84 protein-coding genes and 1 tRNA gene (2 of these 85 running past the window's edge) are annotated in these 115,343 nt (G+C 42.0%); 21 read left to right on the top strand and 64 right to left on the bottom strand.

Translation table 11 applies throughout. The features are described 5' to 3' along the window. The 5 genes from B9Y69_RS02515 to argS all read right to left on the bottom strand — a co-directional run. Positions 1–1,695 carry the 5' portion of an NADP-dependent isocitrate dehydrogenase gene (locus B9Y69_RS02515; protein ID WP_085471422.1) on the bottom strand. 519 nt of this gene lie to the left of the window's left edge, so 1,695 of the gene's 2,214 nt are visible here — the first part of the coding sequence; it begins with the start codon at positions 1,693–1,695; the stop codon falls past the left edge of the window. 207 nt (positions 1,696–1,902) lie between these two features. Beyond that, entirely contained in the window at positions 1,903–3,510 is a 1,608-nt protein-coding gene (locus tag B9Y69_RS02510) for a M60 family metallopeptidase (protein ID WP_085471421.1), read from the bottom strand. A 525-nt stretch (positions 3,511–4,035) separates the two neighbouring features. Then, positions 4,036–5,229 (bottom strand): BaiN/RdsA family NAD(P)/FAD-dependent oxidoreductase, encoded by a 1,194-nt coding sequence (locus tag B9Y69_RS02505; protein WP_085471420.1) that lies wholly within the window; start codon positions 5,227–5,229, stop codon positions 4,036–4,038. After that, positions 5,229–6,308, bottom strand: a complete 1,080-nt coding sequence (locus B9Y69_RS02500) for a Gfo/Idh/MocA family oxidoreductase (RefSeq protein ID WP_085471419.1) — start codon at positions 6,306–6,308, stop codon at positions 5,229–5,231. Before B9Y69_RS02500 ends, B9Y69_RS02505 begins: the two co-directional genes overlap by 1 nt. Positions 6,309–6,310: 2 nt before the next feature. After that, on the bottom strand, positions 6,311–8,095 hold the full coding sequence (argS, locus tag B9Y69_RS02495) for an arginine--tRNA ligase (protein ID WP_085471418.1): 1,785 nt from the start codon (positions 8,093–8,095) through the stop codon (positions 6,311–6,313). Positions 8,096–8,204: 109 nt separating this feature from the next. Here argS and B9Y69_RS02490 point away from each other — a divergent pair, with 109 nt between their 5' ends. After that, entirely contained in the window at positions 8,205–9,596 is a 1,392-nt protein-coding gene (locus B9Y69_RS02490) for an arginine decarboxylase (RefSeq protein WP_085471417.1), read from the top strand. A gap of 79 nt (positions 9,597–9,675) precedes the next feature. Here B9Y69_RS02490 and B9Y69_RS02485 read toward each other — a convergent pair whose 3' ends face one another. From B9Y69_RS02485 to B9Y69_RS02470, 4 genes are all read right to left on the bottom strand, one after another. Beyond that, entirely contained in the window at positions 9,676–11,178 is a 1,503-nt protein-coding gene (locus tag B9Y69_RS02485) for an alpha-L-fucosidase (protein WP_134433300.1), read from the bottom strand. 9 nt (positions 11,179–11,187) lie between these two features. Continuing rightward, entirely contained in the window at positions 11,188–13,287 is a 2,100-nt protein-coding gene (locus B9Y69_RS02480) for a glycoside hydrolase family 2 protein (protein WP_085471415.1), read from the bottom strand. Positions 13,288–13,503: 216 nt separating this feature from the next. Beyond that, positions 13,504–14,943, bottom strand: a complete 1,440-nt coding sequence (locus tag B9Y69_RS02475; RefSeq protein ID WP_085471414.1) for a dicarboxylate/amino acid:cation symporter — start codon at positions 14,941–14,943, stop codon at positions 13,504–13,506. Positions 14,944–15,201: 258 nt separating this feature from the next. Continuing rightward, positions 15,202–15,278: transfer RNA gene (locus B9Y69_RS02470), tRNA-Arg, on the bottom strand. A 192-nt stretch (positions 15,279–15,470) separates the two neighbouring features. Between B9Y69_RS02470 and B9Y69_RS02465 the strand changes: the two genes are divergently transcribed. Genes B9Y69_RS02465 through B9Y69_RS02455 form a run of 3 tightly spaced genes read left to right on the top strand, consistent with a single transcriptional unit; the run spans position 15,471 to position 16,908 of the window. Beyond that, positions 15,471–15,914, top strand: a complete 444-nt coding sequence (locus tag B9Y69_RS02465; RefSeq protein WP_085471413.1) for a VOC family protein — start codon at positions 15,471–15,473, stop codon at positions 15,912–15,914. Positions 15,915–15,927: 13 nt separating this feature from the next. Continuing rightward, positions 15,928–16,449, top strand: a complete 522-nt coding sequence (locus B9Y69_RS02460) for an SRPBCC family protein (protein ID WP_085471412.1) — start codon at positions 15,928–15,930, stop codon at positions 16,447–16,449. Between the two features lie 6 nt (positions 16,450–16,455). Then, positions 16,456–16,908: an SRPBCC domain-containing protein gene (locus tag B9Y69_RS02455; protein WP_085471411.1), complete on the top strand. Its 453-nt coding sequence runs from the start codon at positions 16,456–16,458 to the stop codon at positions 16,906–16,908. A 24-nt stretch (positions 16,909–16,932) separates the two neighbouring features. On the opposite strand, the gene B9Y69_RS02450 is transcribed toward B9Y69_RS02455, so the two are convergent. After that, positions 16,933–18,690, bottom strand: coding sequence for an amidohydrolase (locus B9Y69_RS02450; RefSeq protein ID WP_085471410.1), 1,758 nt, complete (start codon positions 18,688–18,690; stop codon positions 16,933–16,935). Positions 18,691–18,844: 154 nt separating this feature from the next. Beyond that, the gene (locus B9Y69_RS02445; RefSeq protein ID WP_085471409.1) at positions 18,845–19,195 is read right to left on the bottom strand and encodes a 4Fe-4S binding protein; all 351 of its coding nucleotides are present in this window, start codon (positions 19,193–19,195) and stop codon (positions 18,845–18,847) included. Positions 19,196–19,351: 156 nt separating this feature from the next. Here B9Y69_RS02445 and B9Y69_RS02440 point away from each other — a divergent pair, with 156 nt between their 5' ends. From B9Y69_RS02440 to B9Y69_RS02410, 7 genes are all read left to right on the top strand, one after another. Then, positions 19,352–20,365, top strand: coding sequence for an acyl-CoA reductase (locus tag B9Y69_RS02440; protein ID WP_085471408.1), 1,014 nt, complete (start codon positions 19,352–19,354; stop codon positions 20,363–20,365). Between the two features lie 33 nt (positions 20,366–20,398). Then, positions 20,399–20,602, top strand: coding sequence for a fructose-6-phosphate aldolase (locus B9Y69_RS02435; RefSeq protein ID WP_085471407.1), 204 nt, complete (start codon positions 20,399–20,401; stop codon positions 20,600–20,602). Positions 20,603–20,610: 8 nt separating this feature from the next. After that, on the top strand, positions 20,611–21,291 hold the full coding sequence (locus B9Y69_RS02430) for a cell division ATP-binding protein FtsE (RefSeq protein WP_085471406.1): 681 nt from the start codon (positions 20,611–20,613) through the stop codon (positions 21,289–21,291). A 149-nt stretch (positions 21,292–21,440) separates the two neighbouring features. Beyond that, on the top strand, positions 21,441–21,980 hold the full coding sequence (locus B9Y69_RS02425) for a nucleotide exchange factor GrpE (protein ID WP_085471405.1): 540 nt from the start codon (positions 21,441–21,443) through the stop codon (positions 21,978–21,980). A gap of 4 nt (positions 21,981–21,984) precedes the next feature. Then, entirely contained in the window at positions 21,985–23,133 is a 1,149-nt protein-coding gene (gene dnaJ / locus B9Y69_RS02420) for a molecular chaperone DnaJ (protein WP_085471404.1), read from the top strand. A gap of 375 nt (positions 23,134–23,508) precedes the next feature. Continuing rightward, the gene (locus B9Y69_RS02415; RefSeq protein WP_085471403.1) at positions 23,509–24,096 is read left to right on the top strand and encodes an outer membrane beta-barrel protein; all 588 of its coding nucleotides are present in this window, start codon (positions 23,509–23,511) and stop codon (positions 24,094–24,096) included. A 345-nt stretch (positions 24,097–24,441) separates the two neighbouring features. Beyond that, positions 24,442–25,746 (top strand): DEAD/DEAH box helicase, encoded by a 1,305-nt coding sequence (locus tag B9Y69_RS02410; protein ID WP_085471402.1) that lies wholly within the window; start codon positions 24,442–24,444, stop codon positions 25,744–25,746. 320 nt (positions 25,747–26,066) lie between these two features. Here the strand turns inward: B9Y69_RS02410 and coaD are convergent, their stop codons facing one another. From coaD to B9Y69_RS02395, 3 genes are read right to left on the bottom strand one after another with little or no spacing between them, the layout of a single operon-like run. After that, the gene (gene coaD / locus B9Y69_RS02405; RefSeq protein ID WP_085471401.1) at positions 26,067–26,534 is read right to left on the bottom strand and encodes a pantetheine-phosphate adenylyltransferase; all 468 of its coding nucleotides are present in this window, start codon (positions 26,532–26,534) and stop codon (positions 26,067–26,069) included. 22 nt (positions 26,535–26,556) lie between these two features. After that, entirely contained in the window at positions 26,557–27,096 is a 540-nt protein-coding gene (locus B9Y69_RS02400; RefSeq protein WP_085471400.1) for an RsmD family RNA methyltransferase, read from the bottom strand. Then, positions 27,087–27,881, bottom strand: coding sequence for a DUF3822 family protein (locus B9Y69_RS02395; RefSeq protein WP_085471399.1), 795 nt, complete (start codon positions 27,879–27,881; stop codon positions 27,087–27,089). Before B9Y69_RS02395 ends, B9Y69_RS02400 begins: the two co-directional genes overlap by 10 nt. 89 nt (positions 27,882–27,970) lie before the next feature. Here B9Y69_RS02395 and B9Y69_RS02390 point away from each other — a divergent pair, with 89 nt between their 5' ends. Both B9Y69_RS02390 and B9Y69_RS02385 read left to right on the top strand, forming a co-directional pair. Further along, positions 27,971–29,392 (top strand): ATP-dependent DNA helicase, encoded by a 1,422-nt coding sequence (locus tag B9Y69_RS02390; RefSeq protein ID WP_085471398.1) that lies wholly within the window; start codon positions 27,971–27,973, stop codon positions 29,390–29,392. After that, complete coding sequence (locus B9Y69_RS02385) at positions 29,382–29,927, top strand: hypothetical protein (protein ID WP_085471397.1); 546 nt, start codon at positions 29,382–29,384, stop codon at positions 29,925–29,927. Before B9Y69_RS02390 ends, B9Y69_RS02385 begins: the two co-directional genes overlap by 11 nt. Here B9Y69_RS02385 and B9Y69_RS02380 read toward each other — a convergent pair. The 30 genes from B9Y69_RS02380 to B9Y69_RS02235 form a co-directional block, all read right to left on the bottom strand. After that, entirely contained in the window at positions 29,910–30,782 is an 873-nt protein-coding gene (locus tag B9Y69_RS02380) for a hypothetical protein (RefSeq protein WP_144036485.1), read from the bottom strand. The two genes, B9Y69_RS02385 and B9Y69_RS02380, sit on opposite strands and share 18 nt — an antisense overlap. A 10-nt stretch (positions 30,783–30,792) precedes the next feature. Continuing rightward, positions 30,793–31,815 (bottom strand): Holliday junction branch migration DNA helicase RuvB, encoded by a 1,023-nt coding sequence (gene ruvB / locus B9Y69_RS02375; protein ID WP_085471395.1) that lies wholly within the window; start codon positions 31,813–31,815, stop codon positions 30,793–30,795. A gap of 64 nt (positions 31,816–31,879) precedes the next feature. Next, on the bottom strand, positions 31,880–32,605 hold the full coding sequence (locus tag B9Y69_RS02370; protein ID WP_085471394.1) for a polyprenol monophosphomannose synthase: 726 nt from the start codon (positions 32,603–32,605) through the stop codon (positions 31,880–31,882). A gap of 82 nt (positions 32,606–32,687) precedes the next feature. Then, positions 32,688–34,172: a peptide MFS transporter gene (locus B9Y69_RS02365; protein ID WP_200811735.1), complete on the bottom strand. Its 1,485-nt coding sequence runs from the start codon at positions 34,170–34,172 to the stop codon at positions 32,688–32,690. A gap of 49 nt (positions 34,173–34,221) precedes the next feature. Continuing rightward, positions 34,222–35,979, bottom strand: coding sequence for a peptide MFS transporter (locus B9Y69_RS02360; protein ID WP_085471392.1), 1,758 nt, complete (start codon positions 35,977–35,979; stop codon positions 34,222–34,224). A 163-nt stretch (positions 35,980–36,142) separates the two neighbouring features. Beyond that, positions 36,143–37,723 carry a peptide MFS transporter gene (locus B9Y69_RS02355; protein ID WP_085471391.1) on the bottom strand — a complete coding sequence of 527 codons (1,581 nt, stop codon included), beginning with the start codon at positions 37,721–37,723 and terminating at the stop codon, positions 36,143–36,145. Between the two features lie 122 nt (positions 37,724–37,845). Next, on the bottom strand, positions 37,846–38,646 hold the full coding sequence (locus B9Y69_RS02350; RefSeq protein WP_134433322.1) for a hypothetical protein: 801 nt from the start codon (positions 38,644–38,646) through the stop codon (positions 37,846–37,848). 128 nt (positions 38,647–38,774) lie between these two features. Next, a complete protein-coding gene (locus B9Y69_RS02345; RefSeq protein ID WP_085471389.1) occupies positions 38,775–39,659 on the bottom strand; it encodes a sugar phosphate isomerase/epimerase family protein in 885 nt (294 codons plus the stop codon). 19 nt (positions 39,660–39,678) lie between these two features. Then, complete coding sequence (locus B9Y69_RS02340) at positions 39,679–40,407, bottom strand: (Fe-S)-binding protein (protein ID WP_085471388.1); 729 nt, start codon at positions 40,405–40,407, stop codon at positions 39,679–39,681. Continuing rightward, positions 40,404–41,711 carry an MFS transporter gene (locus tag B9Y69_RS02335; protein ID WP_085471387.1) on the bottom strand — a complete coding sequence of 436 codons (1,308 nt, stop codon included), beginning with the start codon at positions 41,709–41,711 and terminating at the stop codon, positions 40,404–40,406. The genes B9Y69_RS02340 and B9Y69_RS02335 overlap by 4 nt, the downstream gene beginning before the upstream one ends. A 36-nt stretch (positions 41,712–41,747) precedes the next feature. After that, positions 41,748–43,049: a D-alanyl-D-alanine carboxypeptidase/D-alanyl-D-alanine-endopeptidase gene (locus tag B9Y69_RS02330; RefSeq protein WP_085471386.1), complete on the bottom strand. Its 1,302-nt coding sequence runs from the start codon at positions 43,047–43,049 to the stop codon at positions 41,748–41,750. Positions 43,050–43,124: 75 nt separating this feature from the next. Then, complete coding sequence (locus B9Y69_RS02325) at positions 43,125–43,646, bottom strand: hypothetical protein (RefSeq protein WP_085471385.1); 522 nt, start codon at positions 43,644–43,646, stop codon at positions 43,125–43,127. A 217-nt stretch (positions 43,647–43,863) separates the two neighbouring features. Beyond that, positions 43,864–44,982 carry a TlpA disulfide reductase family protein gene (locus B9Y69_RS02320; protein WP_085471384.1) on the bottom strand — a complete coding sequence of 373 codons (1,119 nt, stop codon included), beginning with the start codon at positions 44,980–44,982 and terminating at the stop codon, positions 43,864–43,866. Between the two features lie 21 nt (positions 44,983–45,003). Further along, positions 45,004–46,548: a PKD-like family lipoprotein gene (locus B9Y69_RS02315; RefSeq protein WP_085471383.1), complete on the bottom strand. Its 1,545-nt coding sequence runs from the start codon at positions 46,546–46,548 to the stop codon at positions 45,004–45,006. Between the two features lie 23 nt (positions 46,549–46,571). Next, positions 46,572–47,426, bottom strand: coding sequence for a DUF4843 domain-containing protein (locus B9Y69_RS02310; RefSeq protein ID WP_144036484.1), 855 nt, complete (start codon positions 47,424–47,426; stop codon positions 46,572–46,574). Positions 47,427–47,442: 16 nt separating this feature from the next. Continuing rightward, positions 47,443–48,912 (bottom strand): RagB/SusD family nutrient uptake outer membrane protein, encoded by a 1,470-nt coding sequence (locus B9Y69_RS02305; protein WP_085471381.1) that lies wholly within the window; start codon positions 48,910–48,912, stop codon positions 47,443–47,445. A 17-nt stretch (positions 48,913–48,929) separates the two neighbouring features. Continuing rightward, positions 48,930–52,238 carry a SusC/RagA family TonB-linked outer membrane protein gene (locus B9Y69_RS02300; protein WP_085471972.1) on the bottom strand — a complete coding sequence of 1,103 codons (3,309 nt, stop codon included), beginning with the start codon at positions 52,236–52,238 and terminating at the stop codon, positions 48,930–48,932. Positions 52,239–52,443: 205 nt separating this feature from the next. Next, complete coding sequence (locus tag B9Y69_RS02295; protein WP_085471380.1) at positions 52,444–53,616, bottom strand: FecR family protein; 1,173 nt, start codon at positions 53,614–53,616, stop codon at positions 52,444–52,446. 94 nt (positions 53,617–53,710) lie between these two features. Beyond that, a complete protein-coding gene (locus B9Y69_RS02290) occupies positions 53,711–54,304 on the bottom strand; it encodes an RNA polymerase sigma factor (protein ID WP_085471379.1) in 594 nt (197 codons plus the stop codon). A gap of 326 nt (positions 54,305–54,630) precedes the next feature. Then, positions 54,631–55,446: an endonuclease/exonuclease/phosphatase family protein gene (locus tag B9Y69_RS02285; protein ID WP_200811734.1), complete on the bottom strand. Its 816-nt coding sequence runs from the start codon at positions 55,444–55,446 to the stop codon at positions 54,631–54,633. Between the two features lie 4 nt (positions 55,447–55,450). Continuing rightward, positions 55,451–57,634, bottom strand: a complete 2,184-nt coding sequence (locus B9Y69_RS02280; protein ID WP_085471378.1) for a DUF5689 domain-containing protein — start codon at positions 57,632–57,634, stop codon at positions 55,451–55,453. 5 nt (positions 57,635–57,639) lie between these two features. Then, on the bottom strand, positions 57,640–60,048 hold the full coding sequence (locus B9Y69_RS02275) for a BACON domain-containing protein (RefSeq protein WP_144036483.1): 2,409 nt from the start codon (positions 60,046–60,048) through the stop codon (positions 57,640–57,642). 25 nt (positions 60,049–60,073) lie between these two features. After that, positions 60,074–60,997 (bottom strand): endonuclease/exonuclease/phosphatase family protein, encoded by a 924-nt coding sequence (locus tag B9Y69_RS02270; protein WP_085471376.1) that lies wholly within the window; start codon positions 60,995–60,997, stop codon positions 60,074–60,076. After that, complete coding sequence (locus B9Y69_RS02265) at positions 60,975–62,453, bottom strand: RagB/SusD family nutrient uptake outer membrane protein (protein WP_085471375.1); 1,479 nt, start codon at positions 62,451–62,453, stop codon at positions 60,975–60,977. The genes B9Y69_RS02270 and B9Y69_RS02265 overlap by 23 nt, the downstream gene beginning before the upstream one ends. Positions 62,454–62,470: 17 nt before the next feature. After that, positions 62,471–65,830 carry a SusC/RagA family TonB-linked outer membrane protein gene (locus B9Y69_RS02260; RefSeq protein ID WP_200811733.1) on the bottom strand — a complete coding sequence of 1,120 codons (3,360 nt, stop codon included), beginning with the start codon at positions 65,828–65,830 and terminating at the stop codon, positions 62,471–62,473. Between the two features lie 184 nt (positions 65,831–66,014). Further along, a complete protein-coding gene (locus tag B9Y69_RS02255; protein ID WP_085471374.1) occupies positions 66,015–67,223 on the bottom strand; it encodes a FecR family protein in 1,209 nt (402 codons plus the stop codon). An 87-nt stretch (positions 67,224–67,310) separates the two neighbouring features. Beyond that, a complete protein-coding gene (locus B9Y69_RS02250) occupies positions 67,311–67,868 on the bottom strand; it encodes an RNA polymerase sigma factor (RefSeq protein ID WP_159451792.1) in 558 nt (185 codons plus the stop codon). Positions 67,869–67,984: 116 nt separating this feature from the next. Beyond that, positions 67,985–69,007, bottom strand: coding sequence for a hypothetical protein (locus B9Y69_RS02245; RefSeq protein ID WP_085471372.1), 1,023 nt, complete (start codon positions 69,005–69,007; stop codon positions 67,985–67,987). 262 nt (positions 69,008–69,269) lie between these two features. After that, positions 69,270–70,982 carry a RagB/SusD family nutrient uptake outer membrane protein gene (locus tag B9Y69_RS02240; protein WP_085471371.1) on the bottom strand — a complete coding sequence of 571 codons (1,713 nt, stop codon included), beginning with the start codon at positions 70,980–70,982 and terminating at the stop codon, positions 69,270–69,272. Between the two features lie 19 nt (positions 70,983–71,001). After that, positions 71,002–74,283, bottom strand: coding sequence for a SusC/RagA family TonB-linked outer membrane protein (locus B9Y69_RS02235; RefSeq protein WP_085471370.1), 3,282 nt, complete (start codon positions 74,281–74,283; stop codon positions 71,002–71,004). 593 nt (positions 74,284–74,876) lie between these two features. On the opposite strand from B9Y69_RS02235, the gene B9Y69_RS02230 reads away from it, so the two are divergent. The 6 genes from B9Y69_RS02230 to B9Y69_RS02205 are packed head-to-tail and all read left to right on the top strand — an operon-like array spanning position 74,877 to position 83,669. Next, positions 74,877–75,407 carry an RNA polymerase sigma-70 factor gene (locus B9Y69_RS02230; RefSeq protein ID WP_085471369.1) on the top strand — a complete coding sequence of 177 codons (531 nt, stop codon included), beginning with the start codon at positions 74,877–74,879 and terminating at the stop codon, positions 75,405–75,407. A gap of 46 nt (positions 75,408–75,453) precedes the next feature. Continuing rightward, on the top strand, positions 75,454–76,536 hold the full coding sequence (locus tag B9Y69_RS02225; RefSeq protein WP_085471368.1) for a FecR family protein: 1,083 nt from the start codon (positions 75,454–75,456) through the stop codon (positions 76,534–76,536). A gap of 30 nt (positions 76,537–76,566) precedes the next feature. Next, positions 76,567–79,812, top strand: a complete 3,246-nt coding sequence (locus tag B9Y69_RS02220) for a SusC/RagA family TonB-linked outer membrane protein (RefSeq protein WP_085471367.1) — start codon at positions 76,567–76,569, stop codon at positions 79,810–79,812. Between the two features lie 26 nt (positions 79,813–79,838). Further along, positions 79,839–81,209, top strand: a complete 1,371-nt coding sequence (locus B9Y69_RS02215) for a RagB/SusD family nutrient uptake outer membrane protein (protein ID WP_085471366.1) — start codon at positions 79,839–79,841, stop codon at positions 81,207–81,209. Further along, complete coding sequence (locus B9Y69_RS02210; RefSeq protein WP_085471365.1) at positions 81,202–83,133, top strand: TlpA family protein disulfide reductase; 1,932 nt, start codon at positions 81,202–81,204, stop codon at positions 83,131–83,133. The genes B9Y69_RS02215 and B9Y69_RS02210 overlap by 8 nt, the downstream gene beginning before the upstream one ends. Before the next feature lie 35 nt (positions 83,134–83,168). Beyond that, positions 83,169–83,669, top strand: a complete 501-nt coding sequence (locus B9Y69_RS02205) for a MepB family protein (RefSeq protein ID WP_085471364.1) — start codon at positions 83,169–83,171, stop codon at positions 83,667–83,669. A gap of 96 nt (positions 83,670–83,765) precedes the next feature. On the opposite strand, the gene B9Y69_RS02200 is transcribed toward B9Y69_RS02205, so the two are convergent. Together B9Y69_RS02200 and B9Y69_RS02195 are read right to left on the bottom strand one after the other, a co-directional pair. Then, positions 83,766–84,368, bottom strand: a complete 603-nt coding sequence (locus B9Y69_RS02200) for a LysO family transporter (protein ID WP_085471363.1) — start codon at positions 84,366–84,368, stop codon at positions 83,766–83,768. After that, positions 84,365–84,634, bottom strand: a complete 270-nt coding sequence (locus B9Y69_RS02195; protein ID WP_085471362.1) for a LysO family transporter — start codon at positions 84,632–84,634, stop codon at positions 84,365–84,367. The genes B9Y69_RS02200 and B9Y69_RS02195 overlap by 4 nt, the downstream gene beginning before the upstream one ends. A gap of 177 nt (positions 84,635–84,811) precedes the next feature. Here B9Y69_RS02195 and B9Y69_RS02190 point away from each other — a divergent pair, with 177 nt between their 5' ends. After that, positions 84,812–85,453: a hypothetical protein gene (locus B9Y69_RS02190; protein ID WP_085471361.1), complete on the top strand. Its 642-nt coding sequence runs from the start codon at positions 84,812–84,814 to the stop codon at positions 85,451–85,453. Between the two features lie 109 nt (positions 85,454–85,562). Here B9Y69_RS02190 and B9Y69_RS02185 read toward each other — a convergent pair whose 3' ends face one another. The 12 genes from B9Y69_RS02185 to B9Y69_RS02130 form a co-directional block, all read right to left on the bottom strand. After that, a complete protein-coding gene (locus B9Y69_RS02185; RefSeq protein WP_085471360.1) occupies positions 85,563–87,077 on the bottom strand; it encodes a DUF4434 domain-containing protein in 1,515 nt (504 codons plus the stop codon). 23 nt (positions 87,078–87,100) lie between these two features. After that, positions 87,101–88,453, bottom strand: a complete 1,353-nt coding sequence (locus B9Y69_RS02180; RefSeq protein WP_085471359.1) for a glycoside hydrolase family protein — start codon at positions 88,451–88,453, stop codon at positions 87,101–87,103. Positions 88,454–88,510: 57 nt separating this feature from the next. Then, entirely contained in the window at positions 88,511–89,617 is a 1,107-nt protein-coding gene (locus B9Y69_RS02175) for an SGNH/GDSL hydrolase family protein (RefSeq protein ID WP_085471358.1), read from the bottom strand. A 70-nt stretch (positions 89,618–89,687) separates the two neighbouring features. Next, positions 89,688–91,085 carry a DUF5018 domain-containing protein gene (locus B9Y69_RS02170; protein WP_085471357.1) on the bottom strand — a complete coding sequence of 466 codons (1,398 nt, stop codon included), beginning with the start codon at positions 91,083–91,085 and terminating at the stop codon, positions 89,688–89,690. 15 nt (positions 91,086–91,100) lie between these two features. After that, a complete protein-coding gene (locus tag B9Y69_RS02165; RefSeq protein ID WP_085471356.1) occupies positions 91,101–92,684 on the bottom strand; it encodes a RagB/SusD family nutrient uptake outer membrane protein in 1,584 nt (527 codons plus the stop codon). An 11-nt stretch (positions 92,685–92,695) separates the two neighbouring features. Further along, the gene (locus B9Y69_RS02160) at positions 92,696–95,860 is read right to left on the bottom strand and encodes a SusC/RagA family TonB-linked outer membrane protein (RefSeq protein ID WP_200811732.1); all 3,165 of its coding nucleotides are present in this window, start codon (positions 95,858–95,860) and stop codon (positions 92,696–92,698) included. A 186-nt stretch (positions 95,861–96,046) separates the two neighbouring features. Further along, positions 96,047–97,435, bottom strand: a complete 1,389-nt coding sequence (locus B9Y69_RS02155; RefSeq protein ID WP_085471968.1) for a DUF4434 domain-containing protein — start codon at positions 97,433–97,435, stop codon at positions 96,047–96,049. A 14-nt stretch (positions 97,436–97,449) separates the two neighbouring features. Further along, on the bottom strand, positions 97,450–98,463 hold the full coding sequence (locus tag B9Y69_RS02150; RefSeq protein WP_200811731.1) for a glycerophosphodiester phosphodiesterase family protein: 1,014 nt from the start codon (positions 98,461–98,463) through the stop codon (positions 97,450–97,452). Between the two features lie 22 nt (positions 98,464–98,485). Continuing rightward, the gene (locus B9Y69_RS02145) at positions 98,486–99,865 is read right to left on the bottom strand and encodes a calcineurin-like phosphoesterase C-terminal domain-containing protein (RefSeq protein ID WP_159451791.1); all 1,380 of its coding nucleotides are present in this window, start codon (positions 99,863–99,865) and stop codon (positions 98,486–98,488) included. Between the two features lie 61 nt (positions 99,866–99,926). Further along, positions 99,927–101,477: an ADP-ribosylglycohydrolase family protein gene (locus B9Y69_RS02140; protein WP_085471354.1), complete on the bottom strand. Its 1,551-nt coding sequence runs from the start codon at positions 101,475–101,477 to the stop codon at positions 99,927–99,929. Positions 101,478–101,517: 40 nt separating this feature from the next. Next, the gene (locus tag B9Y69_RS02135; RefSeq protein ID WP_085471353.1) at positions 101,518–102,699 is read right to left on the bottom strand and encodes a n-acyl-d-glucosamine 2-epimerase; all 1,182 of its coding nucleotides are present in this window, start codon (positions 102,697–102,699) and stop codon (positions 101,518–101,520) included. 35 nt (positions 102,700–102,734) lie between these two features. Then, positions 102,735–104,138, bottom strand: coding sequence for a sugar porter family MFS transporter (locus tag B9Y69_RS02130; RefSeq protein ID WP_085471352.1), 1,404 nt, complete (start codon positions 104,136–104,138; stop codon positions 102,735–102,737). A 484-nt stretch (positions 104,139–104,622) separates the two neighbouring features. On the opposite strand from B9Y69_RS02130, the gene B9Y69_RS02125 reads away from it, so the two are divergent. After that, positions 104,623–105,756: an NAD(P)-binding domain-containing protein gene (locus tag B9Y69_RS02125; protein WP_085471351.1), complete on the top strand. Its 1,134-nt coding sequence runs from the start codon at positions 104,623–104,625 to the stop codon at positions 105,754–105,756. Between the two features lie 62 nt (positions 105,757–105,818). Here B9Y69_RS02125 and B9Y69_RS02120 read toward each other — a convergent pair whose 3' ends face one another. The 6 genes from B9Y69_RS02120 to B9Y69_RS02090 all read right to left on the bottom strand — a co-directional run. Next, on the bottom strand, positions 105,819–106,574 hold the full coding sequence (locus tag B9Y69_RS02120; RefSeq protein ID WP_085471350.1) for an SDR family oxidoreductase: 756 nt from the start codon (positions 106,572–106,574) through the stop codon (positions 105,819–105,821). A gap of 592 nt (positions 106,575–107,166) precedes the next feature. After that, complete coding sequence (locus B9Y69_RS02110) at positions 107,167–108,957, bottom strand: mechanosensitive ion channel domain-containing protein (RefSeq protein WP_085471348.1); 1,791 nt, start codon at positions 108,955–108,957, stop codon at positions 107,167–107,169. Between the two features lie 101 nt (positions 108,958–109,058). Then, positions 109,059–112,496, bottom strand: a complete 3,438-nt coding sequence (locus B9Y69_RS02105) for a pyruvate carboxylase (RefSeq protein ID WP_085471347.1) — start codon at positions 112,494–112,496, stop codon at positions 109,059–109,061. 249 nt (positions 112,497–112,745) lie between these two features. Beyond that, positions 112,746–113,453, bottom strand: a complete 708-nt coding sequence (locus tag B9Y69_RS02100; protein ID WP_085471346.1) for a LytR/AlgR family response regulator transcription factor — start codon at positions 113,451–113,453, stop codon at positions 112,746–112,748. Then, entirely contained in the window at positions 113,438–114,508 is a 1,071-nt protein-coding gene (locus B9Y69_RS02095; protein WP_085471345.1) for a sensor histidine kinase, read from the bottom strand. Before B9Y69_RS02095 ends, B9Y69_RS02100 begins: the two co-directional genes overlap by 16 nt. Continuing rightward, positions 114,505–115,343: the 3' portion of a sensor histidine kinase gene (locus tag B9Y69_RS02090; protein ID WP_085471344.1), read on the bottom strand. Its footprint extends 193 nt past the window's final position; the window shows 839 of its 1,032 coding nt (coding positions 194–1,032); the start codon falls outside the window, past its right edge; its stop codon occupies positions 114,505–114,507. Before B9Y69_RS02090 ends, B9Y69_RS02095 begins: the two co-directional genes overlap by 4 nt.

The raw sequence follows: 115,343 nt of genomic DNA, 5'->3' as shown, positions 1-115,343 counted from the left end.
GATAGACAACATCTTGGCTGAAGTTCCTAGTTCTAAAATTGGGAACAAATCTGTCAAGTAGTCACGCAGTACGTTACCTGTTACCGAAATCGTGTCTTCACCTTTACGGATACGCTCTACCGAGAATAAAGTCGCTTCGATTGGTGCTAGAATACGGATATCTAAACCTGTCGTATCGTAGTTTGGTAAATATTTATTTACTTTTTTGATAATCTCTCTATCGTGTGCACGGTTTTCATCTAACCAGAAAACAGCTGGTGTATTCGACAAACGCGCACGGTTCACGGCTAATTTTACCCAATCTTGAATCGGTGCATCTTTCGTTTGACACATACGGAAGATATCACCTTCTTCTACCGCTTGTTCCATAAATACAGCTCCTTGTGCATCAACAACACGGATTGTACCTTTAGCTGCTGCCTGGAATGTTTTATCGTGTGAACCATATTCCTCTGCTTTTTGCGCCATCAAACCTACGTTTGGAACGGAGCCCATTGTGGTAGGATCATATGCACCATTCGCTTTACAGTCATCAATCACTGCCGTGTAAACACCAGCATAACAACGATCTGGAATAATAGCAATCGTATCTTGTGGCTTACCTTCTTTGTTCCACATTTGGCCAGAAGTACGGATCATAGCAGGCATCGAAGCATCTACGATTACGTCAGAAGGCACGTGTAAGTTGGTAATACCTTTGTCCGAGTTCACCATTGCTAAATCAGGACCATTGGCGATAGCTGCATCAATAGCCGCTTTAACCTCAGCCTCTTCCGGTTGGCCTGCAATCTTCGCATAAACCTCACCTAGACCGTTGTTTTTGTTGATTCCTAGAGAAGCGAACAACGCGCCGTATTTAGCGAACACATCTTTAAAGTATACTTCAACGATAGCACCAAAAATAATTGGATCCGATACTTTCATCATCGTCGCTTTTAAGTGTGCTGATAACAATACACCAGCAGCTTTAGCTTCATCGATCGTTTTGGCAACAAATGTTTTTAGCTTCGCACTACTCAAAACGGATGAATCAATAACCTCACCTGCTTTTAAGTTTGCTAAACCTTTCAGTTCTTTAACAGAACCATCAGCTGCAACAAACTCAATTTTAAATTGTGTGTCCTGCTCTACTGTTACGGATTTCTCTGTTGCGTAGAAATCACCTTCTGTCATCGAAGCTACTTTCGTTTTGCTTGCTGATGACCAAGCTCCCATAGAATGCGGATTTGCTTTCGCGTAGTTTTTCACCGCTTTTGGTGCACGACGATCGGAGTTACCTTCACGCAAAACCGGATTTACAGCTGATCCTAAAATTTTAGCGTAAGTTGCTTTAATAGTCTCTTCTTCCGCATTAGCTGGAGTATCTGGGTAGTTTGGAATATTGTAACCCGCCTTTTGCAACTCCGCAATGGCACCTTTCAACTGAGGAATAGAAGCCGAGATATTCGGTAATTTGATAATATTTGCCTCCGGTGTAGTGGCCAACTGGCCCAACTCCGCTAAAGCATCTGCTGTCTTCTGCTCAGCAGTAAGGTATGCATTAAAATTAGCGAGGATACGTCCTGCCAATGAAATATCTTTTAATTCAACTTCAATATCAGCAGTCTTAGCGAATGCTTGGACAATAGGTAAAAACGAATAGGTCGCCAACAAAGGTGCCTCATCAGTTTTTGTGTAAATAATTTTAGATGACATAGTTCTCTATTGAAAGATTATTAATTTTCTATGAATAAGTATTGATTTTTATCAATGGTATAGAGCCATTTACAAAATCCGTTTAAAGATAAGCATTTGAAAGTAAAAACGCCATAATTGTGTGAATTATGACGTTTTTGACAAAATTTATGACTATTTCGAATAGAAATAGAACGAAATAGTATACTACGCGGAAGTGTGTATCAACTAATCTTTCAATTGTGTAATATCGACCTTAGGCTTCGGTAGTTGCATCGCCTTAATTGCCGCTTTGCAATTATCGACCATCTCCTGCGTCATCTTATAGGTATAATCACCGTAATCTTCAATATCAAACTCACCTACGTAGAAGAAGCCATACTGATCAAAAAAGTCTGTTAAATCCGTTTTACTCACTTCACATGCTTTTTTCACAAAATTCAGCTGATAAACCGCTGGATTATTAGCCGCTAAACGATCGCTAGCCCAGTCGCCACGGCGACGCCCTCTTCCTTGTGGTTGCTCCGACTTCGCTTGTTGACGGAATGCCTCAAACAAATCGGGATAGAAGTTCGGGTTTTGTCCAGCGCCTTCAAAATAAAGCTGCAGCTGCCAAAAAGGAATTAAGCGATTGAAAACATCCTTATCTTGTAGAAAAGAGATTCGCTTGTCAATAATACTACTACGTGCTGTCGAATAATTATTCTGTTCCGACACCCTTGTTTTATTGCCGAATGACCGCGTAACGTAGAGCGAGAACAGATTGTTACTCACCTCTCCTAATCCGCCCCAATTAAAGTAAGGTCGCAACTGGTGCACATGGCCTACTTCATGCGAGAAGCCCCAGCAAGGATCTCCTTTAATCACGACATCGGGATTGGCAACCATCCCCATGGCATACCCTGGTTTTACGCCCATGTATGCCACACCATCTCCATCTCTGAACATGTAATAATTGTAGTTCACACGAGCTAATATTTTGTTAGCAGGTACTTTGCCGTGCTTTTCGAGCCCCATTAAGCGATGCTGACGGTATACTAAAGAATCGTAGTTATTGATTAAGTCGGTACCACGACCGGCCGCATACTTTTGTAAGGCTTCCTTCGGGTAAGCAACCTGAATATGCTTCCCTTTTGCATCCAAAACAGGATACACTGTATTGGCAATTAGCTTGTCCCAATCGGCATTAGTATTACACTGATTATCGAAATATCCATTGACAGCAGCCCCTAAGAAATGAATCTCGACAGCAGGCTGTCCCTTTAACTCTTCCACAAAATAATCTACGTACGCCAATCCTCCAAAATCTTTCACATCAATGATATTAACGCCGTTGCGCAAACTAAAAGTTTGTCTTTTCAATCCCCAGCCATTTGGATCCTTTGTCGGGTCTTCCACCCCTTGCGGTGCACGGCGTTCCCAGTTAGGTACTAATAAATTTACCGGTGTTTCGCCTGTTATCCCATCGACTATGATAACATTTTTCCCGATCGGCAAGTAAATCCCGGTGATATTTTCGTATTTGCTGTAACCGTCACCAATAGACAAATCATGGCCCAAAACAGTCGGCGAAAGGATCGGTTGATATTTTGCAACACGGTATGTAGTGCTGTACTGGTTTTTTAAAAGTTGAGTAGCAACCGTTTTAATTTCTTTGTTTTGAATCTTGTTGATGGCAGCCAATGCTGTTCCTTTTTTCAATTGCGTCGCCATTGGATTAGCGAACACGGAAAGATCTTGGTACACAGCTGAAACTTCTTTCGCTGTTTGCGCATACCCAACCTGTAAAGATGCAGCAGCACTTAACAGAAAAAATAGTAATCCCTTTTTGTTCATTTTTTGTTCGTTGGTACTTGAATGTGGTTTGTAGAATGTAGTTGGTTGTTTGTAGTTCGTGGTTTATTGTTCGTTGTTTGTAGAAATTGTCTTTAATAGTTGGTTATTGATAGTTTACTGTTTGATGAGCACTATCTTCAAACAAAAAACACCGTTATCTGGCACTAAACTAGGTTAATTATCAAATTTTGATAAATGGAAGGTGTAACATTCCTGAAACAAAAAATCATAAAAGGACAAATACGCAGACTAGCGTATTAGTAAATCGTTTGCGTAATTTTAGGTGGTTTTTAGTGCTTCGTTTCGAGTTTGTAGTAAATCCACAAACTAACAAACAAGAACGACAGGAGCTTACTAGTAGAGGTGAGTTTACAAAAGGACAGAAGTTGTTACAAAGGGCAGTTTCAAAGGACACGAGCCACAGGCTCGCGCCAGCAAAGTGGCCCACAAACCACCTACGAACTACCAACTACTCCCTACCAACCACAAACTCCCCTCTACCAACTACCAACTACCAACTACCAACTAAATATCTTGTGCAATCAAGTAACCTGAGGCCCAGGCCCATTGAAAATTATAACCACCGAGCCACCCCGTGATATCTACGGCTTCGCCACCGAAGTACATCCCGGACATCTTTTTTGACTCCAGCGTTTTTGGATGCAGCTCGTCCGTAGAAATGCCACCACGCATGACTTCCGCTTTATCGTAGCCTTTATCACCGGCTGGTTTTACAGTAAACTGATGGATGGTTGTATTGATAAGTTTAGCATCAGCTTTGCTCAGCGACGCTATTTTTAGGTGTATAGGCAGAAACTTTCCTAGCGCCTCCACCATCTTTTTCGTAAAAAAATCATTCAACAACTGTCCAACCATACGTTTCCCCCCTTGCTCCCGCTCCTCTTTGAGAAGCTGTTCAAACTTATGGTTAGGCAACAAGTCGATCGTTATCGTTTCTCCTGGATTCCAGTACGAAGAAATCTGCAAAATAGCCGGCCCACTCAATCCCCAATGTGTAAAGAGAATATTCTCTTCGAAGGAAATCTTGTTGGTCGAGACACGCGCAAAGACCGAATTTCCTGCCAATGAAGCATACCAATCCGCGTCCTTACCTGTTATCGTTAAGGGAACCAATGCGGGCGCAGTCGGCTCCACTGCCAAGCCATACTTACGTGCTATGCGAAGTGCAAAATCAGATGCACCCAATTTAGCCACAGGCAGTCCACCTGAAGCGAAAACAACTTTAGCAGTTTGAATTACCTGTAGACGTCCCTCTCTTTCGATCGTCAGCGTATACCCACCATCAACATGTTCTACCTCCTTCACTAAGGTATTGAGCCAAATATCCTGTCCCGTTTCATACATCAACTTCGTAAAAACGGCCACAATATCTTTTGCTTTATTCGTTGTCGGAAACAATTGCCCCAACGTTTTCTCTTCCCCAACGATTCCACCATGCCCTTCAAAAAAATTGATGGTATCATCAACTGTCCATTGCGCAAAAGCAGCATTAAGAAAATCAGGATTAGCGGATATAAAATTTGCTTTCGAGGTATAGAGGTTCGTGAAGTTACAGCGTCCACCACCTGAGATCAATATCTTAGCGCCTGGTTTATCGTTACGTTCTAATACCAACGTCTTCTTTCCCAACATCCCAGCCTGCACCGCACACATCAAGCCGCAGGCGCCAGCACCTACAATAACCGCATCATACCCCATTAATACGCAATTAAATCATCGGGAGCTAAAGTAATTGTACGTTGTTCCGCCCAAGACTGCTCTGCAAGCTCTAACAGACGAATAACATCCCGGCCTTGTGCTGCTGTTACCGTAAAGCTAGACTCACCTTTTAAGGTCGAAGCCACATTCTTATAAAAATCTTGTCCGGTTCCCACCTCACTCACAACCTTCTCCACGTGATCTGCACCATTTTCGATAATATTCAAAACGCCCTGAATCTCTTCCCCCTCTTTACCCCAATCCGTAGACTCATGCGGCAGTGCTCCGGCACGCAATAGGTTTTCCTGTGGGTCGACACCATGTTTCACAAAAGATCCATTCCAGCCATACAAAGCAAATCGAGGGGTAGGCTCTTTCGCCAACATCTGCCCGAAAAGGGATACTTTTAACTTCGGATAGCTTAATATAAACTCAAAATCATCCACGGCTTGTGCACCTTCACGCTGCCGACGTAAGTCGGCAAAAATACGCTCTGGTTTCCCAAATAGTTGTAATGCCTGATCCAACAGATGTGCCCCTAAATCATAGTGAATACCTGACCCCGGAAGATCGATCTCCCGCCATGCACCTGGGCGCAAAAAGTTACGAAAACGATCATAGCGCGCTTGGTAATTCACGAGTGGACCTAAACGACCACTCTCGATAAGTTTTTTAACCGTTTTATAATCAGAATGAAAACGGGCATTATGATGCACCGTCAATAACAGTCCCTTTTCCTTCGCCAAAGCAAGTAACGCATCAGCTTCCGCCACGGTATTGGTAAATGGTTTTTCTACCACGACATGTTTACCCGCTTCTAAAGCTTGCTTTGTCAACTCGAAATGCACATCATTTGAGGTGGCTACAACGACCAAATCGACATCCGGATCGTTGATAATATCATCTGCAGATGGAACCGCTATTGCCGTTGGATAACGACTTGCTAAAAGCGCCTGCTGATCCGCCTTCCGTGCGGTCACTTTATAAAGCTCCAAATCGGGATTACCCGCTATAAACGGCGCATGAAAAACCTGTCCGCCAATCGAAAAACCGATTAAACCTATCTTAAACTTTGCCATAATTACATTCTTTCTGGAACCTGGATACCTAATAGACGCATACTCTCCGCAATAATGCGTGCAGCAACAGCCGACAGGTGTAAGCGAAAATGTTTCACCGACTCAACCTCTGCTTTGAGAATCGTTTCTTCGTGATAGAATTTATTATACAATTTCGCTACATCGTATACATAGTTTGCGAGCTGTGCTGGTGAAAACTCGCTCGCCGCAGCGCTTAGAACTGTTGCATAGTTACCTAAAGACTGAATAAGATCACGCTCATAAACAGATAGATTATCTACACTACTTAAAGGAAGACTTTCGGTATATTCTGCTTTACGTAACACAGATTTGATACGTGCATACGTATATTGGATAAAAGGGCCAGTATGTCCTTGGAAATCCACCGATTCATTCGGATCGAACAACAATCTTTTCTTCGGATCTACTTTCAGTAAGAAATACTTTAAAGCGCCCATACCGATCGTATTGTAAAGCACGGCTTTCTCCTCTTCCGTAAAACCTTCAGTTTTCCCGAGCTCTTCGGTACGAAGCTTCGCTGTTTCCACCATCTCCGCCATCAAATCATCCGCATCAACAACTGTTCCTTCGCGAGATTTCATCTTACCCGATGGTAGATCGACCATGCCGTATGAAAGGTGGAACAAACCATTAGCCCAAGGTTTACCCAATTTCTTCAAGATGGCAAACAACACTTTAAAGTGGTAGTCTTGCTCATTCCCCACCACATAAATAGATTCGTTCATCTGAAACTCATCGTATTTCAATTGTGCGGTACCTAAATCTTGTGTTATGTATACCGACGTACCATCGCCACGTAACACTAACTTCTCATCCAATCCTTCCGCTGTGAGGTCGATCCATACCGAATTATCTTCTTTCTTGAAGAAAACACCTTTCTCCAATCCTTCTTGAATAATATCTTTACCTAGTAAATAGGTATTCGATTCGTAATAGTATTTGTCGAAATCAACGCCTAATTGGTTATATGTTTTTTCAAAACCTTCATACACCCAACCGTTCATGGTCTTCCATAAACTTATCACTGCATCATCTCCCGCCTCCCACTGTTGCAACATCGCCTGCGCAGCTTTAATCAATGGTGCATTCTTCTTTGCTTCCTCTTCCGTCTGCCCCTGCTCTTTTAGCGCTTCAATCTCTTTCTTGTATTCTTTATCGAAGATGACATAGTATTTACCGACCAGGTGATCACCTTTCAAACCGGCCTGTTCAGGGGTTTCTCCGGCACCAAACTGTTGCCATGCCAGCATCGATTTACAAATATGAATACCGCGATCGTTCACCAAATTAGCTTTAATCACATCATAGCCATCCGCTTTTAAGATCTCAGCCACCGAATACCCTAACAGGTTATTCCGGATATGGCCTAAGTGCAATGGTTTATTTGTATTTGGCGAACTGTATTCCACCATCAAACGCTTTCCATTACGAGGCATCTTACCGTAATCGTCCGCCAACATCACGCGTTGAACCAAATCAATCCAGTAGCTATCAGCGAGGCTGATATTCAAAAATCCTTTAATAACATTGAAATCTACAATTTCGGCAATATTGGCTTTTAAATATTCTCCAATTTCTGCTCCGGTTTGCTCGGGTGACTTTTTAGAGAATCGGGTAACCGGAAAAGTCACAATTGTAATTTGACCTTCAAATTCCTTGCGCGTTTCTTGCAAGGTAATCTGGGTTGTTGGAATCTCTGCTTGATAAAGTGCACTTACAGCATGAGCAGTTTGCTCAATCAATCTCTGTTGAATAGAATTAGCCATGTAATAGTTTCGTAATATTTATAACTTTCTGATAATGAACAAGAAAAATATATTCGTTTATAGTTAAGTATTCATCATGAAAGTATATCTTTGCCAAAAATAATAAAAAATGCAGAGCTATCAGGAATTTCTTGACTTAAGTGTTGGTTTTCCGCAAGACGGATTCGAAATTATCGACGACGAATTGTACTTCCACGACCTGAATTTGATGGAGATGATAGAGACGTATGGCACGCCATTGCGTTTTACCTATTTACCCATTGTCAGTAAAAAAATTCAACAGGCGAAGATCCTTTTTCAAACCGCTATCCTTAAGCACAATTACAGGGGATCGTACAAATATTGTTATTGTACGAAATCTTCTCACTTTAAACACATTGTAGAAGAAGCGTTAAAGAACGACATTCACTTGGAAACCTCTTCGGCTTTTGATATGCCGATGATTGACTCTTTGGAACGTGCCGGAACGGTAACCAAAGATATTACTGTAATCTGTAATGGTTTCAAAACCTACCAGTATAAACAGTATATTATCGATATGATTCATGACGGGTATACCAATATTATCCCGGTATTGGACAACAAAGAGGAGTTCAACCTATATGACGACGAAATCGAGCTGGATCAACCTTGTGCATTGGGTATTCGGATTGCTTCTGAAGAGCAACCGGATTCACAATTCTACACATCCAGACTAGGTATTCGCCAAGAGGATGTCCTTGACTTTTATAACAATAAGATTGCGGATAACCCGAACTTCAAAGTTAAGTTATTGCACTTTTTTATTAACTCCGGTATTTCGGATACGCCGTATTACTGGAATGAGCTAGAGAAATACGTAACACTATACTGTAAATTCAAGAAGGTGAATCCTGATTTGGATACATTGGATATTGGTGGTGGTATGCCTTTCAAAGATTCTTTGGTACACGATTTCGATTACGAATATATGGTAAACGAAATTGTAAATCGTATCAAACAGATTTGTGCACATCACGAAGTAATGGAACCGGATATTATTACGGAGTTTGGTAAATACACCGTCGCTGAAGCTTCAGGTATCTTGTATAAAGTACTGGGGCGCAAGCAACAAAACGATCGTGAGAAATGGTTTATGATTGATGGTTCATTCATCACCAACCTACCAGATGTATGGGCATTGAACCAGAAATACATCTTGTTACCGATCAATAACTGGGATTCCGAGTATGAACGGGTGAATCTTGGCGGCATTACTTGTGATGGTCAAGACTATTACAATCAAGAGGCACATATGAACTCTGTGTTTATGCCAAAAACGCGTAAAGTACAGTATTTAGGTTTCTTTCACACGGGAGCTTATCAAGATGTATTGAGCGGATATGGCGGTATACACCACTGTCTCCTACCTTCCCCGAAACATGTACTTGTTCGTCGTAATAGAGATGAGACATTCAACTACGAGGTGTTTGGTGAAGAACAGAACTCCAAACAAGTAATGAAACTATTGGGCTACCAATAACAGATAAAAAAATAAGGGCTACCAATTTGGTAGCCCTTATTTTTTATCAATCTTCCTCACTTTCCCTTCTTACCTCTCCTTACATCTTTGCGTCCATCAACTTATCGGACTTCGATTGCGGTTGACCCAATTTCATCTTGAGAACAAAAGGTTCGGTACTCTGAAAATCGGTAGGCAATTCGATATCATAATACGTGTTTTTATCTAAATCTAAACCGATATCCGCATGCCGCACCGTCAATGCACCCTTCGTTTTTAACAACATCGCATCTATAGGAGCCATTGTTGCTTTTTTGGGAACCGCTATTCGGATGCTGTTATTTACCGGCCTGTTGAATACCGTTAAATACAAAACATCGCCCTTCTGCGTATAATAACCAAGTTTCGAGGATGGCAAATCCGCATGACGCACGCCATACACCGCTTCACTGTTCACACGCATCCAATCCCCTATTTCCTTTGCCAACTTATCTTCTCCCGGATGCATCATTCCTTGTCCGTCCGGGCCAAAATTAAGCACAAAATTACCGTTCATTGATACGGACTGCATCAGCATATCCAATAAATCGTTGGATGTTTTGGTATACAAGCCAGACCAGTCTTTCATATAGCCCCAACCGTTAGGTGGTATCGTCATAACTGCATCCCAGTCGTTCCCGTCGAGCCATTCGAATGAACCAGGCAACTTCCGTTCCCAGCCTTGCTCATAGTCGCCTAATATCTTTCCATTGCTATCAAAGTGACGCTTCCCATGCTCATCATTCCTAAAGCGAGATCCAATAATCAAACCTGGATGTTTCGCACGCAGGTCTTTCTCGAGCTGGTACGTAAACTCATACGACTGAATCCAGGACTGATCCCATGTTCCATCGAACCAAAACCCTTTCACAGCCGGATAATTATCCAACAGTTCCATTAGTTGGTTCTTGGTATAAGTCAAGAATTTTCCAAACTGCGCCTTTTCCTCATCCGTTTTTGGTGCTTTCCCCATATAATTGGGATTATTCCATTCCAACACCGAAAAGTAGAGATACACATCAATTCCTTCCGCCGTATAGGCATCAACAACCTCTTTGACGATATCGCGCTTATAGGGCGATTTGGTGATATTATAGTCAGAGAATTTTGTTGGCCACAATGCAAAACCATCGTGGTGCTTCGTTGTGAAAATCATGTACTTCGCTCCCATCGCTTTGGCTTGCTTAGCCCAAGCTTTCGCATCGAAGCTTTTAGGGTTAAACTGCTTGTACAGATTATCATAGGTATTTTTCCAGTCTTTCGGCACCGTATTTCCGCCCCAAGAACGGATCCACTCCGAAGCGGCGGCACCACCACGTGCGCTCACCCCTTCCCATTCATTTCCAGGAATGGCATAAACACCCCAATGAATAAACTGACCGAGGCCATAATTTCGAAACGCTTCCATGTCCTTATCCGTCCGTTTAGCCGGTGTAATTGGGCCGTATTTCACTTCTTTTGTCTCTGTTGGCTTTGGCTTTGGTCCAGTCCATTGCCCCACAGCGGACATCGTTGTTGCCACAGCAAAAGCGGCAACAAGGCTTGCTCTAATTGTGCTATTCATAATCGTTTATTATTGCAGTGTCCATACCATTTCATCCACCAGTTCTTTCCCAGCGGTGGTCCCTTTTGCTTGGATTTTATTTTCGCCCTTTTGGAGCGATACTTGGTCTACCACCCAATGCTTGGCATTCACTCCATTTTTTGCATGATACACTTTACCGTTCACTGAAATAGTGACTGCCGATAGATTGGAAAATACCTGAATCTTAGTAATCGCTGCTGTACGTTGGTGATCGCGACGGTTCGCCAAATACAACATCGGCTCTGGATTCCAATTTGCTTTGTACCAATAGAATGAATCTTTCTTCCGTTTACGGTCAAATGTTACTAATCCCTTTAGGTTTCGTGCGTTTACGCCTCCCCGGTTCCATGCGGGAACAGCAAACTCAAACATATTCCACACATAAGAAGCGACGATGATCGGGTTCTTCTCAATGGCAGCCCATTGTTGAATATGCGTTTCTGTTTGGTAATTCTCTGGGAAAGACTTTCCAGATACGACGTCTTTCGGCTGCTGCAAGAGCTCCTGACCTATATCCATATTTCCATCTGCCCCGTACTCGGTAAGCATCACCTTATACGCCGGAAAGTCTCGTTGCACCTTTTCTGCCCATGGCCCCAGATCTTCGATCTTACCACCGTACCAACCGAAATAATGGTTTATCCCTTGGACATCGGTACTCAGGTTTTCTTGTCTATCGACCACATTGTAACCTGTTACAGCGCCCGTATAGCGGTCAGGGTCTAATGTTTTGGCTATATCATTGAGCTCCCGCGAAAGAACAGGCACCTGCTCGTCGGCCGTCTTGGAATACACTTCGTTATGAACGCCCCAAATGTATATGGATGGGTGATTAAAGTTTTGTTTAACCAACTCATTCATTTGTTGCTTCGCGTTATCATGCTCATAATAAGAAACACGGTTAACAAACGGAATCTCGGCCCAAACGAGGAAACCCAAGCTATCGGCCAATGAATAGGTATCAGGCGATTGTTGGTAATGTGCCAGACGAACAGTCGTTACGCCAAGCTCCTTCATCATCAGAAAGTCTTCTTTATGTTGCGCAAAGGTCAACGCCGAACCATACCCCAGACGATCCTGGTGGCGAGCAACGCCGTACATGGGATATTTCTTCCCGTTTAAAAACACGCCTTTACCTGCCACAATCTCAACCGTACGCACGCCTAATGGTTGTTTTACTATGTCCAACTCCTTTCCGCCATGCACCAACTTGGTCGTCACAGCATATAAATGAGGATCCCGAACACCATCCCACAGGTGTGGTTTCTCCAATCTGAGGGTTTGATCCACATAAGTAACGCCTTGTGGACTAATGGTCACGGGTTTCTTTTGGGATAGGACAACCTTACCCTCCATATTTGTGATTTCCGTCAGTAGATCGACTTGCTGTATGGTCTTTTCTTTGGTTTCTAATTTAGCTGAGACTGTAATATCGGCACTTTTTGCAGAAACATTTTTCTGACGGATATAGATACCGGCAGAAGCTTGATCAGTTACCACAAAATTAGTCTTGGCGGTGGTGATTAAAGAGACGGGCCGATAAAGACCGCCATAGACCGGAAACAAGAACTGATTGATGGGTAATACATCTTTCCGCGATTTATTATCGACTACGACTGTTACGACATTTTCTTTTTCGTAGTCAATCGAGTTGGTTATCTCAAACACGAACATGGAGTAACCGCCCTTATGCTCTCCGATATAACTATCGTTTACATATAACTGCGCAACCGCCCCTACACCTTCAAACTTTAGGAAGGTACGTTTTTGCTTCTGATCGGCCGCTGTGTTGAACCTCTTTCGATAAACAGCTTTTCCTTCGAAGAAGTTTCGATCTTGCTGCATATCGTCTTTATTATAGGTATGTGGCAGGGTTACATTATCCCAAATCTCCAGCTTGGTCCATTGTCCTTGCGATTCAACGTACTTCTGCCCATTTTCAAAATCGGTAAAAAAAGTACTGTTATTAGCCTTATAAAACTGCCATCCATCGTTAAAGGACTGCATTGTACGTGACTGTCCAAAACTGGCACTAGATAGTAGCATACCTACAGCACATAATGTAGATAGCTTCTTCAGATTCATCATTCTGTTACGGTTATAATTTACAATCTCTAAGATAGGGATTAATAGAGGAGAGTTTTGGACACAATCGATTGTTTGAACGACGAAAACGTTTACGTAACGGCTATGACACACAAAAAAAGAGACACAAATTAATTGTGTCTCTTTTTGGTATATTTAGTTCGACATAAGCCCAAAGGGCTCAGTATAGCTAAATCTGGTATCGTTAAATCAGCTGTATTACGACTCGCTGGTATCTTCACGGAAAGGCGCTTCTTCATCAAATTCTCCTTCCCATTTAGCCACAACGACCGTTGCCAGGCAGTTTCCGATAACATTTACCGAGGTCCGTGCCATATCCATCAATTCATCGATACCTAAAATTGCTGCAATAACGAAAGTAGGTAAACCAAACTGATCGGCTGTTGCGATCAATACAATTAGGGAAGCACGCGGAACCGCAGCAACACCTTTAGAAGTAATCATTAACGTAAAGGCGATAAGCAATTGCTGCCCAATAGTTAACTCAATACCAGCAGCTTGCGCAACAAATATAGAGGCTAAAGAAAGGTATAAAGATGTTCCATCTAAATTGAAGGAATATCCCGTTGGAATTACAAAAGAAACGATTTTTCGCGGTACACCAAATTTCTCCATCGCGCTCATGGCTTTCGGTAAAGCCGCATCTGAACTGGTTGTCGCAAAGGCTATTGAAACCGGCTCTTTTATGGCCTGTATAAATTTCTTTACCGGCACCTTTAAAAATAGGGCTACAGGCAATAGGACCAAACCTAAAAAAGCAAAAAGAGCCAAGTATAGACTTCCTAAGAGCATGAAAAGATTTTTTAAAATATCCGCTCCCAAGTGACCTACCGTATACGCCATAGCTGCGCCGACACCGATCGGTGCAAACATCATAACCAAGTTCGTAAACTTAAACATAGCTTCAGAAAGACTTTCTGTAAAGTCAACCAACGGTTTTCGTTTCTTCTCCTCGACAAGCGCTAATCCAATACCGAAAAGCACCCCGAAAATTACGATCTGAAGAACTTTATTCTCATAAACCGACTTTACTATGTTCTCTGGAAATGTATCTCGAACAAAGGCATTGAACTTGTAGAGACCATGTACACTTTCATCAATATGACTCAGCGCTTTGGCGTCACTATCGGTCAAAGCTGACATCTTCGGTAGTTCTTCATGCGGCATATTAGCGACATCGACTCCTACCCCTGCCTTCGTTAAGTTAATAACGATAAGTCCAATAAAAATAGCACAAGAAGTGGCGAGAAAGAAGTACAACATGGATTTCCAGGCCATACGTCCGACAGATTTCAGGTCCGAATGTCCTGCAATACCAAATACCAAGGTGGCAAAAAGTATAGGACCAACAATCGTCTTCACTAATTTAATAAAGCCCTGCGAGAGTGGTTGCATTGCTTTCGCTACTTCAGGAAAATCGAGTCCGACGAAAACCCCTAGAATCAAACATGTTAATATCCATGTAGTCAGGTTTTTACGAACAATAGCATTCAGGGTTAAGACAGCGCCTACGATCCACCGTACAAACATCATAACATTCGGATGGATGGTAAACCAATCGAACTCATAAATTAAGGTCAGAATAATCGCAATCGAAACAGTGAAAAGGGTTAGATACCCAATTTGTTTTTTTAGCATGTAGTGTTATTTATGTTTCTTGGTAGCAAAAATATAAAAATAGGCATGGTATCCAAAATCTATAATGCAGTTAGGGCTGACCCCTGTATAGAAAAGTTACGCTTAAAGCCTATTTTTCTTACCTAAAATTAACAGCCTATCCGTACAACATGTGTAGATTAAAGCATAAAAAATAGTTCAATTCAAGGTTTTGTTTTGAATTCAAGAATCAGCACAAAACGAAAAAAGCCTGCTAATCAAATGATTGCAGGCTTTTGTTGGTACGCCAATCAGGGTTCGAACCTGAGACCTACGGTTTAGAAAACCGTTGCTCTATCCAGCTGAGCTATTGGCGCCTCCGTTTGTGCTACAAAAGTAGCTATTTGAGGCAAATAAGCAAAATTAATTCTCTTTTTTTTTGCGTCCTAATGCCGTTCAAACGGAAGCTACTTATACTGAGCCGCTTATTTTTCTTGCCATAGGACAAGCATAACATTGAAAATTCTATACTATCTTTGGTTTACTTATAAACTTAAAAAATTAACACCATGGCTAAAGTACATTTTTATCTAAACTTCAACGGGAACTGCGACGAAGCTTTCACATTTTACCAGTCCGTATTTGAAGTTCCTTCTTTAGGTACACATCGCTTTGGCGACATGCCTGAAGACCCTCATGTAACAATTCCTGCCGAACAAAAAAACAAAGTACTCCATACTGCACTTCAGATTAACGAGCAAGTCATGCTCATGGGGTCTGACTGTGTGGAAGGTTTTGGCCCAAAGGTCACTTTTGGCACAGGAACTTATATTATGCTGGATACCGACACACCGGAAGAGGCCCAAAAACTACACACCAGACTTACCAAAGATGCTCAAAACATCGAAATGGATCTGGGGGAAACATTCTTTGCCGAACTATTCTCCTCTTTTATCGACCGATTTGGTATCGCTTGGATGGTTCACTATGAAGGAAACAAGAAATTAGGATAAACAAATAAAAACCATGAAAATTTTAAAGTATATACTGTTTATTGTCTTAGGACTTATTGCGGCCGTCCTCATCGTTGCCCTGATCGTGCCTAAAACATTCCATGCCGGAAGCACTATTAGTATCAACAAACCGGCAAACGAAGTTTTCGACTATGTTGTTTTGCTTCGTAATCAAGGGAACTACGACAATTGGTCAAAACAAGATCCAAATATTGATAAAAAATATACCGGAACGGATGGCACAGTTGGCTTTACTTACGAATGGAAAAGCAAGAAAGTTGGCGATGGAAAACAAGTTATCACCCAGATCGATCCCGGAAAAAAGGTGGAGATGAACCTCTTTTTCAATGGTTCGGAGACAGCCAACCCTTCTTCGTTTGTGGTAACACCGATCGACAGTGTCAGCAGTACAGTAGAATGGCAAATTGATGGAACAATGCCCTACCCTTTCAATATCATGTCTTTATGTTATGATATGAACAAGGATTTCGATGCGGGCTTACAAAATCTAAAGCGTATCTTGGAAAAAAACTAAGAAGATATGACGTTGACTGCTAATGCCTCTATACAAATACAAAAGCCCATTGCCGAAGTATTTGAAGCGATTGTAGACCCCGAAAAAATGCGAAATTATTTTATTTCGCACGCTTCAGGCACATTGGAGCCCGGGGTAACGGTACAATGGTCTTTTCCTGAATTTGAAGGAAACTTTCCGGTTCTCGGAAAGGAGATTCAGCCGTTCTCCTATATTTCATTTGATTGGAGCGCTGGTAAGGAAGGACAGCTCGTTGAAATTTTCTTAACACCACAAGAAGATGGTTCGACGGTCGTGAAAATAGTAGAAAGCACAATGGAAAACACGGAAGAAGGGATATTAGCCATGAAACAGCAAACAGAAGGATGGGCCAACTTCCTGGCCTGTCTAAAAGCTTTTTTAGAATACGGCATCAATCTCCGCACTGGAGCTTTTGATTTTATGAGAGAAAAGAAGTAAAACAACCTTCACGTCGCTTAATGCTTATTTCGCAACGTAAAGTGTAATCCCCTCCTTGATGGTCTCCGCAACTTTAATATTGCGGAGATCTTTCGGATCCATCGCTAATGGATTGCTATCTAAAATCACCAAATCAGCCAACTTACCTTTCGCAATCGACCCTTTATCATGCTCTTCATGGTATTGATAAGCAGCATTAATCGTGATGGCTCGTAACGCATCCATAACAGAGATACGTTGATCTGCCCCCAAAACGACACCACTTCTTGTTGTTCTATTTACCGCAGCATAAACAGCTGTTAACAGATTAGGTGGTGTAACCGGAGAATCATGATGAATAGTAAATGGTATACCGGCATTTTTTGCGGCTTGCGTCGGACTTAAGAATGCGGCTCTTGCGGAGCCAAAAACGTTATTCACAGACCAATCTCCCCATAGGTGTACATACGCCGGAAAGTAAGACGGAATCAAACCTAAGGCTTTAATTTTCGACATATGATCAGGACGGCTATTTTGCCCCTGAATTAACGTCGCCCGAATATCCTCGGTATACACACCTTCGCGAGATAATTGTTCCACCACACGAAGTGCCTGATCGATAGCTGCATCACCATTGACATGGAGCTGCGCCGTTACCTTTTGTAGGAACAGACACTTCAGATCCTCGTATAATACAGAATCCGGATATATAGACCTCCCCCGATACGTACTGCTTTCTCCAGCAGGTGGCACCAGATAAGGAGCTGTAAGCCAGGCAGCCTTCCCTTGTGTAGAGCCATCACTGGAAAATTTAAATCCACCAAGCTTTAGTCGATCTCTATATTTCATATAATCCGCCTTCATAGACCCTATTTCATTCCGTACCGATTCAAAGTCCGGGAAATAAATGACATCTACTTGAAAGAGACCTTCAGAAGCCACCGTTTTTAACAATTCCATACTCCCATTCATCGTTCGACCATCACAAACTGTTGTCTGCCCATTTCGGATCCATAATTCTTGTGCATTAACCAAACGCTCAATCTTCTTTTTAAGCACATCTTTTGGATGATCGCCTGTCGGCAGTTTGGCCATCAATGTGGCTAAGGCATGGAAAGTGGCATTTCCGTCTAACCTCCCATTTAGCCGATCACCTAGCGAGTTCCTGGCGTAATCATAATAGCCACCTTCAGTATCTTTCGTTTTCTCATTAATCCCTAACAGCGCTAACATAGCAGAATTAACAACAGACATAGAACCGGAGGCGTGCAATACCATAATAGGGTGTTTTGAGCTCACAGCATCCAGTTCATCCCGCGTCGGATGGCGATGTTCACTCATCATGGCATCATCGTACCCATGCCCGATAACAGGGGTGCCAGCAGAAATACTATCTGTTCTGATGTACGTACGCAATACCTGCTGTATGTTCTTAATCGAATTCACTTTCCCAGGAAGCGCAGGCGATAAATCCACAGCTCCTTCCAGATCGGCCACCGCAGTAAGATGGCTATGTGTATCGATAAAACCCGGAAGTAATGTTTTTCCTTTCAAGTCGCGCAGCACCGTGCGCTTGTCCTTATAGTCCTCACTTTCCTCCAACATCCCTACAAAGAGAATCTTTCCATCCTTAACCCCAACGGCCTCAACTAAAGAGTCTTTTCCTCCCTCCATCGTAATAATCGGTCCCCCATAAAAAATAATGTCGGCCTTTTGTTTCACCGCAGGTTGTGAACAGGAGAAAAACAAAGTCAGTCCAACCCCCTGCAAACACAGGGTCAGTCTATTGATACAATTAAACATAAATTGATAGTAGTTTTTATTAACTATAAAAACAATAATTTTCTATTTATGTTTTAAAAGAAGTAAAGAGAGTGAAGACGTAAAGAGAGAGATATTCCAAATAAAAAAAGCGCTTCCTAATGGAAACGCTTTTATATATCTTAAAATATAGTTACTATTCTGCGTGCAACCATGCTTTTTTCGCTAAAAGTTCTTCTTCACTTTCAACAACTTCTTCATCTTCCACGCAACAGTCTACCGGACAAACAGCAGCACATTGTGGTTCATCGTGAAAACCAACACACTCTGTACATTTATCAGAAACGATATAATAGACTTCATTTGAAATAGCATCTTGCGATGCTGCTGCATCCAACGTTACGCCATCACCAAAATCTATCACACCATCCAAAGCGGTACCGTCTGCAAATTTCCACGGCACACCAGCATCATATATTGCATTATTTGGGCATTCTGGTTCGCATGCCCCGCAGTTTATACACTCGTCAGTAATTTTAATTGCCATTTATAACCTTACAATTATAATAAATAAACTAATTTTGTCTTGTCATCAGAGTTTCTACTAAACCCCGAATAAATCTATACAAAGCTAGTAGTTATTTCTTAATGACGGACAAAGATAACGGAAAAAAATATCAGAATAATTCTAAATAATAAGATTTTGACACTGAATCAACGAATAAAAGCCTTCGCCGCCTTGGGTGATTTTCTACGAAGCAAACCACAAGTATTACGCGATGTTATCGCACAAGCTGCTGTAAAAAACCCGTGGTACACCCCTGCCAACACAATAAAACAGATGGAAGCGATCGCAAGTAACCTTGAATATGACAAGCTCGAAGCATGGGTTGCACCTTTCGGAGATATCGATACAACAAAAAAAGTAGGACTTATTTTAGCAGGTAACATCCCTTTGGTCGGCTTTCACGATATACTAGCGGTCTTAATTGCAGGTTTTACCGCACAGATTAAAGTTTCCTCTGACGATGCTGGCCTCACTTCTTTTCTACTAAACGCACTCGTAGAAATAGAACCACAATTTGCTACGCAGATTGAAGTCGTGGAGCGCTTGAAAGATTTTGATCTCATCATCGCTACAGGGAGTGACAATAGCTCTCGTTATTTTGAGTATTATTTTGGTCAAAAACCAAATATCATTCGAAAAAACAGAAACTCAATAGCCATCTTAACTGGACGTGAAAGTAGGGAGCAACTCGAAGCCTTGGGGCATGATATATTTGATTACTTCGGTCTGGGGTGTCGTTCTGTTTCCAAACTTTATATACCGAAAGACTATCCCATCGATCATTTTTTTGAAGGCATCGAAATCCATAAAGGAATAATTGACCATTTCAAATACGGAAATAACTACGATTATAATAAATCGATCTACCTTATAAATGGCGATAAGCATTTTGACAATGGTTTTCTTCTGTTAAAGGAGGACACCAAATTTGCGTCTCCTCTAGCCGTTGTCTTCTACGAGACCTACGAAAGTTTAGAAGATCTAACCGCTAAACTGGAACTGGAAAAAGATAAAATCCAGTGTATCGTCACGCCATCAGCAATAAGCTTAGACATTCCTACGTTTGAATTAGGAGGTAGTCAAACCCCCTCTTTAACGGATTATGCCGATGGCGTAAATACGTTAGCGTTTTTGAAAGCAAATGCATAGACAGATTCTTTAAAAAAATTTTAACTTTGTTTTATGTATGTTATTAAAGTCAAAGGCGTCGCAAAAATACCCGACTACGTGCAATTGCGGGATAGCGCTTTTACGCTGTTAGCATATTTTCGTGTCGATCGTCCCGACAAATCCCTAGAGAAGCTTGGTTTGGGCGATAAAGCGGAGTATATTATGCAAGTGGTCAAAGAGATGCCCTTTGGGCAGATAAAAAAAATTGATGTTTAAATCATATTATGGCAGAAAATACAGTTATCAAACTTAAAAACGTAAATATATACCAACAGAAGCACCTGGTGCTTTCGCATGTTAATTTGGATATTCAACAAGGTGAATTCATTTACCTCATCGGTCAGTCTGGTACGGGAAAAAGTAGTTTGCTTAAAATTATTTACGGAGATCTCTACATTGCGGATGGAGAAGGGATGGTTGCAGGATTCGACCTACGCAAGTTGCATGAAAATGATGTTCCTTATTTACGTCGTAAATTGGGTATTGTATTCCAAGATTTCCATTTGTTGAACGATCGTACGGTTGAAAAAAACCTTGAATTTGCACTGCGAGCAACGGGCTGGACAGAGAAAGGTTTAATTGAGAACCGTATGCTCGACGTATTGGAGAAAGTAGGTTTACGTTCTAAGTTACGCAAAATGCCACACGAATTATCCGGTGGTGAGCAACAACGTATTGTGATTGCCCGTGCCCTACTTAACAATCCGGAGATCATCTTAGCCGATGAGCCTACCGGAAACTTAGACCCAGCAACCTCCGAAGAGATTGTTTTATTACTTCGTGATATTGCGGCTGCGGGAACCGCAGTTCTTATGGCGACACATGATTACCAGATCATCCGAAATATGCCTGCGCGGGTGATTAAAACCGCGGACGGCGCCCTACATGACAATGTAACGATATAAGGTCAGATTAGACTGACAGATCATCAAGAAACCGACATTTTGTTTGTTTATTTTCCAAATAAGCTGACAGGGTGTCGGTTTATTTTGCATTGGCAACATAATTGACCACCCCTATTTTAACATATTTAACATAGCTACATAATTTTGATATGACGAACGGACAAGAGAATGATTTTCAAGATGAAAATCTCGAGAATTTGGATCAAACTTCAGCGCAAGGAAGTACAGAAGAGCTATCTTTAGAAGAGAAGTTGCAGAACGAATTAGCAAATGCAAACGATAAGTATACCCGTTTATTTGCTGAATTCGACAATTATAAAAAACGCACATCCAAAGAAAAGGTTGAACTTATTCAATCAGCAAGCAAAGATGTGTTGAATAAACTTTTACCGGTTTTGGACGATTTTGACAGAGCACTAGCGGCTATGCAAACCACCCAAGAAGTAGAAGCGGTAAAAGAAGGAGTAGAATTAGTGAATCAAAAGTTTCGCAAAACATTAACGCAGGAAGGCCTGAAGGAAATGGAAAACCTGATCGGTCAACCATTTGATCCTGAGTTCCAGGAAGCGATTACAGCTATTCCTGCGCCTACTGAAGATTTAAAGAATAAGGTTATTGATGTCGTAGAGAAGGGATACTTCTTGAACGATAAAGTAGTTCGTTTTGCGAAAGTAGTAATAGGTCAATAAGAAGATGTCGAAGAGAGATTATTATGATGTATTAGGTGTTTCCAAGTCTGCGGAAGCTTCAGAGATTAAATCCGCCTACCGTAAGTTGGCGATTAAATTTCACCCAGATAAGAACCCTGATGACAAAGATGCGGAAGACAAATTTAAAGAAGCTGCCGAAGCATACGAGATCCTAAGCAATCCAGAAAAGCGCCAACGGTATGACCAATTTGGACATTCTGGAAATTCAGCTTCAGGTTTTGGTGGTGGCAGCATGAATATGGATGACATATTCAGCCAGTTTGGCGATATCTTTGGTGGAGGAAGCCCTTTTGAGAGCTTCTTCGGTGGTGGTGCCCGTGGTGGTGGCGGCCGTCGTGTGCAACGCGGTAGCAATCTACGTATTAAGGTAAAACTTACACTAGAAGAAATTGCTAAAGGTGTTGAGAAGAAAGTTAAAGTAAACAAACAGATACACTGTCATACATGTAGTGGCACAGGAGCAAAGGATAAATCTTCATACCATACCTGTAACACTTGTGGTGGTTCAGGATCGGTGCGCCGTGTAACGAATACGATCTTAGGTCAAATGCAAACGACAAGCACCTGTCCTACCTGTAACGGTGAAGGTGTTGAGATTACCGCTAAATGTACCACATGTAAGGGCGAGGGTCTAGAACGTGGCGAAGAAACGATCACGATCAACATCCCTGCTGGTGTAAGCGAAGGCATGCAACTCTCCATGAGTGGCAAAGGTAATGCTGCGCCACGCGGTGGTGTACCGGGCGACTTGATTATCTTGATTGAGGAGGTAGCGCACGAAACATTGAAACGTGACGGTATTAATATTATCTACGATCTATACATCAACTTTGCAGACGCCGCATTAGGCACGAGTGTGGAGATTCCGACTATTGATGGCAAAGCCAAGATAAAGATCGATCCAGGAACACAGGGTGGCAAGATTTTACGCTTAAAAGGAAAAGGTATTCCGGAAGTAAATTCGTACCACAAAGGTGATCAGTTGGTATATGTCAATGTATGGACACCAAAAGCTGTTTCGCAGGAAGAACGTACACTATTGGAGAAACTTAAAAACTCCGCTAACTTTAAGCCACAACCGGGCAAAAGTGAAAAGTCGTTCTTCGAACGGATTAAAGAATATTTCGAATAAAAAAAGTATAATACAATAAAAGATCCCTCCTTGCGAGGGATTTTTTATTAAGCAGTCTTTCTGTCATGACAAGAATGCCGCTTTTCGGCACAAACGGCAGCAGACTCATGTGCCGACTCCAAAATCAGTTCTTCTTTTGTATTTAACGATCTAGAACACAGCATAAATGCAACTATATGACAAAAATAATGTAACAAAAATTCTACAAAACAAGCCTCAGACCAAACAATCGCAAATAAAGACACACAAATACAGATAGTTGCGCAAACAAACATTATTGTGACAAAATAATATTCACTTTGGCACAAGTATTGAACTAACTGAACCAAATAGAAAAATAGTCAGTATTTAAGAACAAAATTAATTTAAAGTACTATGAAAAAGTTATTCTTAACATTAACAGCTGTAGCAGCACTAACATTAGCTTCAAACGCACAAACTGAAAAAGGAAAATTCATCGTTGGTGGTCAAGTTGGTTTCCAATCTTCAAAAGTAAAAGATACAGACGCAAAAACTAACTCATTCTCTATCAACCCTACTGCTGGTTACTTCGTAAGTGACAACTGGGCAATTGGTACAGGTGTAGGTTACAACTTCGGTAAAGTTGAAACAGGCGCAGACAACAGCATAAAAACAAGCTCTTTTCAAGCAGCTCCTTTTGTAAGAAACTATGTAGGTAACGGTCAATTCAGATTCTTCTCTCAATTGTCAGTTCCTATGGCATGGGGAAAAACTACTACAGAAGTTGCAAGTGTTGAAACAGATCGTAAATTTGAGACTTACGGTGTTGAATTAGCGCCAGGTTTTGCTTTCTTCCCTACTAACCGCGTTGGTATTGAATTGAAAGTTCGTGGTTTGTACTTCGAGCACAGAAACGAAAAAACTGCTGATATCAAAACAAACACTTTCGGTTTAGATGCTAACTCTTTAGCACCAACTTTAGGTGTTCAGTTCCACTTTTAATCGGAAGCTTTAACAAGCCTTAAATAAGAGAAGTGCCAGTTTAACGACTGGCACTTTTTTTTGTTCACTGCCCTCAGTATACTTAGGACGACTTACCATCTCAGTACCTCCATCTCTCAAAAAGAAAGGCTTCAATCGGGGAGATTGAAGCCTTACTAACTAACCAATTATTAACCTAAATTATGAATACTAGTACTAGTTCAACTTACATGCCAAAACCAATTAGCAAGCTCCATTTAACACTTCTTAACAAGATCCAGACATAATGCTGACAAAGTCACGCCTCACACCAGGCTTCCTCGAATACCAACCGCCTAGCTCGCAAAAAAAGTGTACTTTTGTGACATGACAATACAGCAGATATTAGACAGGATGCAGATAGCCGAATTGAACGACATGCAAAAAGAAGTTCAAGAACGGTATAATCCAAATGCTGACTTTATATTACACTCTCCTACAGGCTCCGGAAAGACACTCGCATTTACGATGTTGTTGGACAAACACCTTAAACAAGACAAACCAGGTGTTCAAGCTCTAATTTTGGTTCCCACTCGAGAACTTGCCTTACAAATTGAACAAGTAGTAAAAAAAGTTCTTGTAGGCTATAAAGTAACCTGTTGTTATGGCGGTAATGACACCAAGGTGGAACGAAACAAACTGCGTGAAGCGCCTGCCATCCTAATCGGAACACCTGGTCGTATCCTCTACCATATGGATCGCAATCACTTCGACCCCCAGACCATCTCGGCTTTGGTGCTCGATGAATTTGATAAATCATTGGAATTCGGTTTTATCGGACAGATGACATCAATTGTAGAACGTCTGACCAACCTGACCAATAGGATCCTGACATCTGCCACCACGATGACAGATATTCCGACGTTCACAGGAATAGGCGAATATGTCATGGTAAATTACTTGGACAACAGTGCAGCCGCACCGAAGCTCAGTATCAAGAAAGTTATTGCACCGGCGCAACACAAGTTAAAAGCTTTATTCAAGCTGCTCTGCAAAAATGGTCCAAAGAAAACATTAATCTTTTGTAACCACCGTGAAGCGGCTAATCATATCAGTGAACTACTGGAAGACCGTGAAATCATACACGACCTTTTCCATGGTGGCCTCGAACAAGTGGATCGCGAAATAGCGCTTTTAAAATTCAGAAACAATTCGAATCGTATATTAATCACCACGGACCTCGCAGCTCGCGGACTCGATATCCCGGAAGTAGACACTATTATCCATTATCAACTTCCTTATAAAGAGGATGCTTTTATTCATCGTAATGGTCGTACAGCACGTATGCAATCAAGTGGTGAAGTTTACGTAATCCTGAAACCTGAAGAGGATTATCCTTATATTGATAAGGACTGTCCGGAAGAATTGTTGGATGGTGAATATGACCTGCCACCAAACTCTCCTTTCGCTACACTTTACATTACTGGTGGTAAGAAAGATAAAATCAACAAAATAGACATTGTAGGCTTTATCCTCAACCTAGAAGATGTTCAAAAAGATGATTTAGGGATCATTGAAGTCAAGGAGAAAGAAGCCTATGTTGCTGTAAAGCGTTCTATTGCTTTAAGTATCATTAAACAAGCCAATAATCAAAAAATCAAAGGCAAGAAAGTACGCGTTGGACGGACGTAGGGTTTTAGTTGATAGATCGTAGTCTGTAGAAGGTAGTTTCGTTTGTAGTTTGTAGAGGGGAGTTTGTAGTTTATAGAGGGGAGTTTGTAGTTCCCTGATGCTGGCGCGAGCCTGTGGCTCGTGTCCATTAATATTAGTTGTTGTTGATAATAAGGAAGGACACGAGCTAAAAGCTCGCGCCAGCGAGAGAAGGATTCGTGCTAAGGCAAGTTGCTACAGGTTGCAAAATCCCTCAAGCGACACCTAACTGTTAAGCGTAGCCACAATATCTTGTGGCTCTACCAACCACGAACCACTATCTACCAACCACGAACTACGGACTACAAACTAATAAACTGCAAGATCTCTTTAGGCACGAGCTCCGTCGTGTCTCCTCCATTAGTGAGAATATCGCGAACGATGGTGGAAGAGATATGGCCAAGGCCAGAACGCGCCATAAGAAAATACGTTTCAATATCTGCAGCTAGTAACAAGTTATTTTGAGCAATCGCATTCTCAAATTCAAAATCATTGGTATTACGTAATCCTCTCAAGATATAGCTAGCGCCTACACGACGACAAAAGTCAACCGTTAAACCTTGGAATTGTTGTACCTCAATTTTTTCATTCCCGGCAAACAATAAAGCTATCGAAGAAACTCGGTCATCAAAAGCCATAATACCTCTCTTTGAGGGGTTGACACCTACGGCGATAATGATTTTATCAAATAACTGAAGACCTCTTTCAACTAAATCCTGATGGGCAAATGTAAATGGATCAAAAGATCCTGCAAATACAGCTACTTTCATATGTTACATGTTAGTATACCAACTACTTTGAATATGTATAAAAACTAAAAGAGGAATAACCATACTTCCGTGTCTCCACAAAAAAAACAGAGTCGTCCATCTTGCGCGTCGATGGGTGTTCGACCACCAATAACCCGCCTTCATTTAACAATCCAGCAGCCAAAATGTTATTGGCCAACATCGGTAACACCGGCAGGTCATAAGGCGGATCAGCAAAAATAAAATCGTACTGCGATTTAGTGCTGGTGATAAATTTTAAAACATCCGCCTTTCGTGGATGAATCGCTCCTGCTTCCAACTTTTTGGCCGTTTGGGTAATATATTGTACACATTTGAAATGTATGTCCACTGCATCCACTAATTTGGCGCCACGTGAAGCCAATTCAAAGCTAATATTTCCAGTTCCCGCAAAAAGGTCTAAACAATCCGCATCCTCAAAGTCTATCTTATTATTCAAAATATTGAACAGCGCTTCTTTAGCGATATCTGTTGTCGGCCGCACTGGCAATCCCGCAGGTGGCGTTAAACGCAAGCCACCATGTTTCCCCCCTATTATTCGCATAGATGAGCATCAATTAGCGTATTCAAAACCTCTATCTGACTTGAAGGTAAAGCCGAAGGATACCGAACTGCGGTACGCGTCTCCATAAAATGAAGCTCTTTACCATACGCCACCAATCCCGTAGCACGCACATCATCTTTGGTTATGCCGGAAACAATAAGGCGGTCGGCAACTCCTTCTGTACCTACCTGTTTTAGTGTATTCAGAATAAAGTAATGTAAATCTCCAGCCACGTTGGCTTCGAAAGTGCTATACATTTGAAATTGATTGTCTACAAAGGCGTAAATATCGGCCTGACAATCGCGTACATGAACCCCCACTAAAGTTCCTGCAGCAGGAATAAAAGATTGTACCTGACTTAACACGGTTTGAAAATCAGTTCCAAACTTTGCTTCCGGAAAAATCTTTCGCCAACGATTGTGCAACAGCAAATCATATTGATAACAAGCTGTCGCTTCCAATGCAGCAATCGAGAGAAAATTTGTCCGCTCCGATTTATCATCTAATAGAAAATCTTGATAATGCTTTTTGTCTGCTTCTTCAAAAACCTCAGTAGGCACAAAAATCAAGCTTTGTACCGGTAAATTAATATACACCTGTTGAAAAGGTAATCCCAGTAACTTAACAGCTTCACCATCGGGCATATCTGCCGGGTAGCTGTATAAAACCTCCACCTCATTGGCTGCATTCAAGACGAGTAAAGTATCGTTGATAAAATCTGTTTTCACCAATAGTTTATAGCTGGGCAGATAGTGTAACTGAAAATTCTTTGATGTATAATTCATGTATTTGTCGTATAACCCCAATAAGAAGCGTCGCAAAACAAAATTAGCTTTTACAATTGAATTGACCAACCTTTTGGATAACTTTGACTATGCATATCCAGAAACTCCTAACCCAACAGTTCCATTGGCCTCCAACAGTACAACAATCTGCTGCATTCGCCTTACTAGAGGAGTTTCTTTCCGTCTTTCATCCGCTCCATTGCTTTATCCTGAAGGGTTATGCGGGAACGGGAAAGACAACAATTATTAGTGCTTTAGTAAAAACATTACCTCATATCCGCAAACGAAGTGTACTATTGGCTCCTACGGGCAGAGCAGCCAAAGTCATGAGCCATTATGCTGGACGAAAAGCCTTTACCATTCATAAAAAGATATACCGAAAAAAGAGTGCTGCGAGCATTGATATGGATTTCGTACTGGCCGAAAATTTACATGAAGACACCTTGTTTATTATTGATGAGGCCTCTATGATTTCAGATGATGGGGTTCAGTTTTTTTCCCGTAGCCTGCTGGATGACCTGATTCGATATGTAAGAACCGGAAAAAACTGTTCGCTTATGTTTGTCGGTGATATAGCACAGCTGCCTCCTGTCGGCATGGTAGAAAGTCCAGCCTTAGACCCCGCCCACCTTAGCGCCAACTATCATCTACAGGTCTTTCACTATGAACTCCAAGAGGTTGTCCGACAAAAGCAGGAATCTGGCATTCTGTTCAATGCTACCCGGATTCGAGATGATATCCGCGAAGAGCAGCAAGACAACCTCAATTTTCCACAGATACAAACGAAAGGGTTCCATGATATCTTTCGGATGAATGGAGACCGTCTCATTGAAGGATTACACTACAGTTACGACAATTTTGATATAGAAAACACCATCGTTATCTGCCGGTCCAATCGTTCGGCAAACCTGTACAACAAACATATTCGGAATCAAATTCTTTTTCGAGAGGAGGAAATAACCGGAGGAGATTTAATTATGGTGGTTCGCAATAACTATTATTGGTTGCAGCAACACGACGAGGCAAATACAGGATTTATCGCCAATGGCGATTTAGCCCGTATCCGCAAGGTGACCAATATGCATGAACAACATGGCTTTCGATTTGCAGATATCGCACTTGATTTCTTGGACGATGATGAATTAGATCCCATTACATGTCGGGTACTGTTGGACAGTATCTATGTAGACGCTCCAAATTTACCTTACGAACAGCAGCAACAGCTGTATGAAGCCATTGCTAACGATTATGCTGACATTCCCACAAAAAAAGACCGTATGGAGGCCATTAAAAAAGATCCGTATTACAATGCGCTACAGATAAAATTTGCGTACGCAATTACATGTCATAAAGCACAAGGTGGTCAATGGCCTTGCGTTTTCGTTGACCAAGGTTATCTCCATGATGAAATGTTGAACACGGATTTTTTACGTTGGCTTTATACCGCGGTAACACGGGCTACTCAACAGCTGTTTTTAGTAAATTTTAACCCCAAGTTTTATGGTGAGTAATCCACAAATAGAAAAATTCTTTAAAGAGGAAATACGACATTACCAGGCAAAAAGCTTTTCATTTGCTTTTGTCCAACAACATCATCTTTCACTTCAAGAACTACTCACCTACTCTTTTCATACCGACGATCAAATCGCCTTTAGAGCAGCGTGGCTCCTCGAGCATGTTATGCTGAAAGAGCATCAGTTGTTATCTACAATTTACGACGATTTTATAGGTTTGCTACCCCAGCAAACAAACTGGAGCGCCATTCGCAGCTACACTAAGCTGTTGATGATTGCAACCGATAAAAAGACCGCGAAAAAAAGCACGCCTACGCAAGAGGAAATTATTATTGAAACGGTTTTTAGTTGGATGATCGATCCGAAGTGTCCCGTTGCCACACGCGTTAATTGCATGGATGTGCTATACAATTTGAGCAGCAAGCATCCCTGGATAAAGGATGAACTTGCTGCTCAAATTCAATATCATCTCCGAAACCCATCAGCCGCATTGGCTAGCCGTGGTAATCGTGTCTTAAAACGTATACTTTAAACCTATCGAAGTAAAGTTGTACATGTCATTCTTTGCACCAGAGCGACGCATCCCATCTGGACCAAGCGGATCAAAGCCATCCAGATCTTCATCTCCGGAGAAGTTAAACTGGCTGTTCAGTACCGCACTAAAGTAACGACCATTCATAGATCGATCTTTATTTATAGGCACCGATAGACCGATATTTACAACAGGAAGAATAACGCTCTTCGTCTTTTTCTTATACATAATAACATCTGCCATCACCGGATTTCCATCTCCATCCAGAATAGGAGCACCTGCACCGTCAAGCACCGGAATCTGTCCAACATCTTTTGGTCCATTAGCATCCCCTCCAATCAAATCTTCGTACCCTACCCGCGTGACATCATTAAATTTGTAATTATTAAAAACGGCACCAGCGCCAGCACCAATATACAAGCCATTTAAAATATTACGCGCGACAAAACCTTTACGCATCAAATCACGCTCCGAGATAAAGAACCGATAAGGAAAAACAGTCACATTCAAGAAACCCGCATAATAACTGTTACTCGCTTCTCGAGGATCCCAATCAACTGATGTGGTATCTGTATTACCTGTAGCCTTCAATTTCCCAAACTGTCCTTCCAATCCCACAAAAAGACCTTTATACAAGCGGTAGTCACCTTTTAGGAAAACCCCGTACCCCATATTACTGGTAAACCCGTCCGGTTTGATGTCTCCATACAACAGGGTCGGACCACCGCCAACCGTTACATTATACTTACCATCTTGATCGCCACCAGCAATCGGTGGGCATTTTAACTGTGCACTTGCTACAAATGGCAGTGCCAAACTAACTATCGAGCAACAAATCAGTGTACGTAGCGTCATTCGTTTTCTGTTAAAAAAGTGTATTTCCCTTAGTGTAATTTATCTTACCTAGATGTTTATAAGCGATATCAGTACATTCACGCCCCCGCGAGGTACGCATCAAATATCCTTCTTGTATTAAGAAAGGTTCGTAGACCTCCTCTATTGTCCCTTCATCCTCTCCAACTGCCGTAGCAATCGTTTTTAAACCAACGGGCCCCCCCTTAAACTTATCTATAATAGTGGTCAAGATTCGATTATCCATCTCGTCCAAACCATTTTCATCTACATTTAGCGCATTCAAGGCATACTGCGCAATGGCCCGATCAATAGAACCATTACCTTTTATCTGCGCAAAGTCTCGTGTCCGCCGCAATAAAGCATTCGCTATACGCGGTGTGCCTCGACTTCTGCGTGCAATCTCATACGCTCCCTCCTCGCTAATCGGAGTATTTAATATTTGTGCTGAACGCAAAACAATCGTTGTCAAGAGTTTTGCATCGTAGTACTGCAAACGAGAATTTATACCAAAACGCGCCCGTAAAGGCGCCGTTAGCAAACCCGAGCGCGTCGTTGCACCAATTAGCGTAAAGGGATTTAATGTAATCTGTACCGACCGTGCGTTCGGTCCTGTCTCTAACATGATATCAATCTTAAAGTCTTCCATAGCTGAATACAAGTATTCTTCTACCAAAGGACTTAACCGATGGATCTCATCGATAAACAACACATCTCCCTCTTCCAAGTTAGTCAACAATCCTGCCAAATCTCCCGGTTTATCCAATACCGGACCCGAAGTGATTTTTATATTCACTCCCATCTCGTTGGCGATGATCAGCGAAAGCGTCGTTTTCCCCAAACCCGGAGGCCCATGTAGTAGCACGTGATCGAGCGCCTCTCCTCTTAATTTCGCTGCTTTAACAAAAATAGACAGGTTTTCTAAGATCTTATCCTGACCAGTAAAATCCTCAAATGCCTGCGGACGCAAAGCTCTTTCGATGTCTTTGTCAGCAGCATTTAATCGCTCTGGATTGGGATCAAGATATTCGTTCATGTTTACTCCTTTATTAATCTTATGGTCTTTTATGTCGACTCAACGACACACACCTGTTTTAAATTTACTTCCAACGTTTAAACCAACTTTCCACCTTCAGTTGGATGACTCCAAAGAAGGCTTCTCGAAAGATCCGTGTACTCATCTTTGACTCCCCTTCTGTTCGATCGGTAAAGATAATAGGTACTTCAACCACTTTAAATCCATATTTTATGGCTTTAAACTTCATCTCAATTTGAAAGGCATAGCCCACAAACTTAATTTCATCCAACGGAATTTTCTCTAATACCTTCCGCGAGAAGCAGACGAAGCCGGCTGTCGCATCTTGAATGTCAATTCCAGTAATGAAACGTACATATACCGAGGCAAAGTACGACATCAATACCCTGCTCATCGGCCAGTTCACCACATTTACCCCTTGGATATAACGGGATCCAATGGCCATATCTGCCCCCTCAACACAGGCCTCGCGCAAACGAACCAAGTCCTTCGGGTTGTGACTAAAGTCGGCGTCCATCTCAAAGATATACGCATAATGACGATCTAATGCCCAACGGAAGCCATGTAGATAAGCTGTACCTAACCCTAACTTACCCTTTCTTTCCTCTATAAACAAGCGATCGACAAATTCTGTTTGTAATCGTTTGACAATATCTGCTGTTCCATCAGGAGAACCATCATCAACGATAAGAATATGAAAATCTACCGCTAACGAAAAAACCTTCCGAATAATTTTCTCAATATTCTCCTTTTCGTTATAGGTTGGAATAATAACTATACTGTCTACCACGGACGCTATTATTAATTATCTCTTAAAATAAAAAAAACTTTCCTCGTATACCGAGGAAAGATACAAAAAACTATATGTTTATCTAGTTTACGCCGTGCATCAATTTCTTGATAAATGGCGATAACAAGATTATGGTAACCCCAGCTATCACAGAATAAATAGCCAATTGGTGATACCCCGCGGTATAGCCCAACAATTTATCCATCAAAGAAGCATTATCATCCGGCGAAGACATATTAGCACCGAGCAAACCAGCTACGTATTGTCCGTAGGCACTCGCTAAGAACCAAAGTCCCATCATCATACCGCCTAGATGCTTCGGTGATAATTTAGTAATCATCGACAAACCAATCGGAGACAAACACAACTCTCCCAATGTTACAGCAAGGTAAGCCAGTGTAAATATACCCAATAAGGTCTTCCCGTCCGCATCAGCAAAGAAACGCGTACAGAAGAAAATGTAATAAGCCCCCGCCAACAACAAGAACCCCAATCCAAACTTAACGACGGTATTTGGTTCAATCTTTTTCTTAGCCATCGCTAACCAAACCAGACCGAGCAGCGGACTAAAGATAATAACAAATAAAGAGTTTGCCCCGTTATTTACAACGTTCGGATCGATGTTAACCCCCAAGAGGTTATGGTGTAAATTATTATTCGCAAATAAGGCCAAAGAACCACCTGCTTGTTCAAAAATTGCAAAAAACAAAATAGAGAACAAAATGAGTGTCAATGCCGCAATAAGCTGCTGACGCACCGCTTTATCTTTTTCTTTAAATAGCATAAAGAAGAAATACAATAAAGCTAATGGTCCAATTACATACATAAACATATCCGTATAGGATGTGTTATGAATCATAATAAAAATCAAAGGAATACAAAGTAGCGCCCCAACGTATACAAGTACTTCGCGTGTCACTTTCTTTGTTTTTGGCAAGTGTTCTATCGGGCTATTACCAATTGGGCCCAAGTGTCTCTTTGTTGCCAAGAAAACAATGATACCAATAACCATTACAATGGCCGCAGCTAAAAAGGCGAGGTTCCAAGAGTGACTTTTACCAAGCCAGACACAAAGTGCACCACCTAATAGGGCTCCTATGTTAATTCCAGAATAGAACATTCCAAAACCAGCATCCCGTCTTGCATCTCCATCTTTGTACAACTCTCCCACCATGGAAGAGATATTCGGTTTAAAGAACCCTGTCCCAATAATAGTTAAGGCAATACCAAAGTAAAAGAATTGATGTGGATCTATAGCGATCAAACCGTTACCCGCAATCATCAGGATCGCACCAAAAGTTAACGAACGTTTAAAGCCTAATATCTTATCGGCAAAGATACCACCAACAAAAGTAAAGGCATATACAAAGGCTTGGATAGCACCATACTTTAAGTTGGAATCCTTTTCTGAAAGAAAAAGTTGATCTACCATAAAGATGGTTAGTACCCCCCGCATCCCATAGAAACAAAAGCGTTCCCACATTTCCACCAAAAACAAATACCACAATTGCTTTGGATATTTACCTTCAAAGTTCTGGATTTCCTCTAATGTAAGCTGTTTTGACATATCAATATATACTAAAAAATGCTCCCCAAGGGAAGCATTTCAATGAATGTTATTTAATTCCGTGCATTAATTTCTTAATCACTGGGTTCAGCACCATCACCAACAGACCTGCTGCTGCCGGAATAATGGTAAACAAGAAGAAGAAATGACTTAACGAGTAGTTCTCTTGAATCGTTTCGACCTGTCCCCCTAAAATGGCGGCTAGCTTTTGGGCAATAGCAATAGCTAAATACCACATACCGAACATAAAGGCGAGCATGCGTGCTGGCACTAGCTTCGACACATAAGAAAGCCCTACCGGTGAAATAAATAATTCACCCAAGGTATGAAACAGGTACGTCAACACAAGGAATACCATCGATATCTTTACACCAGGCCCCGCACCGAGGGCACCAACACCTAAGATCAAGAAGCCGATCGCTACTAAAATAAGACCGTAACCATATTTCATCGCTGCTGGTGGATTAAATTTGGAATCCCAAATTTTAGAAACCGAAGAAGCCAAAGCGATAATAAAGAAAGAGTTTAAGATGGAGAACCAAGAAACTTTAATCTCTGAAATTTCCGCCGTAAACTCATTGTACAGCATCCATATACCTGCTGCCCATATTAGTAGGAAACAAACAAAAAGAATAATATTTGACCAAGCGATCTTCGTCCATGTAACCAAGGCTAACTTGATCAACACCCAAGAGATAATAATCAACGGAACGATCGTCAATAATGTATTTACGATATTGAACACCAATAAGCTATTTCCCGTCAACTCACGGTTTACATAATCACGCGCCACAAGGACCAATGAGGTAGCTCCTTGCTCAAAGCTCATGAAGAAGAAAACCAAGAAGAAGGCCAATAGAATTACGCCATACATCCGATCTCTTACAACTTTCGCATAACGCTGTATACGCGACACGACAAGAACCAAGAACAACACCAAGGCACCAATGATCATAATATTCTGCCCGCGTAAAAATGACGTATCTAAAAAGGCAAAAACATCGAGTACATTGTTTTTAGAAAGTGGGTCATTGAAAGCGTATACAAAACCTACCACCCCAACGATCGTCATCAAAATGATGTCTATTGTTGTAAATTTATTGTGCTTCGTTTCACCTGCTTCAAGATCTGCTTTCACATCTTTAGTCGCTCTTTCAGCTTTATCCAGAATTCCTAATTTACCTAACAAAGGTCCTGCTAACCAAAACTGGAATGTACCGAGCAACATAAAGATTCCGGCCAGGCCGAATCCCCAGTGCCAGCCCACAGTTTCTGCCAGGTATCCACAAAGCATCATACCAAAGAAAGCTCCGGCATTTACCCCCATATAAAAAATCGTGTATGCACCATCTTTCTTCTCGGGCAGTTGCTTATACATCTCACCTAAGATTGCGGGCATGTTTGGCTTAAAGAAGCCGGTACCAAGCACCAAACAGCCTAAACCAATAAAGAACATTATCGGCGAATCAAAAGCCATTGACGCATGTCCTAACGTCATGATTGCGGCTCCAATGATTACGGCTGCACGAGAGCCAATATACTTATCCGCAATAACACCGCCGAAAATCGGCGTAATGTAAAGTAGCATCGCATACGTACCGTAAAGTGCACCTGCCTGCTCCGCTGTCCAACCCCAACCCGGATTAGCCCCCAATACAGAAGCTGTAAGAAACTGAATCAAAAGAACACGCATTCCATAGAAAGAGAAGCGTTCCCACATTTCGGTGAAGAAAAGGACAAACAGTCCGGACGGATGACCTAAGACTTTACCTTCCTCTTGAAGTGAAACCGAAGAATTTTCTGACATAAATATTAAATTAAGATGGCCAAATTTACAGAAAAATTAAAAGAAAAACTCGTCATCACGAAGAGAAGTTACAGAACAACTTTATAACAAAAACATATTACAAAGGATGGCTAGACTCCGCTCGCAATGACGAGATTATTTACATGTTTAAAAAAAGCTCCGATTAATTAATACCGTGCATCATCTTTTTAAGCAACGGACTGAATATCAACAAAAGCAATGCTGCTCCTACTGGAAGTGCTGCAATAATCAAGAAGAAGGTACTCATAGAGAAGTTCTCTGCTATTTTATCAATAAGTCCACCTGTAACACCCGCTAGTTTATTTGCAATCGCGGATGCCAAGAACCAGAAACCAAAGATTAAACCTAAAAATTTCTTTGGAGACAGCTTACTTACATAGGAAAGACCTACTGGAGATAAACACAATTCACCTGTTGTATGGAAGAAATAAGCCAATACTAACCAGATCATACTCACGGACGCGGTCTTAGCACCCTGAGGAATACTCATACTACCATAGGCCAACGCAACAAAGCCAATCCCAACCAATAACAAACCTAAAGCAAACTTAACGGGTCCTGTTGGATTCCAAACACGTTCCCAAAACTTACTAAAAGAAGAAGCTAGCGTGACGATGAAGAAAGCGTTTAAGATCTGAAACCATGAGACAGTAACCTCTGTTTCCAATGAGGTAAACTCACGTTGCACTTTCCATAAACCTAAAAACGTAATGGCCAAGAACGACAGTGCGGTAAAGAAAATAGTTAATGGATATTTTCCGGCAATCTTTTTCGCTAAGCTGTACAGCACGTAGGTAACAATTAAAATAGGAAGAATGGTTAACGCAGCGTCAATCCATTTAAAGGTAGTTGCCGCACTCCCTACAAGTACACGTTGCGTGAAATCTTTAGCAAAGATAGACATCGATCCCCCTGCTTGTTCAAACGCAAAAAAGAAGAAAATACTAGCTACCATCAATACGGCAACCACGATTAATCGATCGCGTACCACATTCGCTGGCGTGTGTTCTTCTTCTTCCTCTTTTTTCGTTTCCCCGATAATTCCTTTACCCTTTGGTTGATCACCGATAATACCGAAGATCTTCTGCGCAAAGAAAAACTGCAACATACCAAAGAACATAAATACACCCGCTAAGCCGAAACCATAATGCCAGCCAATTTTTTCACCCAGGTAACCACACAACAAAGAACCTAAGAAGGCTCCAGCGTTGATTCCCATGTAAAATATGGTATAGCCAGCATCTTTTTTAGCGCTTGTATTTGGATACAATTGTCCAACCATTGAGGAGATGTTTGGTTTGAACAAACCATTTCCTAGGATCATGAACAGCAAACCTAAATAGAAGAAATTCTTATCGAATCCCTCCAGCGCCATAGAGGCATGCCCTAATGTCATTACTAAAGCGCCCAATAAAATCGCTTTTTTATATCCTGTAAGTTTATCTGCAATTATACCACCGAGCAGTGGTGTGGCATATACCAACATGGTATACCAACCATAAAGAGACATGGCTTCTTCATTACTCCAACCCCATCCGCCTTTTGTTATTTCAGAAACGAGGAACACGGTCAACAAAGCCCGCATACCGTAGTAACTAAAGCGTTCCCACATTTCGGTAAAGAACAGCACGAACAGACTCGCTGGGTGCCCTAATACCATTTTGTCGTCAACTCCCTGCTTCGCCAGGTGGTTAACCAACACGTCATCTTTTACTTCTGTCATAAATTTTAAGTTAATGCTATAAAAATCTGCAATCGCTCGGATTTTAGATTTACAATTGTTATTATCTCCTTACAAAGAAAACAAAAAACGGCACATTTTTAGAATCTTATTTGGACGAACTTCTAAAATCCACTACTTTTTTTGGGAATCGCTTTACCGGGAACGATGTTTAAGTGATCTTCTTCTCGGGGTGGGTTCTGGAAAGGAATATTGCTTTTCAACACCAGTTTACCTTGCTCTATAACATAGGCATCATACGTTAAATCTGGGCCATAATACGCAAATTTCCCAACTAAATTAGGGGCTGCAGGCACGATATGGTCAAAAATAAAACTATTTTTATCCTTATGATATTTCAAATACATGGATGCTTGACTGGTGTATTTGAAGATACGTCGACTCCATATTGGGTTGTCAGAAAACACTTTTTTACCCAATGAATACACGCCATTTTCGAAATGTAAAATTTCAATTACTTTCTGGGTATACGTTGGTTCATGTCCTTTCCAACCCAACAGAACATAGGCATCCCCCATGGAAACGATATCGTAGTACTGCGCACCATACCAATGGTCAGGTTTTAAAATATCTGAATCTGGATTCTCTACCCAAAAGGTCTTATCTAACAAGGGGACCAAATCCAGTTTCCCATCCTTAGTTTTCGTTTGAATAGCCCCATAATACAGGTAAGAACCGTCATTTAAGGGTATGTTCCAAGAAAAAATCCGAAAGCGATCATCTGGTGCTTTAACCACAGAAATCATATTTAGCTTCTCAAAGTTATACATATAGGAATGTTTCTCCTTGAGTGCCGACACCAATGATTTCACAAAAGTAAAGTTCTTCTCTAGTCGCTCTGCCTCTCCTTTTAAGCGGTACATATCCTTGCCTAACATAAGCAAGCTATCTTGCCACTTATTCATGTTATAAAAGTTCACCTGCGCTTGCAAACGTCCTCCTATTGTCAGTATCGAAATAAGCAGAAGGAATCTAAAGAAAAACTTTACCATAACAAACTATCTCACTGTTTTACAGATTTTAATTCTAAAATCTATAACGACTTAAATTTTTCCAACAATTTCTTAGAAGCAATAATACCATCTACCTCAGACAAATTACTTCCTTCATACTCAATCCCTACATATCCTCTAAATCCAGCGTCTTTAACAATTTTCATCATGCGTGCATAGTCTACTTTTGTTTCGTTGCCGCTAGCATCAAAATCATGTGTCTTCGCACTTACCCCTTTCGCATAAGGCATTAAATCAATCACACCTTGATAACGATCGTATTCATAGAAGTTACCAAAGTCAGGTAAACTACCACAATTCTTCTTTCCAACCGTTTTCAACACATCAGATAACCAATCTCCGTGTGAGGAAATACCACCGTGATTTTCAACGATAACATTGATTTTCGCTTTCTTGCCATAATCAGCTAATGTGCTTAGACTATGTACGACCTGATTCTTCACTTCTTCTGGGGTACCTTTACCCGCAGCATTTACGCGAATAGCACCGCAACCTAAGAAAGCTGCCGCGTCAATCCATTTATAATGGTTTTCAACAGCCTCTTTACGTTTTGCCTCATCAGCATCACCTAAGTTACCTTCACCATCAACCATGATTAAAACGTTCTTTACGCCATTATCTTTAGCGCGGTGGTTTAAATCCTTGAGGTACGTCATGTCTTTAGCTTTATCCTTAAAGAATTGGTTCACGTATTCAACACCGTAGATACCAAATTTCTTGGCAGCAAGCTCTGGGAAATCGATATTTTTTAAATCTCCTTTAAACAACGTCTTGTGCAACGACCATTGTGCTAACGAAATTTCAAACCATGATTTTTTCGCAGCAAATAAATCCAACGAGGGTGCCATTGTAAGACCTGCCGTAGCTAAGCCTAAGTTTTTCAGAAATGTTCTTCTTGAGTTCATTGATTTTGTTAGGTTTTAGTTAAATATTTGCCCAGCCAGATGTTAAAACATCGGCTATATGTTTCGTTTTTATGGGTAGCTCATGCTTATCGATGTAACCTTGTAGCTGCATCAAACAGGAGCTATCTGTTGATATGATAAAATCAGCCTTTACGGCCAATGCATTTTGTACTTTTTGTTCAGCCATTGCTGCCGATATACCTTCAAATTTGACGGCAAAAGAGCCGCCAAAGCCGCAACAGCTTTCCTGATCTCGCATCTCCAACAACTCCAATCCACCGACGTGACTTAATAATCGACGCGGTTCATCGCGAATTCCACATTCCCGAAGAGCCGAACAGGCATCGTGGTACACAGCCGTACCGACCAACTCTGCACCAAAATAGTCTTTTTTAAGCACATTTACCAAGAAGTCAGTAAGTTCATATACATTCCCTTGAATATTTCGACAGCGGTTATGCTCTATCGAATTTGTAAAAAGATCATTATACCCGTTCTTAACCATTCCGACACACGATCCAGATGGAGATACGATGTAACAGTCGTCCGAAAAATCGTTCAAGAATTTAGTCCCTACTTTTTTTGCTTGATCCCAAAACCCCGCATTGTAAGCAGGCTGTCCACAACACGTCTGTGCCGGATTGTACGCCACTTCACACCCTGCTTTCTCTAACAATTTAACCGTACTGAATGCGGTTTCAGGATATATCTGATCGATAAAACACGGAATAAACAACTCTACTTTCATGAACCAACGGTTTTATTAAACTTTAACACCCGAGTTAACAAAAGCAACCCGATTAGAAAAAACACCGATAAGAATAAGGCTGACAAACGTATATTACGCGTCAGTTGCTCTATTAGACCAAATGAGATCAAACCAACCACAATGGCAATCTTTTCGGTAACATCATAAAAACTAAAGAATGAAGCCGTGTCTTTGATATTAGCCGGCAAAAATTTAGAATAGGTGGAACGTGACAACGATTGGATTCCTCCCATAACCAAGCCTACAACACATGCCAGCAGATAGAATTGCATCTCCGTTGTAATATAAAACGCAGATAAACAAACTCCAATCCACACAAAAACCACGGCCATCAGCACCTTAACGTTTCCAAAACGTTTGGACAACAATGACATCAAGAATGCACCGGCGATCGCAACCAATTGGATTAAGAGAATCGTAATAATAAGCTTCGAGCTTTCCAATTTCAACTCTTTAGCCCCAAAGGCAGCTGCCACAATCATGACCGTCTGTACCCCTGCCGCATAAAAAAAATAAGCAGGAAGAAAGCGTCGAATTGCTATAATTTTATTGATTTTCTTCTGTACAATACGAAATTCCAAAACCACTATACGAAAGAGGTTCTTGGATGCGCGCACAGCCGATCTCTGATTATTGGGAAGAGCCCGAAAAGGAATCGTAGCAAAACCAGCCCACCATAAACCGACCAGGAGAAAAGACAATCGTGGCCCGAACGAAGGGTCAGTGATACCAAACCAATCGGGTTTTAGGATAAACACCAAGCAGATGATCTGCAAAGTTACGCAGCCGACGTATCCGTACGCAAATCCTTGCGCACTCACTTTATCCTGCTGCTCCACCGACGCGATTTCAGGCAGGTAGGAATTATTAAACAGAACTCCACCAATGTACCCCATCGCAGCAACGGCAAATAGAATAATGCTTATTTCCAGTGTTTCCAGCTTAAAAAAGAAAAGCCCCATGCACGATGCGGCCCCCAAGTAGGTAAAAAACATCATGATTTGCTTTTTTCGTCCTTTTACATCCGCATACGAAGAAATAAAAGGAAGTGCAAAAGCCATCAACAGGTAAGCAGCAGCTAAAGCAAAATTTGACAAAGCAGTATTTACAACCTTAAAGCCAAAGAAGTTAACAATATCACCGTTCTCCTTAGTTTGGGTGATTGCCGTATAATAAGCCGGAAAAATAGTAGAAGTAATGACGAGGTTGTAAGCTGAATTTGCCCAGTCATACATCGACCAGGCACGTATTATTTTTTTATTGTTTTTTTCAATGATTGCCATACGTAAGAAGCGAAGATACCAATAGATTTGAACTTCCTAATAATTCTGTCTAATAAAAGTAATCAATCGAACCATTTCCTTACGCACGGGACTAGCAGACCCTATAAAATTGTTATTCATAAAGGAAAAAACGAGGTTTCTTCCCGATCGCGTTTTGATAAAACCGCTTTGGCAATGTACCGAAGTAATCGTTCCTGTCTTTGCCCATACAAAAGGCTCCCCTCGATCTAAACTGTAAGCTGACTTTATTGTTCCATCGACTCCCCCCGTGGGGAAAACATGGTGAAGATCGTCCGGATTCGTTAACTCCGCTTGAACAAGAAGCAGCAATTCGACCATGCTACGCGGCGTCACCTTATTGTATGCAGACAATCCACTTCCATCATTCAAGTCAATTTTATCTGTAAAGTAATGATAATAGGTATCCATCATATACTTACGCAGTTCGGCCGTCCGAAATGAACCGAACTTCTCCATAGCGGCCACCATGGTGAGCTGCTCTGCCAAAAAATTATCACTTGGAAGCATCATTTCCCGCAAAACAGTTTTGGTGTCGATAGAATAAAGTACAGTAATATCCTTCGGTTTCTGGTATTGAATCCGTTCCACCGTTTTATGAAGCGTATCTTGAAGAAGCTCTACAAAAAATGAAGGTGAATAGCGAAAAGGCTTTTCATTCACATAGTTATTTGGAACACGAGTCGAATTCATATAAAACAAATTAGCATCGAAGCTCCGCGTTAAGTTAAATTTCTTCCCCTGCTGTTCCTTCACCGAAATCTGTGCGTTAAAAAAAGAAGGTTCCGTAACCAATCGCCCAGCCTTTTCCCGGAAAGTCACTACATTCCCATAGATTGGAAAGCTGCTTAATTCTGGCTGATAGTACTCTTCAAAATCTTCAATTGCCCAACCATTCCGATAAAATGGTTCTTCGACGGATTTCTCCTCTACATAAAACAGCTTTTTATCCGTTTGTTTTAATAGGTTATACACCTTTCTGGAATCCAACTTACTATGTAAGAAGGTTGGATCCCCAGTTCCCCAGAAAATCAAAGAGTCTCCGCGCGTGACATACTGTAACCCAGGGATAGAATCTCCAATATTTTTCAAGGTGGTGAACAGGGTAAAAACTTTGGTATTAGAAGCCGGTGTAAAGTATTTATCTTCTTGTGTACCAAAAAGAAATCTATTTTGATCTAGATCGTACAGGTTAAAACCATAAAAATAGCCTTTCAGTACTGTAGAATTGTCAAATTCATATTTTAATGCATCAAACTCCTGCGCCTGAGCCCGCACAAAAAAAATGGACAATAAAGCACTTAAAAGGTATCTATTCATAATGTAAACATACAAAAAGGAATAGAAAAACCCGGTGAGAAGAAGCACCGGGTTCCTTGAAAAAAAGAATTGCAACTATTTTTTTACACCTTTTTTGGTGCGTAGCAACTTAATATTCCCACGGAGGTCAATATAAAAGGTATGTACGTTTAAGTAGGGATGCGTCGCGTGGATACTTGTTGTAAGCGCAGCGGCAAACTCATCATGCCGTTTCTCTTCTCCCTTTTTGAGATAGGCTTCCGTTAAATATGCCTTGTATGCGCCACAATTTTCATGTTCTACGATGTAAACATCCTCGATATGATGGAGATCAAGCGATATATTTAAATGCATATCCCAGATATCTTTCCATACATGCAATTTTTTCTTTTCTTCTTCGCTCACCGTCACAAAATGCCCTTGCAGCTTCGGGTTCTCCCGCTGTGTCATCAACGCAGCCCCCGCTAAAGCAAAGAGGTCATATCGATTGGTGAGGTTATCGTAATTTAGAAACTCTTGCAAATTGTCTGTTAAACGCAAATCTATACAACTCAGAACAAGCACATTACCTTGCGGCACATCATAACCATCTTTTGGATAACTTAAGTTGGAACACATAGTTTATAATATTTAAAAGTGATAAATTAATAAGTATAGCGTTTCAGTACTGTCGTACTGAAACCTTATTTTTTAACAAATGAAATTCGATTTAGTTAAAATAAAATACTTAAAATATAATTATAAACTTATAAACAACATTTGTTCCAAAAAAACTTTCCTATGCTATATGCCATATCGTATACCTTTAGCAAAGCTTATTACTGGATCTAAAAAACTACCGCAACAAACTCTGCACCTTTGCGAACAAGGTCTCCCCTCTCAAATTACTGGCAACAATATTACCGTTAGCATCAATCAACACGTTTTGTGGAATAGCACGTACACCGTACAATGCAGCGGCTGGTTCTTTCCATCCTTTAAGACTGGAAACATGATGCCAAGGCATGCCATCCTTTTCAATGGCAGCGGTCCATCTGGACATGTCATCATCGAGTGAAACGCTAAGCACAGTAAATCCTTTATCTTTAAATGCCTCATAAGTTTTCACAACATGTGGATTTTCTTTACGGCAAGGGCCACACCAACTCGCCCAAAAATCAACTAGGGTGTACTTATTCTTCTGAAGGATACTATGCAGGCTCAATTCTTTACCCTCTGGTGTAGTAGAAGAAAAATCCTTATACGGCTGCCCCGTTAGATCTCCCTTTGCCAAAAGCAACCGTTCTCCGAATTCTTTGCCCAGCATTGTTGCTTTAAGATCGGCACTTAATTTATCATAAAAAGGAAAAGTAGTTTCATAATTAGCCATACGCCCCTGTGCTGTTTTTTCCAATTGATGAAGAGCAACATATGAATTTGGATTTTCCAAAACAAATTGATGAATGGTCTCTCTTCTAAAGCGGGTATATACATCCAAATCTTCCAACACCTTGGTGATGTATGCCTTTTTTTCATCTCCTTCCGGCATATCTTTAAACTGACTTAAAGCATTAAAAATTTTATGCTCTTCTGGCCTTAGTTTTTGCGCTAACTTTTCGTAGTTTTTCGCTAAATCCGTCCCCGACACCGTAGCTTGAGCAAGGGATTTCTTAGCCGACAAATTTACCGTTCCCTCAGCAAGAAAAACATCAAACCGGTCACCTGCCTCTTCCCCTAAGAAGCTGACCTTACCAACAGTCGGTGCATTAAGCGTCCCTTTAAACGAAAACCGGCCGTTCTTTACCAACACGCTATCCACGACTTTTGAGTCTTTATTTTCGTAGTAAAGCTTGATAAATTTACCGTTATCAGCAGCTGGCACCTGGCCTTGCAGCGTAAAATTAGTTGTTTGCGAAAACGCCAAAACAGGCGCCGCGACTAACATAAAAAGCATTTTTAATTTTGTTCTTTTCATTCTTTAGTTTTTTGAAAGTGATTAATTAATAGCGCGCCAATTGATATCTTTAATCTTTATCATATCTGTCCACGTGCTGTTATCCTGTAATGAAAGCTCGACTACATTCGGGTTCGTTCCAACCCGGAAGCGTCTCAGCGTACCTTTTGATGCCGTATCGTAGGTCGCGATATAGAGACTATTGACCACATGGTCCATTTGGGTATCAAATTTAACCATGGTTACCTCCGCATCCCCCAACTCCGGAAATGTATATATCTTCTCAAAACCAGGGTTGTAATCATAGGCATACAAAGTTTTACCCACCGCATAAAAGACAACCGTTCTATTGGATGAAAAAGCATATAGACTCGCTTTATCGAAATCAGTTGCGATAGCTTTCACTTTATAAGCGGCACGTTTGGCGGGATTGGTTCCATTCGCATAAAATTTATAGATATGAGATGTGTTATCTGTATCCTTCATAATAGCAAAGGAATTTCCATTCGTTGATCCACCATCCGTATTCCGGGTGTTCTCCGCATACACCAAGGTGCGTCCGACAGGTTGATTCCATGGGAACACATCATTTACTCCATCAGTCAACGGAGTTGAGGAGGTAGAAACTCCAATACTGGTATGATTTAAAAAGCGTTGGTTACGTGTATCATACCACATAATACTACTCATACTTCCAATCGGATACAATAAATATGGCGCTGCAGGAATACGTACATCCGGTGCCGAAGCGACTCGGTTTATCGGATTGTTATAGAAATCGCCCCCCATAATCAATGGCACACTGGAGAACACATCACCACCGACCGTTACCAATGCACGATACAAAGTACTGCCGACAGCTCCAGCTGCCGTACGCACCTGCGGAGCGATAACGACGGGGTGCACCGTTTGTGGATCTATTTCATCCGAGGTGAATAAAAAGCGTCCTAAATTATTTGCTGTGGTAGCCGTCATGGTAGCACGATCAAGAAAATAAGACCCTGTTTTTGTCATGGCCCAGAGGCGGATATAGGAGGCGTCACCGGCCGTATGTACAAGGCTAATCGGTTCCCGCAACGACGGTAGGCCACTTTTAGAAAGAATACCTTTAATATGCAACGTATCCGACAACATAGATAACATCTCTGCTTCCGCAAATCCGCTCTCATTTTCGCCCATAATCAAAAGTCCACGGGAATAGGCCGTACTAACCGTTATTTTTGTATTAGCCGTCCAGGTAACGCCGGTCACCTTATCCATCACCCGATAAAACAGGTCGTAAGGAACAGGATTAAGGAGAATGGGATACGATAAGTTCCTTTCCCTACTTATCGTATCAAACGTCAGTGAGCCTGTTTTAAGAATCCACAGATACTCATATCTATCGCTACCAGACTGTTCTTCAGTCGCCGTAATAGTAGGATTAATGTGCAAGGTATCAAGCCCCGTACGCACCATATAATTAGTAAGAACACCCTTAATATCTAATTCATTAATATCCTTATAATTGTAATTACCTAAATCTTTACTACAGGATAATATAGCTAGCATGCAGCTAAAGATGAGCGGAAAATATAATAATTTCATTTTTCAATCTTAAATAAGTTAAACTAACGAGCAGGAACCCACGGCACACCAATATAGGACGTCCATGGAACGGTCCCCATCCACATCAAGCGGCCATCATCCTCTAAAACAGGGGTCCCGGCATTAAACAGCCGAACAAGCGCCGCCGTACCATCATTTGAAATAAGCATTTGCCGTGCCATCGGCATAATCTGGGTATTAGCAAAGTCTTCGTATTTAAGTCCGAGATAATCTTGAAAAAATTCCATCTTACGTCGACTAAAAACACCAAAGAGCCCTGATTCGCGATTGCCGGCCTGTATCGAACCGGACCATACTGCCGGACGAATCATGACGTCGTTTATCCGTAGGGTATGCAAGCTTGCATCAAACTTTTTGACACTTGCCCCGCCATCCAAAGAAGGAATAGCATCCCACGCGGGAAAAGACAATTCAAAGTCGGGACTAACCAGCAGACGCAGGCCTAGGGTCTGCTGTGTTTCCTCTAAATCCGGTGTACGCATTAAGCGCACCACCATGACAGCAGAAGTTGCACCTGCCGGAACAACCCATTCTCGCTTAAATGCTTCGTAATGCTTGCCCAAAGTAGCCGTCGTAGAATCATTATTCACTTCGACATAAAATGTACGATCATAGCTCTTAACTGGGCCCGAGATATCAACCTTAATTGTCATATCAACAACATCTTTTCCAATTGATACAAAGTCTACATTACTATACGATTGATAAGGCCATGAAGATTCTGCCCGATGTAAATCGCCCCAGCGAACACCAAAATAAACCCCTTCTTTGCCTTCGTAAGGCATAATATCCTTTTCACAGCTTTCCAACATAATCACCGTTATGCTTAAAAGCAGATATATCCATATTTTTTTCATATTGTTAATCGATATATTATTGTCGTTGTGCTGTTTCACTATCCGGTAGCGGAATAATATAATTGTTTAAAACCATGGTTTTCTCCGGCGTCAAGCTTACCGTAGCATGGTTGGGAAGCGACTGATAACCATTCCTTTTATAAAAGAAAAACTGTTGTCCTTCCCCTAGCATTTCACGACGAAACTCTTTCATTATCTCCTGCTTCAGCAAAGCTGAATTAGCCGGCGTTAGGGACACACAATTACGAGCCGTCCGAAGCGTATTAAAATAGCGTATGCCCGTTGTGAGATCAGGATGGCATTCCGCCGCAATTAACAACACCTCAGAGAGTCTAATTAACGGAACCATATACCTACCTGGGGCATCCACAATATCGGCGTACTTCATATTGGTCGTCGCTGTAACGGTACCTGTCGAGGCGCTTTGCCAGATGCGGCGTCGAAAATCATTACTATCATCATAAAGCCCATTTACACGGGTTTCATTGATGTCACCGTCACTGAAAGATAACTTACTATTGGGCTGCAAGCTCACGGCAAACAATCGGTTATACATCTCCAGACGGTTGCTTTTGTACAACGAAAACATGACTTCAGTAGAAAACACCCGATCTGGTTTTTCGACATGTGTAGCATTGGCAAAAGTGACAAATGGAAAGGTTTTCTTCTCTGGTGTCTGTACCTCCAACAAAAGTTCCTCTGCCGCTGCAAGTGCTTCCACCTTCTTGCCTTGCCACAAGTAAGCGCGCGCCAACAGGGCCTTGGCGGCATAATAGTTTAACCGATATTGACGAAAGTAAAAATCGTTGGGTCCCGATGGATTACTTTGGTTGCGTACACCATCTGTTCGGATAGGATCAGTTTCCAAAAGCACTAATGCTTGCTGCAAATCCATTGTAAGCAGCTGCATAAATTTCTCCGAACTAAGCAAAGGTGCTATTTCATAGCCTGATTTAAGAACGTACGGAATTGCTTTTTTGTCTTTGCTTTCTGGGCTGTAAATCGGACCAAACAAACGAAGCATATCTAAATGCAGCATCGCCCGAAGCGCAAGTGCTTCTCCTTTGATCACCCTATAATACGGCTCTGGAAGTAACTCGCTAGGGCCATCTCCACATTTTTCGATAATTACATTGCAGTTTGCGATTAACTCATAGGCTTTTTTCCAAATATTGTCAACATTAGCTTTCACATTAGCATCGGTATACACAAAGGTGGTATACTTCTCAAACGTGTGTGTGGAGCTACGGATAACATAATATTGAGCCAGAACATCAAGGAGACCGGCACTCATATGTTGTCCATATAGATTCGTTGTTGCCATTTCGACATAAACTCCATTGATGGCCTTTACAAAACCTGCACTATTTACAAATAATTGATCCTCACCTAATCGATCAATGGGTTTCACATCCACCCATTTACTGCAAGAACTGGTCGCTAAGCAGACCAAGAGGATCATCACGGCTTTATATATTTTTTTCATCGTATTCTTTCTAAAATTTAAAAACGTAACCCCGCAGAAAATGAAACTGACCGCGCAAAAGGGTAATCAAGTCCACGTTCATTTTTAATTGTCGATACATGGAAAATATCATTCATATAGGCACGAAAAGTCACCGAAGAGGCGCGAATAGTACGCAACCAAGGCGCTGTTGTTGTCTCATAGCCCAATGAAAAGGATTCCCCTATCAACATATTATTATCAGCGACAAACCGAGAAGACATCGGTGTTTGTTCCGTCCTCGATATAGCCTTAAAGCGAGCTTCGTCTCCGGGTTGTTTCCATCGATCATAGAGCGCCCGTTTATCTTGGTTGAGCGCTACACCACGGGCCGAAATATTTTCTACCTTCTCAAAAAGTGTTTGCATAAAAGCTTGACCTCCTACGCGATAACGTAGGTTAATGGAAGCGGTAAATCCTTTATAAAATAAGTTTGTGCCGATAACGCCTTCCAGATCAGGATCGCTATTTCCTACGATCACCTCGTCCTGAAAGTTATGAACGAAAGTCTGTTCCCCATTTTTATTGATAAAGATCTCGCGTCCTGTAGCCGGATCGATTCCCGCAGAACGGACTGCCCATAAGTCAGAAGGACTGCCACCGTCGTAATAGCGCACCAGATTTCTGCTCCTATTAGCTTCATTAAAACTCCCCAGCTGATTCCCGATGTTTTGATATTCAGCTTTGAGCTGACGTACATTAAGATTTACGCGCCAATTGAAGGCATTACCGCGTAGTATGGTATAATCACTGATCAAGGTAAAACCGCGTGTCACCTGTCCGCCCATATTCTGCGCCACTTTCGAGACGCCGGTAGACGTCGGCAACGATACAAATACTAATAAAGGATCGGTGCTTTTTACGAAATAATCTATATTAAACCGCAAGCGATTGTCTAACGTTATTAAATCCATACCAACATTTCTATCCAAGGTTGTCTGCCACTGCAAACTACGGTTCCCCATATTGCTGATAATGGTGCTTGCACCAAAAGGGTTACGATTTTCGTTATTATATCGGTATATACGCATCGAAATATAATCGTCGAAATTTTGGTTTCCGGGATTCCCTATCGATCCCCGGATCCGCAATTGATTGATCCAAGTCCACTTTTGGAGAAAAGCTTCATTATGTGCATTCCAGGCCAACCCTACAGACCAGATATTCGAAAATTGTCGGTCCGCGCCATAAACAGAGGAGCCATCTGAGCGTAACGTCGCGTCCATCAGATAGCGCTGATTATAGGCATACCCCGTATTGATGAAGAAACTAGCTCCCCTTCGCTGCGATGCGCTGTAATCCGCGCGTTGATCTTTGGGATAACCCAATGCAAAATTGGGATTAGAAAACTCATCATCAATAAAACCTTGTACCTGAAAGGCACTTTGCTGTCTTGTAAGTTGCTCCATACGCGTTCCTGCCACCGCATTGATCATATGTTTACCACCCAATAACTTGCCGAATGTGACACTTAAATCCCCATCGTAATTAATATTCTTACCATTGGTCTCACTGTAACGACCTCGCTCTAAAGCATCCGTTCCCAAAAATTCTGTATTAAAGGGCGATCGAAATATTTCGTCATGCGTCGTGGTGCTGCGTAATCCAAAACGTCCTCTAACACGAAGGGGAGCTGTGACCCGCCATTCCATCTCGAAATTATTCGTAAAACCCTGAGAACCTTGTTGGTTGATATTTAAGTTACTTAGGTCATATAATGGGCTATAAATGGGATCATCTCCAGAACGAGTGGCACTAAAATCTTCCAACACCATCTTTATATTGCCTGCCGCATCATATTTACGGTGATATGGATTAGCACGGGAAAAATCCGAAAAAGGGGTTGTTTCCTTATTGGCCTTGATATTGTCGATACTCAGGGAGTTATTTACGGAGAAGTTTCCTTTGCGGTAGAGCAAACGAATATTACCATTGGTTGCCTGCCTATCGGAGCCCTTCATGACCCCTTTGGTCAGTCCATGATTTACAGAAACACTATACCTCAAATTGGAATCACCACCTTCTGCAAAAAGCGTATGCCGTTGGGTCAAAGCAGTTCGCAAGGGTTCATTCGGCCAATAGGTATTAACACCGCGACGCACTTCTTTCAACCGATTCAAATAATTCGCTTCGCTATTGAGGTTCGCTCCGAGAATGAGTTTCCCGTCTGCGTTCAAGAGGCCATAAAATCCCGAAAGGTATTCAAATTGTAGCTTTTCCTCGGCATTCATCAAATTATAATCGGTTAGATCAGCAAAATTCACACTCCCATTGAGGGTATAATTCACACGCAGCTGCCCAGGTACCGGACGTTTTGTTTCGACAACCACGACACCATTGGCTGCCTTAGACCCATAAATTGCTGCCGCCGCCGCATCTTTAAGCAAGGTTATACTTTCCACACGGTCCATACTCAAATCCGAAATAATGGCCAGCGTGCTTTCAAAACCATCCAAGATAAACAACGGTTGGTTTGGGTTCGCGCTATACTCGTCCGTCAGCCCGATAACACTACTCTTACCACGTATTTCAATATCCGGAAGCCGATTGGGATCGGAACCAAAAAGGTTGTTATCAACAATAGCAAAGGATGGATCCAGCGTCTTTAAACTTTGTAAAATATTCTGATTGCCCACCATCTGTAACTCTTTTACAGTATAGGTCGCCGAGGATCCTGTAAAGCTCTCCTTATCGCGCTGATAAATCCCCGTCACCACGACATCTTTAATCGCATCGGTTGCAGGTTCCAGCTGCACATTCAGCACTTTCTGTCCACTATAGACCGTTTCCAATGTTTTCTTCCCGACATACCGAAACACGATAACATCGCGCGCTGTCACGTTAGTAATAGGCAACTGAAATTGCCCCTTTTGGTTGGTGCTGGTACTGAGCGCTGTTCCTTTTATTTGAACTGTCACGCCTTCCAGTAGTTGTTTCGTTTCACTATCCACCACCACGCCGGTAAGAAATTGTTGCGTCGCTACTGTGGCAAGAGACTTAGCGTCCCCTGTCTTCGCCTGAGGAAAGAAAGAGATTGTTTTGTCTTCTACTTGATACCTTACCGGTTGATTGGCGGTAACCAACTTAAGGAAAGCCATCAAATCCATCCCCTTAACGTCTAGGCTTTGGGGAGGTATCGATTGAAGCGTGTTTTTTGTGCTAAATACCGTATAGCCACTTTGCTTACGGATGACTTCCACGAGATGCAAAAAGGAAACATTTTTCCCTCGGAAAGTAATCTGCTGCGAATAGCTGTTAGCACTGACGGAGAGCATCCCCGCCAAAAGCAAGAATAGGGTTATTCTCATCACTCGTAATAAGTAATTTTTATTCATTAATTTTACATGGATTTGGTTAGTAAAAATCTGTCTTCAAACATGGAGTTTTATGGCTAACTGATATGATCTAGGGAAAGGATGGCAGTCCTTTCCTTTTTTTAACCGTTAGCACAGGAATGGTATAGGTTATTAGGTATCTGTCATTATAAATCTGTATTTAGGTTAATATATAGTGTTAATAAATAATTAGTCTTCTATGGGCCGTATCAAGCTTGTAGGTCACTGCCGCAGCATCTAAAAGACGCAGCACCAGATTAATCTTTTGATTTCGAAAGGCATCCCCCACCAGATCGACATCAGGCACCTGACCTTGATATACAACCGTCAAGTTGTACCACCGCCCAACTTCGTCTAATATTTCTTCAAATGATTTACCGTCAAAGCTAAATTTCCCTTCCGTCCATGCCGTAAAATTTGATGTATTCACGCGACTTACTGTAGTTCCATTGTCGGATGTTGTAGCCTGCTGTCCTGGCTGGAGAAGCAGCTTCTTTTGATTAGCATGCACCTGAACACGTCCCTCTACCAGTGTTGTTTTCACAAAAGGCTGCGTCAAATAACTGTTCACATTGAACTGAGTGCCTAGCACCTCCACCGTTTGCCCCTTGGTTCGTACGATAAAAGGAATCTTTTTCTTCTGACTATCCGTAACTGATGTCACTTCAAAAAATGCTTCCCCCTCTAACTCTACGGCTCTTTCGGCATCACCAAAGACTGATGGATAAATCAACCGACTGTCTGCATTTAACCAGACTTTTGTCCCATCAGCAAGCATTATCTTATAAATCCCGCCCCTGGGCACATACAGCTGCAGGTCCTTTTTTTGTACTTGCTCATCTTGCACACGGGCTACCTGTCTTCCGTCGGCATAACGTATAGATTCATCCATTACAATCCCCTCTTGCCCGGTATCCAAAGTCAACTGACGCCCATCCGCCAATATCAACACAGCCTTATTAGTCCCAGGCGTAATACTAGTATCTCGCGAATCTGCGATTGTTGTCTCAGAGCCTATATTACCCACATCATTCACCTGATCTCTACGGGTCCACCACCAAATAGATAGCATAGCCAGTAAGACCGCTGCTGCAGCTGAAACCCATAGTCGTCGGGGTAATTTATTAGCTTTCGGTAACACCTGCTGATCCGCACGCACACGTTCAAGTAATCCATTCAACATACGTTGCTTAAGTTGTTCCCTTCCTAAAGGAGCATCCGTAATCAAGACTACTTTTTCATCCGTATGACTATTATACCATTGCAAAAGTGTCTCGGTCTGCGTAGGTGTTAATGTATCGCCTCGTTGGAACTTGGCGACTAATTCTTCTATGTGTTCCGTGTCTTCCATTATTCATTCATAAACAAGCATTCTTTACCCGTCATATATAAGGACAGGCAGAAAACACAAAAGGGTGAGTTCCTTTTACTTTTTTTAGAAGAATTTACAACTGATTCAGGTAAATATAAGCGAAAACCAAGGCGATCAATAGGTCGGTATTGTTTCCAAGATCCTTTTTCGCCTTCTTCAGATGAGATTTTACCGTGTTTTCAGACAATTGTAATGTTTCTGCTATTTCTTTGGTAGATAGCCCTTCGTTTTTATTCATCATAAAAACAAGCTTGCATTGTGGTGGTAGGCTCTCGATGGCCTTGTCAATTTGATTTTGCAACTCCTGAAAAATAAGTTGTCGCTCTGGCGATAAAGCTTCGACAACTTCTTCTGTCGAATATTCAGACAGCTGCGATCGTCTCCGGTGGCGCTGTTCCAAAACATTAAAGGTATGATTTCGTATGGCCCGTGCGAGGTAGGCCGAAAGGCCGTCTTTTTGCAGCGTAAAGCTATCTCGTAACCGCCAAAGCTTATACAGGACATCTTGTACACACTCCTCTGCCTCCTCCAAATTTCCCAAACGATTTACGGCAACAGCTAGCATCCTCTCCCAATAACGATTGTATATCTCCACCAATGCCTGTTCATCATCCGTCTTAAACAGCGTTAAGAGCTCTTGATCGTTATATGTGTGGTAGCTAGGCATTCTGGGTTAGTTGCAGGGAACAAACTTATATAAATTTCTTCGTAAACAAAAGTCATGAACTTATTGTATCCTACAATTGCTGCTTATTTACGACTTTAAAGGAAAGCAGTAGAAGAACGGGGCCACTGATAGATCTATTCTTTCCACCGCGATGTTGACATCGCTGATCTCTGAACAAAAGAGGCTGACAATCCGCACCCCATTTTGCGGGGCACGGATCGTCAGCCGTCGATATTAAAGCCTACAGAGCAAACTACTCCACCAATAGGGAATGATGGATGGCCTGTAGCTCTTCGTTCGAAATTATCGAATTGATAGCTTCGGAACTACCAAGTAATGATTACATCCGCTAGGATTGGAAGATGGTCCAAATCATTCAACGTTGTAAAGGGAGCCTTCACCTGCATAATCTTAATATTACTGCTTGTCACAATATTATCAATACTTTTATTCGGTACTGCGCCAGTCCTTCCCTCAGCGGTATTACCGCCAGCAGCCGTTGCGAACCATCCCATGCTACCTCCATTTGCCATGTTAAAACCAGCATTGGTAAACTTCAGCTGTCCATTATCAGAGGCATTCATATCGCCCATGCAAATGAAGTATTCATACTTCTTCAACATATTAACCAACGCGTCTAATGAACGAGCATGCCAATCCTTTTGCCACGGAATGTGCGAAGATATAATAGTAATTACCTTATCACCAATCTTCAGGTCGCCCAGGATCGCATAATAATCACCATCCCAATTCTCCTGGCGAATATTTTCCAAGGTATAGTTTGTCGCGATTCCGTTGTATATCCATTTGTGCTCCTTTCCGAAGTATATGTTATCGTAAAAAGGTTTCAAAATTTCATCGGAAGCCACACGCGTACTATCTTTATCAAAATAATGACTCCACTCGTTCACGGCAAAAATATCGAGTCCTTGCTCTCCCACCCAGTTTTTCCATCGAACCAACTCTGCTTTCATCCAGTTTCCAGTTCCCTGGAAGCCACCGACACGACCTTGGTTAAAATGGCCGAGGTTGTATACGCCAACTTTCAAACGTAATGGTAACCGATCTGCCGTTTGTCCAACAGCAAACGTATAAGTCATGCCGAATAAAACCAGCATAAGTAAAAACTTTCGTAACATCATTTTTCTATTTATTATAGCGAATGGCTAAATAACCAATCCCCGTTGTTGTACTTACCGATAATGGTTCACTCGCGTAACTATTTCCATCCGATCCTAAATTCTTATCAACGACCAGCCGCAAGAAAACTTTTTCCTGACCGAGCAAAGCTAAAGGCAACTTCATGTTGATATTCTTGTAAGCTGCCAACTGATGTATTGTTGTATTGGCCCATAAAGGAGCATCGGGTACGGTAAAAGATTGAATTTTAGTCCAGGCACCATCCATATTACCATGCGTAGACCACTCTACCTTCCAAAAGCGAGGAGCTCCTTTACCCGTTCCGCCCACAAGGTTTAGCGCTGTTAATTGCAACGATAATTGACTGCTCGATATCCCCTGTGAAGAAAATTCGACAACAAAGCCTTCCCCTCTATTCTTATCGTAGTTCCACCACATAGTGGATGCTGTAATTGCACCATTCGTCACCGCTCCTTTTCCATCTGAATTTGTTGTCGTCGCTGTATTCTGCTTCGTGCCAGCACCGGTCAATACCCCATTTCCATATTGATTGGTATTCCCCAAGTTGGTCGCTCCAACAGGACCTAAATATGAATAATCGATATTCATCCCTAGATTAACCGTCGGTGCAGAAAAACTCATCTTACCATTACTGCCATAAGTTGGAAAAGCAACACCATTTGTGATATTTGGATATTGATATTCCACAAGTAGACTAGAAAAACCCTGATCTACCGAAGCCGCCATCTTGATATCATCTTTAGTGAGGTGTCGAATCTGATATCGACCGATATTGCCATAGTCCTCATCTGAAACGCCATCTTCATATTCAAATCGGGTAAAATTCTCATGCACTATAATACCTGATAGTTTTCCCGATCCATACGGTAAAATCGCACCATCTCGTCGGTATGACGTACGTGTATTAGTCATGGTAAACATACTATTCCCCTGTATATCGCGCATCAACAAAGGATACTTCGCTACTCGGTGTGCCGAAAAAAGCGTCGAATATCCCTCATTAATCGGGGTAAATGATCCCTTTCTTACTGGAAATTCCACATCTTTCAATGTCACAAACGTATAGATATCGTCATCGGTCAATTCCGACATATACTTCTGTTTTACAGGAAGCTGGCTTGCATTACCTTCAACTTGGCTCATCACCATCATAGAAGTTACCCCGGTTAAGGTATAGTGATCTGGATTCGATTCCTTCTCCACCGCTACCCCCTTTAATAGCACCTGCACCTTACTGTATCGCTTAAAGATGTTATCAGCCACCGTATTGGTTAGGATACGGAAACCATAACGTCCATCCACACTCTGCACATAGACTGTACGATCATTTTGTGTATAATTAATAACCGTTGGTGTTGTTTGCACGAAATCGCCTACATTCTGGTTCCCAACATCGCTTACGACAACCCCTTCTATAAACAAATCTTTCGTAATCTTCTCTCCCGCCCATACACGTACTTCTGGAAATTCTGCTTTCGTACCAAACATATTCTGTGCATTTGCTTGCAAGAGGTATAAGGTAGAGACATGTTCTACGCCCCATCCATCGGTATATGATAGGCGCAACTGTACACTTCGAAGTTCATTTTGGTCTGGGTTAGGTTGAACGGAAAAACTAAAATCGCTGGTCGATTTTTCCAAACTAAAATCATTGTTAACCCACGGCGTCACATCGGGCGTTGGGTATACGACTTGTACCTTAATATCCTCAAAAGGTATATTCGTCTCCAATTTCCCCGTAACCCGTCCGCCATTTCCTAATACCGTTGTGTTCAATGTCGGGAAATTAAGTACCGGAGTTTGCTTCCCTTGTTGCTTTACCCATACCGTATCAAAGCGCTCACTTTCTGGCGCATATAAAGCGACCTGTGACTTTCTCGGAAAACCGTCATTACCGTCATAAACCATCAGAAAGCTGGTATCGCCCTTCAGCTTTGTACCACTTAATTTTAACCAATTGTTTTCTGCGGGCACCGTCGCGTCAAAAGCCCCGTTAGACAGCACCTTGATTTCGACCTGTCCTGGTTCTGCGGAAACGGTATATTCTTTCACAGTTGTTCCAAGCTCGGAAAATTTCAGATAGGCCGCATCATCTTTCTTACAAGCAAAAGCCAATAAAAACAAGAAACAGGCACCTATTAACCGTATTGTTATGTTCTTTTTTTTCATGAGATCTACTGAATATATTTTAGTGAAACTGCGCCCCACCGCACTGTTATATTTGCTGAAGCATCTGTAATACGACCATCTTCAGCGCCTGTAGCCGTGTTGGCACCCCCGATATTATTTTTTGCTTGCAGCTTCACGTACACATTTGGTTTATTGAATAATTCATTCGGCAACTTAAACGCGTAGGAGTTTAGTCCATTCGCCGTATACTCGTGATTAAGTCCCCAACCCGCTAATGGACGAATACCATAGGTTGACCCCGGCAAGACCGTATAGGTCACACCATCCAACGAGTAAGCAACTTCCCAATAAGCAGGCACATGTAAAGTTGCAGCTGTTCCCGAGCCACCACCTTGCGTGAAATTAACCGTTAAGACCTTTCCAGAAATACCAGTCGTAGCGAACTTCAGGACAATACCTTCTCCTTTATTTGCCGTACTGTTCCACCATTTTGTTGAATACTGTAACGCCGAGCTAGGCACGACTTTAGAAGCCGCATCGGTATGGTAAATTGGGTGGGCTCCCATAGAGACCGCAGCACCACTCACCGTTGGACGCATTTCTCCTTGTCCAACCGCCGGAACTATCGCACCATTGACCTGTGTGTATGTTCCCGTTGCACTCAGGTTACTCATATTCATCCAGCGCCACTCGACTAATGTTTTTACCTTCTCCGCATCTTGAAGTTTAATATCCGATTGAGTCACCGGTCGAATACTATATCGTCCAATTTCTCCTGTCCCGTATCCATATTTAATCAATTTATGGTGAACAATGATTCCAGCCAAGGTTCCTGACCCGGTCGGCAACGTACTACGGCTCCAGGATACGGCTGTATTTACAATAGCCTTAAGACTTCCCCCTTGTTCGTCCACGACACTCGTTGGCACGGCATCTACATATGGCGTTGTTGCACCGGCCGTGTTCCAGTTAAATATGGCCACATAGCCCATGTTAACGTTTACATAGCTGCCATAAGGAACTGCTATATTGGTGTTTTTAAGCGTTACAAATGTATATACATCACTATCAATCAACTCATTAATAAACTTAATTTTAAGCGGTAGATTAGCTACTGTTCCCGCTTCCGACTTCACAATGTTGGAAGCACTTAATCCGCGAATCGTATACCGTGTTGGATTTGCTTCCTTCACCAATAAAAGCCCATCTAGAGAAAGCGCCACTTTACTGTAACGTTTCAAGGAGTTTGCCGCAGCAGTATTGAACTTTAAACGAATACCTGAAGAGCCTGTTCCATTTTGTACGTACGCTGTTTTTGGTGCCTCGGTGTAATCAATCGTATTAAAGGATGTGTTTGGATTAACATCCATGTTGGTGTTAGCCGCATCAGAGCTAACAAAAGCCTCTAATACCCGTAAAGGCATAACAATCCTTGCCTCTCCTTCAGCCCCCGGGATCAACGCCTTTAACTCCTCCATGGTGGTGTAGGTAAAATCGTCGGCCGACTGGATTACTTTATGTGTAAGATCAATGTATGTCGTACCGTTATTGACATATTTCAGCTGAACATTGGCCGCACGCTCCAGTCCGCTATCATTTGCACGAACGGCAATAACCAACAAGCTATCGTTTAGCAGATCGACCTGCTCGATCCAACCATTGCCCTGTTCATAGGTTACATGCTTCTCAAAATCAGGAAATAATGCACCGACATTTCCCTTCACGATTACCGTATCGAGCTTGGCACTCCGTGTCAAGAGCGATTCCGCTTTACGTTGCTCTAAGGTTGGAGCAAGTTGTGATTGATCAACATCTGTAAACACGGTATACTCTTTATCAAAACCATCAATTACCGTGAGGTAAATTCGCACGGTTCGATTTCTACCAGCATTGTTCTCTAAAGCCGTAAAGACCACACTATTTTCTGTAAAATCTAAATTAGTGACCCATTTTTCAGAAGTTTCGTCATCATACAAATACTCCACCTTCATCTTTTTAACATTTGACTTTACGTCGTTAACGATAGGCAGATTAATTTGAAAGGCATTTTTGGTAATGGTATACTTCGACTTCGAAAAGCGGAAAGCCGCGTCTAATCCTTTTTGTATAATTTTGATTTCCTGCTGCTCTTTCCCTTTGGAAAGTAACAAAGTCACACTTCGGGAAACGCCAAAGTTCTGCGTATATGAAAACAAAAGATCTCCATTACCGTAACCGCTAGTCCGATCTAAGGTAATCCAATCAACGTCCTCTTTCAGCGAAACTTGCCAATCGCCATTCGCGTAGACCATAATCTTAGTCTTCCCTTCAACGGCTTCCAGGTGAACCTCATTGGAATTTACAGCCAAGGAAAGATCCATTTCATATTTGCGATCACACTGCGTAAACAGAGCGACCACGACCATAAGCATGCTTAGAGTCGCTAGTTTATATCGTAATACTATCTTTTTCATTTGTTAAATACGTAACGAGTAATAATTAGAGAATCAAATGAAACAGCATCGGTGGATGATCCGAATACACCTTTGTAAAGTCATCATAGATCGGCATCGCTTTGGTCACCCGTTTCAAAACAGATGGAGTTCCGAATATAAAGTCGATCCGTCTTCCGGGGTACTGAAAATCATAAACAGCGGTACCATTTGATTTATAGCCATGTAAATGATGAATTGCGTCCATATAACCGGCCTTTTCTATTTCATCCAGTGCTGCGTAGCTGTTTCCCGTTACCGTGGGATCATAATCTTTGCGCGAGATCGAATTGAAATCCCCCATAAACACCCAGTCCTGTTCATTCGGAAACTTACGTATTGTACTATCCAGAATTACATTTGCTTCTTGTAAACGATAATCATTACCTAGATTATCCCCCACCTTATACCAATAGGCCTGTGGCCAAAAATGAGTAACGACAATATTTAAATCCGTATCCTTTAAACGCGCAAAAATAGCACCATGAGACACATGTAAGGTCACCCGGCGACGTGCATCAATAGGGTACTTTGAGGTTAAAGCCACGGGATAGTTGTCTGTAGATTTCAAATTAGTAATCACATATTTATGACCATAACGTAATGCCAGTTTCTCCAATGCTTTTTGATTAAAACCATTGACTTCCTGTAACGCTAGCACGTCCGGATTATAAGATCGAACCCATTCCACGAACTTATTGTAATTATTAGCCTTATCGTTCTTCATCCCTTCCAAAATATTGTAGCTCATAATCTTTAGGGTATCGGGCAAAGTCAACTCTTCAGGCTCCTTTTCTCCGCCATCATCTGGAAGCTCAACATCTTTTTTGCTGCAGGCCGTCCATAAAACAAGGCTAAAACATGCCAATAATGTCCAGGTTCTCCAAGAACCCGTTTTATATAAGTGCTTAACCTTTTCCATAATATTCATATGCTTTATTATCCAAACTATAACCTGATTTTACGACTTCCACATCTGGAATAGGGTAATACTCATGACAAGGCAACATATTGTTCTTTAAGGAGGCATAATCCGTAAAGTCGTATGTCATTTGATACCAATTTCCCCAACGTACCAAATCGTATTTGCGTTGGTATTCGCCCAACAATTCGCGTCCTCTTTCCTTTTGAATTTCCTCGCGCAACAAGTCCCAGTTCTTAAATACATAATCTGCCAAGCCAGCGCGTTGTCGCACTATATTGAGATAGCGAACGGAGGACGCCTGATCGCGGAGTTCCATGAAATTTTCCGCTTGCATCAACAACGCATCCGCATACCTAAATACCCGTTGATTATTACCGTCAGCGACATTATACATGTTGTAGGACCAAAACTTCGTGCCGAGCCACGGTCGCGTTGCTGTGCTTTTGAAATTCACCCCTTTATACGCCCATAGCATATTCATCTCCAAACGTTTATCCGGAGTCGCACGACGCATAACGGTCTGGAAATAATAGTTATTTGGTCGCAGAGGAGACCATGTTGTCGAATTAGCTCCTAACTCTGGAATCTCCACACCATCATAGATGGCCCCCGTACTACGCGTAGGCATACAAATTGCCGCGGCATTCGTCGTGACCTGTAACCCTGTTTCGGAGTAGGTAAATTGTATCTCAAAGATTGATTCTAGGATATTTTTGTTTTTCAACGCGATATCAGACAGCGGATACTGTCCAAAATCACCGTAAATTCCCACAAGCTGATCCATAGCCTCTTTGGCGACATCCCACTTCTTATTCCACTGTGCCAGCTTACCAATCAGCATCCACCCCATCGCAGCGCCACTACGGTTTCCCGGCGTATCGTTCGTCCGCACCTGAGCCAGGTAAGGTACATACGTTAAGAGTTCCTGAATCAGATAGTTGCGTGTATCAACTGCAGGCATCCGCCCCATCTTTGAGATTTTATCCAACACTTGTGCATTTACAACATCCTCTGTATAGAAAGGCACATCGCCAAAGGTGGACGTCAAGAACCAATAGTAATACGCACGCATGATCATTCCCTCGGCTAACAGCCTATTTTTTGTTTCTTCCGATAAGGGAGAGCGTTTGATGCCCTCAATAATGGAATTACAATACATCACCCCACGGTAACCTTGGGTCCACATCGTTTGACCAAATCGGGGTTGCGCCGGAGAGATATCCAATTGCGCATCCAAAGTCCCTGAAGCGATATACATTAAATCTGAAACACCTTCAGTAGCCATAAGGTAGGTATAGCTGTATATACTCCGCAATGGTATGTATGTCGAATTCAGTCCTGAAATACACTGCGCTTCGGTCTGATAATAATTATCACTATTGACAAAGGAAGTGGGCTGTTCCTCAATCGAACAACTGCTCCACAGCACACTTGCCATAAAAAATAAAACTAAACGCTTCATTTATATGTTTTTTTGAATTAATACCTTATTTGAATACTTCCCACAATGGTTCTTGGCTTTGGATAAGCACCAATATCCACACGTCTCAACGTGGAGGTGCTACTTTGCGAAGACACGTCAGGATCAAACCCATTGTACTTCTTCCAGACAAAAAGATTTTCCCCGGCAAGCCCCAACTGAATGTCTTTCAGCTTACTCTTTGTTATTTTAGACATATCAAATGTGTAACCTATGGAGACACTTTTAAGACGCAGATAGCTCGCATCGTATACCATCCGGTTGGAGGCAATATTATCAGTCGACCCAGCACGAGGAATATCAGAATTCGGGTTGCGAATCGGATGCCAGTTATCCAACATATACGTATACTGGTTGGTGAAGTTTCCACCGTTCCCCATCCATTGTTCTGATATATTGTAAATTTTCCCGCCCAATGAATAGTTTAAAAATACCCCCAGGCTCAGCTTTTTGTATCTAAAATTGTTTTGAAGTCCACCATAAATTAACGGATCGGCATTGCCCAGATAGATTAGATCTTTTTCATTAAACACACCATCGTGGTTCGAATCGATATACCGCGCCGACCCAAGCCTATACTGCTGATTAGAAGCAGAAACATAAGCTTTTGTTACTTTATTACGATTGATTTCTTCTTGTGACTTCCAGGTACCTGCATATTGAAATCCCCATAAGGCATTCAATGGATAATCTTTTACATAACCGTACATCATATAGCTGTTATTTCCAGCCGCACCATATACGTTGACATAATCATAATGCCCAATATCGTCTACACGTTGTTTATTGTGCGACACCGAGAAGGTTGTTGACCAAGAGAAATCAGTTTTTTCAATATTACGTGTCTCCACACTAAACTCAACACCTCTATTAGAAGTCTTGCCCACATTGGCAAAACGCGTTGTGTATCCTGTCTGTGTAGGCGTCTGTACATCTAAGAGCAGATCTTTCGTATAAGAAAGGTAGGCTTCAAGTGTCATATTTACCCGACCTTTAAACAGGGAGATATCTGTTGCTATGTTATACATATCAGTCTTCTCCCAAGACAGTTCTTCGGACGCTAAGCGTGATGGGTAAAAAGCGACAGGCTGTGAGCCATTAAACAGGTATCCGTTAGTCGAGGAGGAAAGCGCTGCCAACGAACGATAGGACGAAATCCCATCATTTCCTGTTCGCCCACCACTCGCACGGATAGAAAAGTCACTTAACCAGGTAACATCCTTTAAAAATTCCTCGTTGCTAACCGTCCATTTCAACGCCGCTGATGGGAAGAATGCCCACTTTTTGTTAGGTGCAAAGTTAGAAGCACCATCGCGACGCCCCGTTACCGTCAAATAATATTTGCTTTTATAGTTATAGTTGGCACGTGCTAAATAAGACATGGAGGTTTTACTCTCATTTCCTGTCCCAGCAACATAATTTTCTTTATCCGGAATGGCATTCATATTGTTCCATAAGATTGCATCCGATTGGTACCCTTCTCCCTGCAGGGTAAAATTGTTGCTCGACACCTTCTGTCCAATAAACCCCGCTGTAAAATCCAAGGAATGGATATCGTCCCATTTCTTTTGATAATTGACTGTCGTTTGGCTCATCAGGTTCTCTTCGGTAAATTCACCCCGGTAGGCTGTCCCCCCTTCGTTTTCGGCTTTAGCAGGCATATTACCAGGATCGTAACGATAGGTATGCTGTCCATAATAATAGTAGGTCAACTGTGAATTTACCTTTAGATTTTTGATCGGTTCTACTTCAATGTATCCGGTGTTCGTAATACCATCTCGTTTCACATTGCGTATCACGTCCAGGTCCAAAATAGATCGAGGAGAGTTGAACTTTTGCCCCGAATACCACAGATCATTAAAATTATCATACACCTTAATTAGAGGGTTGAGGTAAATTGCACCACTCCACCAAGTTGTTCCACCAATAGCTACCAAATTCTGATCTTCATCCCGCTTGGTATAATTCGTCTTTATTCCCACTTTCATCCAGGGAAACAATTTATAATCGAGATTCAGGCGCCCCGTAAAGCGTCCCAGCCCACTTTCTTGGATAATCCCTTGGGTATTATCATAAGCAACAGAGGCGTAATACGTGCTGCGACTACTACCGCCCGAAAGGGATAGGTTATGTGTATGGTAGGGTGCAATCCGCGTTATCTCATCGACCCAATCGGTCCCTTTACCGAGCGCACTCGGATCTGGAAATGGATAGTCCGACATCGGTGAATTCTCGGTGATATTACCGTAGGGATCAGAAGTCGTAAATAAAGCGAAGTCGTTTCTATATTGGGCAAATTGAGAAGCATTCATGATATCAAGCTTGCGGGGTAGTTGGGATAATCCAAATGTGCTTCGCCAGGTGATATTGTCCTTACCGGCTTTACCTTGTTTCGTCGTAACAATAATGACCCCATTACTTCCTCGCGACCCATAAATAGCCGTAGCAGAAGCGTCTTTAAGTACAGAGATAGATTCGATATCCGCAATATTGATATCCGCAAGGTTTGTAACCCCATCCAAAACACCATCCACAACAATCAAAGGTTCATTCGTGGCTGTAATAGAACGTGTTCCCCGGATACGAATTGAGGTCGCCGCCCCTGGTTCTCCAGACGAAGCCATAATATCAGCGCCCGGAACACGTCCCTGAAGCGCCAAATCGGCTGATAACACCGGAGCATCCCGTATGTCAGACATTTTTACGTTCACAACAGAACCGGTTAAATCCTTCTTCTTCACTTCCCCGTAGCCAATAACAACGACTTCATCAACGTCTGTTACCTTCTCGGTTAATACAATATCAATTGGCCCTCCTTTTTGTACAATAATTTCTTTTCTATCATACCCCAGAAAAGAAATTTCTAGGATTGCGGGAAACTGATTCACCTGCAAACTGAACTGCCCTTGATCATCAGTGCGTGTTTGTAAATCACTATTTTTAATCTTTACGGTTACATTGGAGAGGGCAACTCCCCCGGCACCTTTAACAACGCCAGTAATAGGCTGTTGCTGTACCACAGGGGTTAACCAATCGGTGGTAATAGGATTCAGTTGTGCAACCTTGATTTTTCGAATTAGTACCAGACTTCGGTCTTTTCGCTTAAAATCCAGTTCAAACGGAGTTAGTACGTCACGTAAAACATGTAATGCATCGGCTTGCACATAATGAGCGTCTACCGTTGCTTGACGAGGCAACAAGCCCTGTGCATAGAATACGGTATACCCGCTCTTCCGCTCAAACTCTTTTAATAACCGGGATAAGTCTACTTTCTTTCCCGTAATGGTAATCCGCTGCCCGAAAGAAGTAGCGCTTGCATGCATAATAACAACAAGCAATAACATCCATGTCAATTTCATATACAATGGAATTTTCAATATAGGTAGGTCATGGGGATAGCCTATCCCTAACCGTTTTTTTTCATACATTTGTAATAGGTTGAGATTAATAATTTGATACGTTTCAATCTAAGATGTCTTCGGACAAAACTGGCAGGGACGGCTCCAACGTTCCTGCTTTTTTTATCGCCAAAGACCGCAGTCTTTATTTCATAACAGTGACCCTCCTTCCGTCCACTTTAAATGTTACTAGGTCGGTCCACTCTATTAATTGTAACAGTTGTTCAAATTTTTCAAATCGTGATATCGTCCCGCTATAGCGTATTTTGGACATATCTCCTTGATAGGATATATCAATATCGTACCACCGAGCCACCTCTTCCATAACCTGCTCAATAGAGGCATCATCAAAAGCAAAATTTCCAGATTTCCATGCAATACTGTATGAAGGATCGACATCCTTAATTTGGACATCTTTTTCGTTCACGGAATAATCGGACTGCTGCGATGGCTTAAGATGTTTCGGTTTCGCCTGATGCGCGTAGTGCAACGCGACAGCTCCTTCGATCAAGGTGGTTTTTATCTTATTGTTGTAGCTATTGATATTGAATTTGGTTCCGAGCACCTGCAATTTTTGATCTTTTGTTTGCACGTAAAACGGAATTGATGTATCCTGATTTTTTACTTTTTCGACCTCAAAATAAGCTTCGCCCTCGAGTTCTACTGTACGGCTATCTGCCCCAAAAGAAAGTGGATATCGTAACTTAGAGGCCGCATTTAACCACACTTTAGAACCATCAGGAAGCACCAAACTATACTCGCCACCTTTTGGCGTTACAATCGTATTGTACACCGGTTTCTGTGTTTCTTTTGTCGCGGTGTAGGCGTAAGCAATGCTGCCATCGGCTTGTTTATAGATTCGTAAACCTTGATCTTGTAAAAACGTGTCCTGTTTAATCTTTTCGAGTTCCACAAAACTACCGTCCTCAAACAGGATGCGGGCCTTATTGCTTCCCGGTTGAATAATATGTTGCTGATTGGCTAAATCCTTGGCCGCATCTGTCGTTGGTATTTGCCTATAAAACCAAAAGGCGGCCAAGCCTGAAAGAAGCAACAGACAAGCGGCGGCAACGAGTCGTCTCCATGGGAGGATCATTCCTTTCTTTTTGCCCTTATGCTGCGCCAAGATAGACACTATGCGTTTATCGGCTAACACACGTTCAAAAAGTGCATCTTGATTCCTTTCCAGATCTTTATCACCTGTCCAGGCTTCAAATTCTTCATCCCAGCTATCATACAACATTTGCTGCCCGCCCTTCGTTCCCAAAAATTTTTTCAGGATATCCAATTCCTCAGGTCGTAGATGGCCTCTGTGATAGCGTAATAATAATTGATGTAGCTGTTCTTTATCCAATCTCTGTAATATTTAATACTATAAATGCATTAAAACAGAAAATGTACTAGTTCAATTAAAAAAAAATAAAAGAGGAAAGGGTGCGCGCTAAAACAAGAAAAAATACATCTTTTGCAATTTAAGACGTACGGTTTTAGTTGCTACTAACAGATGATTTTTAACCGTATTTTTTGAGATTCCCATGTATTCTGCGATCTCTTGATGCGGCAAGTCCTCTAGGCGACTAAGCCTATATACTTCTTGTTGCTGTGTGGGTAAGCTCAGAATAATTTTGTTTAAAACTTGTGACAATTCAGCATAATTGAGCTGTGTCTCCATATCAAAGGAAATCGAAAGCTCTTCCCCTGCATCCACGGGAAGAGCCTCGGTTCCACTAATTTTTTTCCGAAAGTAAATCAGACAAAGTCGCTTCGCGATGACAAATAAGTAAGGATATATATCAACAGCGGAAAAGATCTTTTCACGATGTAAAAATAATAGCGTAAAGGCCTCTTGGGCAATATCCTCCGCATCCTCCCGATCCCCGCATTTACTCATTGCATAGCGGAGGATAATGGGAAAATAAAAATCAAAAGCTTTTCGAAACGCCACAGCATCCCCCTCGATAAATCGATCAAACTCATCTCCAACGAAAACTTCCTTCATTAATTTCATCATGCAATACAGCGTCCATGGCTTGGCTATACAAAGAACTAAAATTTAGATAATGTATAGGTTAGCTTAAGGTTAACGAATTGTTTCTCTTTACCCCACACATTCGGCTATTTTTTGATCGCCTGAAACTGCGCAGTGGTATATAGGTTAATATTATCTACAAATAATCGGTTTTTGGCCATCTCTTGCCCATCTCCAGCAATAAATTCCAACTGGATTGTCGAGGCAGTTGGGTTACGCACGGGCTTCTTCAGTGCAAAAATAGCTTGTGTCTCTTCCCACATTTTAGTTAAGATCAAAGCAGATTGATGATCGTAATACTTTAATTCGACCATCTTGCTCGTCTGTCCATCAGCAAATTCTGCGCCCTTTAGTTTTATGGTCAGTTTATTCCCATCTTGTTCACCATTCCTAGCGGTATAGGCTACAGCATTAAAGGTCAATAGCAACAAACTATCCTTCTCTATACCAGGCACCACAGCAGAAAGCAATGTTCCACCAAAATCTGCCGAGCCAAGTTGCACAAAGCCATTCATCCCGTAGGTCTTCGATGTCGCAGCGGTCCCTGGATTTGTCCATCCATATTCCTTTTGCGCATTGGTCCACTGACCAATTAACGTTCCCCGCCCCTCATCTAGTGGATTTCCATTCCCATAACGCAACCAGGCAAACTCCTCAGCAATACGTGTATCATAACCTTGTGAAAGTCGTATAAACTTCCCAGAATATGCTTCTGCACCTTTAATATTTAGCACGCCTGTACGTTTCTTGAATTGGGTTTGCATCGGACTTACCTCTAGGATTAAACGTACGCCACCTTTCCCTCCCACCGGTTCCATCTTATCCACTTTAACCCATGTATTAGGATCACTCGTTTCAAAGTTCACATCCAGCGTCTGATCTCCAAATACATAGAGCGTATCCTTCCCCCCTTCAACGGTAAATTCATGTGCTGAAATAATGTGTGCTTGTTCAGCATCTTCGCTCACGATCATTTCAGTTACCCGACCGGTATCTTCTTTGCTTTTCTCACAGGATATGAATGTGCTTACCAAAAGGACACCCCACACCTGATAAGGAAGACCACACCATGATCTCCAGGTTTTGGTTATTAAAATATTTGATTTCATTTTTTAGCTAATTTTTAAGGCGAGTGGACCGACCCAGCAACAAAAATTAGATAAAGCACAAAACTAATAATTTCAATTGAACCCTTAGATTATGTAATTGTTAAGTTTACATAAGTCTTTAAAAAATAATGTCTTTAAACAGGTTTTCTATCTTGATTAGTCGTAATATGGAACTAAAGTAAAAATAAAAACCGAAATGCACAAAAAGGGCTGCTCAAAAGTTTTAATACTCATGAGCAGCCCTATCAATCATGTTTAATGATTAGTATCCTTCGTTTTGCTTTAATGTTCCACCACTGCGATCGATTTCTGTCTGCGGAATAGGGAAATAAGCATTATAAGTATTATACACTAAGCCACCGTAAAACGGAAGATGTTTACTTTCAAATGCCGAATAACTTTCCAGCACCTGTTTGGCAATCCCCCATCGCACGAGATCAAAATACCGATGGCCCTCCAAAGCCAGCTCTAATCTGCGCTCCATGCGTACCGCATTACGTGCAAAATCTGGGCTTGGGAAAGATGGGTAAGGCTTTACCATATAATCAGCCACATTGACATTATTGATCTGCTTACGTGGTAATTTATCGGCACGTTCCCGGACCATGTTTACATACTTCAGTGCTTTAGGTAAATTACCTGTTTCCACGGCACATTCCGCTGCCATCAAGATCACATCCGCCAGGCGCATAATATTGACATCGAGCCCTGTAATATAGTTTTCCCCTGCAACGGCGTGGTTGGCGAATTGACTCTTCCGAATCATCGTTTTGATTCCTACAAAAGGCCCTGCAAAGGAAGCTTTACGGATCCAGTCGTCCCCGGGCATAATACCATAATCCAAGTATGGAACACCTCGACGCCCTACCGTATAATCCAGGCGAGGATCTACCCGAAAGGTAACATCCAACTCATAATCTACTTTATCCTTCCCTGTCAATTCCATATCCGAAGTATTCGGATTATTTCGATAACTACCATCCAGGTACGGTAAACCATTTGCATCCACTTTATAAGCATTCACGAGATCTATCGTTGGTTGGTAAAATCCACAACATCCCACGGGTGAAGTACCATACAGACCGCCGAGCATATCCCCAACATTTGCATTATCGCCTGAGCCGTTCGGGTTGATGGCATGCTTAGATACCAAGATTGCTTCCGGACCATCTTCTGTCTCGACATTGAAATTATTTTCAAACGGCATGGAAACTAAATTCTTACTTCCAATGACATCTTCAAAGAGCGGAAGTGCCAAGTCATGTTTCCCTTGGTACAAATAAAGTTTACCTAAATAAGCCTTCGCAATGGTTTTATCCATACGGCCAGACTGGCTCTTAAATTTAGTGACCGGCAAGTTTTCTGCAGCGAACTTCACATCATCAATAATCTTATCGTAGATGTCAACATCATTTTGTTTAGCTTTCGCTTCCTCGGTTGTTGTATTTTCATCGATGTAAGGTAAGTAACGGAAGATCCGCCACATAAAGAAATAATAGTGACCACGCAACATCTTGGCTTCCGCTTCAATTTCTAGCGCACGACTGGCCGCAATCTTCGAGGAACCAGCCTGCACGGTTTTCAAAAAGCGTAAGGTCGTATTACATCGCATCACCCCTTCATAGTATACCTGCCACATCGTTATCAACTGATCGTTGGCTGGATTTATTTTTAACGCCTCAATCAGATTCATTGCCGACTGATCGTTTTCATCGGAACCTTTATGCGCATTGTCCGAGGTCATCTCTCCAAACACCCATTGACTTGGTGCCGACGAATAATTACCCCAGGTACCGTTTACATTTCCGTTCATTATACCATAAGCCCCTAACAGGAGCGCTTCAACCCCATCTTCGCTCACAATCTGATCTCCATACAATTGCCCTTGAGGCACCTTATTTAAGAAATCCTTACCACAGCTACCAAATAGTAATCCAGCAGCTAACAAAGACATATATATTGATTTTCTTTTCATGACTTTCTATTTTTTATGCTTAAAAACCCAGACTCAAACCGAATAAATACTGACGCGACTGTGGATAAACACCAAGATCAACACCGATTGCGGGATAATCACTTGGCGTGGCTGTCACCTCAGGATCTAAGCCATCGTATTTGGTAATGGTGAATAAATTAGTCACCCCGGCATAGATACGTAGTTTGTTAATTGCAGTATTACTACCGAATAGACGCTGCACCGGGAAAGTGTAGCCAATCTGCAGATTTTTCATCTTCAAGAAACTACCATCTTTTACATAATAGCTTGAAGTAGCTGTTTCAAAAGACGAAGGATTTGCCGTCAAAGAAGGCATAGCACTATTCGGGTTCTCGGGACTCCACGCATCCAATAGTCGTGTGCTACGCGCACCGTTGAATACACCAAAGTCGGTAAAATAGCGTGTCATATCAAAAATATCATTCCCTTGTGATCCATAGAAAAACATAGCAATATCCCAATTCTTGTATGCCGCATTGATGCCCAATGAATACACAAAATCCGGGTGTGGATTTCCAATTACTGTCCGATCGGCATCATTGATAACGCCGTCTCCATTAATATCTACATACTTTAACCCGCCTGGTCTCCCCTTACCATCAGAATAGTTTGCGGAATTTGCCACATCGGCAGCATCTTTATACACACCCGCCACTTGATACCCATAGAAAGAACCAAATGCCTCCCCTGGTTTCAATACCGTTGTTTGGATTGTCCTGAAATTACCGTAATTCTGCTGTTTTACGGATGGTGCCAAGGCCACAACTTTATTGATATTTTTAGCGAACATTCCCGTTACATCTAAGGTAAAATCTTTTTGTTGACGACGACCATAATGGTAGCCTAACGTTGCTTCGACACCATGGTTCCGCATATTACCGACATTCACATAAGGTGAAGTCGCACGACCCGCAACTGCCGCAGGAAGAGGTACTCGGAAAAGCATATCATTGGTCTTCTTATCGTAATAATCGATCGCCCCATCAAAATCACCGCCCAACAGTGTGAAGTCCAAACCAATATTAAAGGCATTTACCTGCTCCCATTTCACATCCACATTTTCAAAATCACTTTGCCATAAACCACTCTCTACTGTACCATTGATTGGATAAGAAGAGTGTGTGATAGAGCTCGCGTATCGATTCAAATAGTTATAGGAAGGAATGCGTTGGTTCCCGGTTACCCCATAACCGGCACGAAGTTTTAAATCTGTAATCCATGTCACGGGCTTCATAAACTCCTCGGCGGATAAACGCCATGCACCGCTGACACCAGGAAATACCCCGTATTTATTTTTCGGGCCAAAGTTTGAAGAGCCGTCCCGACGTACCGTAGCACTTAAGATATATCGGTCGTCAAAGCTGTAATCTACCTTTCCAAAGATCGAAAACATAGAGCCCATATCTCCATCCCCTGTATTTCCAAAGTTGGATGTTCCTGCATTCAGGTAAAAATAATCCAGACTACTCAAGGTGAAAAATCCATTACGACTTCCAGCGAGATTCTTATTTCGGTTATTGATAGCCTCCGTACCGGCCAAGACATTCAAACTGTGCCTATCAAATACCTTACGATAGTTTAAGGTGTTCGTCCAGGTCCACTCTCGATTGTATCCACTAGACTCATTTAAACTGTTATTGCTGTATGATCCTTCCGAAAACTCTGGATTCGGATAGGTGATTGTCCGCCCTCCGTAGTTTTCATACCGCATACCAAAACTGGTACGTAATGTTAACCCACTGAGTATATCCACCTCACCGAAAGCGTTCCCGAAAAAGAAACTACTTCTATTTACATTATCTTTAGCCCGATAAGCCACCGCAACTGGGTTTCGGGAGTTTCCGTATCCACCCCGGCTACCGGCCCAGTTTCCACCTTCGTCATATACTGGAATAATGGTCTGCGACCGGAAGGCCCAGCCAATCACACTTTCATCCCCCATATAACCGCCAGCTGCATTCGGATTAACCCCCATCCCTACGCCCTCGGTGTAACTGTACTGCATATTTTCACCAAAGCGCAACTTCCCATCGAAAGCTTTAAACTGTGTATTTGTCCGGATATTGAATCGTTCAAACTCCGAGTGAATAACGGTACCCTGCTGATTTAAATAACCTCCAGACATGGCATAACTCGCATTTTCACTACCGCCCGTTGCCGAAAGCTGATAATTTTGAGTAGGTGCTGTCTGGCTTACTTCCCGAAACCAATCTGTTCCACTTTTATTGGCTTTTGTTATCTGATAAAATGTGGAAGGATCACGGGAATAGTTATACTTTGACATATCATAATCGGCCGGAGTAATATCATCTTGTTTCTCCAGCCCCTTCGCTCCGACCAACAGATAATCCGGCAAAGCCAAATTCGTCCCATTCATCTTATTGTTCATGTCATACACCTGCTGTGGTGTCATCATTTTTGGAAAACGGTTATACTGCGGCACTTGTATACCGACATAACTTTCCAAATTAATCTGTGGTTTCCCTGATTTCCCCATTTTGGTAGTGATAATCACCACACCATTATTGGCACGCGCCCCATAGATTGATGCAGCCGAGGCATCTTTCAGTACCTGCATGGTCTCAATATCATTCTGGTTCAGCCAACTCAGCTTCCCTTCAAAAGGAACACCATCAATGATATACAAAGGTTCATTGTTGTTGATCGTACTATATCCGCGAATCTTTATTTGTGGTGTGGACCCCGGTGCACCATCATTCACGATCTGTACCCCGGCGGCGCGCCCTTGTAATGCTTCTACCGCCGTAGCAGCGGGCTGCGCTTTCAATTGCTCCGTATTAACTACCGCAACGGCTCCCGTCAAATCCTTTTTACGCTGCGTCCCATAGCCCGTTACAACAACCTCTTCCAAGCTACTATTATCTGCTTGTAGTGCTACGCGAATAACCCCTTGCGTTTGCAATACGGTAGTCCGTGCGATCTGATAACCGATGTAACTTATTTCAAGTACATCGTTTGAGGCAGCCTGAAGCTCAAAGCTTCCATCCGCACCCGTGGAGGTCGCGATTGTCTTACCCGCAACCTTAACCGTTACCCCGGCCAAGGGCTCCTGTGTAACGGCGTCGGTAACGATTCCGCGAACAGTTTTTTGTTGTTTTTCTTTGTTTAGGGCTAATAAAGCGTATTCATGGGTCGAATATGAGTTTGCCATACTCGCATTACTCAGCATTAACAAGGCTCCAGAAATGCACAGAGCTTGCCGAAGCGGATTTTTTCTATCGATGAAAAATCCACTTGAAAACTTCTTAAGTTTCATCATGGTGATCGTAAAATGGTTTATAAAATTGATTAGCTTTTGCGTGTAGTCGCACGCGAAGAAAAATAGAATATTTATCTCATACGCAATTAATTTAGTTTATATACATAGGTGCATGAAATACCCAAAAAGATATTTCATTTAACAAAAATTATACTTGGTTGCTTTAGTGTTTAGTTAGCTTAAGTTACACAACATGTTTATATATCAAAATATTTAACCAAAAAAAAATAAAACAATAAACACAACAACCTAAGTTTCAACATATAACAGTAATATTTTTGTAACAAAAACGTAACATAACAACGTTACAAACAGAAATATCTTTTAAATTAATTACAAAAATGTTTTAGCAAACATCTTATCCGTTTATAAAAACAACCCATATAGTAAATATTTTTAATAACTAGATCCCATATTTAGACACTTGCAGAAACAAGCATATGTACGAATTACCACGTGTTTATACGTATTTCGTAGCGGGGGTGCACATTGTTTAAATCATGTCATCACCTAAAAAATGACATCCATAACTGGAATAAAATTTGTACTATTGACGCTGTAACAATACCAATACAGACAGGTGTCTGCTTTTAATGAAGATTATTGATAAAAAGGAAATTTTCACCTCACTCTACGAAAGTCACTGGTTAAAACTTTACCTGCACGCTTACCGCATGGTTGAGGATGAGGATGAAGCGAAAGATATTGTTCAGGAAGTTTTTACTAACCTGTGGGATATCTTGGATACCATAGACATCAATAGTTCCTACTCTTCATATTTATATCGCTCTATTCGCAATGTTGTTATCAATCGGTTATCGCGTGGCAAATTGGCTGCTAAATTTGAAGCATACATCCAAGCGGCTCAACTAACCGACTACGCCTATACACCGGATGATCTTTTACGCGAAAAAGACCTCGCAGAAATCATCAACTACGAAATCGAAAACCTCCCTCCAAAAATGGCGGTGATCTTTAAGAAAAGTAGGTTCGAAGACCTTAGTTATCGAGAAATTGCAGCCGAATTAAATATCTCCGAAAATACGGTTCGCAAGCAGATTCACAATGCTTTAGTCATCCTTCGAAAAAAAATTAAATTTATTTTGATTTTCTTCTACTACTAACTCCCCGGTTCTTTGTCATATATCCGAACTAACCGACGTGGATACAATGTCAACACCAAAAATTACACAGGAATTATTACAAAAATATCAACAAAACCAATGCACGCCCGAAGAGCAGGCCGCGATAGAAAGCTGGTACAATGATGTCTCCAAGCAACGCGCGCGTGCACCGCTGGACGAAGAGAGCCTGATGGCGGTGGATGTACACCTACGGTCTATTTTACAGGATAAACTAATTGATCGTAAAGCATCTACCCAAAGGTCTATGATCTGGAAAGTTGCGGCGGCACTTCTCGTGGCTCTGACGGTAAGCAGCATCTTTCTCTTGTACCGGAACAGTACAAAGCCAGAAACGCTGACGGTCTCCAATCAACCAACTTTTTCTCCCGGCATATTTCGTGCAACAGTAAGTCATGGGAACGAAAGACCGGCAAGCAACCAGTACAGCAGCAACGTTTTAACGATGGACCATCAAAGCACAAAAAACAGTTTATCCGTTGAAACAGCTAAAGGTGAAGAGTTTAAGATCGTTCTTGCGGATGGGACTGAAGTGTGGATGAATGCGGCAAGTAAAATCCATGTTCCCGAAAAATTCAATCTAAACGACCGAATCATATTCTTGGAGGGAGAAGCGTATTTCAAAGTTGCGAAGAACAAGGCAAAGCCTTTTATTGTACATGTAGCGGACCTTACTGTCCAGGCTTTAGGTACCGAATTCAATATTCAGTACTATAATCACGATAGAAAATCGATTAAAACCTTCCTCGTGGAGGGTTCTGTTCAACTCAATCAAGGTAAAACGCAAACACTGTTGAAACCGGGCGAATTATTCGAAATAGATATACAGACGGGCGAACATGTACGAACTATCATCAGCGATCCTCCAAAATTGTATGCCTGGAAAGATGGCTATTTTGAGTTCGACAATACCCCTATTGCAGATATCTTACAAAATTTATCGAAGTGGTACAATTTCCAATATGAAATTGCACCAAGCTACAGCCATAAAACCTTAACCGGTAAAATAGCCCGTAAACAATCATTCGATGATGTATTGAAAATACTAAAATTCTCTGGCATAAATTACCAAATAAGCGATGGGTTATTACGCTTATCCCCTAAATCATAAACAAGACAATCAACCATTTTTTTTACACCTATGAAATATTACTTTACAGCACTTTGCTTAGTATTCGTCTCGCTAAGCAGTTACGCTTTTAGTCAGAACTTTACTTTAAAGCTACAGAATGTACGCTTTGAGCGACTTGTTCAAGAGATCGAAAAAAACTCCAATTACCGCTTTGTGTATGACCCGAAAGAAATTAACAGCAAGGCAACTTTTTCCATTTCGGTAACCAATGGCGGAATCAACAGTGTTCTGAGTCAGGCTTTTTCCAAGAACCAGATTTCTTATCAAGTTATTGGAGAGACAATCGTTGTGAAAAATACGCCTACTACATTAGGAAGCGTACAGCAACATATCCATGGTCAGGTGTTTAACCAAGACCAAGAGCCCCTGCCAAATGTGAGCATTCGCAATAAAGCGAATAACAGCAACTATCTTACCGATACAGAAGGAAAATTTAGCGTGAACACAAAAGGAAATACGACACTCGTTTTCAGCTCGATTGGTTATAAAACAAAAGAAATCCAAGTAACCAACGTATCGGAATTAACAGTTCACTTGGAAGCCGATCTAGGAAATTTGGATGAAGTCGTTGTTATCGGCTATGGCACCTCTTCCTTGCGCAAAAATGTCGGCTCTGTATCTAGTGTTACCGCCAAAGATATCGATAAACAGCCTGTTATGGATCCATTGGCAGCCCTACAGGGACGCATAGCTGGACTAAGCATTAGCTCCAACAGCGGACTTCCAGGTGGTTCATTTAACGTACAATTACGTGGAGCCAACTCTATCAGTAATGGCAACAGCCCTTTATATGTTATCGATGGTGTCCCCTTCTCGGACAACAGCATGAACCAGTTTAACATGGCGAACGGTACGCAAAGCCCTTTATCTATTATCAACCCTCGAGATATCGAACGAATCGATATTATGAAGGATGCCGATGCAACAGCCATTTACGGCTCCAGAGCAGCCAACGGAGTAATCCTGATTACCACAAAAAAGGGCAGTTCCCAAGGGTTGGCGGTAGATGCTGGGGTAAACATTGGTAATTCAAGCGCGATCAATAAGCTAAAAATGCTGAATACGGCACAATTTCTCGAAATCCGTAGAGAAGCATTTAACAATGATGGTGTAACACCAAATGAAACAAACGCTCCCGATCTTTTAGTTTGGGATCAACAGACAGACATGAATTGGCAGAACGCGCTTTACGGTCATAAAGCGGCATTCAACAATATGCAGTTATCCTTTAGAGGAGGTAGCGAATCTATCCAATATCTTTTTTCGGGAAATTACAACCAACAAGGTGATGTTTTACCGGGAGACAAAAACTACAAAAAAGGTGGAGCCCTGTTAAACGTAAGTAGTCAATCTGCATCTCGTCGATTCAAATTTACTGCTTCTGCAAATTTTAATGCAGACAAGAACAATACCGTTCCAGCAGATATTGCACAGTATTATAACCTGCCAACCAACTATAACCCATATAATCCAGATGGCAGTTACTATTGGTTTGGCACTTCATTGCAAAACCCGTTCGCCAGCATGGATCGTACGAGTATCAGCCGAACCAAATCCCTATTGGCCAATACAGCGCTAAGCTACCAGGTGTGGGATGGCTTGGAAGCGAAATTAAATATGGGTTACAACTATAACCGAATGAATCAATTGCAGATGCTGCCTGAAAAAGGATTCAACCCACTAACTAGCAGCGGAGCAACAGCTAATTATGCTTACTCGGACTACAATTCTTATATTATCGAACCGCAATTAAACTATAGTAAGCAAATAAAAGAACATGACTTCAAAGTATTGTTGGGTGGTACTTGGCAGCAGTCGATCTCCGAAGGTGAAAACCTATATGGGGTAGGTTATCCAAGCGACTCACAACTCGAAAACATCCGAGCGGCCAGTAAAGTTACAGTCAACAATTACAATTATGCTGACTACCGCTACCAGTCTTTCTTCGGACGTATCAGCTACGGTTTTAAAGATCGTTATTTGTTTAATGTAAGTGGGCGTCGCGATGGCTCTACCCGCTTTGGTCCCAAAAACAGATACGGTAACTTCGGTTCGATTGGTGCAGCATGGGTATTTACTGAAGAAGAATTTTTCAAGAACCAGCACATACTTAGCTTTGGAAAGCTACGAGGAAGTATTGGTGTAACAGGAAATGACCAGATTGGCAATTACCGTTTCCTAGATACCTGGAGTGCAGGCTTTCCTTATCAAAATATTGCAGGTCTTTCGCCTAGCCGCGTATTCAACCCTTTCTACAGCTGGGAAGAGAATAAAAAAAGGGAAATAGCACTTGATTTGGGTTTCTTAAACGATCGTTTTTTCTTAACCACCAATTACTACAACAACAGATCTGATAATCAACTCATTGATATTATGCTGGCGCCACAAACTGGTTTTAGTTCGTATTTAGGTAACCAACCTGCCTTAGTAGAAAACTCTGGCTGGGAGTTTGAGCTAAACAGCACCAATATCAAAAAGAAAGATTTTGTATGGAGTAGCAGTGTTAACCTTACTTTACCAAAGAATAAACTTCTAAAATATCCGAATTTAGAAAACTCATCTTCTAAAAACAGTTATGTTATAGGCGAATCGGTACGGGTTGTGCGCGGGTTCCAATTTACCGGTGTGGATCCTGAAACAGGTCTAGCACAATTTCTCGATGTAAACGGCGATGGAAAAATCACAGAATATACTGATTTTGTAACACTGGGCAATCTGATGCCAAGTTTCTTCGGCGGTATTTCGAACAGTTTCTCTTACAAACAAATAGCACTAAGTTTCTTGTTTCAATTCGTAAAACAAGAAGGCCCAAGTATCGCTTATGGTCCACAAGCATCGCACATCGGCGCATTATCAAATATGGATGTAGCGGTACTCGACCGTTGGCAAAAACCGGGTGATATAACCGATGTTCCCCGTGCGACCGCAACAGCATCAAACCCCGCATACACAACCTATCGCGATCGGTACCGTTATTCTTCAGCCGCTTGGGATGATGCTTCTTTTATCCGATTGAAAAATGTGGCTGTCAGTTATGATCTTTCCAACTGGTCGCAAAAAATAAATATTAGAAAAATGATGGTCAACTTTAGTGCACAGAACTTGTTTACATGGACCTCCTTCCGAGGCTTGGACCCTGAAATGCAAGGCTTCGACAGAGCCTATGTATCCCAAGTGAATCCATTTGGAGCTGTTCGTACATCGGCCACACCGAGTATCCGTACTTATACCTTTGGTTTACAAGTTTCTTTCTAACATTTGAATTTTAAAAGACACATAACATGAAAACAAATAAACTATATATAGCATCCCTTTGTTTAGGTGCATCTCTAACATTTGGTTCTTGTGATAGCTTTCTGGACATTGACGCCCCTAAGGATCAGGTTGCTGCGGACTTGGCTTTTGCAGATGCTAAAGTCGCAGAAGCAGCTATGGTCGGTGTTTATACCTCCATGAATAATTTCAATAATCAATTCGCCAGCGCGCTACTCAGTCTTGTATTAGCCAGTGCTTCCGACGATTATTACTCTGCATTTACAACCTACGATGAATACAAACTAAATACGATAACTCCGAATACAAGTTACCTAGATCGGCTATGGAGCCAGCCTTACGGATATATCAACCACTGTAATAAGATTATTGAAGGTTTGGCTGTCTCTCCTTTAACAGATGCTGTCAAAAAACAGTTCACGGCCGAAGCAAGATTTGTCCGCGCCTTTAACTATTTCTATCTGACCAACCTGTTCAACAAAGTTCCCTTAGTTACAACTTCCGACATTAATATATCCAATACCTTAGGTCCATCCAGTAAAGAAGAAGTATATGCATTCATCATCAATGAACTGAAACTTGCTGAAACAGATTTAGCGGACGCCTACCCTACATCTGAACGTACACGTCCAAATAAAAAGGCTGTTAGTGCATTGCTGGCCCGCGTATATTTATACCATCAAGATTGGTCCGCTGCGGAAAAAAGTGCTTCCGATGTTATTGGTGACACCCGTTACAAATTGCTTGATAACCTAAATGATGTGTTTTTAAGGACAAGTAACGAAGCGATCTGGCAATTACAAACGGTAAATACCTCAACCGCTGGTGTAAACACATGGGAAGGATTCACGATCGTTCCTGCCCAACCTACCGCCCGCGCCTATTACAATATTTATGACGCTACCCTCGCTAGCTACGAGGCTAACGACAAGCGGAAAGAAAACTGGTTGAAACCATATACAACTGGAGGAAAAACCTTTTTTATGCCGTTTAAATATAAAGTAAGAACAAACGCTCCAGTACTGGAGTACAATATGGTTCTTCGCTTCGCGGAACAATATTTAATCCGGTCAGAAGCTTTACTAAAACAAGGAAAAACAAAAGAAGCTATTACCGATCTTAACCAGATTCGAAAACGGGCTGGACTTACATTACTCGACGAGAACACCCCTATAGCCCAAGTGACATTAGCACTGGAAAAAGATAGACACTTAGAACTCCTTGGGGAATGGGGACACCGCTGGTTTGACCTGGTACGCACCAACCGTGCCGTACCTGTGCTTTCCCAAACAAAAGGGAATTTCGAAGCGGCTGATCAGCGGATACCGATCGCGGCATCAGTTTTATTAACAAATCCTAAATTGGAACAAAATGATTAACCCCAAAATAACAGCTTATGCCCTGGCACTTCTACTGTGTCAAGGCATAGGCTTTGTCCAAGCGCAAGAGGTAAAGGCATTACAGATTTTACCTGAAAAACCGCAGGCCAATGATACGGTGTTTATTCGGTTAAATCAGGCGGAGAGTATCTTTCCGAACACTGTTCAAGAGTTGTATGTCAACTTTTCGACTTCCAACTATTACGAGTTACCGAGCAAGATGAGGATGACGAAGAACGGCTCCTTTTGGGAAGCTAAGTTTAAAATGCCTCCTTATGGAAACTTTAGTTCTTTCACGATAGCGGATGCACAAAATAACTATATTCAACGTCCATCTGACACATCGCATTATGAGATTTTCGTGTATGAAAAAGGGGTATTGAAGGAAGGTAATTATCTCGGTAAGGGGTATAGTATGGGATTGCAAAACAAAAAGGCTCCTAACGTGGAGGCATTGCAACAGCATTACTTTGAAAAGGAGCTGGCGCAATTTCCTAATAATTACGAGGCTCGTTTGCGGGTATTAAATTACCAGATGAAACAGGCTCAGAACGGCAGATCGAAAGAAATTGCGCGTAAAAAAGCCCTTCAAGTCATCGAAAAGCGTTTCCGATCTAACCCCACAGTAGACGGAAACCTGAACAAGGTCACCATGGGTTTCTTGATTATCGGCGAAAACCAAAAAGTAGATTCAATTCGCAATGTCGTTATTAAGGAATTCCCTTATAGCAAATTAGGGTTAAGCTATACATTCAACAAACTGTTTCAAAATCAAGATAAGCAACTTGTCATGGACAGTATCCAGGTGTTATCTAGACATAAAAATGAAAGTAATAGCGAAGCTTTTTCCGCCGTTGATGCCTACCTTTTCACCCATTACATACAAACAAAGAATACACCGCAGGCAGCTCAACTTTTCTCACGCATTCTGGAGAAAAAAGCAAATCCTTATACCTGGCGTACTTACTCGGATTATGTAAGGCTAATGCTTGACCATGATGTCTTGCTGGATTCCGCTAAAGTGTTAAATCAGCTCATACTGGATAATATTCAACAGTACCCTGTATCCTTGGTTCGCTATTTTCCTGAAACAGGTTATTTAGTTGCTCATGACGACCTCCGGCAAGAAAAGATTGACAAGGTGAAGCTTGAACAGCTCGCTGTTTCCGGTTTAATAGATTATAAAACCGGAAACAAAGAAGCGGCATGGAAAGTATTTGATGCAGTTATTGATGGATTGACCACAAAGGATTTATTGACAGAGATTGCAGCTCTTTATAGCGCCCATGACAAATGGTCGGAAGCGACAAAAGCCTTACGTATTGCCTACACCATTGCTCCTTATGATGAAGTCGTACAGGCGGCACTCCGCTCGAGTCTAACGAAACAAGGCAAGACAACGGCCGAAGTCCAAGATTATATAGTAGCCCTTGACCAAGAATGGAAATCGGTTTACTTTAAAAATCTAGATAGCAAGGTTCTAAAGAAGGATTTCCTTTCTGATATCACGATTGTGGACATGAACAACAAACCGTTAACACGGAAAGATTTAGCGGGTAAAGTGGTTGTCATGGACTTATGGGCCACTTGGTGCAAACCTTGCTTAGCCTCCTTCCCTTATGTGCAAAAAGTGTATGAGAAGTACAAAAACGATCCGCAAGTGCTCTTTATTATCCTCAATACAGGAAGTGGAAACACACTCGCTGATGCGCAAAAATGGGCTACCGAGAACCAACGGTATACCTTCCCGGTTTTTTATAACCAAGACAAAAAGTTCAACAGCAAGTTGGAAGTAACAACGATTCCCACAACATTTGTCTTATCGCCTAGTGGACAGATTATATTCAAGAAAGTCGGTTCTGAAGGTGAAAAAATCTTACAAGATCTGGATGCTATGATCGACTACACCAAACGTAAGTTTTAAGTAACACGAAGCAAACAAAAGAGTACCTTTGATGCATGTCTACCGAAATAAACATATTAGAGAAGGTACTCTTTTCACCTTTACAACTTAAGACGACCGCAATTGAGCACGATCCTGAAGCTGCTGAGTATTGGGGATACAACATCGCGTTAAGCGGTGCAAACATCAAATTTAGAAAGGCAAAAATTACCCCAAAGAAGCTAGGTATGTTCGTCACCCTATGGCGACGTAATATGAATAGGCAAACCGAGCCTTTCCACCTTGCAGATAATGTTGATTACTACATCATCCTAACAGAAACAGATGAATATCAGGGTCTATTCATTTTTCCTAAGGCCGCCCTGGCTCAACATCAGATTTTAACAACCGCCACAAAAGAAGGAAAACGTGGTTTTCGTATTTATCCCCCACAGGTGGAGGTAAACAATCCACAAGCTCGAAAAACACAAGCTTGGCAAGCTCCTTATTTTGTAGATCTATCTGACACCTCCGATTCAGCTATGGAACGGATAAAGCGTCTGTTATCCATTACCTAACATTTCACCGTACAAAATTAGCCTCGCAAGAAAGAACTTCTGCTTTCTAGGCTCTAAATCTTTTCTATAACCCTCTAGCCCTGAAACTACCACTCCTTAAAAGGAGCAGAAAAAGGTTACTAAAAATGGCACCGTAAGGTCTACAATAATACCGTGGGCTATGGCAATCAGTACAAAATCACGTCCGCTATATTGGGTGATAATCGGTAAACAGGTATCCATACTGGTCGCCCCGGCTACCGATATTGGAGAGAGTTTTCCAAACCAGCGCACTAACAAAGGAGTAGCTAGCAACGCAAATATTTCGCGCATAATATTCGACATCAAAGCAATTGTTCCGAGAGCTGCACCTTTATACTTGCTGATAAAAATACTGGATAGCGAATAGTAACCGAACCCGGATCCGACAGCCATGCACTCTGTAATAGACCATTCCGGTATAAATAGACCGATCAATGCAGTCCCTAATAATGTGCCTAAAATGGTGCCAATAGGAACCAAAAGAATTTTTAAATTCGTGTTTCGCAATGAGCGCAGTAATTCTTTATCGTAACCAATTGTTATGCCAACCAATAACAATAATGTATATAGCACATATTGATTCAAGTCCTTGGGTAATAAATCTGATGGTATATAATCCCCCATTCCCACTAAGACGCCAACGATAAAAAAACCGATAATAATTAAGCTGCCTTTCATTTTTTTTCAAAAAAGAAACGAAAGATAAATGTAGCGAACAAAATACTTCCCGCCACTGCACCTCCAGTAATAAGCAACGCTTGTAGCCCTAGCGTGCTCAAACTTGCCAACAATTGCTTATCTCCGCCTACTTCTTTGCCAAGCAGGAAAAGCAAAATATAGATCACTATGGAGACCCACTTACCGGTATGTCTTACGGCAGGTATGCGTCGCACCCCAATACCAATAGCAACCCCGAGCAGCATAACAAAAAATACAGTTAACATATATGTAGCCTTGGTTTCAGTTGACTGTAAAGTTACAGGATAAAAGTCAGCTTTCGTCGAACGAAAAATAAATTACGTCATCTTTTTCCCAAGCTCTTTACAAAACTTGGTAAACAAATCGTTTATAATTAAGTTCGCGTCCTAGAACAGAAATTTGTTTATCATAAAACATTAGAAATGGGTTTTAATATTGCTGGCATCGCTATTAATGCAAATTTGGAAGACAATATCACCGAACTTTCCAATATTCTTGGAGAAAATTTAGTCTTAGATTCGGAGATTGATTTTGAAACCGCTTCGGAAAACTGGAAAGAAGAAGGCATCTTCGATGTATATTTTGGCGACCGTGGCACCTTGATTTTCGGAAACACAGAATCCCTAGGTGATGATTTTAAAGCACCTAAATTACAAGTTTTCACTTTTGCTATATCCGAAACATCTATGCTATTTGCGTTTACGCACAGCGAGAATAATAAGATCTTACGGGCCGTTATGAATGTTGAAGGCGAAACGGTAGACGAGCATGGAGATGAGCTTGATGTAGAAGAAAATCACGATGATATTTCAGAAGTCATCTGGAAGCAGATGTCGAATGTATTGGGTGAGTCGTACTGGAAAATAGAGCCCGATGCAAAAGCATATAGATACCGAATCAAAGAGAATATGCATGATAAGGAGGATCGCGAAATAGAAGCTGTATACACCGCTCCTACTCCGAAAGCTCCCATCGTACCGTCAACACCTGTCGTTGTTCAGGAAACGGATACACCATCTGAGGAGTCCGAAGACTCAAAAAAATGGTGGAAATTCTGGAAATAAAGAGGGATATCCTTCACCTTCCAGAATAACGTCTTATTTATTAATCTTATCAATAAGAGGCCTGTTCATAATTGCCAAAATATATGGAATCATGAACAGGGTTATCTTCTTAAAATAAAGGATTCACTAATATCTCATCACAAAAGATCCAATTCCCGGCATCTTGATGAGCTACAATTTTCACATAGCGCCCCGTAGCATTACAACCATCAAGTAACGCTATATCTATCCAACAATCGTGACGATTATTTTTGGAGGTAGACATCGCGACCGTTTTCACTTTTTCATAATTTTTGCCATCTTCCGACACATAGAAATCAACGGTATTTGGCAAAGAAATAGCTGCTGGCTGATACTGTAAAAATCGGGCGGCCATAGTTTTTATAGGCATTTTCTTTTTCAAGTCTACGACAACACTCATCTTGCCCCCATCAAAGCCTAACCAGCTTTCAGTCCTATAGTCCTCTTGTCCCAACTTACCATCGACCAAATTCCCCTTATTATATTTGGAGGCTGGATTTGTTTCATACTTCACGTGTGCAGCAACACCATCATGTTTAAGGTCCCCCTTAAATGTACGCTCCAACAGCGGCCATCTCCCCTTGCGTTGCTGCCAATCCGTGAAGTCAAGATATGCCTGCGCAGCCTCGATCGGTTGTCCAATTGGCATAGTAGAATAGGCATTATCAATTGTTCCGTAAACTGAAAAACTGATTACATTTGCAGCCCCCGCCATCGTGGCACCAACAATCTGTGATAAATACCGAGGGAAGGCCGCTGGAATTAAAGCAGACTCTCGGGAGTTATCCTCCTTTTCCCAAGTGAAAGATTCAGCATTAGACCAAAACTGAATTCCTGTCTGTTGATGCAGTTCACCTAACTTTTTGAAATTCGCCTTCATACGAGGGAGCGGCATTGGTTCCCGAACACAACCTACCTCATCTTGATAGGCAATAATATCAATTTTTAACTTTTTGACCTGCGCAGCAAAAGCTGGATTATCCATATCAGCATAACAAATACCATATGGTGAGATCATTATTTTAGCTTGCGGGGTGAGGCTTCGCGCCATCGCAGTCAGCGTATTAACAGCCTCTACACCATGCTCCGGAAGGATAGGTTCCATGCTATCTTCAACGGGCAGATACCAGCCATAAAAAGAAGAATGGTGGCTAAAAAGACGCGCTGTTTCTTTCATGATCTCCTGTTGTATGCTCTTAATCTTTGGGTCGCGAATATTATCGTCCTGATCAACGGCCCAACCGCAACTCATAAAAACATGCATGCCATGCGCATCTGCAGCCTCCATAATAGCTTCGACAGGACTCTGTTTTCCTACCGGATAGGCTGGTGCCATAAACGCAGATGGATAAAAGGATTTCCCCTCATTCGCGACTGCCATAATTACCAGATAAGAAAGTCCCATGTCGGCATACTCCTTAATTTTAGTCTTCCAAAAAACAGGATTCATACCATCAACATGTGCCGGATTCATGTACTTATTACGAACATCCTGATAAGGGATATTCAACCATGTCCCTTTTAATGGTTTTATGCTCTGTGCCATCATTGTCTTTCCCAGCGCACAAAACAGCAGCATCAGTGTTATATATTTTAATTTCATTATTTTTCTTATCAAATTTTTTATTAATCAATGTAAAACCAACCCAATCCCTTTTCCGTGTAAACGAGCTTCCACCGTTCTCCTTGTTCCCTTACAACAGATAAAGGAACTACAGACTCTGCTAAAACCGCCCCCTGCAAGGAAGCCTCTTTATAAAGCTTTCGCGGTTTAAGGTCGCTGACATTTCCTTTCAACCAAATGCCGTCCTTCTTTGCGAAGGCATATTCATAGGCTGTATTGGTATAGTATCCGGATTTCAAGGACAGGTCATAAAATTGCAGCCACCATTCGGGATACCTTTTTTCCACCGTTTGGTTGCTATAACCCAGCGACACGATATCGGCCTGTATACTAAGAGCAACACGAGCGTTTGCTTCTTGTATAGCTTTGGCCATCGGCGCATAGTCCTTTAAATAATCTACCGGCAATTTGGGATCTCCCCAGTCTTGAGCTGAGGTCTGTAAAACAAAAACATCAGGCTGTACCTCTTTTACAATCCGTAACATATCAAGTCCATAATGTTCTCTGATCTCAGCCAAAGTCCCTCTTCGCATACCCATTCCCCATGCCGCATACAACACCTCTTTTCTTGTTTCCTTAATCGCAGCCTGGATTTGTTTATTAAACTCGATAATTGCATCTACTCTAAAATCCATCCATTTCGTATATAAAGATGGATCCTTTTTGATATACTCAAATGTTAAAGTAGGTCGATTTTCTCCCACATATTTAGCTGTAAATTTCTTTAGCGCATAGGTGCTCACATCACCATAAAAGCCATTCCCGTCTATTGTTTTCCATTCGGGGAAATAGCTTTCTGCGAACTCAACGCCATCAATATCATAGTTTCCTAAAATATTTTTCACCCGTTGAACCTGCCATTTTACAAATTCAGGGTGGTGAAAAGAATAGAATTTAAGTCCTGGATCGGGATAAGGTTTTAATAAACCCATCTCCCACTCCGCAGGGAGGTTTGATGTTCCATAAATACAATTTCCTAGCAGCATCACCCAAATTGCAATGCCTTCTTCCTTTAACGCCTTGATGTGTGCCGGTGGCATCAACTGATCATTTTTTTGCCCCTCCCATGTGTTTACAATAAAAAAATGAACCGACTTAATATTCGCCATTTTAAGGTCAGCAACTAACTGTTGGGGAGAAATCCCCTGTTTCAGGAGAACATCTGGATCAATTTGTATGGAATTTCCTTTAATCTTCTTTAATTGCGGTGTTTCAACAAAATCGGTATGGGGCGATGTCGGAATTTCCTTATTCGGTGGATTTCCATCCGTTTCATCTTGTGGATCCGCAGTGCTGCAGTTGCAAAAAACAATGCATAAGACAGCCACCCATACCTTACATAGTATATTGGACATATGATAATTCTAAATGATTAAGTTCCCTCTTTACAGAGAGTTTTCTGACTTTAGGTTTTATTTAACCGCTTTGTCAACAAGCGGCCAACCTGTTATGGTGGATACGTATGGTGTTATAAAAAGCGCCATCTTCTGATGTCCCGAAAAACCAGGATGCCAACCGGCTCCTAGATCCGAATCGAAATTCATCACTCCTTGAAGCGAAGCTGTTGCAAACAAGTGAGGATCATTCAAATCAACTAATACACTGTCGATATACGGTTTCACCGGCCCAGTTACAGCTGGAGCGACACATAGAATAGGTACATCCGGACCATATCCTTCTCGTACTTGCGCAATAATCCTCTTGTAAGCATCCGTAAACTCTTTCTGCGAAGGCTGCGGCTGGGTTGAAAAATCATTGATGCCCAACTTTACAACAACCAAATCCGGTTTGTACTGTGTAAATGTGTATATTGTAGATGGATCACTATCGAGCGTGTATCTCATATAATCGCGCATCGTATGTTTAGACGTTGTGACCGAATCACCATAATTACGTACCGCTCCCCTTCCAGAATGTGCAATCAACGCATAATCTGCGTTGAAATACCGAGACAAAATACAAGCGTAGGTCTTATCTGCATTTTCAGTTTTTACCGAAAATGGTTCATTGCGATCTTTACCATCCGTTCCGTAACCGACGGTATAGGAATCACCTATAAACTCAATAAAACGCTTCCTCTTTTCAGGATTTGCTTCGACACGTGATGTTGCGTCAACCATAATATTTTGTATGGTGGTACACCCAAACTCTGCCTCCGATCTTCTCTGAACACGAATAAGGTGCTTTTTATTTCTTGCCAGCTTCGCCGCGATGTTGATTACCGTATCTTTGCCCGCAATACGTATCTCTTGCGTTAATTTATGATCAACAAACACATTATAGAAGCTTTCGCCTTTATCCGATGCCTTTATCCAACACGATTCTCCAGTCAGTACAAATTCGAAATAAGTTCCAGGCCAATCAAAGGTCACTTCTCCATTGGGCGTATTTATTGTACGACCATAATAAGCGATTGCAGCTGCATTAGCAGGTATTTTTTGTGTTTTCTTATACTGTCCAAACGAACTTAGATTACAAAAAACAAACAAGAGAATCGTTGTAATTTTAATATACATCATAACAAAGTGAAAAGACTTTATCCTGCAGCTTTTCCGAGCTGCAGGATAAAGAAATAGTTTATTGGTTGATTTAACGGTTATAGCGCATCTGATATGCCATTACGCCGGCAGTCGTTTTATTATCGGTCGCCATCGTAGCAAATATAGTAATATCTTTGCCAATAACTCGTACATCAAGGTCGCCATAGCGGTTGTAATTTGTACCGCCATACGCATCTGATTCAAAGAGCATAAAATCACGATAACCACCTGATTCAGCGACCAATGCCATCTTATTTGGATCTGTTATATCATATACTTTTATATGCGTGGCATCCCAAGCAAAATACCCCTGTGTCAACATGGCCATAAACTTATTGCCGTCGATGGTAAACACCTCGAAATCCATTATTTTATAATAGTGATTTGATGTTGCCATTGTTTTCACATCCATTGTTGGTGAAAACTGCACAAAACGACTCCCTTTCTCTCTATTTGGATCTGTTCCTAGATAGTTGCAATATGTTAAATAGTGATCTGAATTAGTATCTAACGACTTTCGTTGAACAGTTGCAAATGTCCAAGGATCGGCTCCAGCGTATCGGATAACCGTTGGCGTCGTACTCTTGGCAACCCCATTTTCAAATTCCCAATAGTAAATCTGATTGTCTACAGCAGGTGCCGTTGCGTATACAAAAGCTTTACCTTCTTTCAGGTTTCCAATGACGGACACCTTCCGTCCAATCTCTTTTGGCGCACCTGCGGCGGCGGTGTAATTCAAGATCAATTTTGGCTGACTATCGATATCCTCATAATAATAGAGCATAAGTCCGGCAGAATAAATATTATATCGATTAACGATGAAATGGTCCGCATCATCTGCAACCACCTGCATACAGTAGGTTGTTGGCGGTGCGATAATCTTCACAAAACTACCATTATCCGCATTATACACACGCACGCCAACATCGGCTGCCATACTACCCCCCGAAAAATCGGCCACCAAGATATGGTTTTTCACAACAGCCAGACCTGAAATGTTGGTACGCAACACACCGATTTTCTCGGCGGTATTGAACCATAACTTTTTAAATGTCGTACGCGGAAGTACAGCGACGGCCTTAATAACATGACGTTTCACATTTCCATCCCCATCAGTTACCGTAACGTCCAATGGTTTTGTAAAATCCATAATTCCAGTCAGAGCCGGTTGAATATGCGCATTATTTTGTAAACTCGCCGACGCTCGTAGCTGAGACAAATCGACGGGTTCTTCTTCCGTTGTCGGGACTTCGACATACACGGTATCACCATCATTGTATGGCCCTGTTGTCCGCGCTTTATATTCCGTGGACTGTCCCGGAATACTTAACATAAAATCCAACAGTCCTTTATCAAACTTATTATCCTTTCGTAGTTCAATTTTCTGACATGCGGCCAGTGTAACCGCCAGAAATGCGATAAAGATATATTTTATACTTGTTTTCATTGCTTCACATTTAGATTACTTCCATTCATCAAACTGTTCCACTTTCGCATTCCGCTGAATCTCTGTGAGCGGAATAGGGAACCGATTATATTTCTCAGGGTAGACACGCGTACGTTTATTGTCAGCATCTACAATTTGATACGTAAAGGTACCTTGTGCTCCTTTCGTGATCTTAACACCGTCGACATGCGTTCCGTGCAACACCGTTGTCGCTAACCCCCAACGGCGCAGATCCCAGAAGCGATGTCCTTCAAATGCCAGTTCCACCATCCGTTCATGACGAATCAAATTCAATAAATGCGTCCTATTTGTTGCGGCTAAGTCTTTTGTAAATCCAGCGCGGCGACGCACCTTATTCAGCGCCTCTGCTCCATCGGTCAATCGGTCCTGCTGCGCATACGCTTCTGCTTGGATCAACAATGCTTCCGCATACCGCATAAAGTAAAACGTTAATTCTCCCTGTCCCAAATCGGTTAGCTTTTCATCAAAGAATTTTCGTAGGTAATAACCGGTACAAGTTGTACCTCCACCAATCGCATAGCCATCTTTAGATCCTTCAAATGTCTCCATTGTCCGTCCTTTCCAAGGCGCACCATTATACAATATCGACGCATAAAACCGTGGCTCTCGTCCTTCGTAAGGTTTCGCCGCATGTGCCGTATTGCTCCAACTAAAATCTGTACCATCCGCCATTTGGTATTCGCGCACCAGATTATCCGTCGGACTAATTTGCGCATATCCTCCATCTAAAGGCGGACCAAAGAAGTAATCAAAAGAGTACTTAAAGTTTGGTGCCAGATAACCAAACTCAAGGATACTTTCTTTATTTTCTTTCGCTTCCCGACGGCGCTGTTTAAATAACTCTGCATAATCGGGATAAAGATCGTAAAGGTTCAATGCCTGCAACGCTTCCACGGCATCGGAAGAAGCTTTCCATCTTTGTGCATATAGCATCGCGCGTGCCTTCAGTCCAAGGGCCGCTCCTTTCGTTAATTTACCACGGTTACTGGCCGAAACGGTTACCGGTAACTGAGCCGCAGCTTTATCCAAGTCAGCAGCAATAAAGTTCCATACCTCCTCCGGTGTATTTAATGGACGAGCAACGCCATCATTTAAGTCATTGTATAGAATCACCCGGGCACCGTAGCGTTTCGCCAATTCAAAATAGACATACCCTCGAAAAAACAAGGCTTCTGCTTCGGCGCGCTGGTAGAACTCTTTCGGTAAGTGTTGTCCATTCTTTTGTAATCCGTCCAAAAACTCATTACAGGTACGAATCCAGGTATAACCCCAGGCCCAGTTATCTAGGGCATTTGCTCCGGGTGTGATCGTTGTCGATCCCAATACCAATAGATTGATCTCATCGTTCGGCGTATTCTTTTTTAAGATATCGGCATACGCATCTTGATTCACATGTGAGGTGTAATAAGTTTGTCCTACAAGTGGATAAAACTTATTGAGCGACAGCTCCACATTCGCTTCGCTACTCCAAGCCACTTGTTCCACATAGACATCCGTTAATTCGGGATCAATGGAACAACTTTGAACCGCCAATAGGCTGAACAAAGAAAAGGTACAATAGATATATTTAAATTTCATAATCGTAGAAGTTAAAAAGTAAGCGATAAACCAAATTCATAAACACGCTGTTGCGGGTAGTATCCTTGATTGACACTTGGCATCTCCGGATCTAGATAATCCAGGTGGCTCCATGTAAATAGGTTGCTGCCCGATGCATGTACACGAACACGTTGGATATTCGCTTTCGCCAACCAAGCCTTCGGCAAATTATAACCAATCTGTGCTGTCTTCAACCTTACATAGGAACCATTTCGCAACCAAAAGGAAGAAAATTTACCGCCACTCTGTGCTGATTGTGTACTTAAGCGTGGGTACTTGGCACTTGGATTTTCAGGGGTCCATGCTTCCTCCACCAAATACTTTGGCGAGTTTCCATCCTGATAAAAAGGCATCGTGTAAAAGGTATTGTCATACACCCCCGAACTGCTATAAATTCCCGATAATGCAACATCAGAGATTGCTGCACCTTGGAAGAATGCATTGAAGTCAAAGTTTTTATAACTACCGCCAAGGTTCAGACCAAACATCATCTCAGGCAAATCACTTCTTCCGATAATAGTCCAGTCCTGATCCCAGGTAATACGCCCATCGCCATTAAGGTCTTTCAGTTTTACTTCACCCGGACGAGTTGGTCCAAAAAGGGCACTATGGTCAATCTCTCCCTGCGATTGGAACAGTCCATCCGCTAAGAAACCATACTTCATACCAATCGAACGTCCCGTTTTACGCAAATGATCTGGTATATTGGCATCTTCTGTGATCTCTACAATCTTATTTCTTGACCAACTCACATTACCCCGAATATTATAACTGAAATCATTGATCTGCTTGCGATGTGTTACTATCAATTCAAAACCACGCCCATCTACAATACCAGAGTTTACAATAGCAGGGAAGTACCCCCCAAAGGAAGGTGGATTCAAACCGGATTGACCCTGAAGAATATCTTTAGTCACACGGTAAAACACATCCGCTTCGACGCCCAATAATCCATTCCACAACGTTGCTTCAAATCCTCCATTATAAGTTACAGCAGTTTCCCAACGCACATCGTAATTCGGCACCGTGGTCACATTCAGTCCCTTATTTAAGTTATTACCAATCATGACAACAGGATTTGCTCCTAGAGACATCGATCTAAAATATTGGTAATCTGCAATACGGTCATTTCCCAGCTTACCTACGGAGGCACGTAATTTCAAGTCATTAACGACCGATGTGAGCGGTTTAAAGAATGGCTCATTAGAAATTCGCCAGCCAGCCAATACTGCAGGGAATAGATCCCAACGTGACTTCGCCGGAAGTTTTTCCGATCCATCATAGCGACCCAATACCTCCAATAGATACTTATTGGCATAATCGTAATTAAAACGGAAAGAGTATCCTGCACGGCTACTCATACCATGCCCGCCTTTTACAAGATCGTTGATAACTTCCTCTCCAAAACTTAAATCCATGATGTCGGTAATCGTGTATCCACGACGTCCGCCCGACATAGAACTCTGATCTGTACGTAGATATTCATAAAGAAGTAAACCATTGAAGCTATGCTGCCCCATTTTCTTATCATAGCTGATAGAGGACTGCATCGTCTTCTGCCACGAATCCGTAAACCACTGATTAAGTGTAGCCACGCCAGCTGACGCATGTCGTGCCCACGCCATTGCGTACTGCTTGGTTGAATTATTATACACATCCAACTGATACGGAAGTAGAAACGACTTTTTCATGGTATACCCCTTATCGAAAGCACCATTTACTTTCAAACGAAGGCCCTTCACGCCAGGCACTTCATATTCCAACGACAGGTTACTTTGCAACTGGCTATTACGGGAATTACTTTCACCAGAAAAATCGCGTGCAGCCAACGGATTCTGGTTACCATTCCCCCCATTAAAACTTCCCACCGGAACCCCCGCAGCATTGTGCGTAGGTAAGAACGGATAAGACATCATGGCTTGTGCAAAGATAGAAGCATAGCTATTTCCTAAACCTGCAGATAGTCCTGGCTCGGTTCGCTTGTCATCTTTATATGCAACATTGACCGACAACTTGAGGTTGTCCAAGATATCAGCATCTAAATTAACACGGCCGTTATAGCGATCATAGGCGGTACGATCAATGATACCATCCTGGTTAAATGCGCCAACAGAAACAAAGTAACGTACGCGATCACCTCCTCCATTTAAGGACAGATTATGGGTCATCGTTGGGGCGCTACTTTTAAATAACAAACCAAACCAGTCGGTATTGGCATATTTCCCATCCGGATCACCATTGGTAATCTTATCGATATCGGCCGCACTAAATCGTCTCGCCGTTTCGGCTACCCCATCCAGCTCCTGTGCCTTATTGTACCACGTGGCATATTCCGGACCATTGAGAAACTTGGGAAAAGAAGTATTGGTGCTTAACGCATACGAACCGTTGTAATTGATCGTTGGTTTCTGTGTTGTCCCGCGTTTGGTGGTTACCAAAATAACACCATTGGCACCACGCACCCCATAGATGGCTGCTGATGCATCCTTTAACACCGAGATACTTTCCACCTCTTCCGGATTGATCTGTGGAAAACTACGTTCAATACCATCCACAATAATCAATGGACTACTGTCTCCTGTTGTACTGTAGCCACGCACAAGCAGGGATGCTCCGTCGGATCCTGGCTGGCCACTCGCCTGACGCGTCACCAATCCTGGTAAGCGCCCCTGAAGCATAGCAGACAGGGTTCCTGTAGGTCCTGTTTGTAGATCTTTACCTTGTACTTGTGAAATTGCACCGGTAACACTAGCCTTTTTCATCTTGCCAAATCCGACAACGATAACTTCTTCTAAGGTACCTTTATCCTCCTGCAAGAGAATTTCAAGCGGCGTCCCGTTCACACCCACCACAGTATCTTTGCTCACATAACCCACCGCAGTAAACAGCAGGCGTACCTTTCCCTTGTCTACCGTCAACGCAAAGTGTCCGTTCTGATTTGTCGAGACCCTGTTTTTACTTGATTCACGGATCGTCACACCTTCTAGCGGTTGACGCCCTGTCGTTGTACGAACAACTCCCTCAATACGGGATTGCTGTACCTGAGCTCTTGCATGGATGCAAGAGACCATACCTAAAAAGAGCATACTTCCCGAAAATAGCTTTCGCCGAAGGTACCGTTCTTTTTGTCCTGGTTTTTGTTTAAATGGATTCATAGATTAGTTTGGTAGTTAATAAGTAGGTGTACAAAATCTTCATATTATTAATATTTATTTTAAAATAGATGCACAATATTATTTTTTTTTAAAATACAAAAAGAGCAAAATAAATTATTTAAGCATAACTTCATACGCAGTTAACATACACGGATAATTAGCCGTAAAAGATTAAGAAAAAGGCTCTTATTTGCTTTTCTGGGTGTTAAGGATTTTCTTGAGATACTGCTGATAATCGCGAAACAAATCCAGTGTTCGAGGTTCCCCTATACGGATCGACATTTTAGGATCATTAAACACCCCAGGAAATTGATAACACAGAATTTTTTCAAAATTCTGAAACAAGTTAAGGTCATGAATGATTTCTTCCATCGGGCGTGGGTATAAGGATTGATCTTCATTAAACAGAAATGTCTCCAAATCGAACCATAAATGGGATCCTGCCGCGTCACATAACGACTGCAATAAATCCGCTGACTCTTTGTCTGTTAAATCACCTTCTGGCATCCGTGCAAAACCAAATGGACAAAGGATGTCTAGGTTTTGTAATAAAGCGGGATAGGTATCAAGACCTTGTGGCACCTGCATACTATTCGTTGCCAGCATAATCGGCTTCGCGGGTGCTATATCATTACAGTAGGCTTTAAATTCCCGAAAGAAATTAACGATTTCATTTTTTCGTTGCATCCTTTTGGCTTCCGTTTGTTCCCAGTTATCCAAATTCCCTCCACTTTCTTCCGAAACGTAAAATCCATAAAAAGAGCGATGATGCCCATATTTATCCCACAGCTCCTTTGCTACTTTTTTATGCCATTCCAAAGACTCTTTCGTAAAATCAAACCAGGCAAACATCCCTACACCAACGAAAACATGCATATTCAACTTGTCCGCTTCCGCGAGCATCGCTTCTACCGGATCATGTGCTGTAATCGGCATCTTTGAAGGATAAATATCCGAGGGATAAAAGGCTTTTCCAGTATAATTTTCGACTGTCGTTTGATGCTTGCCCACATATTCCTCCTGACGAAAAACCTCCTGGATAACGATAATATCCATTTTCAATTTATGCATCCCCTGTACCATCTCTCCCCACTGTGCATCGGTCATCTTTTGGATATCTTTATTCCAGTGCTTTCCTTCGGTTTCGCTCCAATGGTAAATGCCTGCCCAAGCGCCGTCGATTAATCGCGTTGATCGAATATCTGAATCCAATACTTCAATATCTTTAATTTCACGGTACGTTCGTTTCCCGTCCGTTACCGTTAAGATAACCCGGTTTTTACCGACAAGATTTGTTGTTGGTAAAACATGTTTTACTTCGTAGGCCTTACCTGGAGGTATTTCTTTTTTGGAAAAATGCAACAGGCTTTCCGACTTCTCTTCTTGCAAGTAGATACGTACCTCTACGACCTTGCTACGCTCCTCTTCATTGCGCAAGCCGGCACGAATGTCCAGATCAACCTTATTGGTAATCGTGGAGGGTGGTATCAAAGTCAAGGAAATACCATCCTTAGCATGCAAAACTGATGGTGAGAAAAGCCATAAAATAAGGCCTAAAAAAAATAGATTCTTCATGTTACTATGTTTCATTATTTTAATTGATTGATTAGGTGGAGCAGCAGTTCGGGTTCATCCGTGGTAATCATATCTACGTCACTCCTCAAATACTTCAAAAGCTCTTGTTCTTCATTCACGGTCCATACATTGGTAGTTAAGCCTAGCCTTTTCGCTTTCTCCACCAATTCGGTATCTTTTCTATATTTATAGAAATCGTAATCCAGACCGGTTATCCCATCTTTCTTCAGTTCCTCAACCGTCTTATCCCCATAGAGGTATGCGGTCTTCGCAGATTTATCCAATTCGCGAATACGCTTCAGAACCGCATAATCGAAGCTGATATATTCTATGTAAGCCTGCGCCTTCATGCGGTGAACAATAGAGATGACAGAATCTGCTAATGCCAATGCTTTTCCAGTCGGAGAAGGCTTTATCTCCAAGACCATCTTGGTTTTATTCTGTTTCGTCGCTATGGTGATAAATTCAACTAGAGAAGGAACCGGATCGCCATTTGATAACGTAGAAGCGTATAGATCTTTTGCTGTCGACTCCTCCACAGTCAGCCCACCAATATGTGGATCATGTGATAGTACGACAACGCCATCTCCCGAAAGCCAGACATCAAATTCAGATCCTTCACATCCCAGTTCTACTGCGTGCTGAAACGAACGGATAGAATTTTGCATTACCCCAACTTTTCGCCATGCTCCACGGTGCGCTATCACTTTGTTGGTCAAAAACTCATCCTTCACCAATTCAAATGGATACGATTTCCCCGAGATTTGTAAGGTAATACCAAACGCATGCCCCCCTTTCCCTGCATACAAGGCACGCCCTTTACGCAGCCGGATGACACCATCCTCGGAAACATTAAAAAGCTTTGACGTATCATGTATAAGCTTCACACGTGCTACTTTAGCATCATTTACAGCTATTACCCGTCCAATGACCGCCCCTTTTTTCGCAAGCGGAATGCGATAATTGTCTAACGTAACGTAACGATGAGTAACCACTTGGCCATGCAATACGGAACTTAGAAAAAGCATAAATAAGACCGTTAACGACCTTTTAATCTTTTTTGTGTTGTACATATGTTGTATATTTTTTCCCAAAACGATCCTGCACTTCGATTTGGATTTTACTGTTTACTTTTTTAGGTTTTGCAGCGAACAGATGATTAGTCTCGGTTGTCCAAATCCAGCTGTAATCATAGCTGCTTTTATTTTTCACAATATCTGCCGTGGTCTGCGGATCTCGACCTACATAATTTTCCATATCTCCCATGTAGATACCATCTTCATACCATACCACCTTCCAATGGGGGTCATAATTCCACACCAAAGCTGTAATTTCCTCCATTCGTTCAGGATTCGTTCCTACAGGATAAGTCCTAAATTGTATATCTGCTGGAGAACCAATGGCCTTATAATACCAACTTAATTCATCTCCATCTGCGAGGTACACGGTATACCCGGGCGGTGTACCATCCGCACACTCGGGTCCTTGCCAAAAAATTCCGGAAACCGAGGCTTGTGTATGCTCCCAAATATTAGGCGCCGGATGATGATGATCATGTAAATGTGTATGTCCTGAAATAATGTGAACACGATAATTAGCGAGTATGGCATATAGAACTGCCGCGTTCTGCAGCACCTGTTGTGCATCGTTCTTTCGGAAATACACGGTGCTTGTCGGAATATGCAAAGCCACAACAACCGTACTACCGGGGCTTACAAATTTCAAATCTTGTTGCAACCATGCTAACACTTCCTCCGACAAATAACCAACATACGAAGCCCCTTTACCGAGATAAAACACATCATCCAACACGATGTAATGGATCTTTCCCCGATTAAAAGAATAGTAAGTCGGCCCAAAGTTTGCCTGAAACAAAACGGATGCCGTTTCATGGCTTCGTGTGCCCAGTTCCAGATCGTGGTTTCCCTTCACATAAAAAAACGGAAGAGATGTGCGGGCAAAAAGTTCCTTGACCGGATTCAGCAAGGCTGGCTTATCGCCGGTGATATCGCCAAGCACCATCCCATGCACCGGCAATCCGGGCAAAGAGGTTTTGACATGCTGCATAAGATCCTCCATATAGGAATCACATACCCTTACATCGCGATCTTTGTATACTTGCGGATCTCCGATAGCAACCATAGCATGCTTTTCATCTGATGTTGTTTTTTGCACATAAAAATCATAGGTCTGCGCCTTATCATCTGCTGTATTTAATGCTTGGTAAAACTGAGGGATCCCCCGCGCTTTACCCATGGAATAACCAGCTGGAATCGTAATAAAAATATGGATTGCCTGAGGTGCGGTCATCAACTGATAAGCGCCTTCAGAATCAGTCTGTACGACGGCAAAGCCGTCGCTTACGCTCACCCCTGCTACCGCTCGCCCGTCTACAGTCTTTACTACGCCCGATACAGATTTCGCAAGCATAATATGCGCCCAACATATAAACGTCGCGAATAATAAAAATACACGTAGCCTTCCCTTCATCTTACTTCGTTTGCGGTCCTTCACGATAGATTAAATAATCACCGAAATAAAGTTGGATTTCTGGCCTAGGTGTTACAAGCCGAACTTCCACTTGATGTTTTGTATCGGTTAACTGATAACGCCAAAATAGCTCAGGTCTACGGTCATTAGCTTGCGTATATAAGGTCGCGGTCTCCACCAGCTTACCATCAATATATAAACCCGCTTGCGCTGTTTGATCGGGCAGCTGTGAATCGGTTTTAATAAGATGACCGCTGATAACGACACCTTTACCCTCAAATTCAAAAGTAAAAGTATCATCATATCGCTTACCGACCTTCACTCTATCGGTCGGAAAATGACCGGCAAAATTCTCCTCATAAGCCACTGCTACGGGATGTTGCAGTGGAATATCTACCATTTCGGGATGTAGTGTTCCGCCATTTTTTTCAATATTGGCCAAAGCAAGCTTCATATTGACTTCATAGATATCATGCAATGCGTACGCTGTAAAACTGAACGGTTTATCTTCTGCTTTCTTTAACGAAGATAGCCACGGTTCAGGTATCTGGCTGTAGCCTTTCATTGTCCCAATAATTCCACATGCAGTGGCGGGATTACAATCAGAATCCTGCCCCGCCCTTGTGGCAATATCCATTGTTTTGAAAAAGTCTCCTTGTCCATACAGCAAGGCCATCACCACATAAGCAGCATTTAATTTAGCGTCAATACTCAATGGATGAAAGACACCGTTTGGACAACCGATATCTTCAGACCATTTTTTCTGAATCTCCCACCACGTAGCTTTCCAATCTTTTGGATTGCGCTTGTGGAAAGCGATAACATCCGTAATACATTGGTAAAATTTACTTGGCTTCGGAATTGCAGTTAACGCTTCGCCCACAATCCGTGCAACATCATGATGCCTAAAAGCAAGGGCATACATATTAGCGACATATACCCCGCCATAATATCCGTCGCCAGAGGCGATCATCCGACCGGTACGTTCACAAATACTTGAGGCGGCTTGTGGAAGAGCCGGACTTATCAATCCGGCAAAATCCGCTTCTATTTGAAAGTCTATATCATCGGCATGCGGATTATGTAACCAATGCCCTGCCTCTAGAGGCGGAACACCATTTCTCAGATTATAACGAGCCACCTGATTGGCGTGCCAGAGCTCATATTCTTTACCTATAAATGCCTGGGCAAAAGAGTCGATTGGAGCCTCTAACCCTAAGCGATCAAATACTTCTAGAAAAGTCAAATCCACATAGACATCGTCATACAGGCCCGGAAATTCCCGCATCGCTCTATTGATATAATCATCTTCCCATGGAATCTTCTCATAATCCTGTATAAAAGTTCCTTGATAAATAAACTCACTCGGCCATCCATAAGTCACACCAATCGTCTGTCCTGCCCAACCGCCTTTAATTTTATCCAAGAGAACTTTTTTTGATAAAGAAAACATGGATTTTGCCTTGGTCTTATCTTGCGCCTTTACCATAACAGTAGCGCACTGCAACAGCAACAAGCCGCAACCAAGAAATATATATTTTAATTGTCTCATAGGTATACAGATTTAGTTCTTTTTATGTACTATTCTTACTTTACGAAGAGGGTCTCTCCGCTAATTCCTCCAACACTTTCCAACATTGATAAAGTCCCCGTGGAATATGAAAACAACCTTTCCACTTCCCTCCTTTTAATGGGATGAGCACTTCCCCCTGCCGATTTAAATAACCAAACCATTCGGGGTATTGGGTATCTTTAAAGTGCGTCCAGGTGTAATCGTGGACACGTTCAAACCAAGCTAAACATTCCTTCGAACCTGTTAATTGATATCCCTTTATGAGAGAGATTAGCGTTTCCACATGAACCCACCATAGTTTCTGGTCCCATTCCAATTGCTGTGGTGGTCGCCCTAATCGGTCCAAGAAATAAAAGATACCACCATGCTCATGATCCCAACCATATTTCACCATATTTAAGGTAATTTCAACCGCTTTTTCGATCAATTCTTTCCGCTCTAAACGAACTCCCAGATCCATTATAAACCACATAGCTTCTATGCTATGCCCCGGATTAACGAGCCGTCCCTCGAACGTATCAGATAAAGCACCATCCTTATCCACATTCTCGATCACAATACCGCCCAACTCCGGTCGGTAGAAGACATGAAGCACCTCATGTAAACATTCTTCAATCAATGTATCCAATAACGCAGGAGGCAAAAGATGTTCTATTTCCAGTGCGAGATTACACAGGATCATCGGAAGGGTAAAGTTCTTGAGGTCTCTTGTTCCGGGAACTATTTTACTCCAAGGACCTTTTGGGTTATCAACCTTAGCGCGAATAATATCAAATGTCTTCTTCGCTACCTCAGCATAATATGGGTTTCCAGTCGCTAAGCTGAGTTGTCCAAACGCTATTGTTGCAAACGTATAGGAAAAGATGTTGTAGGGTTGCGTCAGTGGGTTCCCTTTTCGATCCAGCGAGAAGTACCAATTAAAATCCCCATCATGACCATGCTCAAGTAAAAAAGTAGCTCCATGTTCGGCAGCATCTAACCACTCCTGTTTCTGTTCCACTTTATTGTACAAGGAGGCAAACATATAAACCTCACGCGCCTGCAGCCACATAAACTTATCGGTATCAAACACTTCACCTTTCTGATCAAGACAGGTGAAATATCCACCATATACTTTATCAAGTGAATTTTTCAACCAAAAAGGCATAACATTCTCTAACAGTTCTGTTTTATACTGTTCACTTAATTTTTTAAAATCCATTTATTGTAGGTTTATATTTTTTTTGCTGCTATTAATTAATGTATCCAATGACGTTCTATTTCTTCGAGTGATTTCCCTGTCGTTTCAGGAACCAACTTCCACACAATGAGCATGTAAGGCACGCACATCACCGCAAAAAGAAGAAATGTTCCTCCTGGGGTAAGATTCACCAATAGCCAAGGCGTCAGCTGTCCGACTAAATAGGTTCCAACCCATAGCGATAGCCCCGCGACCGACATGGCAACACCGCGGATATTATTAGGATACATTTCAGACAGTAGCACCCAGATTACAGCAGAAATAGAAATCGCACAGCTAAAGACATAGGCTAGAAAACAAACCAACATAAAGGCACTTGGCAAACCTATTTCTTTACCCCATATGAAATAAATACTGATGAGAAGGAGAAAAAAGATCATGGCCGAAACGCCCAAATAAACCAGCCTTTTTCGGCCCACTTTATCAATGACAAAAACAGCCAATATCGTAGTCAGTACATTCACCAAACCAACAATTACTTGATAAAATAGCGAGTCACCTCCAGACAGACCGCTACTTTCAAAAATTGTAGGACCATAGTACAATACCGCATTAACCCCCATAAACTGACCAAGAATAGCAATAGCTGCACCTATCCATACAGCCTTACGAACGCCTGGCTCTTTGAGTAACTTCCAATTCTGTTGCTGTCCAGCGCTACTACGCACATCCTTAATTTTCGCTACTTCTAGTTCAGCCACAGACTTCGAACGATATACACGGGTAAGCACGGTTTCAGCTTGCGAAAGCTCCCCTCGTAGAACCAGCCACCTCGGGCTCTCGGGAATAAAGAATAAGACGATAAAAAAGAATATGGCTGGGATTCCAGAAATACCCAGCATACCGCGCCACACCTCTTCATGAAAAATCCAACGCAGCCAACCCTCTTGTAGATTTGCTCCGCCTTCTAAGGAAAAATTTAGGAGTACATAATTTACCAGATATGCCCCTAGAAACCCAATCGTTACTGCCAGCTGATATAAAGAAACTAATCGGCCCCGATATTGAGGTACCGAAAGCTCCGAAATATACATGGGTGAAATAATAGATACGACACCAATCCCTATTCCTCCGATTACGCGCGCATAGATTAATTGTTGAAAATTTGGAGCAAAGGCGCAGTAAAGTGCGGAGACAGCGAACAAAATGGCTGCAATAAAAAGCGCTTTACGGCGACCAAGCCGATCGCCCAAATATCCTCCACAAAGTACGCCAATGATGGACCCTACTAATGCACACCCAACATACCATCCTTGGGAAACGGTATCCAAACTAAATTGGGTCGAAACTTGGATAATGGTACCGGAGATTACCGCGGTATCATAGCCAAATAGAAAACCGCCAATTGCGGCCACTACCGATAAAAATGCGATGTAATTTAAATTAACTGATTGGTTCATATTTTTCGTTTTCTGAGATATGTAAATTGTTTTTTAGGTTTTTTAAATACGATGTAAAGGAGGAAGGGCCCTGGAGAATGTACCATGGTTTATACGCACTGATGCCCACATGTTGGATAATTGATTTCATAAATAAGTTTGACGTGTTGGTAATTAGTTCATTAGATAAACCGAGACTAATTTATAAATTATTTTTAAAATACATGGATTTATTTAAAATATTTTTTATTTAACAAAACTATATATGTAATAATAATATTATATACAGCTTTATGTTAAATAAAAATTAATTATCATTCCAGTGATTTAGGAGTCGATAATGCGCCTTTCAAGTCAATACAGGGAGTTCTAGTTCGAGAAAACAAGCGGCGTTGGGATGAGATTTGTGGAATTAATAGCTACTTTTCGTAACTTGTATAAGTCGATGTTGTGTTTTATAATAATCGGCTTTGACCTATTCAAAATTTAAAAGAGACGTTAAGAAATGGAAACGCAGAACAATATACAAACCACGGATTCCATCGCAGTCAGTAAAGTGGTTCCGGATTTATTTTATAAAGTCGATATTGTGGTGATTGGCGCGGGTCAAGCAGGACTTTCTGCCGCGTACCATTTAAAGCGTCAGGGTATCGAACCTGGGAAAGGCTTTGTGGTGTTGGATGATGAATTCAGTGCAGGAGGTGCGTGGCAGCACCGATGGGATTCGTTGACATTGAGCACCGTGAACGGTATCAATGATCTCCCTGGATTAGCTTTTGCAGATGTCGTCAATACCAGCGACCACGAGTTACAAGCAAATACGGCTATTCCACAGTACTATGAGGCATACGAAAAGGAATTTGAACTTCCTGTCATTCGCCCTATCCGTGTACATGAGGTGACAGAGCGCAATGGTCGCTTTATCATTCGCACCAATGGCGTGCAATTCAATGCGCGAGGCATCATCAATGCAACCGGAACCTGGAAGACCCCTAATTGTCCACGTTATCCGGGATGGGAAAAATTCCAAGGTAGGCAACTACACACGGGGGAGTATAAAAATGCACAAGAATTTATTGGAAAACACGTCATTATCGTCGGTGGTGGTATTTCAGCGGTTCAATTATTGGGGGAAGTTTCAGCTGTAACCCAAACAACTTGGGTCGCCCGGAGACCGCCAGATTTCAGACCTTATAAATTCACGCCAGAGCTGGGACGCGATGCCGTTGCACTGGTGGAAGAACGAGTGCGGGAAGGCTTACCGGTCACTTCGGTCGTCTCCGTAACCGGGCTTCCAATCACCCCAGCTATACAAGAAATGTTGGATACGGGCACGTTAGATTGGAACCCCATGTTCGATGAGATTACAGAAACAGGCGTCCGTTGGGCCGATGGCCGAACCTTAGATGCCGATGTTATTTTTTGGAATACTGGTTTCCGTCACTCCTTGGATCACCTCGCCGCTCTGCATCTGCAAAATGATCAAGGTGGCATTGAAATGTCAGGAACTTTAGCGACTCAGGTCGTAAAAGATCCGCGCATACATCTCACGGGTTATGGTCCTTCCGCTTCCACCATTGGGGCAAACCGAGCGGGACGTGCCGCGGCTAAAGAATTGATTGCATACCTGCAGCTATAAAACAAGAAGGCGCCAGTAATCCAAACCGACGCCTTCTATTACTTCCATGCGATGTGTATACCTTAGCCCTCGATAGCCGTCATTCCTGCATCGACCGCAAGTTCGGCACCATGAATGTAGGTCGCCTCCACCGAAGCTAAAAAAAGTACAGCATCGGCAATTTCTTCAGGCTCTCCCTGCCGCTTCAAAGGGATAGTCGGGATTATGTTATCAATAGCCACAGCTATCTGCTCTGCATTCAAACCTGTGTTATTGAAAATATTGGTACGGATATGTCCCGGGCTAATTCCATTGACACGAATACCACGCGGAGCTAATTCCGCTGCAAAGGTCTTGATAAAAGATTGTACAGCAGATTTTGCCGCAGAGTATACCGAAAAATTAGATGTGCCTCGCTGTGTGACAAAAGAGGTGTTTAAGACGATTGCCCCTCCTGCACTCATCAATGGTAAAACCTGCTGAACGGTAAAAAAAGTTCCCTTGACCAACATATTGAAAAGCTCGTCAAAATGTTGTTCATCCACGTCTTCGACCCCTCCAAATCGACCATACCCTGCATTCACAAAAAGCAGGTCGATGGCATCGGTATACTTTTCAACCTCCGATCGAAGCTGCATCACATCAGCCATCGTCCCGGCATTAGACACCAGACCATGGGCTTGAGGTCCTAACTTGGATACCGCAATATCCACCGTTTCCATACTTCGTCCTGTTATAATGACCTTCCCCCCTTCATTAATAAATTTTTGGGCGGTCGCAAACCCCATTCCATTCGTTCCCCCCGTAATGAGAGCAACTTTATTTTTAAATCGTTCCATATCCTTACTGTTTTAAGATGAACCAAAATTCAGTAGAAACAAGGGACTAAAAAATCTGAAACATGCGAAGTTTGAAAACGAAATTATATTTCAAATAAAACTCATTTTAAAAATAAAATACTTATTTTAACATATTCACACCGCAAACAGGATTATAAATTCAAAAAATATGATATACAAAGAAAGTATAAACATAAGCGGGGCTATCCTTTTTCCATTTATTAGTGCAGTGGTCCTTATAGATGTATTCCGTGCTATTGTTTCCGCTGGTTTTTCAGCAATCGAAATACCAACGTCCTTTTTTGAGTACTTCAGCTATGCATTTCTTTTACTCGTAATATTAAACACGATAAATTGGGCTTATATCTATACCAGATATAAACTTGGGGATCAAACCATTCTTTACAAAACAGACTACTTATACTTTGCTTTATTAATTGCTGTCTTAGTTGTAGGAACAGGGCTCGCAATCGAATCAGAGAGGAGCGACAATAATATTTTTATCATAGCAGTTGTTCTTTTTTCGTGCTTCCGTATTTATCAATACATTATCCTATTTCGGAATAAAAGAAAAACGAAAGGATAAAACTATTTACTCCCCCGCTTTATACTGTGGAATAAAATCTGTCTTAGTGTACACGTGGGCTCCATTCATTTCAATACCTGCGGCCAAGAAGTCATCTAAAATCAACTGATAAATCTCCGATTTTGCCACGTCGATTTCACCAGATTGACTAATAAAGACATTGAGCTCGTATCGTACATAGAAATCGTCCAGCTTCTTTTGTAATACGAAAGGTGCTGGTGTGTCCCTTACGCGTGCCACGCGTGGTGGAATCGCGAGTAACATTTCATGGATACGATGCCATGATTCCTCATAACCAATTGTAATTTCCACTTGGAAGCATATCCCCTGATCGGAAAAAGTTGAATAGTTGATGGTATTCCCAGAAAGGACCGCCGAATTTGGAATAGTAATCTCCTCGTTTTTAATCGTTTGCAAACGCGTCACCAAGGGAGATTTCTCAATCACTACACCGGTTTTATCGCCGATCGTAATGCGATCCCCAATACGGAATGGACGCATGTAGGTAATTACTAAGCCCGCAATAACATTGGATATCGCTGACGAAGATCCTAAAGAAAACAAGACCCCAATAAAGACCGATATACCCTTGAAGATATCCGAATTTGCTCCCGGGAGATACGGAAAAATAAGCACCAAAGTAAAGGCATGCAGTAGAAAGCGAACAATCGTAAAAGTCGGCATCGCAAATTCTGGATGAAAACCATTAATCTCAAGCTTTCCTTTGTCTATTTCACTAAATATATACCGAACAAAACGTATACTGTAGCGCATTACGAATAGAATCACCACCACAGTAATCATGTCTGGAATGTAATGCCAGATTGCTAAAACTGCTTTTTTAAGAGGCTGTGTAAATAATCCTATTAAGTTATTCGCCCAGCTTTGTGTAAAAGGAAACACACTGAAAATAATCGGCAACATGATAAAGGCCATCAGGATAATCACCCCCCATCGCAGAATATTTATCACATTGATCAAGATTCGTGTTTTTTGCATCGAAGTAACCAACACATAATTCTTGATTTTGATATCCTTTATCCGTTCGGTTCGCTCCGCCAATATACGCTGTACACTATAACGTTTCAACCTGTTGATCAACAAGATTAAAAGATAAAACACAAATAGGATAAGAACAATGAGGCCACAACGAATCAATAACTTCGTAATGCTGTTATCTTCTCTTTCTTTCGTAATTGTTTCTTGAATACTTTTGAGATACTGGGCGGCAACCTCTTCCTTGGTCTTCTCTTCCAACAACGCATCCAATTCGGTGATCGAGGTAATAATTAGATCCTTATAAATAATATCGGCACTGATTTCATTATTCTCGATCGTAAAAGAATCGACATTAGCAAAGTCATCCTCATACAGGTTTTGTATACGCGCCACTACATTTTGAGCGCGATCTCTCGCTAAGGACGAACCAAGCTTGTTATATATATAAAAAATCGTATCTCGGAAAGGTGCGACCGCATAACGTTGTGTATTCTTTTTAATCGAATCTACTCTGATCTTCAACTGCTGCTTCCGGATACTATTTTCTTCCTCCAACTCACTAAGCTGTTGTTTAAGGCCCTGTCCTTTCGCACTATTCTGGCTTTTAAGTATGGTTATTTCATGCTGAAGCTTCGCCCGTTCGAGTGAGTCATTAATCTGCTGCTGTCGAATCTCATTGAGCATCACACTAAGACCAAGTTCTTTAGAATCCGTCGAATCGACCTCCTGTGCTACAAGTGGTGTAATGGTTGGAAAACAAAATAAGACAACAAGAAAAAGACTGTATAATGCGCGCATACTTCAGGTCGATAAAATATTAAAAAATGAGAAGGTGTATAAAATTTACGCTCGTTAAACACCTTCTCATTTATCTCGTATAACAAAGATAACAATGTTTTCTATTCCATTACTATGACCAGATCATTGGTATCGACCATAGATCCCCCAGAGAGTTCAATTCGTTTGACTGTTCCGCCAGAAACGGCACATACCGTAGACTCCATCTTCATCGCTTCAATAACAAAAAGGGGCGCATTTTCGGCAATGGTATCTCCTTCCTTCACATGTACTAAAGACAGAAGCCCGCGCAGCGGAGAACCAATATGTCGTGGATCAGCTGGATCACTCTTCACATTTGCCCTTCTTTCCACCGCTACACTGGCATCCTGAACCTCTATATTTCGGGTTTGTCCATTCAGCTTAAAGAACACGGTACGCCTTCCGTCTTCATCAGCCGGCCCTACAGCCGTGAGCTTCACCAGTAATGTTTTTCCTTGAGCAATTTCAACTGTTGTCTCCTCCCCAACCTCCATGCCATATAGAAAAATAGGTGTTGGAATGAGCGATACATCGCCATACTTACGTCGATTTTCCAGATAGTCTATGAAAACTTTTGGATAAAACTTGTAACTCAAATAATCTGTAAAAGACAATTGTTCACCATACTGATTTTTAAAGTCAATAAAATCCGTTTCGATAGCTAACGCTGGAAGATATTTATTCGGACGTTCGCTACTCGCGGACGCCCCTTTAAGCACGACTTGTTGCATCTTCGCCGGGAAGCCACCTTCGGGTTGACCAATATCGCCTTTAAAAAAGGAGATAACAGAATCTGGAAAAGACAAGGACTCACCTTTAGATAAAATATCATCGGCTACAAGGTTATTGGACACCATATATTGCGCCATATCTCCCACCACCTTGGAGCTTGGCGTTACCTTCACCACATCTCCAAACAAGAGATTAGCTTCGATGTAAGCCTTTTTAATTTCCGGAATCCGATCGCCCAACCCGAGCGCCGTTGCCTGTTGTTTCAGATTGGAATACTGTCCGCCTGGAATTTCATGTTGATAGACCTCAGCAGAACCGGCTACCATACCGGATTCGAACGGCGTGTAGTATTTACGAACGCTCTCCCAGTAGTTGCTATACGCTTGCAGACTATCCGCATCATATGGCTGATCCCGTTCTTGGAAACGCATCATTTCGACCACCGCATTGAAATTAGGTTGTGACGTTAATCCCGACAGGGAGCCCAATGCACAATCCACCACATCGACACCCGCTTCAATCGCTTTCAGATACGTCGCCGCTTGAACCGAAGACGTATCGTGCGTATGCAAGTGAATCGGAATAGCAACCGTATCGCGGAGGGCTGTTACCAGCTCCTGCGCAGCATAAGGTTTGAGTAAGCCCGACATATCTTTGATCGCCAACATATGAGCCCCTGCATTTTCGAGGTCCTTTGCCAGGCGCAGGTAATAATCCAAGTTGTATTTACTTCGCTTCGGATCCAATATATCACCGGTATAACACAGCGCTCCCTCCGCAATTCCGCCAGTTCGTTTACGAACCATTTCGATGCATGGCGCTATATTTTCCATCCAATTCAATGAATCGAAGATTCGGAATATATCGACTCCTGTTTCCCAACTTTTCTCCACAAAAGATTCAATCAAATTATCGGGATATGCCGAGTAACCAACGCCATTACAGCCACGGATAAGCATCTGCAGTAAAATATTTGGTATTGCTTCACGCAATTTAGCCAGTCGCTGCCAAGGGTCTTCCAGTTGAAAACGCAACGCCACATCAAAGGTCGCTCCCCCCCATACTTCCATACTAAATGTTTGCGGATGTGCTTTCGCAAATCCTTCGGCAACCTTCAGCATATCGTATGTACGCACCCTGGTTGCCAAAAGCGACTGATGCGCATCGCGGAATGTCGTGTCGGTATATTGAATCGCCTTCTCTTCCTTCAACCAAGTACACAAGCCTTCAGCGCCTAATTCGTTCAATCTATTTTTTGAGCCATAGGGGTAGCTTCTTACCGCATCAAAATGAGGTACCACCGGAATTTCCAAATCAAGCGGTCGCTTCCCTTTCACATCGGGGTTGCCATTTACGGCGGTATCGCCCAGAAAGTAAAGTAATCTCGTTCCCCGATCCAATCGTTTTGATGGTTTGAATAATTGCGGATTGTGGGCTAAAAAGCCGACATCAACCTGACCGGATAAAAATGCCGGATGCGTGATCAGATTCTCTAGGAAGCCGATATTACTCTTTACACCACGGATACGGAATTCACGCAATGCCCGATCCATCCGAAAAGCTGCTTCTTCCAATGTTTTTCCGTGCGTACTCACCTTCACCAACATGGAGTCAAAGAAAGGTCTCACTTTCATTCCGGCATACGCGCTCCCTTCATCCAGGCGTACTCCAAATCCAGCTGCCGTTCGGTATGTTACGATCGTACCATAATCCGGCCTGAAATCGTCTGCAGGGTCTTCGGTGGTTATACGACATTGAATAGCGTATCCATTTGTTTTGATCGCTTCCTGTTTACCTAGCGCCAGCGCACTATCCGAGAGTTTATAGCCCGATGCGATATACAATTGGGTGCGGATAAGATCCACCCCGGTAATCATTTCGGAGATCGTATGCTCCACCTGAATACGTGGGTTAACTTCGATAAAATAAATCTGTTCGTTGATGTCCACAAGAAACTCAACCGTGCCTACATTATCATACTTGGCGAGATGCGTAATACTTGTCGCATATTGATAGAGCTTATCCTTGGTCGCTTGCTGCAAATTACTCGCAGGCGCGACCTCCACCACTTTTTGAAACCGCCTTTGTACGGAACAGTCCCGCTCATACAGGTGCACGACATTTCCATACTTATCAGCGACAATCTGCACCTCAATATGTCGCGGATTTTCGATGTATTTTTCTAAGAAGACTGTACCATCTCCAAATGCATTGAGCGCTTCTTGTCTCGCACTATCAAAAGCGATTTCCAGATCGTCCCTGCTTCGGATTACACGCATCCCGCGGCCGCCCCCGCCGGCCGAAGCTTTCAGAATAACAGGATAACCAATTCGCTCCGCTTCTGCGCGCGTAATTTCAATAGCTGTTAATGGTGGATGACTACTTTCAATGATGGGTACACCTGCCGCAACCGCAACTTCCTTGGACCGGACTTTATCGCCTAATCGCTCCATCACCTCCGGTGAAGGACCAATAAAGAGGATTCCTTCTTCAGCGCATCGACGCGCAAACTGACTATTTTCGGAAAGGAAACCATAACCTGGGTGAATCGCGTCAGCGCCGCATTTCTTTGCTGTCCGCAAAATGGTCTCCATATCGAGGTATGGCTTTAAAGGATCACCATCGCTGCCTACTTGGTAGGCCTCATCGGCTTTGTATCGATGCAAGGAGTATCGATCTTCAAATGTAAAAATAGCAACCGTAGCAACCCCGAGCTCGTTGCAGGCTCTGCTAATGCGGATAGCGATCTCGCCTCTGTTGGCAATAAGTACTTTCTTGATGTTCATACTAGTTTATAAGTTTAAAATGGTGTTTTATGCCTGCCTAAAACGAACATCTATTTAGACAGACAATTTATCGCTGATCAAAAAATAAAGCAATAAATCTTTTATAAAATCGAGTATAAACAAAACAATACCCAACCATAAAACATAAATTTAGTATATTATTTTCAAAAAGAGTTATTTTAAAGAAAAACATGGAGGAAGTGCTTCTTTTTTCAATGGTTCCCCAACATAAACTGTATTTAGCTGATTTTAAACCTCTCCCATCATCTTCATAAAAAAGTCATCATGGTAGGAACTGCCGATTGCAATTTCATATTTTTTAATAAATACGTCCCGATGATCAAAGGAGTCTACTTTCTCTTTATTCACAATAAAAGAACGATTAACCCGAATAAAAGCGGTTTTGGGTAGGCTATCATACATACACTTTATAGTCATGCGCGTAATAATCTGTCGGTCGTCCAACTGCAGGATTATATAGTCCTTCAGCGCCTCTATAAAAAGAATATCTGCCAGCTTAATTTTAAAAAACCGTCGATCGGACTTTACAAAAATGTGGTTCTCTGCTATTTTCTCTACATTTCTATTCTCCTCACCCAATAAAAGCGCATGGTACGCAATCGCTTTTTCTACCGCTTTACGGAATCGAGCGGCATCAATTGGTTTAACCAAATAGTCCAAAGCATCTAGTTCATAGCTGTCTACTGCATATTCCGAATAGGCTGTTGTAAAGATAACCAGGGTGGTATCCGGAATCGTCCGAGCAAATTCAAGCCCGTTCATTCCTGGCATATTGATATCCAGAAAAATTAGATCAACCTTTGTTTCTTTCAAAAAAAGACTTGCTGATTCCGCATTATTAAAACTATCTAACAACTCCAATGGCGTGATCTCATCGACCAATCTTTTTATCCCCTTACGTGCTATAGGTTCGTCATCAACTATGATACACTGCATAATTTCAATTTTACGGTATAATTTTGCGCTGTTTCTATTTTCTCCAGCGTGTATGTATTCGCATATAGTAAATTCAACCTACGGACTATGTTCACCAACCCTATCCCTCCGACTTTCTGCGGAACGGGGCGCTGAGGCTTTGAATTCTCACAGGTAAAAACGAGCGTCTCATTTTCTACCTTAAAGTTCAACTTAACATAGGAAGCCCCATTACTATCGAGGTTATGTTTAACTGCGTTTTCAACAAATGGAATAAACAATAAAGGTGCAACGACAATATGGTCTAATGCGCCGTCCATCTCGACTGTAAATTCAAATTGGTCTCTTCTTACTTTCTCGAGCTCGAGGTAATCAATCAGCAAACGGATATCATCAGTTAAACGAACTTTATCTTTAAAACCATCTGTCAACTGAAACCGCAATAAGTCATCTAATTTAGTCAAAATATGTTGTGCCATCTCTGGCTCATCCTCGACCAAAATATTGGCGTTATTGATCGTATTGAAAAGAAAGTGTGGGTTAATCTGACTCTTCAAAAACTTGAGCTCCGATTCACTTGCTACTTTTTGCAATTCTTGCTTTTTTATACGGCTGTACATGATCGGCTTAAATAGCAAGACAGCCGACATCCCTCCCATAAACAACAGAATGGCCAAAAAAGAAGAGGATAAACTCAGAAAGATTGCCAACGCGCTCGGTTCTTGTCGGGTGACCGCAATATCATAAAATTGATCCTGTAAAACCATCAAGATTAATAGCGCAAAAAAGGTGAATAACACGACCGACAAAACATAGGGCACTATTTTATCTTTTGCCAAAAAATAAGGAAACAAGACGTACACGTTAACAAACACGAGCATATTCATAAAGAGGTAATAGGTAAGCCAACCCCAGAAACGGTTAACGGATAGATTTAGCGTGTCCGGTGTATCGAAAAACACCCCTATAGTAATCAGCAGTATAATGCCTTGTAAAAAAAGGTGTCTATGGATACGATAGGCATCCGATGTCAAGAAAGGAATCCCTTTATTATGTTCAACCTTCACATCCATCATACCACCTCTAATTTAAGTTCTATGCTTCCTCCATAAACTGTCAAGGCATATAAATCTGGATAGAGCGTATCGAGCTTTTCCATTACATCTTGTCTATTTTCATCCGCCAAGGTAATACGATCGGTAAATTTACACTGAAACACGATATTCTTATTGACGGCTTCGATAACCACATCCAGCTGCTTTACTTCCGCCTGTACCAAAATAGATTGCAACAAGACAATCACGAGTAAAGGAGAAATGATTGCCTTATTTGTATTTCCTTTTACTTCCAAGTGGTAGTCAAAAGGATCATCAGTAATCAATTTTTTCAACTCTAAGAATTGTTTAATAAACGTGATCTCGGAATGGAGAAATACCTTTTCCCGGTCACACTCATACAACTGGTAGCGTAATAGCTGCCCCAGTTGCATGAGTATTTGGGAGGATTTTTGTGCATCGGAATTCGCTAGATAAGCGGCTTTCTGTAATGCTTTAGATAGAATAACCGGTGACACCTGCCCTTTTAGCTTGTTTACTTCTGATTCCAGGTACTTATATTCCAACGCCATGATATGCGCATTCATGGTATTCCATTTACGGAATAAGGTGACGGCACACATACTCCAAAAGCAAATAATGGTAATAGCCGAGGCAGATAAACTATCAACCAAGATAAGAGGATTGGTGTATGAGATTATGCGATGGCTTAATCCCAAAAATGTCCGTATGCTATATTCCATCGATATCCCTACACACAACAGCAGAAATACAAAAATCACAGAAGATAGGACGTAAGTTACATACCGCTCACGAAGCAAAAACTTTGGTATTAAAACGAAGTAATTAACGTATG

The sequence above is a fragment of the Sphingobacterium psychroaquaticum genome, assembly GCF_900177625.1.
GTDB classification, from domain to species: domain Bacteria; phylum Bacteroidota; class Bacteroidia; order Sphingobacteriales; family Sphingobacteriaceae; genus Sphingobacterium; species Sphingobacterium psychroaquaticum.
The sequence above is the reverse complement of the archived record's forward strand: the minus strand, read 5'-3'. Positions and strand labels throughout refer to the sequence as shown.

What these genes read in the sequence shown, in the direction of transcription:
- dnaJ (WP_085471404.1), top strand. Translation starts at nt 21,985, where the DNA reads ATGTCGAAGAGAGATTATTATGATGTATTAGGTGTTTCCAAGTCTGCG.
- B9Y69_RS02325 (WP_085471385.1), bottom strand. Translation starts at nt 43,646, where the DNA reads ATGTGTTCCAACTTAAGTTATCCAAAAGATGGTTATGATGTGCCGCAA.
- B9Y69_RS02330 (WP_085471386.1), bottom strand. Translation starts at nt 43,049, where the DNA reads ATGAATAGATACCTTTTAAGTGCTTTATTGTCCATTTTTTTTGTGCGG.
- B9Y69_RS02215 (WP_085471366.1), top strand. Translation starts at nt 79,839, where the DNA reads ATGAAAACAAATAAACTATATATAGCATCCCTTTGTTTAGGTGCATCT.
- B9Y69_RS02180 (WP_085471359.1), bottom strand. Translation starts at nt 88,453, where the DNA reads ATGTCCAATATACTATGTAAGGTATGGGTGGCTGTCTTATGCATTGTT.
- B9Y69_RS02245 (WP_085471372.1), bottom strand. Translation starts at nt 69,007, where the DNA reads ATGAAATCAAATATTTTAATAACCAAAACCTGGAGATCATGGTGTGGT.
- B9Y69_RS02135 (WP_085471353.1), bottom strand. Translation starts at nt 102,699, where the DNA reads ATGGATTTTAAAAAATTAAGTGAACAGTATAAAACAGAACTGTTAGAG.
- B9Y69_RS02510 (WP_085471421.1), bottom strand. Translation starts at nt 3,510, where the DNA reads ATGAACAAAAAGGGATTACTATTTTTTCTGTTAAGTGCTGCTGCATCT.
- B9Y69_RS02425 (WP_085471405.1), top strand. Translation starts at nt 21,441, where the DNA reads ATGACGAACGGACAAGAGAATGATTTTCAAGATGAAAATCTCGAGAAT.
- B9Y69_RS02400 (WP_085471400.1), bottom strand. Translation starts at nt 27,096, where the DNA reads ATGCGAATAATAGGGGGGAAACATGGTGGCTTGCGTTTAACGCCACCT.
- B9Y69_RS02120 (WP_085471350.1), bottom strand. Translation starts at nt 106,574, where the DNA reads ATGGAACGATTTAAAAATAAAGTTGCTCTCATTACGGGGGGAACGAAT.
- B9Y69_RS02195 (WP_085471362.1), bottom strand. Translation starts at nt 84,634, where the DNA reads ATGTTAACTGTATTTTTTGTTATGCTGCTCGGGGTTGCTATTGGTATT.
- B9Y69_RS02415 (WP_085471403.1), top strand. Translation starts at nt 23,509, where the DNA reads ATGAAAAAGTTATTCTTAACATTAACAGCTGTAGCAGCACTAACATTA.
- B9Y69_RS02130 (WP_085471352.1), bottom strand. Translation starts at nt 104,138, where the DNA reads ATGAACCAATCAGTTAATTTAAATTACATCGCATTTTTATCGGTAGTG.
- B9Y69_RS02265 (WP_085471375.1), bottom strand. Translation starts at nt 62,453, where the DNA reads ATGAAGCGTTTAGTTTTATTTTTTATGGCAAGTGTGCTGTGGAGCAGT.
- B9Y69_RS02390 (WP_085471398.1), top strand. Translation starts at nt 27,971, where the DNA reads ATGCATATCCAGAAACTCCTAACCCAACAGTTCCATTGGCCTCCAACA.
- B9Y69_RS02480 (WP_085471415.1), bottom strand. Translation starts at nt 13,287, where the DNA reads ATGATGAATCTGAAGAAGCTATCTACATTATGTGCTGTAGGTATGCTA.
- B9Y69_RS02295 (WP_085471380.1), bottom strand. Translation starts at nt 53,616, where the DNA reads ATGGAAGACACGGAACACATAGAAGAATTAGTCGCCAAGTTCCAACGA.
- B9Y69_RS02465 (WP_085471413.1), top strand. Translation starts at nt 15,471, where the DNA reads ATGGCTAAAGTACATTTTTATCTAAACTTCAACGGGAACTGCGACGAA.
- B9Y69_RS02165 (WP_085471356.1), bottom strand. Translation starts at nt 92,684, where the DNA reads ATGAAATTTAAATATATCTATTGTACCTTTTCTTTGTTCAGCCTATTG.
- B9Y69_RS02250 (WP_159451792.1), bottom strand. Translation starts at nt 67,868, where the DNA reads ATGAAGGAAGTTTTCGTTGGAGATGAGTTTGATCGATTTATCGAGGGG.
- B9Y69_RS02235 (WP_085471370.1), bottom strand. Translation starts at nt 74,283, where the DNA reads ATGATGAAACTTAAGAAGTTTTCAAGTGGATTTTTCATCGATAGAAAA.
- B9Y69_RS02455 (WP_085471411.1), top strand. Translation starts at nt 16,456, where the DNA reads ATGACGTTGACTGCTAATGCCTCTATACAAATACAAAAGCCCATTGCC.
- B9Y69_RS02385 (WP_085471397.1), top strand. Translation starts at nt 29,382, where the DNA reads ATGGTGAGTAATCCACAAATAGAAAAATTCTTTAAAGAGGAAATACGA.
- B9Y69_RS02410 (WP_085471402.1), top strand. Translation starts at nt 24,442, where the DNA reads ATGACAATACAGCAGATATTAGACAGGATGCAGATAGCCGAATTGAAC.
- B9Y69_RS02320 (WP_085471384.1), bottom strand. Translation starts at nt 44,982, where the DNA reads ATGAAAAGAACAAAATTAAAAATGCTTTTTATGTTAGTCGCGGCGCCT.
- B9Y69_RS02150 (WP_200811731.1), bottom strand. Translation starts at nt 98,463, where the DNA reads ATGCTTTTTCTAAGTTCCGTATTGCATGGCCAAGTGGTTACTCATCGT.
- B9Y69_RS02505 (WP_085471420.1), bottom strand. Translation starts at nt 5,229, where the DNA reads ATGGGGTATGATGCGGTTATTGTAGGTGCTGGCGCCTGCGGCTTGATG.
- B9Y69_RS02100 (WP_085471346.1), bottom strand. Translation starts at nt 113,453, where the DNA reads ATGCAGTGTATCATAGTTGATGACGAACCTATAGCACGTAAGGGGATA.
- B9Y69_RS02380 (WP_144036485.1), bottom strand. Translation starts at nt 30,782, where the DNA reads ATGACGCTACGTACACTGATTTGTTGCTCGATAGTTAGTTTGGCACTG.
- B9Y69_RS02185 (WP_085471360.1), bottom strand. Translation starts at nt 87,077, where the DNA reads ATGAAATTAAAATATATAACACTGATGCTGCTGTTTTGTGCGCTGGGA.
- B9Y69_RS02175 (WP_085471358.1), bottom strand. Translation starts at nt 89,617, where the DNA reads ATGATGTATATTAAAATTACAACGATTCTCTTGTTTGTTTTTTGTAAT.
- B9Y69_RS02365 (WP_200811735.1), bottom strand. Translation starts at nt 34,172, where the DNA reads ATGTCAAAACAGCTTACATTAGAGGAAATCCAGAACTTTGAAGGTAAA.
- B9Y69_RS02310 (WP_144036484.1), bottom strand. Translation starts at nt 47,426, where the DNA reads ATGAAAAAAATATGGATATATCTGCTTTTAAGCATAACGGTGATTATG.
- B9Y69_RS02170 (WP_085471357.1), bottom strand. Translation starts at nt 91,085, where the DNA reads ATGAAAACAAGTATAAAATATATCTTTATCGCATTTCTGGCGGTTACA.
- B9Y69_RS02285 (WP_200811734.1), bottom strand. Translation starts at nt 55,446, where the DNA reads ATGATGTTACGAAAGTTTTTACTTATGCTGGTTTTATTCGGCATGACT.
- B9Y69_RS02205 (WP_085471364.1), top strand. Translation starts at nt 83,169, where the DNA reads ATGTCTACCGAAATAAACATATTAGAGAAGGTACTCTTTTCACCTTTA.
- B9Y69_RS02395 (WP_085471399.1), bottom strand. Translation starts at nt 27,881, where the DNA reads ATGAATTATACATCAAAGAATTTTCAGTTACACTATCTGCCCAGCTAT.
- B9Y69_RS02280 (WP_085471378.1), bottom strand. Translation starts at nt 57,634, where the DNA reads ATGAAAAAAAAGAACATAACAATACGGTTAATAGGTGCCTGTTTCTTG.
- B9Y69_RS02275 (WP_144036483.1), bottom strand. Translation starts at nt 60,048, where the DNA reads ATGAAAAAGATAGTATTACGATATAAACTAGCGACTCTAAGCATGCTT.
- B9Y69_RS02225 (WP_085471368.1), top strand. Translation starts at nt 75,454, where the DNA reads ATGTCAACACCAAAAATTACACAGGAATTATTACAAAAATATCAACAA.
- B9Y69_RS02500 (WP_085471419.1), bottom strand. Translation starts at nt 6,308, where the DNA reads ATGGCAAAGTTTAAGATAGGTTTAATCGGTTTTTCGATTGGCGGACAG.
- B9Y69_RS02345 (WP_085471389.1), bottom strand. Translation starts at nt 39,659, where the DNA reads ATGAACTCAAGAAGAACATTTCTGAAAAACTTAGGCTTAGCTACGGCA.
- B9Y69_RS02335 (WP_085471387.1), bottom strand. Translation starts at nt 41,711, where the DNA reads ATGGCAATCATTGAAAAAAACAATAAAAAAATAATACGTGCCTGGTCG.
- B9Y69_RS02430 (WP_085471406.1), top strand. Translation starts at nt 20,611, where the DNA reads ATGGCAGAAAATACAGTTATCAAACTTAAAAACGTAAATATATACCAA.
- B9Y69_RS02260 (WP_200811733.1), bottom strand. Translation starts at nt 65,830, where the DNA reads ATGAAATTGACATGGATGTTATTGCTTGTTGTTATTATGCATGCAAGC.
- B9Y69_RS02450 (WP_085471410.1), bottom strand. Translation starts at nt 18,690, where the DNA reads ATGTTTAATTGTATCAATAGACTGACCCTGTGTTTGCAGGGGGTTGGA.
- coaD (WP_085471401.1), bottom strand. Translation starts at nt 26,534, where the DNA reads ATGAAAGTAGCTGTATTTGCAGGATCTTTTGATCCATTTACATTTGCC.
- argS (WP_085471418.1), bottom strand. Translation starts at nt 8,095, where the DNA reads ATGGCTAATTCTATTCAACAGAGATTGATTGAGCAAACTGCTCATGCT.
- B9Y69_RS02350 (WP_134433322.1), bottom strand. Translation starts at nt 38,646, where the DNA reads ATGAATAAGTGGCAAGATAGCTTGCTTATGTTAGGCAAGGATATGTAC.
- B9Y69_RS02485 (WP_134433300.1), bottom strand. Translation starts at nt 11,178, where the DNA reads ATGAATAGCACAATTAGAGCAAGCCTTGTTGCCGCTTTTGCTGTGGCA.
- B9Y69_RS02160 (WP_200811732.1), bottom strand. Translation starts at nt 95,860, where the DNA reads ATGAATCCATTTAAACAAAAACCAGGACAAAAAGAACGGTACCTTCGG.
- B9Y69_RS02490 (WP_085471417.1), top strand. Translation starts at nt 8,205, where the DNA reads ATGCAGAGCTATCAGGAATTTCTTGACTTAAGTGTTGGTTTTCCGCAA.
- B9Y69_RS02105 (WP_085471347.1), bottom strand. Translation starts at nt 112,496, where the DNA reads ATGAACATCAAGAAAGTACTTATTGCCAACAGAGGCGAGATCGCTATC.
- B9Y69_RS02200 (WP_085471363.1), bottom strand. Translation starts at nt 84,368, where the DNA reads ATGAAAGGCAGCTTAATTATTATCGGTTTTTTTATCGTTGGCGTCTTA.
- B9Y69_RS02140 (WP_085471354.1), bottom strand. Translation starts at nt 101,477, where the DNA reads ATGAGACAATTAAAATATATATTTCTTGGTTGCGGCTTGTTGCTGTTG.
- B9Y69_RS02300 (WP_085471972.1), bottom strand. Translation starts at nt 52,238, where the DNA reads ATGAGAATAACCCTATTCTTGCTTTTGGCGGGGATGCTCTCCGTCAGT.
- B9Y69_RS02190 (WP_085471361.1), top strand. Translation starts at nt 84,812, where the DNA reads ATGGGTTTTAATATTGCTGGCATCGCTATTAATGCAAATTTGGAAGAC.
- ruvB (WP_085471395.1), bottom strand. Translation starts at nt 31,815, where the DNA reads ATGAACGAATATCTTGATCCCAATCCAGAGCGATTAAATGCTGCTGAC.
- B9Y69_RS02145 (WP_159451791.1), bottom strand. Translation starts at nt 99,865, where the DNA reads ATGCTTGCGAAATCTGTATCGGGCGTAGTAAAGACTGTAGACGGGCGA.
- B9Y69_RS02155 (WP_085471968.1), bottom strand. Translation starts at nt 97,435, where the DNA reads ATGAAGAATCTATTTTTTTTAGGCCTTATTTTATGGCTTTTCTCACCA.
- B9Y69_RS02355 (WP_085471391.1), bottom strand. Translation starts at nt 37,723, where the DNA reads ATGACAGAAGTAAAAGATGACGTGTTGGTTAACCACCTGGCGAAGCAG.
- B9Y69_RS02435 (WP_085471407.1), top strand. Translation starts at nt 20,399, where the DNA reads ATGTATGTTATTAAAGTCAAAGGCGTCGCAAAAATACCCGACTACGTG.
- B9Y69_RS02240 (WP_085471371.1), bottom strand. Translation starts at nt 70,982, where the DNA reads ATGAAAAGAAAATCAATATATATGTCTTTGTTAGCTGCTGGATTACTA.
- B9Y69_RS02230 (WP_085471369.1), top strand. Translation starts at nt 74,877, where the DNA reads ATGAAGATTATTGATAAAAAGGAAATTTTCACCTCACTCTACGAAAGT.
- B9Y69_RS02460 (WP_085471412.1), top strand. Translation starts at nt 15,928, where the DNA reads ATGAAAATTTTAAAGTATATACTGTTTATTGTCTTAGGACTTATTGCG.
- B9Y69_RS02110 (WP_085471348.1), bottom strand. Translation starts at nt 108,957, where the DNA reads ATGCGCGCATTATACAGTCTTTTTCTTGTTGTCTTATTTTGTTTTCCA.
- B9Y69_RS02125 (WP_085471351.1), top strand. Translation starts at nt 104,623, where the DNA reads ATGGAAACGCAGAACAATATACAAACCACGGATTCCATCGCAGTCAGT.
- B9Y69_RS02340 (WP_085471388.1), bottom strand. Translation starts at nt 40,407, where the DNA reads ATGAAAGTAGAGTTGTTTATTCCGTGTTTTATCGATCAGATATATCCT.
- B9Y69_RS02290 (WP_085471379.1), bottom strand. Translation starts at nt 54,304, where the DNA reads ATGCCTAGCTACCACACATATAACGATCAAGAGCTCTTAACGCTGTTT.
- B9Y69_RS02445 (WP_085471409.1), bottom strand. Translation starts at nt 19,195, where the DNA reads ATGGCAATTAAAATTACTGACGAGTGTATAAACTGCGGGGCATGCGAA.
- B9Y69_RS02270 (WP_085471376.1), bottom strand. Translation starts at nt 60,997, where the DNA reads ATGAATATTATGGAAAAGGTTAAGCACTTATATAAAACGGGTTCTTGG.
- B9Y69_RS02210 (WP_085471365.1), top strand. Translation starts at nt 81,202, where the DNA reads ATGATTAACCCCAAAATAACAGCTTATGCCCTGGCACTTCTACTGTGT.
- B9Y69_RS02315 (WP_085471383.1), bottom strand. Translation starts at nt 46,548, where the DNA reads ATGAAATTATTATATTTTCCGCTCATCTTTAGCTGCATGCTAGCTATA.
- B9Y69_RS02095 (WP_085471345.1), bottom strand. Translation starts at nt 114,508, where the DNA reads ATGATGGATGTGAAGGTTGAACATAATAAAGGGATTCCTTTCTTGACA.
- B9Y69_RS02360 (WP_085471392.1), bottom strand. Translation starts at nt 35,979, where the DNA reads ATGTCAGAAAATTCTTCGGTTTCACTTCAAGAGGAAGGTAAAGTCTTA.
- B9Y69_RS02305 (WP_085471381.1), bottom strand. Translation starts at nt 48,912, where the DNA reads ATGAAAAAAATATATAAAGCCGTGATGATCCTCTTGGTCTGCTTAGCG.
- B9Y69_RS02475 (WP_085471414.1), bottom strand. Translation starts at nt 14,943, where the DNA reads ATGCTAAAAAAACAAATTGGGTATCTAACCCTTTTCACTGTTTCGATT.
- B9Y69_RS02220 (WP_085471367.1), top strand. Translation starts at nt 76,567, where the DNA reads ATGAAATATTACTTTACAGCACTTTGCTTAGTATTCGTCTCGCTAAGC.